109 protein-coding genes, 1 tRNA gene and 1 pseudogene (1 of these 111 running past the window's edge) are annotated in these 115343 nt (G+C 35.9%); 28 read left to right on the top strand and 83 right to left on the bottom strand.

Going from position 1 to position 115343, the window contains the following annotated elements:
- From BN38_RS08265 to srtB, 7 genes are all read right to left on the bottom strand, one after another.
- Window positions 1-1176: the 5' portion of a hypothetical protein gene (locus BN38_RS08265; RefSeq protein ID WP_044566789.1), read on the bottom strand. It extends 369 nt beyond the left edge of the window; 1176 of the gene's 1545 nt are visible here — the first part of the coding sequence; it begins with the start codon at window positions 1174-1176; the stop codon falls past the left edge of the window.
- 58 nt (window positions 1177-1234) lie between these two features.
- Window positions 1235-2383 carry a toxic anion resistance protein gene (locus tag BN38_RS08260; protein WP_044566788.1) on the bottom strand — a complete coding sequence of 383 codons (1149 nt, stop codon included), beginning with the start codon at window positions 2381-2383 and terminating at the stop codon, window positions 1235-1237.
- A gap of 362 nt (window positions 2384-2745) precedes the next feature.
- Window positions 2746-3804 (bottom strand): substrate-binding domain-containing protein, encoded by a 1059-nt coding sequence (locus BN38_RS08255; RefSeq protein WP_044566787.1) that lies wholly within the window; start codon window positions 3802-3804, stop codon window positions 2746-2748.
- Window positions 3801-4412, bottom strand: a complete 612-nt coding sequence (locus tag BN38_RS08250) for a 5-bromo-4-chloroindolyl phosphate hydrolysis family protein (RefSeq protein ID WP_044566785.1) — start codon at window positions 4410-4412, stop codon at window positions 3801-3803. The genes BN38_RS08255 and BN38_RS08250 overlap by 4 nt, the downstream gene beginning before the upstream one ends.
- Window positions 4412-6022, bottom strand: coding sequence for a substrate-binding and vWA domain-containing protein (locus tag BN38_RS08245; RefSeq protein WP_044566782.1), 1611 nt, complete (start codon window positions 6020-6022; stop codon window positions 4412-4414). Before BN38_RS08245 ends, BN38_RS08250 begins: the two co-directional genes overlap by 1 nt.
- 120 nt (window positions 6023-6142) lie before the next feature.
- Window positions 6143-7045 (bottom strand): DNA-3-methyladenine glycosylase family protein, encoded by a 903-nt coding sequence (locus tag BN38_RS08240; RefSeq protein ID WP_044566780.1) that lies wholly within the window; start codon window positions 7043-7045, stop codon window positions 6143-6145.
- Entirely contained in the window at window positions 7046-7834 is a 789-nt protein-coding gene (gene srtB, locus BN38_RS08235) for a class B sortase (protein WP_044566778.1), read from the bottom strand. It lies immediately after the preceding gene.
- Between the two features lie 77 nt (window positions 7835-7911).
- Here srtB and BN38_RS08230 point away from each other — a divergent pair, with 77 nt between their 5' ends.
- Window positions 7912-8142: a glutaredoxin family protein gene (locus BN38_RS08230; RefSeq protein ID WP_044566776.1), complete on the top strand. Its 231-nt coding sequence runs from the start codon at window positions 7912-7914 to the stop codon at window positions 8140-8142.
- Window positions 8143-8156: 14 nt separating this feature from the next.
- Window positions 8157-8978: a Cof-type HAD-IIB family hydrolase gene (locus BN38_RS08225; RefSeq protein WP_044566774.1), complete on the top strand. Its 822-nt coding sequence runs from the start codon at window positions 8157-8159 to the stop codon at window positions 8976-8978.
- A gap of 37 nt (window positions 8979-9015) precedes the next feature.
- Here the strand turns inward: BN38_RS08225 and BN38_RS08220 are convergent, their stop codons facing one another.
- The 10 genes from BN38_RS08220 to BN38_RS08175 form a co-directional block, all read right to left on the bottom strand.
- The gene (locus BN38_RS08220) at window positions 9016-9372 is read right to left on the bottom strand and encodes a DUF1667 domain-containing protein (RefSeq protein WP_044566772.1); all 357 of its coding nucleotides are present in this window, start codon (window positions 9370-9372) and stop codon (window positions 9016-9018) included.
- Window positions 9369-10628: an NAD(P)/FAD-dependent oxidoreductase gene (locus BN38_RS08215; protein WP_044566770.1), complete on the bottom strand. Its 1260-nt coding sequence runs from the start codon at window positions 10626-10628 to the stop codon at window positions 9369-9371. Before BN38_RS08215 ends, BN38_RS08220 begins: the two co-directional genes overlap by 4 nt.
- Before the next feature lie 10 nt (window positions 10629-10638).
- Window positions 10639-12066, bottom strand: coding sequence for an NAD(P)/FAD-dependent oxidoreductase (locus tag BN38_RS08210; RefSeq protein WP_044566768.1), 1428 nt, complete (start codon window positions 12064-12066; stop codon window positions 10639-10641).
- Between the two features lie 94 nt (window positions 12067-12160).
- Window positions 12161-13663: a glycerol kinase GlpK gene (gene glpK, locus BN38_RS08205; protein WP_044566766.1), complete on the bottom strand. Its 1503-nt coding sequence runs from the start codon at window positions 13661-13663 to the stop codon at window positions 12161-12163.
- Between the two features lie 13 nt (window positions 13664-13676).
- Window positions 13677-14246: a glycerol-3-phosphate responsive antiterminator gene (locus BN38_RS08200; protein ID WP_044566764.1), complete on the bottom strand. Its 570-nt coding sequence runs from the start codon at window positions 14244-14246 to the stop codon at window positions 13677-13679.
- A 126-nt stretch (window positions 14247-14372) separates the two neighbouring features.
- Window positions 14373-14969, bottom strand: coding sequence for a sugar transferase (locus BN38_RS08195; protein ID WP_044566762.1), 597 nt, complete (start codon window positions 14967-14969; stop codon window positions 14373-14375).
- 42 nt (window positions 14970-15011) lie between these two features.
- Window positions 15012-15710, bottom strand: coding sequence for a pseudouridine synthase (locus BN38_RS08190; protein WP_044566760.1), 699 nt, complete (start codon window positions 15708-15710; stop codon window positions 15012-15014).
- A complete protein-coding gene (locus BN38_RS08185; protein WP_195890896.1) occupies window positions 15707-16033 on the bottom strand; it encodes a PadR family transcriptional regulator in 327 nt (108 codons plus the stop codon). The genes BN38_RS08190 and BN38_RS08185 overlap by 4 nt, the downstream gene beginning before the upstream one ends.
- Before the next feature lie 34 nt (window positions 16034-16067).
- Window positions 16068-18626 carry an ATP-dependent DNA helicase gene (locus BN38_RS08180; RefSeq protein ID WP_044566758.1) on the bottom strand — a complete coding sequence of 853 codons (2559 nt, stop codon included), beginning with the start codon at window positions 18624-18626 and terminating at the stop codon, window positions 16068-16070.
- On the bottom strand, window positions 18623-19123 hold the full coding sequence (locus tag BN38_RS08175; protein WP_044566756.1) for a GNAT family N-acetyltransferase: 501 nt from the start codon (window positions 19121-19123) through the stop codon (window positions 18623-18625). Before BN38_RS08175 ends, BN38_RS08180 begins: the two co-directional genes overlap by 4 nt.
- 100 nt (window positions 19124-19223) lie before the next feature.
- Between BN38_RS08175 and BN38_RS08170 the strand changes: the two genes are divergently transcribed.
- Window positions 19224-20399 (top strand): NAD(P)/FAD-dependent oxidoreductase, encoded by a 1176-nt coding sequence (locus tag BN38_RS08170; RefSeq protein WP_044566754.1) that lies wholly within the window; start codon window positions 19224-19226, stop codon window positions 20397-20399.
- A 1041-nt stretch (window positions 20400-21440) separates the two neighbouring features.
- Here BN38_RS08170 and BN38_RS08165 read toward each other — a convergent pair.
- The 5 genes from BN38_RS08165 to ilvA are packed head-to-tail and all read right to left on the bottom strand — an operon-like array spanning window position 21441 to window position 27285.
- A complete protein-coding gene (locus BN38_RS08165) occupies window positions 21441-22178 on the bottom strand; it encodes an alpha/beta hydrolase (protein WP_044566752.1) in 738 nt (245 codons plus the stop codon).
- An 8-nt stretch (window positions 22179-22186) separates the two neighbouring features.
- Window positions 22187-23479, bottom strand: coding sequence for an NAD(P)H-dependent oxidoreductase (locus BN38_RS08160; RefSeq protein WP_044566750.1), 1293 nt, complete (start codon window positions 23477-23479; stop codon window positions 22187-22189).
- A complete protein-coding gene (locus BN38_RS08155) occupies window positions 23472-24680 on the bottom strand; it encodes an aminoacetone oxidase family FAD-binding enzyme (RefSeq protein ID WP_044566748.1) in 1209 nt (402 codons plus the stop codon). The genes BN38_RS08160 and BN38_RS08155 overlap by 8 nt, the downstream gene beginning before the upstream one ends.
- Entirely contained in the window at window positions 24677-26104 is a 1428-nt protein-coding gene (locus BN38_RS08150; RefSeq protein ID WP_044566746.1) for a UDP-N-acetylmuramoyl-L-alanyl-D-glutamate--2,6-diaminopimelate ligase, read from the bottom strand. Before BN38_RS08150 ends, BN38_RS08155 begins: the two co-directional genes overlap by 4 nt.
- On the bottom strand, window positions 26101-27285 hold the full coding sequence (gene ilvA, locus BN38_RS08145; protein ID WP_044566744.1) for a threonine ammonia-lyase: 1185 nt from the start codon (window positions 27283-27285) through the stop codon (window positions 26101-26103). Before ilvA ends, BN38_RS08150 begins: the two co-directional genes overlap by 4 nt.
- A gap of 88 nt (window positions 27286-27373) precedes the next feature.
- Here ilvA and BN38_RS08140 point away from each other — a divergent pair, with 88 nt between their 5' ends.
- Entirely contained in the window at window positions 27374-27991 is a 618-nt protein-coding gene (locus tag BN38_RS08140; protein WP_044566742.1) for a hypothetical protein, read from the top strand.
- Window positions 27978-28799 carry a hypothetical protein gene (locus BN38_RS08135; protein WP_044566740.1) on the top strand — a complete coding sequence of 274 codons (822 nt, stop codon included), beginning with the start codon at window positions 27978-27980 and terminating at the stop codon, window positions 28797-28799. The genes BN38_RS08140 and BN38_RS08135 overlap by 14 nt, the downstream gene beginning before the upstream one ends.
- Window positions 28800-29061: 262 nt before the next feature.
- Here BN38_RS08135 and BN38_RS08130 read toward each other — a convergent pair whose 3' ends face one another.
- Genes BN38_RS08130 through metG form a run of 5 tightly spaced genes read right to left on the bottom strand, consistent with a single transcriptional unit; the run spans window position 29062 to window position 33413 of the window.
- Window positions 29062-29289, bottom strand: a complete 228-nt coding sequence (locus BN38_RS08130) for a glutaredoxin family protein (RefSeq protein ID WP_044566738.1) — start codon at window positions 29287-29289, stop codon at window positions 29062-29064.
- A 29-nt stretch (window positions 29290-29318) separates the two neighbouring features.
- Window positions 29319-30170, bottom strand: coding sequence for a 16S rRNA (adenine(1518)-N(6)/adenine(1519)-N(6))-dimethyltransferase RsmA (rsmA, locus tag BN38_RS08125; RefSeq protein ID WP_044566736.1), 852 nt, complete (start codon window positions 30168-30170; stop codon window positions 29319-29321).
- Window positions 30167-30697, bottom strand: coding sequence for a ribonuclease M5 (rnmV, locus tag BN38_RS08120; protein ID WP_044566734.1), 531 nt, complete (start codon window positions 30695-30697; stop codon window positions 30167-30169). Before rnmV ends, rsmA begins: the two co-directional genes overlap by 4 nt.
- Window positions 30694-31455 (bottom strand): TatD family hydrolase, encoded by a 762-nt coding sequence (locus BN38_RS08115; RefSeq protein ID WP_044566732.1) that lies wholly within the window; start codon window positions 31453-31455, stop codon window positions 30694-30696. The genes rnmV and BN38_RS08115 overlap by 4 nt, the downstream gene beginning before the upstream one ends.
- Window positions 31455-33413, bottom strand: a complete 1959-nt coding sequence (gene metG, locus BN38_RS08110) for a methionine--tRNA ligase (RefSeq protein WP_044566730.1) — start codon at window positions 33411-33413, stop codon at window positions 31455-31457. The genes BN38_RS08115 and metG overlap by 1 nt, the downstream gene beginning before the upstream one ends.
- A gap of 229 nt (window positions 33414-33642) precedes the next feature.
- Here metG and BN38_RS08105 point away from each other — a divergent pair, with 229 nt between their 5' ends.
- The 4 genes from BN38_RS08105 (at window position 33643) to tyrS (ending at window position 39937) form a co-directional block, all read left to right on the top strand.
- Window positions 33643-34836 (top strand): ArsR/SmtB family transcription factor, encoded by a 1194-nt coding sequence (locus BN38_RS08105; RefSeq protein ID WP_044566728.1) that lies wholly within the window; start codon window positions 33643-33645, stop codon window positions 34834-34836.
- On the top strand, window positions 34823-36676 hold the full coding sequence (locus tag BN38_RS08100) for an ABC transporter ATP-binding protein (RefSeq protein WP_044566725.1): 1854 nt from the start codon (window positions 34823-34825) through the stop codon (window positions 36674-36676). Before BN38_RS08105 ends, BN38_RS08100 begins: the two co-directional genes overlap by 14 nt.
- Window positions 36666-38429, top strand: coding sequence for an ABC transporter ATP-binding protein (locus BN38_RS08095; RefSeq protein WP_230197756.1), 1764 nt, complete (start codon window positions 36666-36668; stop codon window positions 38427-38429). Before BN38_RS08100 ends, BN38_RS08095 begins: the two co-directional genes overlap by 11 nt.
- Window positions 38430-38686: 257 nt before the next feature.
- Window positions 38687-39937 (top strand): tyrosine--tRNA ligase, encoded by a 1251-nt coding sequence (tyrS, locus tag BN38_RS08090; RefSeq protein ID WP_044566721.1) that lies wholly within the window; start codon window positions 38687-38689, stop codon window positions 39935-39937.
- A gap of 98 nt (window positions 39938-40035) precedes the next feature.
- Here tyrS and BN38_RS08085 read toward each other — a convergent pair whose 3' ends face one another.
- The 8 genes from BN38_RS08085 to BN38_RS08050 all read right to left on the bottom strand — a co-directional run bounded on the left by BN38_RS08085 (window position 40036) and on the right by BN38_RS08050 (window position 48714).
- Window positions 40036-42525 (bottom strand): ABC transporter permease, encoded by a 2490-nt coding sequence (locus BN38_RS08085; protein ID WP_044566719.1) that lies wholly within the window; start codon window positions 42523-42525, stop codon window positions 40036-40038.
- Window positions 42512-43201 carry an ABC transporter ATP-binding protein gene (locus tag BN38_RS08080; protein ID WP_044566715.1) on the bottom strand — a complete coding sequence of 230 codons (690 nt, stop codon included), beginning with the start codon at window positions 43199-43201 and terminating at the stop codon, window positions 42512-42514. Before BN38_RS08080 ends, BN38_RS08085 begins: the two co-directional genes overlap by 14 nt.
- Window positions 43202-43302: 101 nt before the next feature.
- Complete coding sequence (locus BN38_RS08075) at window positions 43303-44280, bottom strand: sensor histidine kinase (RefSeq protein ID WP_044566873.1); 978 nt, start codon at window positions 44278-44280, stop codon at window positions 43303-43305.
- Window positions 44276-44941: a response regulator transcription factor gene (locus BN38_RS08070; protein WP_044566871.1), complete on the bottom strand. Its 666-nt coding sequence runs from the start codon at window positions 44939-44941 to the stop codon at window positions 44276-44278. Before BN38_RS08070 ends, BN38_RS08075 begins: the two co-directional genes overlap by 5 nt.
- Before the next feature lie 169 nt (window positions 44942-45110).
- The gene (gene epsC / locus BN38_RS08065; RefSeq protein ID WP_195890895.1) at window positions 45111-45632 is read right to left on the bottom strand and encodes a serine O-acetyltransferase EpsC; all 522 of its coding nucleotides are present in this window, start codon (window positions 45630-45632) and stop codon (window positions 45111-45113) included.
- Window positions 45625-46539 carry a cysteine synthase A gene (cysK, locus tag BN38_RS08060; RefSeq protein WP_044566712.1) on the bottom strand — a complete coding sequence of 305 codons (915 nt, stop codon included), beginning with the start codon at window positions 46537-46539 and terminating at the stop codon, window positions 45625-45627. Before cysK ends, epsC begins: the two co-directional genes overlap by 8 nt.
- A 307-nt stretch (window positions 46540-46846) precedes the next feature.
- On the bottom strand, window positions 46847-47887 hold the full coding sequence (locus BN38_RS08055; RefSeq protein ID WP_044566710.1) for a s-methyl-5-thioribose-1-phosphate isomerase: 1041 nt from the start codon (window positions 47885-47887) through the stop codon (window positions 46847-46849).
- The gene (locus BN38_RS08050; RefSeq protein WP_044566708.1) at window positions 47887-48714 is read right to left on the bottom strand and encodes a purine-nucleoside phosphorylase; all 828 of its coding nucleotides are present in this window, start codon (window positions 48712-48714) and stop codon (window positions 47887-47889) included. The genes BN38_RS08055 and BN38_RS08050 overlap by 1 nt, the downstream gene beginning before the upstream one ends.
- Window positions 48715-48834: 120 nt before the next feature.
- Between BN38_RS08050 and BN38_RS08045 the strand changes: the two genes are divergently transcribed.
- Complete coding sequence (locus tag BN38_RS08045; protein WP_044566706.1) at window positions 48835-49419, top strand: class II aldolase/adducin family protein; 585 nt, start codon at window positions 48835-48837, stop codon at window positions 49417-49419.
- Between the two features lie 158 nt (window positions 49420-49577).
- Here BN38_RS08045 and BN38_RS08040 read toward each other — a convergent pair whose 3' ends face one another.
- From BN38_RS08040 to BN38_RS08015, 7 genes are all read right to left on the bottom strand, one after another.
- On the bottom strand, window positions 49578-50129 hold the full coding sequence (locus BN38_RS08040; RefSeq protein WP_049944476.1) for a DUF3793 family protein: 552 nt from the start codon (window positions 50127-50129) through the stop codon (window positions 49578-49580).
- 2 nt (window positions 50130-50131) lie between these two features.
- Window positions 50132-50563: a flavodoxin gene (locus BN38_RS08035; RefSeq protein ID WP_044566703.1), complete on the bottom strand. Its 432-nt coding sequence runs from the start codon at window positions 50561-50563 to the stop codon at window positions 50132-50134.
- A 150-nt stretch (window positions 50564-50713) separates the two neighbouring features.
- Entirely contained in the window at window positions 50714-50866 is a 153-nt protein-coding gene (locus BN38_RS11130; RefSeq protein ID WP_154649925.1) for a FeoB-associated Cys-rich membrane protein, read from the bottom strand.
- A gap of 17 nt (window positions 50867-50883) precedes the next feature.
- Window positions 50884-53037: a ferrous iron transport protein B gene (gene feoB / locus BN38_RS08030; RefSeq protein WP_044566700.1), complete on the bottom strand. Its 2154-nt coding sequence runs from the start codon at window positions 53035-53037 to the stop codon at window positions 50884-50886.
- Entirely contained in the window at window positions 53034-53261 is a 228-nt protein-coding gene (locus BN38_RS08025; protein ID WP_044566698.1) for a FeoA family protein, read from the bottom strand. The genes feoB and BN38_RS08025 overlap by 4 nt, the downstream gene beginning before the upstream one ends.
- The gene (locus tag BN38_RS08020; protein ID WP_044566695.1) at window positions 53258-53482 is read right to left on the bottom strand and encodes a FeoA family protein; all 225 of its coding nucleotides are present in this window, start codon (window positions 53480-53482) and stop codon (window positions 53258-53260) included. The genes BN38_RS08025 and BN38_RS08020 overlap by 4 nt, the downstream gene beginning before the upstream one ends.
- A gap of 391 nt (window positions 53483-53873) precedes the next feature.
- A complete protein-coding gene (locus BN38_RS08015) occupies window positions 53874-54656 on the bottom strand; it encodes an alpha/beta hydrolase family protein (protein WP_044566692.1) in 783 nt (260 codons plus the stop codon).
- A gap of 57 nt (window positions 54657-54713) precedes the next feature.
- On the opposite strand from BN38_RS08015, the gene BN38_RS08010 reads away from it, so the two are divergent.
- The 3 genes from BN38_RS08010 to BN38_RS08000 are packed head-to-tail and all read left to right on the top strand — an operon-like array spanning window position 54714 to window position 57910.
- The gene (locus BN38_RS08010; RefSeq protein ID WP_044566690.1) at window positions 54714-55100 is read left to right on the top strand and encodes an MORN repeat-containing protein; all 387 of its coding nucleotides are present in this window, start codon (window positions 54714-54716) and stop codon (window positions 55098-55100) included.
- A complete protein-coding gene (locus BN38_RS08005) occupies window positions 55090-56895 on the top strand; it encodes an acyltransferase family protein (RefSeq protein WP_044566687.1) in 1806 nt (601 codons plus the stop codon). The genes BN38_RS08010 and BN38_RS08005 overlap by 11 nt, the downstream gene beginning before the upstream one ends.
- Before the next feature lies 1 nt (window position 56896).
- Window positions 56897-57910, top strand: a complete 1014-nt coding sequence (locus BN38_RS08000) for a threonine aldolase family protein (RefSeq protein WP_044566686.1) — start codon at window positions 56897-56899, stop codon at window positions 57908-57910.
- A gap of 32 nt (window positions 57911-57942) precedes the next feature.
- On the opposite strand, the gene BN38_RS07995 is transcribed toward BN38_RS08000, so the two are convergent.
- Genes BN38_RS07995 through BN38_RS07985 form a run of 3 tightly spaced genes read right to left on the bottom strand, consistent with a single transcriptional unit; the run spans window position 57943 to window position 59135 of the window.
- Window positions 57943-58398 carry a hypothetical protein gene (locus BN38_RS07995; protein ID WP_044566682.1) on the bottom strand — a complete coding sequence of 152 codons (456 nt, stop codon included), beginning with the start codon at window positions 58396-58398 and terminating at the stop codon, window positions 57943-57945.
- A gap of 40 nt (window positions 58399-58438) precedes the next feature.
- Window positions 58439-58660 carry a hypothetical protein gene (locus BN38_RS07990; RefSeq protein ID WP_044566679.1) on the bottom strand — a complete coding sequence of 74 codons (222 nt, stop codon included), beginning with the start codon at window positions 58658-58660 and terminating at the stop codon, window positions 58439-58441.
- Between the two features lie 13 nt (window positions 58661-58673).
- A complete protein-coding gene (locus BN38_RS07985; RefSeq protein WP_044566676.1) occupies window positions 58674-59135 on the bottom strand; it encodes a GyrI-like domain-containing protein in 462 nt (153 codons plus the stop codon).
- 124 nt (window positions 59136-59259) lie between these two features.
- On the opposite strand from BN38_RS07985, the gene BN38_RS07980 reads away from it, so the two are divergent.
- Complete coding sequence (locus BN38_RS07980) at window positions 59260-60456, top strand: hypothetical protein (RefSeq protein WP_044566675.1); 1197 nt, start codon at window positions 59260-59262, stop codon at window positions 60454-60456.
- Between the two features lie 47 nt (window positions 60457-60503).
- Here the strand turns inward: BN38_RS07980 and BN38_RS07975 are convergent, their stop codons facing one another.
- The 7 genes from BN38_RS07975 to BN38_RS07945 all read right to left on the bottom strand — a co-directional run bounded on the left by BN38_RS07975 (window position 60504) and on the right by BN38_RS07945 (window position 66293).
- Complete coding sequence (locus BN38_RS07975; protein ID WP_044566674.1) at window positions 60504-60830, bottom strand: hypothetical protein; 327 nt, start codon at window positions 60828-60830, stop codon at window positions 60504-60506.
- 27 nt (window positions 60831-60857) lie between these two features.
- Window positions 60858-61292 (bottom strand): SH3 domain-containing protein, encoded by a 435-nt coding sequence (locus tag BN38_RS07970; protein ID WP_044566673.1) that lies wholly within the window; start codon window positions 61290-61292, stop codon window positions 60858-60860.
- On the bottom strand, window positions 61285-61950 hold the full coding sequence (locus BN38_RS07965) for a CpsD/CapB family tyrosine-protein kinase (protein WP_044566672.1): 666 nt from the start codon (window positions 61948-61950) through the stop codon (window positions 61285-61287). Before BN38_RS07965 ends, BN38_RS07970 begins: the two co-directional genes overlap by 8 nt.
- Window positions 61943-62728, bottom strand: coding sequence for a YveK family protein (locus tag BN38_RS07960; protein ID WP_044566671.1), 786 nt, complete (start codon window positions 62726-62728; stop codon window positions 61943-61945). Before BN38_RS07960 ends, BN38_RS07965 begins: the two co-directional genes overlap by 8 nt.
- On the bottom strand, window positions 62718-63509 hold the full coding sequence (locus BN38_RS07955; protein WP_044566670.1) for a glycosyltransferase family A protein: 792 nt from the start codon (window positions 63507-63509) through the stop codon (window positions 62718-62720). The genes BN38_RS07960 and BN38_RS07955 overlap by 11 nt, the downstream gene beginning before the upstream one ends.
- Window position 63510: 1 nt before the next feature.
- Complete coding sequence (locus tag BN38_RS07950) at window positions 63511-64659, bottom strand: glycosyltransferase (RefSeq protein WP_044566669.1); 1149 nt, start codon at window positions 64657-64659, stop codon at window positions 63511-63513.
- 185 nt (window positions 64660-64844) lie between these two features.
- Window positions 64845-66293 (bottom strand): amino acid permease, encoded by a 1449-nt coding sequence (locus BN38_RS07945; protein WP_044566668.1) that lies wholly within the window; start codon window positions 66291-66293, stop codon window positions 64845-64847.
- A 153-nt stretch (window positions 66294-66446) separates the two neighbouring features.
- Here BN38_RS07945 and gltS point away from each other — a divergent pair, with 153 nt between their 5' ends.
- The 3 genes from gltS to BN38_RS07930 all read left to right on the top strand — a co-directional run bounded on the left by gltS (window position 66447) and on the right by BN38_RS07930 (window position 69140).
- Window positions 66447-67625: a sodium/glutamate symporter gene (gene gltS / locus BN38_RS07940; RefSeq protein ID WP_044566667.1), complete on the top strand. Its 1179-nt coding sequence runs from the start codon at window positions 66447-66449 to the stop codon at window positions 67623-67625.
- A gap of 117 nt (window positions 67626-67742) precedes the next feature.
- Entirely contained in the window at window positions 67743-68156 is a 414-nt protein-coding gene (locus BN38_RS07935) for a hypothetical protein (protein ID WP_154649923.1), read from the top strand.
- A 39-nt stretch (window positions 68157-68195) separates the two neighbouring features.
- Window positions 68196-69140, top strand: coding sequence for a hypothetical protein (locus BN38_RS07930; protein ID WP_044566665.1), 945 nt, complete (start codon window positions 68196-68198; stop codon window positions 69138-69140).
- A gap of 439 nt (window positions 69141-69579) precedes the next feature.
- Here the strand turns inward: BN38_RS07930 and BN38_RS07925 are convergent, their stop codons facing one another.
- From BN38_RS07925 to BN38_RS07890, 8 genes are all read right to left on the bottom strand, one after another.
- On the bottom strand, window positions 69580-70461 hold the full coding sequence (locus tag BN38_RS07925) for an undecaprenyl-diphosphate phosphatase (RefSeq protein ID WP_195890894.1): 882 nt from the start codon (window positions 70459-70461) through the stop codon (window positions 69580-69582).
- Window positions 70454-71266 (bottom strand): tRNA 2-thiocytidine biosynthesis TtcA family protein, encoded by an 813-nt coding sequence (locus BN38_RS07920; protein ID WP_044566661.1) that lies wholly within the window; start codon window positions 71264-71266, stop codon window positions 70454-70456. The genes BN38_RS07925 and BN38_RS07920 overlap by 8 nt, the downstream gene beginning before the upstream one ends.
- Window positions 71267-71275: 9 nt before the next feature.
- The gene (locus BN38_RS07915) at window positions 71276-72067 is read right to left on the bottom strand and encodes an MBL fold metallo-hydrolase (RefSeq protein WP_044566659.1); all 792 of its coding nucleotides are present in this window, start codon (window positions 72065-72067) and stop codon (window positions 71276-71278) included.
- The gene (locus BN38_RS07910; RefSeq protein ID WP_044566657.1) at window positions 72068-72889 is read right to left on the bottom strand and encodes a Cof-type HAD-IIB family hydrolase; all 822 of its coding nucleotides are present in this window, start codon (window positions 72887-72889) and stop codon (window positions 72068-72070) included.
- 984 nt (window positions 72890-73873) lie between these two features.
- A complete protein-coding gene (locus tag BN38_RS07905) occupies window positions 73874-75025 on the bottom strand; it encodes an NAD(P)-dependent malic enzyme (RefSeq protein ID WP_044566655.1) in 1152 nt (383 codons plus the stop codon).
- Window positions 75026-75246: 221 nt separating this feature from the next.
- Window positions 75247-75663 carry a MaoC family dehydratase gene (locus BN38_RS07900; RefSeq protein ID WP_044566865.1) on the bottom strand — a complete coding sequence of 139 codons (417 nt, stop codon included), beginning with the start codon at window positions 75661-75663 and terminating at the stop codon, window positions 75247-75249.
- A 22-nt stretch (window positions 75664-75685) separates the two neighbouring features.
- Window positions 75686-76756 (bottom strand): class III poly(R)-hydroxyalkanoic acid synthase subunit PhaC, encoded by a 1071-nt coding sequence (phaC, locus tag BN38_RS07895; RefSeq protein WP_044566653.1) that lies wholly within the window; start codon window positions 76754-76756, stop codon window positions 75686-75688.
- 29 nt (window positions 76757-76785) lie between these two features.
- Entirely contained in the window at window positions 76786-77982 is a 1197-nt protein-coding gene (locus BN38_RS07890) for a poly(R)-hydroxyalkanoic acid synthase subunit PhaE (RefSeq protein ID WP_044566652.1), read from the bottom strand.
- 307 nt (window positions 77983-78289) lie between these two features.
- On the opposite strand from BN38_RS07890, the gene BN38_RS07885 reads away from it, so the two are divergent.
- A tRNA-Pro gene (locus tag BN38_RS07885) sits at window positions 78290-78366 on the top strand.
- A gap of 385 nt (window positions 78367-78751) precedes the next feature.
- On the opposite strand, the gene BN38_RS07880 is transcribed toward BN38_RS07885, so the two are convergent.
- The 3 genes from BN38_RS07880 to BN38_RS07865 all read right to left on the bottom strand — a co-directional run bounded on the left by BN38_RS07880 (window position 78752) and on the right by BN38_RS07865 (window position 82422).
- Window positions 78752-79842 (bottom strand): IS3 family transposase gene (locus BN38_RS07880; protein WP_230197761.1). Its coding sequence is split into 2 segments (ribosomal slippage): window positions 78752-79605 and window positions 79605-79842, totalling 1092 coding nucleotides; the frame shifts between segments, so codons are not numbered across the junction.
- A 666-nt stretch (window positions 79843-80508) separates the two neighbouring features.
- The gene (gene groL, locus BN38_RS07870) at window positions 80509-82125 is read right to left on the bottom strand and encodes a chaperonin GroEL (protein ID WP_044566647.1); all 1617 of its coding nucleotides are present in this window, start codon (window positions 82123-82125) and stop codon (window positions 80509-80511) included.
- A gap of 15 nt (window positions 82126-82140) precedes the next feature.
- A complete protein-coding gene (locus BN38_RS07865; RefSeq protein ID WP_044566645.1) occupies window positions 82141-82422 on the bottom strand; it encodes a co-chaperone GroES in 282 nt (93 codons plus the stop codon).
- A 709-nt stretch (window positions 82423-83131) separates the two neighbouring features.
- On the opposite strand from BN38_RS07865, the gene msrB reads away from it, so the two are divergent.
- The gene (gene msrB / locus BN38_RS07860; protein ID WP_044566643.1) at window positions 83132-83575 is read left to right on the top strand and encodes a peptide-methionine (R)-S-oxide reductase MsrB; all 444 of its coding nucleotides are present in this window, start codon (window positions 83132-83134) and stop codon (window positions 83573-83575) included.
- A gap of 53 nt (window positions 83576-83628) precedes the next feature.
- Here msrB and BN38_RS07855 read toward each other — a convergent pair whose 3' ends face one another.
- The 8 genes from BN38_RS07855 to BN38_RS07825 all read right to left on the bottom strand — a co-directional run bounded on the left by BN38_RS07855 (window position 83629) and on the right by BN38_RS07825 (window position 95309).
- On the bottom strand, window positions 83629-84117 hold the full coding sequence (locus BN38_RS07855) for a hypothetical protein (RefSeq protein ID WP_044566641.1): 489 nt from the start codon (window positions 84115-84117) through the stop codon (window positions 83629-83631).
- Window positions 84110-87613: a coiled-coil domain-containing protein gene (locus BN38_RS07850; RefSeq protein WP_044566637.1), complete on the bottom strand. Its 3504-nt coding sequence runs from the start codon at window positions 87611-87613 to the stop codon at window positions 84110-84112. Before BN38_RS07850 ends, BN38_RS07855 begins: the two co-directional genes overlap by 8 nt.
- A 1408-nt stretch (window positions 87614-89021) precedes the next feature.
- Window positions 89022-90389, bottom strand: coding sequence for a hypothetical protein (locus BN38_RS11125; protein ID WP_044566635.1), 1368 nt, complete (start codon window positions 90387-90389; stop codon window positions 89022-89024).
- A 430-nt stretch (window positions 90390-90819) separates the two neighbouring features.
- A complete protein-coding gene (locus BN38_RS07840) occupies window positions 90820-91332 on the bottom strand; it encodes a hypothetical protein (RefSeq protein WP_044566633.1) in 513 nt (170 codons plus the stop codon).
- 1137 nt (window positions 91333-92469) lie between these two features.
- Window positions 92470-93243, bottom strand: a complete 774-nt coding sequence (locus BN38_RS07835; RefSeq protein ID WP_044566632.1) for a hypothetical protein — start codon at window positions 93241-93243, stop codon at window positions 92470-92472.
- A gap of 63 nt (window positions 93244-93306) precedes the next feature.
- Window positions 93307-93987, bottom strand: coding sequence for a peptidoglycan amidohydrolase family protein (locus BN38_RS07830; protein ID WP_044566631.1), 681 nt, complete (start codon window positions 93985-93987; stop codon window positions 93307-93309).
- A 9-nt stretch (window positions 93988-93996) separates the two neighbouring features.
- Entirely contained in the window at window positions 93997-94125 is a 129-nt protein-coding gene (locus tag BN38_RS10950; protein WP_084593774.1) for a YvrJ family protein, read from the bottom strand.
- A gap of 281 nt (window positions 94126-94406) precedes the next feature.
- Window positions 94407-95309, bottom strand: a complete 903-nt coding sequence (locus tag BN38_RS07825; protein WP_044566628.1) for a helix-turn-helix domain-containing protein — start codon at window positions 95307-95309, stop codon at window positions 94407-94409.
- Between the two features lie 169 nt (window positions 95310-95478).
- On the opposite strand from BN38_RS07825, the gene BN38_RS07820 reads away from it, so the two are divergent.
- Both BN38_RS07820 and BN38_RS07815 read left to right on the top strand, forming a co-directional pair.
- Window positions 95479-96534 carry a hypothetical protein gene (locus BN38_RS07820; RefSeq protein WP_044566626.1) on the top strand — a complete coding sequence of 352 codons (1056 nt, stop codon included), beginning with the start codon at window positions 95479-95481 and terminating at the stop codon, window positions 96532-96534.
- A gap of 24 nt (window positions 96535-96558) precedes the next feature.
- Window positions 96559-97332: a pepsin/retropepsin-like aspartic protease family protein gene (locus tag BN38_RS07815; protein WP_044566623.1), complete on the top strand. Its 774-nt coding sequence runs from the start codon at window positions 96559-96561 to the stop codon at window positions 97330-97332.
- A gap of 953 nt (window positions 97333-98285) precedes the next feature.
- Here the strand turns inward: BN38_RS07815 and BN38_RS07810 are convergent.
- The 7 genes from BN38_RS07810 to uvrB all read right to left on the bottom strand — a co-directional run bounded on the left by BN38_RS07810 (window position 98286) and on the right by uvrB (window position 106147).
- Window positions 98286-99461 (bottom strand): ABC transporter permease, encoded by a 1176-nt coding sequence (locus tag BN38_RS07810; RefSeq protein WP_195890892.1) that lies wholly within the window; start codon window positions 99459-99461, stop codon window positions 98286-98288.
- Window positions 99454-100344 (bottom strand): ABC transporter ATP-binding protein, encoded by an 891-nt coding sequence (locus BN38_RS07805; RefSeq protein ID WP_044566617.1) that lies wholly within the window; start codon window positions 100342-100344, stop codon window positions 99454-99456. The genes BN38_RS07810 and BN38_RS07805 overlap by 8 nt, the downstream gene beginning before the upstream one ends.
- A gap of 89 nt (window positions 100345-100433) precedes the next feature.
- The gene (locus BN38_RS07800; RefSeq protein WP_044566615.1) at window positions 100434-100640 is read right to left on the bottom strand and encodes a helix-turn-helix transcriptional regulator; all 207 of its coding nucleotides are present in this window, start codon (window positions 100638-100640) and stop codon (window positions 100434-100436) included.
- A 14-nt stretch (window positions 100641-100654) separates the two neighbouring features.
- On the bottom strand, window positions 100655-100972 hold the full coding sequence (locus BN38_RS07795) for a DUF6442 family protein (protein ID WP_044566612.1): 318 nt from the start codon (window positions 100970-100972) through the stop codon (window positions 100655-100657).
- A gap of 110 nt (window positions 100973-101082) precedes the next feature.
- Complete coding sequence (locus BN38_RS07790; protein WP_044566609.1) at window positions 101083-101349, bottom strand: hypothetical protein; 267 nt, start codon at window positions 101347-101349, stop codon at window positions 101083-101085.
- 9 nt (window positions 101350-101358) lie between these two features.
- Entirely contained in the window at window positions 101359-104178 is a 2820-nt protein-coding gene (gene uvrA, locus BN38_RS07785; protein ID WP_044566607.1) for an excinuclease ABC subunit UvrA, read from the bottom strand.
- A 1-nt stretch (window position 104179) separates the two neighbouring features.
- Window positions 104180-106147 carry an excinuclease ABC subunit UvrB gene (gene uvrB / locus BN38_RS07780; protein WP_044566603.1) on the bottom strand — a complete coding sequence of 656 codons (1968 nt, stop codon included), beginning with the start codon at window positions 106145-106147 and terminating at the stop codon, window positions 104180-104182.
- A 178-nt stretch (window positions 106148-106325) separates the two neighbouring features.
- On the opposite strand from uvrB, the gene dhaK reads away from it, so the two are divergent.
- The 4 genes from dhaK to BN38_RS07760 all read left to right on the top strand — a co-directional run bounded on the left by dhaK (window position 106326) and on the right by BN38_RS07760 (window position 109034).
- Complete coding sequence (gene dhaK / locus BN38_RS07775; RefSeq protein WP_044566601.1) at window positions 106326-107303, top strand: dihydroxyacetone kinase subunit DhaK; 978 nt, start codon at window positions 106326-106328, stop codon at window positions 107301-107303.
- A gap of 4 nt (window positions 107304-107307) precedes the next feature.
- Entirely contained in the window at window positions 107308-107907 is a 600-nt protein-coding gene (gene dhaL, locus BN38_RS07770; protein ID WP_044566597.1) for a dihydroxyacetone kinase subunit DhaL, read from the top strand.
- Window positions 107900-108286, top strand: coding sequence for a dihydroxyacetone kinase phosphoryl donor subunit DhaM (dhaM, locus tag BN38_RS07765; protein WP_044566595.1), 387 nt, complete (start codon window positions 107900-107902; stop codon window positions 108284-108286). Before dhaL ends, dhaM begins: the two co-directional genes overlap by 8 nt.
- 124 nt (window positions 108287-108410) lie before the next feature.
- Complete coding sequence (locus BN38_RS07760; RefSeq protein WP_044566591.1) at window positions 108411-109034, top strand: PepSY domain-containing protein; 624 nt, start codon at window positions 108411-108413, stop codon at window positions 109032-109034.
- 27 nt (window positions 109035-109061) lie between these two features.
- On the opposite strand, the gene BN38_RS11120 is transcribed toward BN38_RS07760, so the two are convergent.
- From BN38_RS11120 to BN38_RS11110, 3 genes are all read right to left on the bottom strand, one after another.
- Window positions 109062-109223 (bottom strand): hypothetical protein, encoded by a 162-nt coding sequence (locus BN38_RS11120; RefSeq protein WP_154649922.1) that lies wholly within the window; start codon window positions 109221-109223, stop codon window positions 109062-109064.
- A 59-nt stretch (window positions 109224-109282) separates the two neighbouring features.
- Window positions 109283-109456, bottom strand: a complete 174-nt coding sequence (locus BN38_RS11115) for a hypothetical protein (protein WP_154649921.1) — start codon at window positions 109454-109456, stop codon at window positions 109283-109285.
- A 96-nt stretch (window positions 109457-109552) separates the two neighbouring features.
- On the bottom strand, window positions 109553-109729 hold the full coding sequence (locus BN38_RS11110) for a hypothetical protein (RefSeq protein ID WP_154649920.1): 177 nt from the start codon (window positions 109727-109729) through the stop codon (window positions 109553-109555).
- Between the two features lie 1048 nt (window positions 109730-110777).
- On the opposite strand from BN38_RS11110, the gene BN38_RS07755 reads away from it, so the two are divergent.
- The 3 genes from BN38_RS07755 to BN38_RS07745 are packed head-to-tail and all read left to right on the top strand — an operon-like array spanning window position 110778 to window position 113155.
- Window positions 110778-111071, top strand: coding sequence for an ArsR/SmtB family transcription factor (locus tag BN38_RS07755; RefSeq protein WP_044566588.1), 294 nt, complete (start codon window positions 110778-110780; stop codon window positions 111069-111071).
- Between the two features lie 4 nt (window positions 111072-111075).
- A complete protein-coding gene (locus BN38_RS07750; protein ID WP_044566586.1) occupies window positions 111076-111303 on the top strand; it encodes a cation transporter in 228 nt (75 codons plus the stop codon).
- Window positions 111304-111316: 13 nt separating this feature from the next.
- Window positions 111317-113155, top strand: a complete 1839-nt coding sequence (locus BN38_RS07745; RefSeq protein WP_230197754.1) for a heavy metal translocating P-type ATPase — start codon at window positions 111317-111319, stop codon at window positions 113153-113155.
- Window positions 113156-113996: 841 nt separating this feature from the next.
- Here BN38_RS07745 and BN38_RS07740 read toward each other — a convergent pair.
- A complete protein-coding gene (locus BN38_RS07740) occupies window positions 113997-114677 on the bottom strand; it encodes a hypothetical protein (protein ID WP_044566581.1) in 681 nt (226 codons plus the stop codon).
- 463 nt (window positions 114678-115140) lie between these two features.
- A pseudogene (locus BN38_RS07735) lies at window positions 115141-115343 on the bottom strand (group II intron reverse transcriptase/maturase); the annotation flags it as partial.

Here is a 115343-nt window from a genome sequence, read left to right as displayed (position 1 = left end):
TGCCTCATTCATTATAGTATCTGGCAATTGAGCTTCATTTTCCTGTAAGATTTGGCTAATTTGTCCGCTTATTGAGTTGATTTTTTGTGTCAATTCTTGAGCCTGTACTTCTTTTGTTTTAGCCTTGTTATCATCAACGGTTATTGTTTTGACTTGGTTAAGCTTATCTTCTAGTTTTTCATCTGTTTTCTTAGTTAGACCGGCATCTTGGTTTTTCTCGTTTTCTACAAGTGTTGTTTGGATTTCTTTACTTGTATCCTTTAGATTTTCTGTAAGCTCTTTTGCCTGATTCTCTTTTGTCTTGTCAGTTTCTGATAATTCATCTGGACTAGTAGTCTTATTGTTTGTAACAATTGCATCATTTATTTGGTAAGCTTCATTGCTTGGCAAAGCTTTTGTAGTAAATGATATTTTTACTAGGCTGTGAGGAGCTATTTCTAGGTCTTTGATGGAGCCTAGGTCATAGGAATTTGATTCTTCTAGCTTGTAACCCTCACTAGTAAGATGGTAAAAATCCAGGCTTAATTTTTGATTTTCAACACTTTGATTAGCGCTAACGTTTAGTATATAGTCAGTTTTTATTGGTTCATTAGTATTATTTACTAGGCTATCAGCCCAAGATATGGTTTCTGAGTCGGTAAATAGACCTGATAGACCTAAGTTATTTGCCTCAGCCTTTACTTCTTCAACTTCTAATTTGTCTGCATTTTTTACTAGTTTTGCATCTACATGTGTGTGATCGGTGTAGTCAGAGTCATCTACAAGGACTAGATCAAAGGATAGGTTGTCTGTTTTTCCTTCTTTGATGTCAGCTGTTAGTCTTAGTTTGCTTTGATCTTTTAAATCTACTTTTATAGCCTTGCCAAGGTCTGTGTCAATGCTTTGACCTTCTAGGCTTAGATTTTCAATATTGCTTTGGCCTAGTTGATAGATATAAGCGATAAGATTTCCTTTTGCTTGGTCTTTTTTGATATCAATATCATAAATGATTTTTGTGCCATCTTCTGATAAGGTCGTTGTTATAGATTTTTGGTAAGGATTAGTTTCTAGCTTTGTTTCTGTAAGAATAATATCAGCTTGCTCTTGTTCGCTTGCAAAGGCAGCCACTGGGCTAACTATTGCCAAAGCCAAGGCTAGGGCTGTGTATTTTCTTAATCTTTTTCCTGTATTTTTCATGAGTCCTCCATATTGACTATATAGTACCACAAAGCTAGGCTAAATTGCAATCATTTTCTTATTCTCCCCTGGTTTGAGGAGCTAGGGTTTTGGCAAGTTCTTCTCGCAATTCTTCTTGGACCATGATAAGTTCTTTTTCCGCTTCTTTTCTTTGGTTTTTGGCATCTTCTTGAATTTGCATAGATTCTTCTATGGTTGCAATAAGATTTTGATTGACTTCCTTTATGGTTTCAACATCTATGGTAGATCTTTGGGCTTCTTTTTGGATTTCCACGGTTGAATTCCTCAAGTTTTCTGAGTTCCTACGCAAAAGCTCGTTGGTTGTATCTGAGACTTCCCTTTGCATTTTTACTATTTCTTGTTGGCGGTTGAGGCCTAGGGCTATGACAACTTGGCTTTTCCAAAGTGGGATTGTGTTGTTGATAGAATCAGTGATTTTGTCAGCTAATAACTGGTCGTTGTTTTGGATGAGCTTGATTTGTGGGGCTGTTTGTAGGGCTACAGCCTTGGATGTCTTTAGGTCAAAGATACGTTTTTCAAAACGGTTGACATTTTCTTCAAAGTCACGCACGACTTGCATGGCCATTGGTTCGTCAGAATTTTCAGCTTCTTTGTAAAGCTTTGGCAAGGCCTCACTTCTCATCTCATCTATAGCTTCTTCGCCTGCTATGATATATCTTTCAAGGTCTTTGAAATATGCTATATTTTCTTCGTAAAGCTTGTCAAATACGCCAATGTCTTTAAGTAGGCTCATACGAGCTGTCTCAAGCTGGGCAGATATCTTGTCAATTTGTGTTTCCATATTTTGATATTTGGCCAAGTATTTTTCAACTTGTTTTTTTGGTCCACCAAAAAATTTGTCTAAGAAAGATTTCTCGCCAAAATTTTGAATGTCAGCATCATTTACCTTTACCAGCAAGTCACGCATCAAGTCTCCTACTTCGCCAGTGTCTTTGGACCTTACTTCAGATAGGATTTCATCAGAAAATTTTGCTATACCCTTTTGGGCATTGGTTCCATAGATTGATGATAGGCTAGAATTTCTAAGGTCTATTTGATCTTTGATTTGGTCGATTTTTTGCCTATCTTCTGGACTTATGTTTTGGACTCTTTTTTCTGTAGCTTCTGCAAGCTCGTTTTTGTCTAGGATAATATCAGTAGTCTTGCCACTATCTTGCATCAAGTTGTCTAGAGAATAATCTGCCATAAAGCACTCCTTATAAATTTTTAATATTTTTATAGCTATTTCTAATCAATATAAATTTTTAAATAATTTACGTTATCCGCTTAATCCGGGGAGCAGGGCGGTATGGGTTGATTAGCCCGTCCGGCTTATGGAGGACAGGCCCCTTTTGCCATTTTTACTGAACAACCAAACCCTTTTCTACGAAAACTCGCTTCTCACGAAGCTCTTACGTGCTCCCGCACTACGTTTTCGGGATAAATGACCGAAATCAACGGTCATTTATCTCCCTCTGCCACTGCGTGGGGCAATAATCAGTAGAAGTTCGCTTCGCGAATTCTTTTTTTATAATTTAATAAAATTGATATTAAATGCTAAATTATTTATCATTTTATAATCTCCATTAGTTCTTGCATTACTTCTATGTTTGGCATTTGCATGATTTTTGTTACTTGATTTGCCATGCCTTTTACTTGAAAATCTTCTGGATTTTCTGTGCCTGCTACTATTGTTCTAAATCCGTGTTCTTTCCATGCTAGGGCTTGGATGTCCTTATCCATGAGGGCGTTTAGGCCAACTTTACCATTTTCTGTAAGGGCAATGTATACGTGGGATGACCAAACAGTTGGTTCTGGATATAGGATTATTACATCGTCCTTTATCTTGTCATACATTTCTGGCTCTTGCTTGGAAAATTCCAAGAGCTGGGATTCGTAGCCAGCTATAATTGGGAAAGATCCCAAGCCTTGGCGTAGGAATTGGTTGAACATATCTATAGATGATGTCTGCATATAGCCAATTTGATTGTAGATACGTTCTATATCAGAATCTACTTTGTCAATTGAAGCCATGGTCACGGGTTTGTTGCCATTGAGGGCGTTGGCCAAAAGGCCTAGGAACATATTTCCTGAGTTGGACTGGTTGGGATCTGTTGTATCGACAAGTATCGGTCCATAAAGTTCTGATAATCCTATATCATCCCAAGTCTTTTCCTCTACCATGAGATTGGCAAGTTTCACCATATCTATGTAGTGGACCCCCTCATCTTCTCTTACAATCCCTTCTTTGATAAGGGCATCGACAACAAGCTTTCTGGAGTATAAAACTATGGGAGTGTTGAAAACTATCTCGTTTTGCAAGTCCTTACCACCATGTTTTCTAAAAAGTTCTAGGGCAAGCTGGCTAGATGGCCACAAGTAATCCTTGCCTTCAGTGTCTGCTTCTGCCATGGCAAGGGAGCCTTCCTTGCGATAGTCCATGGATAAGCCGTAGGATTTCTTGACCTTGTCCTTAAAATTTTGGTTTTCTACAAGGGGAATCTTCTCACCGCCAATAAAACCAGATATTTCTACCTTTTCTGGAGTCTGCTTAGTCCAGTACATATAGCCGCCTGCTAGGGCTATGACTAAAAGTAGGACCAAAAATCCCCATTTTTTCTCTTTCATTTTATCTCTCCTCCAAGCTTAATAGTTTGCTCAAGTAGGTCTGTCTCCACCTCAAGTTGGTTGATCTTATCTTTATGGTAGGAGTCACGTTGTTTGGCAAAAATTTCATTTAATAAATCTAGTGACTGATTGGACTTATCTTTGATCTCGTTAAACTTATCCAAACTCACATTGGATTTTTCCAAATCGCTGTAGTTTTTGACTATTTCACTTGCGGTTTTTACATAATAGTCCAAGAAATACCTGGATCTAGATATTTCTCTAGGATTTTTCTCTAGGTAAAATCTTATGTCTAGGCAAGTTTTGATAAGTTTTCCAATCTTACCACTGATTTCTTTATCTTTGATATCCGCACTTAAGGCCTTTAATTTTCCTATGTCATCTTCAAAACCTTTATAGATTTGATTGATCTCTTGGCCATTTTCTAGGGCTTCTATGTCTGTGTTGCCTATCATTATCTTTGGTTTGCTGATTAGGTAAACGCCAACATAGACACCTACAGCAAGGATGGCTGCCACTATAAAGTGCCATTTAAAACCCAAAAGCAGGGCGAAGAAAGTTAGCAAAGAGACCAAAAGTGCCTTAAAGTTTCTAAGAGATTCCTTCATTAATTGTATCCTTTTACATTTTGGAAGGCCTTAATCATATCACTTCTACCATCAAATACACGAGCCTTTGACATTGTTGCTATCTCTTCTAGGTCCTCTTTCCTGGCATCACCAAAGAGGATACTAAATATAGGCACGTCGTATCCCAGACTTTGGTAAGATTCTTTCAGCTGATCAAAATCCATTGGACCATTTGGCATACCATCGCTTAGGACAACTATGGCTGGACTATAGTCCTTTAGCTTATCCTCGTTGTTTTTTAGTATGGATATAGCCTCGTCAATAGCTTCGTACATAAAAGTTGCTGTCTCTGGACTATAATTTTCTGATAATTCTTGGTATAGGCTATCAAGTTCTTCCCCATTTCCACTAGCCATCAATTCTCCTAGAACCAAATCTGAGAAAGGAAGTATATATGTCATGTCTTTGTTGGTGCCTAAAAGTAGGTTGGCCTTGGCATTTTCTGGTACTAGAACTTGTTCCAACGCCTCATTCATTTGTTCATAGCCACCATTTCCTCCCATAGATCCAGAATAATCTAAGACATAGATGGTAAAGGCTGGTTTTTTGAACTCACTTTGGTACATATTGAGAGCTTCCATGATGACTTCTGCCTTAGGAAATCTAATCGGACTTATGGTTTTATCCAAGTCTATGCCCCAGTCTTTTTTATAGATATCCCTGTTTTCTTCACGAACTGTACCATAAGCAGATCTCTTGCCAGTTTTTTCAATCTGACTTTGAGCCTCATCGGATAGGAGATATTCTTGGAACTTCTTGAAGGCTTCTTCTTTTTTGCTATCATTTTTGTCCAAATAGGCAAGTGGCGAATCTGATATAGATAGGCCATCTACTGGATAAACCAGGTATAGAGGCTCTTTGCCCTCTTCTTCCAAGGCCTTGTTGGTTGCAATTACTAGCTGCTCGTAGTTTACCATGGCATCGTAATCGCCTGATAAAAACAGTTCTGTTAGCCAGTTTGACGAACCAGAGGACCTTTCTACTCCTGCAAGTAGGGAGGTAATTTCATTTTGCAAGTCTTCATTTGCTAAGTCCTCGCTTGTAAGACCGTTTTTGTCGGCCGCAAGGGCATTTAGAAATCCTAGGTAAGCAGATGCCCCAGAGTTTGACTGGGTTGCTGATGTCATGGTGAATTTTAGCTTGCCAGAATTTATGGCATCTATTATTTCTTTGACAGTCACATCCTTTCCTACAAAGCCGAGGTCCTCGGCCAAGGACTTCTTGATACCAAAAACAACTGGACTTTGGGATGTGGTCTCTTGGTATTTTAGGATGTGGTTGGTATCTCCCATATTTAGCCAAATAGATGAAGCTGGCCAAACAGCATCGTAAGCAATGTCAGGGTCGCTTAATAATCTCATGATGTCCAAGGACCCCAAATAATCTATTTCTATATTTTGCTTATTTGCCTTGGCATATTCCTCAATTATTGGCTCAAGTTCCTTGTTTTCAGAACCTGCCACAATCTTTAGAGTCTCCCCAGAGCTTTGGGAAGTTTGAAAATGAGAACTAGAATTCTTTTCTTCTGGACTAGAAGAACAAGATACAAGTAAAATTAGTGATAAGAGAACTGATAATATTTTTTTCATGGCCTTCTCCTTGAGTATTTCTATTATAATTATACCATCTTAGGCCTTTATTTAATCGACTTTACATAGATTTAACATTTGGATTTGGGCAAAGAAAAAGACTGGATGATTCCAGTCAAATTATTTTCCGATTTTTTCTTCTCTACCGTAATAGAATAGGTATTGTTGGGCATAGCCAGCATTTTCGCCAAAAATATCTCTTGCATAGCTATCAACCAATTTTTTTGGTACTTCATGGCCAATAAATAAGGTCTCCATAACTCTCTTAATCCATACATCAACCGGGAAAGTTTCCCTTCGATGGAAGGTAAAGAGCAAGATGCAATCGGCAACTTTTGGGCCAATGCCAGGCATTTCCATTAATTTTTCTTTTAAATCTAAGCTATCAAGATTCATATCGCGTGCGAAGTCTAGGTAGCCATCTCTTATCATCTGACTTGCCTTTACAATTCTCACATCTCTAAAGCCTACCCTAGCGTATTCTCGCAAATCTGCTGGATCAACTTCTGCTAGGACCTCTGGCCTTGGAAAAGAGTAATATGCTCGGCCCATGTATTCTCCTATGTAGGTCCCATAACGTTCGCTTATAATCCTTACAGCTTTTTTTATCCTTGCTATGCCATTATTGGCAGAAATGATAAAGGATATTACTGTTTCAAACATCTCCTGGTTTAGGATTCTTATCCCATAGCCATAGTCACTTGCAAGTTTTAGGGTCTCATCGTCAGAAAGTATTTCCTTGATTTTCCCATAGTCAGTTCCTAAGTCAAAATAATCATAAAAGTATTCATAGAAATCTTCTAGTGATACATTTCTGATTAGGACATAATCTTCTTTTTCCCGAAGATTTATAATCATATCCAAAAAAACTGCTGTGTAAGATCCATCTTCTTCCTTGTGGAAGTTGAAGGCTTGGCCGCATTCGAATATATGGGTGGGGTTGAAGGAATCTTCTCTAAGTATTAGGCCCTCAGGAGATTCTACTATATCAAGTTTTCTCTTATCTTTTGTTTTATAATACATCTATCTAACCCTAACTGCGTGGATTGCAAGTCTTTGGTCTTCGTAGTCGTATTGGCAGGTTGATAGGGTGATGATTTGGTCGTCTTCCTTGAAGGTTGGACTATCAAGTAAGACTTCTGAATTGCTTCTTAGTTGGTTAAAGAAAGGCACTACATCGTCCCTATTGGTAAAGTATAAGGTCCTATATTGGTAGTCAGCTGGTATGCCATAGGCTGAGAAGATCTTATATTCTCTAAGTTCATTTAGGGTTGCCAAGTAGACTGTCTGGTGATTTTCTGCAAATTCTTGTTTTCTGTATTGGTCAAGTGGAGTAAACATTGATTTGATTTCCAAGTGGTGACCGTAGATTACTGTATTGTCATCATTGAAGTCTGGTGTATTGTTCATATCAATGAAAATTGAACCAGCAATATCATATTCTTTGTTAAGTCCACGCCTTAGGTAAAAGTCGTTATCTGGGCCCTGGACTAGTGGATAAGAAACATCTGCTCCTGGTATGTCTATAAAGCCTATGATATCATCATTGTTATATTGTTTTTTCAAGGCATTTATAATCTTTGCATAGTGTTCTTGCTTTTTGGTGTATTCGTCCTTGTTGTCGAGATTAACTTCAGTATCACTTTCTTCGACACCAGTTTCCTCTTCAACAGATTTTACTATGTCAGTTATTTCTTTGTTGTTGTGTGCATTAGTTCTATAGTCTAGTAGTCTTTTGCCTAGGATAGCAATGCAGGCTAATATTATCAGGATTAGGATAAATCTAATCACGCTCATTATTTTAGATTTCATTTTGCCACCTTTAAAATTTTCTTACTATTAGTATAATATACCATAATGAGTTAATTATGAAAATATAGGAGAAAAAAATGAAAGATTACAAATTATTTGTAGGAACTATTTGTCCTTATTGCAAAAAAGTTGAAAACTTTATGAAAGAAAATAATATCGAAATTGAAATAGTAAATATTGAAGAAGATAGAGAAGCTATGAATGAACTCATAGAAAAAGCTGGCAAAAGACAAGTGCCATGCCTATACCATGATGGAGAATACTTATACGAATCTGATGATATAATCAAATTCTTGGGACAAAATTAACTTATAGGGAAAATATGATTAAATTAATAGCATCCGACATAGATGAAACCCTAGTAGACAAAAATAAAAATGTGTCACAAAGAAATAGAGAAGCCATAGCCAAGGCCCAGGAAATGGGCATTATAGTTATGCTTGCAACTGGTCGTGGCCCATATGAACTACATGATATACTAGATCAAGCTGGTGTCATAGACGAAGATAGGTTCATAATTTGCTGTAACGGTGCAATAATCATAAAGGCATTAGATAGGGAAATTGTATCATCACTTCCACTTGAGTTTAAATATGCAAAGGCTGTATTTGATTATTGCAAAGACAACAATTTGCAAGCCTACATCTATACTCTAGATAAGAAATACGCTATAAACCTTGACCCTATTGAAAGAAATCATATATACACCAACGATAGCAAGGTTATAGAAATCAATGACGGAAATATTGATTTCTTGGAGGATGAACTCATACTTAAGGCCTTGATTAAAGATCCAAATATAGACTTCTTGCACTCACTAGAAGTAGATATAGCAGCAATTACCAACTACGATGTCGAGATAGCCTACTCTTCTGATATGTTTATGGAAATAAATGCCAAGGGTGTGGACAAGGGTATAGCCCTTAAGAAAGTCTGCAACCACTACGGTTTTGACATAAGCGAGGCTCTAACTATTGGTGATAACTACAATGATGTAGCTATGTTACAGGCAGCAGGTACATCAGTTGCTGTTAATAATGCCCATCTTCAAGTTAAAGATGTAGCAACCTATGTGACAGATGCGACCAATGAAGAGGGAGCTGTTGGGGAAGCTATAGAAAAATATGTTTTAAATAATAATTAAAAGATCCACTCACATTCGAATGGATCTTTTATATTGCTTACAATCTTTCGTCAGTTGCTATTACATTCACTCCTGTGTCTAGGAGATTTTCTATAACTACATCACCTATATGAACTGGTGCTTTGATTTCTGCTTGGTTGATTTTTTCCATGCATTCAAAGATAAGTCCTTTTGGAATAGCTGTTTCTGTTTTTACTGGAACGCTATAGGCGTCATTCCCGCTTACTTTAACTGTAGAGCAAACCATTCTTTTTGGATCTTTGATCTCATCTCTTACATAGATTTCTCCACGTTTACAGTTGTTTCCTTCTATATTTGTAATCTCTTCGCCATCCATGGTTACTACAACTTGGCAACCCAAAGGACAGTTTATACATGTAAATTGTTTTTTCATACTTCCTCCAATTGTATTGTGATTTTCTTTGTATCTGGATCTATATCATCTTTTTTAAGTCTTAATAGTTCCATTTCACCTGGAGCTAATACTCTTTTTTTGCGTTCTGTAATGCACTTATCATCAGTATAAACAGCTATTTTTCTAGATGGATATACATTATTTACTCTGAATTTTACTATGATAGAATCGTCCATATTTTCATAGTCTAGGTATTGTGGAAGTGTGTAGGATACTCCATCTCCAGCTACCATTTCTATGGTTTTATCGCTAGTGTGAGTATATTCACCCTTGATATAGTTTGCTGCATTAACTGCTGCTTGTTCACTTTCTTCTGATACAAAGTCTACTAAATCGTGGACGTGAAGTACGTTACCTGCTGCAAATACACCATCTACGCTGGTCATTAGTTTGTCTGATACATAGGCACCCTTTGTCTTTGGGTCAAGCTTGATATTTGCTTCTTTGGTAAGTTCATTTTCTGGTAGTAGTCCTACTGATAATAGTACAGTATCACATTCTATGAATTTTTCTGTTCCTTCTATAACTCTTAGGTTTTCGTCAACCTTTGATAGGTAAACACCCTCTACCCTATCAGTTCCCTTGATGCCAGAGATTGTTGTTGAGTAGTAAAGTGGGATGTCATAGTCGTGCAAACATTGAACTATGTTTCTCTTTAGACCACCTGAAAATGGCATAAGTTCTGCTACGCATTCTACCTTAGCACCCTCAAGGGTCATACGACGAGCCATTATAAGGCCTATATCACCAGATCCTAGGATTACAACTTTCTTGCCTGGCATATAGCCTTCTAGGTTAACTAGTTTTTGAGCTGTACCTGCACTATAAACACCTGCTGGTCTGCTTCCTGGAGTGTTTAGGGCTCCTCTTGGACGTTCCCTACAACCCATAGCTAGGATGATTGCCTTTGGCTTTATTTCAAACATACCACGTTCTTCATTCATTAGAAGTAATGTTTTGTCTTCATGCATATCCATTACTATGGTATTAAGCATTATATCTATGTCACGTTCTCTCGCTTCTTTGATGAATCTATGAGCGTATTCTGGGCCTGTGAGCTCTTCTTTAAATCTTTGTAGGCCAAATCCATTGTGGATACATTGGTTTAAGATACCACCTAATTTGTTGTCACGCTCTACAACTAGGATGTTTTTAATTCCCTCATCATAGGCTTTTACAGCGGCAGAAAGTCCTGCAGGACCTCCACCAATTATTACTAAATCATAATCGCGCATTTATTTCTCCTTACTTAACTCTCTTTTCAATGTATGTGGATTTGTTGCCCTTTTTGGTTATTTCTTCTTGATCCACTCCAAGTTCACGGGATAGAATTTCAATAATAGATGGAAGGCAGAATCCACCTTGGCACCTACCTGCTGTTGCACGGCAACGTCTCTTGATACCGTCAACTGTAGTAGCCCCGACTGGTGCATGGATTGCATCAAGGATTTCGCCTTCTGTGACTTTCTCACATCTACAGATAATCTTTCCGTATTTTGGATTTTTCTTTATAAGTTCATTGTGTTCTTCGGCAGTCATTTCACTTGTTTTTGGTATAGGATTTCTGCCTGCTTTAAAGTCAGGATTTTCTGCTAATTCTAGAGAGTCTTTTACCAAATTTGCCATGAATTTACCTATGGCTGGTGCTGATGTAAGGCCTGGAGATTCGATACCTACGCAGTCAAAGAATCCCTTTTTAGTTTCTTGTAAGATAAAGTCTCCGCTACTTTCATGGGCTCTGTTACCAGAAAATGATGTGATTACTTGACGAACTGGAACGTTATCTACTGTATCATTTACCTTATCTATTACTTCTTCTATAGCTTTTCTTGTTGTAACTAGGTCAGCCTTATCATCTACAAAGTCAGATGTTGGACCTATGAGGGTGTTTTCATCTATGGTAGGTGATACTAAGATTCCCTTACCTTTTTCTGTTGGCAAGTTGAATAATACGTGGTTTACGTATCCTGCTGTAGCCTTGTCTAATAGTAAGTATTCTCCACGACGAGCTCTGATTTCAAATTTGTTGTCATCCATTACCATATCATGGATAGCATCTGAGTATAGACCAGCTGCATTTACAACAGCCTTTGTTTCTATTTCTTCTCCGTCTTTAGTTTTTAGTATGTAATGGTCATCAGCTTCTTTTATTTCTACTATTTCTGCATTTAATTTGTATTCTACACCATTTAGATTGGAGCCTTCTGCGTAAGCTACATTCATCAAAAATGGATCTACTATACCAGCTTCTTTACTGTATAAAGCTGCATATACGTCTTTTTCTACATGAGGTTCCATCTTTAGAATTTCCTCATTGTAGATTATTTCCATACCTGAAACGCCATTTTCTATACCTTGGTCATATAGCTTTTGTAGTTTTGGGAAGTCTTCTTCTCTGTGGCATAGAACTAGAGTACCTATTTGCTTATATGGGAAAGATAATTCATCTGCTATCTCTCTCATCATGTGGTTGCCTTCTACATTCATTTTTGCCTTCATACTGCCTGGTTCCGCATCGTAACCACCGTGGCAGATGGCAGAGTTTGCTTTACTTGTTTCTTCGCAAACATCAGCGTGTTTTTCTACTACTAGAAAGTCACCCTTAAATTTGGATAAATTGTAGGCTACAGATGTTCCTGTTACACCTGCACCAATTATTACTACATCTCTCATATTTTCTCCTTATATGTAATAAAAAAGGACCATGGCTGGCCCTTTTTAGTCAAAGAGCACCCGTAAAATTTAGTAGCTCTTTCTCAATTTATATTTACTTTAAATCTTTTGCCCAGTCAACTGATCTTGAAATTGCCTTTTGCCAGTTGTAGTCTTTTTTGTCTCTTTCTTCTTTTGAAATTTGAGGTGTGAATTCACGGTCAACTAGACGGTTTTTGATGATTTCATCTTGGTTTTGGAAGTAACCTACTGCAAGGCCTGCAAGGTATGCTGCGCCAAGTGCTGTTGTCTCTAGTGTTTTTGGTCTTTCTACTTTTGTTTGGATCATATCAGCTTGGAATTGCATCAAGAAGTTGTTTGCACTTGCTCCACCATCAACTTTAAGTTCGTGAAGCTCAGTACCAGAGTCAATTGACATAGCTGCAAGAACGTCATTTGTTAGATATGCTAGTGATTCTAGGGTTGCTCTTACAATATGATATTTGCTTGTACCACGGGTAATTCCTACTATTGTTCCACGTGCATATGGATCCCAGTATGGAGCTCCTAGACCTGTAAATGCTGGCACTACGTAGCAACCGTCTGTATCGTCAACTTTTGTTGCCATATATTCTGTATCATCAGAAGCATCTACGATTCTTAGTTCATCTCTTAACCATTGGATAGCAGAACCTGCAACAAAGATTGAACCTTCTAGAGCGTAGTTTACTTTTCCTTCTTCAAGACCCCAAGCTATAGTTGTAAGTAGACCGTTTTGAGATTCTACTGCTTCTTCGCCTGTGTTCATTAGTAAGAAAGCACCTGTTCCGTAAGTGTTTTTTGCATCTCCAGGGTTGAAGCAAGTTTGTCCAAACAATGCACATTGTTGGTCTCCTGCCATACCTGCTATTTTTATTGGTGCGCCAAATAATTTTTCGTTAGTTTCGCCATAAACACAAGATGATGGTTTTACTTCTGGTAGCATGCATTTTGGAATATTGAGCATCTCGCAAAGTTCATCATCCCATTTTAGTTCCTTGATGTTATAAAGCATTGTTCTTGAAGCGTTTGTATAGTCTGTAACGTGAACTTTACCACGAGTTAAGTTATATACTAACCATGTATCAACTGTACCAAACAATAGCTCGCCATTTTCTGCTCTTTGTTGACCGTTTTCAATGTGGTCTAGAATCCATCTAATCTTTGTAGCTGAGAAGTATGGGTCAACTACAAGACCAGTTTTTTCTTTGATCATCTTGCCATAACCATCTTTTACAAGTTGGTCAGCCATATCTGCTGTACGACGACATTGCCAAACGATTGCATTGTAAACAGGTTCGCCTGTTTCTTTATCCCAAACTATTGTAGTTTCACGTTGGTTGGTAATACCGATTGCAGCTATTTCAGATGGATCGATATTTTTCTTTGCTATAGCTTCAGTACAAACTCCAAGTTGAGTTGACCAAATTTCTGTAGCATCGTGTTCTACCCAGCCTGGCTTTGGAAAGTGTTGGGTAAATTCTTTTTGTGCAACAGATATGATTTCACCTTGTTTGTTAAAAATAATCGCTCTATTGCTTGTTGTTCCTGCGTCTAAGGCCATAATGTACTTACTCATAATAAATTCCTCCTTACATTTGCCAAACACTATAATTTGATGATGAGATTGCAATAGCATCTGAGTTTAAGGCTGCCATAACTTCTTCTTTGGTAGTTATAAGACCCCCTGCAACTACTGGTATATTGGTTCTTTTTTTGATGTCTTTTATAAGGTTAGGCATTATGCCAGGTAGCATTTCGATTACATCGCAGTTTGCATCCTTTATGGTTTGTTTCATATTTTCATATCCCATGGAATCAAATACAAAAAATCTTAGCACTGTGAAAAGTCCCATCTTTCTTGCATAAGATGCATTTGATGGCTTGGTAGTGATTATGCCATCAGCCTTGGTATATTTCTTTATAAAACTTGCCGCATAATAAGAACTTGACAATCCTTCAATGAGGTCTTCATGAACGATAACAGTCTTATTTTTGCACTTTAGCTTATCTACTATTATGGGAATAGTATCGATATTGCCATAAAGGACAAAAACAACAGTGTTTTCGTTTTCCAAACACTTCTCCAAGTCTCTGTTGTTTTTCACTGCCATGATGACAGGATTGCTATAAAGTTGTTCAAAAACGTCAGAAGTGTTCATAATACCCCCCAATAAAAGACAAAACGAGCCTGTAATTTCATTATCAGCTCGTTCTCATCACTTATATTATTATACTTAAACTTTATCACAAATTATAAAGTTTTGCAAATCTTTTCCTCGATTTTTTTAAAAATCTTGTTTACCCTCTCTAACCCCCTCAGCCTTAAAAACTTTTGGTATGGTTTTAAGGATAATCTTAAGGTCATTTATAAAAGTAATATCATTGGCATATATGGCATCAGTATGAGCCTTGGTGGCAGGATCTAGGTTATCTCTGCCTGATATTTGCGATAGTCCAGTAATGCCTGGCTTGGCCATGGCCGAACCATTTGCTTCCCTTAGGTCTAAGAGTTCCCTTTCCTTTAGGATAACGGGTCTTGGACCTATGAAACTCATTTCGCCTTTTACAATATTTATAAGTTGTGGAAGTTCATCTAGGGAGGTTTTCCTCAAAAATTTGCCCAGAGGAGTAATAAAGGAATCCGGGTTCTCTAGCTCCCAGGTCGATGCGTTTTTTGGAGCATCCATGCTCATAGACCTAAATTTGTAGCACAAAAACGGCTTATTATCTACTCCCGCCCTTTCTTGCTTAAAGAAAACTGTGCCCTTAGGCTCTTCAATTTTAGATACTATTGCTATTATTAAAAATACTGGACTTAGGATTATGAGCAAAAGAAAGCTTAGCACAAAGTCCAGTAATTTTTTTATATAATTTTTGTACAAGCTATCCTCCTAAGACTCTATATTTTATTATTATAAAATAATTTAGTCAACAAATAAATCTAATTCTTCCTCAGTTAATTCTCTGTATGAGCCTTCTTCCAAATGTGGATCTAGGCTAAGTTCTCCAATTGCAGTTCTCTTTAGAGAGATGACTTCATTGCCAAGGTTTGAAAATAATCTTTTGACAAGGTGGAATTTACCTTCTGTCACTTTGACTATAGCCTTTTTATCAGCAATTATCTCAAGTTTGGCAGGCCTTGCGATATATGCTTCTTCCTTGATTTCTACACCCTCTTGAAATTTCTCTATAAAAGACTCATCTATATCATCCCTCGTTTCAACAAGGTAAGTTTTTTCTATATTTGAGTTTGGACTGGTTACCTTGTGGACGAATTTGCCATCTGTAGAGATTAGCAAAAGTCCTCTTGTGTCCTTATCCAGGCGCCCTGCTATTGATAGGTCAAGATTTTGGTAAAATGGATCAAGTAAATCTATGACAGTTGGATCTTCATCAATTGTTGCAGACAAATAGCCAGAAGGCTTATTCATCATTATATAAATATTTTCGAAATAATCTACATATTCACCCATGTAAAAAACTTCATCGACATTTGGATCAACTTGGGTAGATGTGTCTTTTACAACTTCACCATTTATTACTAAGGCACCTTTTTTTGCATTTCTCTTGATGTTTCTCCTGGTGTCAAGATTAGCATTTCCTATCATTTTATCTACTCTCATTTATTTCCCCTATCTATGACATTCTCTACAGCTTGATTTAGCTCGCTGAATGATTGGTAAAAATTTTCCAAGTACCTTTCACCATTTTTGCTGATGTAATAATACTTGCGTCTAGGTCCAATCTCTGATTTTTTGTATGATGCTAGAATATACCCCTTTTTGGTCATTCTTTGTAGGATTGGATAGACTGTTCCCTCAGTCATGGTATAAAAACCACTTCTCTTGAGTTCTTCTACTATTTCGTAGCCGTATGTTTCATTATTTTTTATGATGTGGAGGATTACACCCTCGATTACACCCTTTAACATTTGAGATTCAATCATATTATCACCTAACTATATTGTATTGCACAGTAGATCAATTTCTATGGCAGTAATATTTCATAGGGCAATACTTACATTCTACCCTCTTATCAGTTTTTTTATAAATATTTTCTTCGAAAATTTTTTTTGCTATTTGGTCAATTTTTTCTATAGAAAAGTCTTCTTGGCTAACTTCTATGACCTGGTCTTTTTCTATGAAATATAGGTATAGCTTATTTGGGAAATGGTCATTAAATTCGCAAAGATACTTATATGTTATCAATTGTTTCTTGTATTTTTCTAAAGTCTCTTGATCATATGAGCCAGTTTTAAGATCCATTATAGACCCATCATCTAAGATAAGGTCAATATTTCCCTGAAGTATATAAAAATCTCTATCAACCTTGTAATTGATCTCGCTTAAGCTTAGGTCAAAGTTTCGCTTGCGGAAATTATCAATAGCTTTGCTATAAGCATTGTTTGTAGCTATAATCTCATTAAGTTTATGTTCATCAATATATTTATGAAGACCTATATATTCAGCTAAGGCGTGAATATTCGTTCCTAGGATTAGACTCTTAGATTTTGGAAGTTTGTAATTTAATTTCCTTATAAACTTATACTTTAGTGGACAAGATTCATAAACTTCTATGTCTGTAGTAAATGATAAAATTGGTTTTGGGATTTCTACATTGATTTTTTGAAGATCTATAGTCGATAGCTTGGAAGTATTGTCTAGGCTATTTGCAAAGTCTACTAATCTTTGATCCCTAGAATTATCCAAGATTACCAAGAGATTTTTTGCCCTAGTAAAGGCAGTGTAGTACTTCCTATAAAAGTCTTTGTCAGCAGAATCCTTATCAGCCCTTGAGTAATCGTATTTTTCTAATAATTTCTTCTTATTTGCCCTAGGATAATCATTTAAGCCTGAGACAAATACTGTATCAAATTCCAAGCCCTTGGCATTGTGGATGGTCATAAAGTTAATTGCATCGTAGTCTGGTGTACTATCGTCAAATTCTTTTATAGAATTTTTTTTGAAAAAGTAATATAGGTAGCCATGGATGAATTCTAGGCCAGAAGAATTTTTGAATATATCTTCATAATCGGCAACTATTTTAGTAAATTTACCTATATTTCTCATAGCCCTATCGCTATTGATTTCTCCTAGTTTTCTATCCAAAATATCTGCAAAAATCGGCAAGGAAAAAGCCTTATATACTATCTCGCTTATAGATTTTGGATTATTATCTCTAAAATACCTTATAAATTCGTCCATTTCTACTGACTTAAAAGATTGATCATCAAATAGGTCTGCCAAATATGACCTAAAAAAATACCTTTGTTTTTCCTCATAGGTCAGGTAATCATTATAGGTTAAATTGGACGGATATGATGAATATATGCTAGCAAGTATATAAACTAGGATTTTGATTTCTCTTCTATAGAAAAATTTGCTAGAAGACCAGTTTATAACCTTAATCCCCGCATTCTTAAAAAATGCTTCTAATTCCTTTGGATAAGCAGAATTTAGACTTGGGAACAAGAAAGCAATTTGCCCAAAATTTATCTTCTCATTTAAAATTTTTATTATCTTAAGCAAATTTTCTTTGTTATTGGCCCTTGCCCTTACAAGTGAGTTGGGATTTTTCTCTTGGTCTATAGCTTTTAGTTGCTTTGACCTATTTGCCCCAAAGTAATTATTTAGCCACTTTTGGCTAGTGTCTATGATGGCTTGGTTTGACCTGTAGTTTATATCTAGTTTGTAGATACTTGCAGATTTACCAAGCTTATCCTTGCAAACCTGGTCAAATTCTAATAGATTTTTGGGATCTGCTCCCCTAAAGCTATAAAGTGACTGGTCATCGTCACCAAAAACCATAAGGTTCTTATCCTTTAATAGCTTAAAGGCGATTTCTTGTTGGATAAGATTAGTGTCTTGGTATTCATCAATGATTACAAAATCTATTGAATTTCTAATAGCATCTCCTATGACATCATCTGATAATAAGTCGTAAAACTTTTTTAAAATCATCTGGAAATTCATTAATTTCATTGACTTTAGTAAGTTAAGATGGGTCATATATACTTCAAAAGAAAGCCTATCTATCGGATCCTTTGAAGCCCTTAACATATCTAGGTCAATTAGATTGTTGGTAATGGACTCGAAAATCTCCCGGATTTTAGAAACTTCTCCATATCTGATGTACTTGTCAAAATCTTCAATTTCCTTAAAGATACCAAGGTTTTTTTCTAGTATATAGCCTTCCATATCCTGGTCTATAACCATTGACGGGAAAAAATCATAATCAAGTTTTTTATATTTTTCTATAAAAATATTGGCTAAGGAATGGAAGTTGCCTATCTTTAAGTCATCTAGGTCAGTTTTTATGCCCTCTTTTTTGAACTCACTAAGAATCCTAACGTTAAGCTCAGCTGCAGCCTTTTTTGTAAAAGTTGTAATCAATATTCTATTTGGTGCAAGACCATGGTTTTTGACAAGGTCTGTGACCTTTTTTACTATGGTAAAGGTCTTGCCTGTACCAGGTCCAGCTATGACTGCTGCAGGATAATTGCTAGCAGATATAACTTTTTTTTGCCTATCATTTATCATAACATCAACTCATAGGCGACTCTAGGCATAGGAATTCCATTATCATTGACATATATTATGCCCATGTAAGAAAATCCCATCTTTTCTATGAGTCCTCTCATCCTAAAATTATCCTGGTGGGTATCAATTTCTATTGCATCCCTATTTTCATCTCTTGCGAAATCAATTATCTGACCAAAAAATTTGGTCGCAATCCCCTGTTTACCAAAATCGATATCTATGCAAAAGGTATGAACTGTTATAGAATTTTCCCCCTTCATCATATTTCTTACGCTAGCGTAAGTAGGTTCATAGTCTTCTGATAGATATGCATAAGCTATTACTTGGCCATCTTTTTCGTAGACATAGGCCCTATTTCGTGAGATTTGACGAGCCAAAAGCCCCCTATCAGGGCTACCTTTTTGCCATTGGTCAACGCCGTCATTTTTTAGTGACTCTTTTGCTTTTTCTACTATTTTGTATATTTTATCTAAATCATTAAATGTTGCTATCCTCATAAAAATATTATACCATTTTGATATTACAACTTTTCTTCAAAAACGGGTAAGATTCATGTATAATGGTAATAAGTAAAGAATTATTATAAAAGAGGTAAAAATGTACGATTATTTGATTATTGGAAACGGTATTTCAGGCTTATCTGCAACAGAAGAAATTAGAAAAAAGGATTCTGACTCTAGTATTCTAATAGTATCAGCAGAAAAACCAAGCACATACTGGAGAACTAGACTATCTGATTTGATTTCAAAAGAATTCAACGAAGATGACATCTATGTGAAAAAACAACCTTGGTACAGTGAAAGACACATTGAAGAAAAACTTGAAACAGCAGTAGAAAAGTTAGATCTTGACAATAACATTGCTCACCTATCAACAGGTGAAGAGATTGAGTATGGAAAAGTACTCCTTGCAACAGGAGCAAGACCATTTATCCCACCAATCAAAAACGTTGAAAGCGAAGGAGTCTTTGCCATAAGAACTATAGATGACCTTATGAACTTTAAGGCCTATGTAGAAGGCAAAGAAGAAGTCGTTGTAATCGGTGGTGGAATCTTGGGACTTGAAGCAGCTTACTCTGCCCTACTACTTGGCAAAGAAGTAACAGTTATAGAAAGCTTTGACTACCTACTATCTCGTCAGCTAGATAAAGAGTTGTCAGAAAAATTAGAAAAAGACCTAAATGAAATGGGAATCAAAACCTATACAGGTAAATTCACAGAAGAAATTCTAGTAGAAGATGGCAAAGTTAAAGGAATCAAACTTTCTGATGGCGAGGAAATCCCAGCAGATGCTATAATGATCCAAGCCGGCGTAAGATCAAACATAGATTTAGCCAAAGCATCAGGTCTTGAAGTAGACCGCGGCATAGTAGTTGATGACAACCTACAAAGCAAAAAAGAAAATGTATTTGCAGCAGGTGACTGTGCACAAATCGGCGATTTCACAATAGGCCTATGGACAAGCAGCCAAGAAATGGGAAGAATAGCTGGTCACAATATGACAGGATCTGATGAACACTACCAAAAACCAAAGCCATTCTCAACACTAATGATAGGAGATACAAAAATCTTCTCAGCAGGAATGAGCTCTGGTGAAGGAATCGAAGAAATCAAAGCAGAAAAAGACGGAAACATCTACAAACTATTCAAAAAAGAAAACCAATACGTAGGAGGAATCCTATGGGGAGACATCAAATATCAAAATGATGTTAAAGATGTGGTATTCTTTGGTAAAGAACTAGAAGAAACTAAATTAGCTGAAATTTTTAAATAAAAAATATTTTTTCCAGGCAGAAAGCCTGGTTTTTTCTTGATTATTTTTAGAAAATAATCGAAAATCTTTTTTTATTTTAAGGAATTAATATCTTGTTTTTTAATTGTTATTTAAGGCTGTACCGTTGCACTAAGGGGGGGGGAAAACCCAGGGGAGTTCCGATTCTCCCCAACTGGTTTTCCTCCTTAAACCCCCTTTTCCGCTACCCCCTCGAAACGGCCACTGCGTGGTGCTAAAACTTGTAAGAATTTGCTTTGCAAATTCTTACGATATGACAGGGTGAAACCATATTATATACTATAAAAATTGGTGTTTTCTAAATCTTGAATTTCTAAAATCGCAAACTCGCTACGCTCAAACAGTGCGATTTCTTAACGAAATTCTACGATTTGAAAACAAAGCAATTTTCCCACCTCTAAGCCTATGGATTTAGTATTTGTAGGCTTAGTGGTGCAGTGAATATTGTATTAACAATCTAAACAAAAGAATTTGCGGAGCAAACTTCTACTAATCATTGCCCCACGCAGTGGCGGAGGGGGTGTAGAAGGTATAGGGGGGATCGGGGGAAAGGAAAAAGGGGTCTCCGCTACCCCTAATTCCTATCCCCCGAGGTGCAACGGTACAGCCTAAAATAAGAGAGAGAATATAAGACATTCAAAACATTTGAAGTAGAAAGAAATATTTTTCTTTCCAATTTCTTTATAAAGATACTTCGGTTGCCCCTGATAGGGCCTCCCTCGGTCGGCTCTGTTAGCCAAATCGCCCTGTATGTGGCGGGTGGCCTGCTTTTGGACTTCGCTACATTTGACATTCCATCAATTTCGCAAAGAGTTCTTCGGATTCGCTTTCAGCTCATCTCGGAGATGGCAAATGTAATTTGCCACCCAAGATGAAGGGACTGGGGATAGGTCAAGAAGGATGACAGTTACGTTAATATAATTAATAAAAAAAGATTCATATAAAAATCTATTTATTCAAAAAAGCACCCTTATAGGGTGCTAGTTTTTAAATATAAAATTTTTACAAAAAATTTATTGAAACTTAATTTAGCAAATAAGTTAAAGCCTCCGGCATTCTTTCTGCCCAGTCCCTTTCGTGGTGGGTTGCTCCTTTGGCGTAGACAAATTTGCTTTCGACTTTATCTTTCAAGTAACCATAGGCCATCTTGTTTAAGTCCACGTATGATCTAGATAGGAGTGGGTCTTCTGGGTATTCATTATCTCCTACGTCTATATAGACTTTTTGCTTGTTTTTGCCATCGTAGGAATTTAACATTTGCCCTGATTCTACTAGGTTGATGTTAAAGTGTGAGCTCATAGCTAGGACTCTTTGAAATATCTTAGGGTACTTAGCCCCCATATATAGGCTCATGAGTCCTCCTAGGGAGGCTCCACCTATTAGCCTTACTATTTCTTTCTTATCTTTTTCTATGTGTGGGATGAGTTCTTTTACAATGAATTCTCCAGTTTCTATGCCTTGCGGCCTATAAGTAAAGTCATCGTCAAAGTAGTCAGCTTCTGGGTCACCCTCAGTGTATGGAGTGTACTCATTTGTCCTATTTGAATCATATGGAGCATATATACCAACGACATTTGCCCTTATCTTAGCTTTGTCTAGGGCTTCTTTGAATTCAAATGTAGCATCCATATAGCATTCTTCTAGGTCAAATAGGTTTTGACCGTCAAAGAAGTAAATGTATATGTTGGATTCTGGATTTTCTAGAAAATTGTAAGTCACGTTTCTTTTTAAAAATTTGGAATATATTTCAAATTTGTCCATGACTTCTCCTAGAGTTTCATTGAGTTTTGTCTACGACGTAATCTTGTTATTGTAGCTCTTTCGTCAATTTCTACCATTGTCATATCTATTAAAGTGTCTTTTGGAATGTCAACTTTTGCTACTGTCTTTGGAGTGATTAGTCCAATTGGCAATAGGTCTTCTTTCATTGATCTTGTGTGGCTAGTAAGTTTACCAAATACCTTTTCGCTTCCTATACCATCTAGTGTTTCGCCCTTTTTGATATCTCTTTTAGCGATAGTGACTGTATCTGCCACTTGACCTTGGATTGGTGCTATTGTAGGTTCATTTTCTACTACAGCATTGTATATGGTAATTGGCGCTTCTAGACTTGTTAAGTGATAAGGTCTATACATTAGATAGTTTGGACCATCTCCAAAGCCTAAGAATTTCATCAAATCTCTGACATCTTCCTTATCACTTGTGACTATGATAAATACTCCTGGTGCCATTCCTTTTGAAAATTCTACAACCTTGTAGTTATCAAGGACTCCACCGTCAGATTTTAATTTAAAGTCTTCGACAGCATTTTCTGGACTTGTCTCTATGCCGTGGCAGCCAAAGGTATCTGGCAAAAATCCAAGGGCATTGCATACGCTATTAAGCTCAATCATTGTATTTGTACCATCTACAAATGATGTGAGCATCTTTGGATTCAAACCTTTTTCTATAGCTTCTGCCCTAACCTGGTCAGGTGTTACATACTCGTCAAGTCTATTGTTTTTACCCTTTGCGGCAACTAATACATCAAGACCCATACCAAAGGCTTGGTCGCAAAGATCTATGATAGCTCCTGGCTCATCGCCAAGGATTCCAGTATAAACCACGCCAGCTTTTTTGGCCATATCGTGCAATACTGGTCCAACTGTTGCTTCACATTCCACGTTAAAGGAAATCATATGCTTGTGATATTGGATAGTTTTTCTTGCTATAACAGCTCCAAATGATGGATTGCCTGTACAGTCAACTACAGCATTTATTTGCATAAGCTTGTAGGAAAGTCTGTAGTTAGTAGACACACAAACATAACCCTTTTCTAGGATTTCATAACCTTCGTTGTAATCATCAGTATAAATAATTTTATCTTCAGCAACTCCACTTCTAACAAGAGCATCTATGGCCTTTTGTGGGGTTCTGTCGATTACTAGTTTTACTTCCATGGCATCTATATTGGCTAGTTGGGAAATCAAAGATGTTCCCATCTTGCCTGCTCCCATTACGGCAAGCCTTATAGATTCGCCATTGTATTTCATTTCATTTAAATTTCTACTTATTTTAAACATTCAAACTCCTTAAAAACTTTGATGATACAAAAGCAGATGCAGCAGCCCACCATATGTTGTAGCCACCGCAATCTCCAGCCACATCCAGGCACTCACCTATGAAAAATACATCCTTGTATTTATTATGAGCCATAGTTTGTGGGTCGATGTATCTTGTATCTACCCCACCTATGGTCACCTGAGCATTTACCTTATCGTGGATTTTTGTCACATTAAATCTCAAGTATTTCAAAGATCTACAAAGCATTTCAAAATCCTTGTCATTTAAGTTATTTGCTTTTTTATCAGGGCTAATTTTGCCCACTTTTAGGATATCATCAATTAGTTTCTCATTTATTATACCGATTATAATCTCTTTTATGGTTCTAGCAGGGAATTTTTTTGCAAGATTTCTCACATAGCCAGTAAATTCTTCTTTAGCCAAGTCTGGGAAGAAGTCGATTTCTATTTGGCTTTTGGACTTATTTTTTAGGCTAATGGATAATTCATTGGAAATATCTAGAATTGCTGTCCCTGTGAGGCCATAATTTTGGAAAATAATGTCGTCAATAGATGATTTGCTATACTTTCCATCGACTAACAAACTTGCTTTTCCACTAATCTTTGTGCCCTTGGCTTTTTTGGAAAATTTCTCCTTGGTCTCAAAATTTGTAATACCATAGGTCATAGGAGTGACCTTGACCTTATCCTTTATAAGGTCAAAAATCTTGCCATCAGACCCTGAGTTTTGCAAAGTTTTGCCACCTGTTGCTATTACTAGCTTGTCGTAAGGATATGACTTTTCCTTGGTTTTTACAATTTTTTTATCAAAATCAATATCCGTCACTTCTTGGTTAAAGACAAAGTCTGCATTTTCCTTTGCCTTAAGAAATAGGCTATCCCTCACAGTCTTGCTTGACATAGTGAGAGGATAGCACCTTCCTGATGGCAGGTGGGTAGTAGCTATGCCTATTTCATTAAAGTAGTCTATAAGCTTATTAGAATCAAAGGAATCTATAGCAAAATCTACAAAGTTTGGATTATCAGATTTAAAAAATTCCTTGCCTTGGTTAAGATTTGTAAAGTTACAACGACCATTGCCAGTTGCCAGAAGTTTTCTACCGGCAAATTCATTTTTTTCAATAAGTGTAACTTGACCCTCATCCATAAATGATGCAAAAAACAAGGCAGAAACACCAGCTCCTATTACGAGAATTTTCATTGCTCTTTTATAGCCTCAAGGACAGTTTCATATTCGTTATAATAAGTTTTTTCATTGCCGTGGTGTTTTAAGAATCTCTCCTCGCCCTTGCCAAGCATGACAATATAATCGCCCTCATTAGCTTGACTTATAGCCCATTTGATGGCTTCTTTACGATTTTCGATTCTCTCATATTCTCCACCAAATTCCTCGATGCCTTTGATCAAATCATTGGTGATATTTTCAAAAGTATCAAATTTATTATCATCTGTAGTCGCCACTACAAATACATCATTTTTGGCACAGATATTGCCTGTAAGCCTTCTAAATTCTTCATTCCTATCGCCATTTACTCCAAAAACTGCATAGGTCCTCACATCTTGTGGTATTGATTTAAATAGTGAATCAAAGGCAACAGGTGTATGGGCAAAGTCTATGACAATATTTTTGCCCAAGTCATTTTCTATATATTGGAATCTTGAAGGAATCCCCTTAAATTTAACTAAGTTATCAGCAATTGTTCCTAGGTCATTTCCCATTTGACTTAGAACAGTAATGGCAGCTAGGGAATTGTAAAGTTCATAATCTGCTATGGTGTTTATGGTAAATTCTTGGTCTTTTACAAAAAATGTGGTTTTACCATCATTTTTCTTTATGTCATAGGCCATGTAGTCAACATCATCGCTTGTACCATAAGAAATCACATCAGCAAATCTTTCCTTTGCCTTTCTGCCATAGGGATCGTCAAAGTTTGCAATTTTTACCTTAGCAACTTCAAAAAGTTTCATCTTTGCATCAAAGTATCCATCCATAGTCTTGTGATAGTCCAGATGTTCTGTAGAAAGATTGGTGAATACTCCATAGTCAAAGTCTATACCGTTTAAGCGGTTTTGTGATAGGCCGTGGGAACTTGATTCTATGACTACCTTATCTATGCCTTGGTCTAAACTCTCGTTTAATACTTTGTTTATGAAAAATATATCTGGAGTTGTATTTGGTGTCTCGGTTCTTGCTCCATTTACAAAGGCACCGTCCGTTCCAATATTTGTAGCCTTGCCATATATTTCTTTGATTAGAAAATATATCAAGGAAGAAGTGGTTGTTTTACCATTTGTTCCTGTCACTCCTACCACTGTCATTTTCTTTGATGGGTAGTCTTCTAGGATATTTGATATATCCGAAGTAGCTTTTCTACTATCAGCAACTTTTATATAATTAATCCCATCTACATAGTCTATATCTTCGCTATGAACTATGGTTTTTGCGCCCTTTGCTATGGCATCTTCTATATACTTATGGCCGTCTAAGACATTGCCCTTTATTGCTGCAAAGCTATCAATACCATCCATATATTGGGAGTTGTTGGTAATGTCACTTATATCACTATCATTTTGTTTTTTGTAAGATATATATTCAATTCTTTTGATTAAATCATCAAATTTCAATGTATAATGTATCCTTTCTTATTTAAAAGATCGTGAATTTTCTTAACGTGTTCTACACCATTGGTCTCAAGTGTGATTTCAACATTTATATTCTTGTATCTGCTTGCTTCTCTTAGGCTGTCTTGGTCAATTGTAACAACATTTGCCTTTGTATAGGCAATATCTGAAAGAAGCTCTTGAAGTTTGCCTGGTATGTTTGGTAGTTCAACGTTAATTCTAGTAATTCTACCAGTTTCAAATAGACCACGATTGATAAGTTGAGAGATGAAGCTCATATCAATATTTCCACCGCTTATGATTGAAACAACGTTTTTGTTGTAGAAATTAACTTTCTGTAAGGCTGCAAGTGATAGGGCTCCAGATGGTTCTGCTACTAGTTTGTGGCGTTCCATTAGATTAATAAAGGCCATCAAAACTTCCTCATCTGTTACAGTTATCCAGTCGTCAACATAGTCCTTACAAATCTCATAAGTATATTTACCAACTTCTGCAACTGCTGTACCATCAGCTATAGTGTCTACTCCCTTTACTTTTACAACTTTGCCTTCTTTGACTGCTTCTTTCATAGAAGCGGCTGATACTGGTTCAACACCAATAACCTTGATAAGTGGGCTAATTTGCTTGATGCATTTAGCAACTCCTGCTATTAGTCCGCCACCACCTACAGGGACAATCACATAGTCCACATATTCTAGGTCTTCTAAGATTTCAAGGCTTATGGTTCCTTGACCTTCTATGACATCTAGGTCATCAAAAGGCGGGATAAAAGTAAGTCCTTCTTTTTCTGCACGTTCTAGGGCGTGGTCCTTGCAGGCATCAAAGTTTTCACCAAATAGGTCTACCTTTGCTCCATATTTCAAAGTTCCATCGACCTTGATCATTGGGGTTTGTTCTGGCATACAGATTGTTGCATCTATGCCAAGGTCATTCGCAGAAAAAGCTACACCTTGGGCGTGGTTGCCAGCTGATGCTGTGATAATACCCTTAGCTTTTTCTTCTTCGCTTAGCTTACATATCTTATTATAGGCTCCTCTTATCTTAAAGGAACCAGTTTTTTGTAAATTTTCTGGTTTTATGTATACGTTATTATTAGATATTCCTGAAAAATAATCTGAATAGAACAAATGGGTTCTATTTGTAACCTTGTCTACTCTTTCTTTTGCGCTATTAAAATCAAACATAATATCCTCCTATATCTATTATTATAACATTTAATTTATTTAAATCTTGTAAAATATCTGATACAATTAACCAATGAGGTATAAATTTATGAAAATATTTTTAAGTTTACTTATTTGCCTTAGCCTATCATCTTGTGATAAGGCAAGTGATTTCATGTACAACAATTTTTCATTACAAAAAAATATAGATATGGTCGAAGAAAATCATAGGAAAAATATTGCAGGTGATTTCAAAATAGATGGCTATTCATACACATTCCCAAGCCTAGTAGATAGCTTTGTACAAAATGGCTTCACATACCAGGTAAAAAAAGAGGGACAGGATTTTAAAGATGATATACAAAATCTTGATGTGGGTGAAGTTTGTGATATTTACTTTAGCAAAAATCAAGCAAGCTTTTGGGGACAAGTTAAAAATAATACTGGAGCAAGTGCTGATATAGGAGAATTATCCTTATCATATATCAAACTTACAAATGATGGACTTGGAAGTATGGATTTTGCCCTAGATGATATAAAGATGAATGATGACATAAGCCAAATCGAGAATAAGCTTTCTGATAAGGAGATTATATCTTTAAACAACGACCAGTATTATATGTATCTAAATGGACAATATGTGGTGATTTTTACTATGAAAGATGATAAACTAATACAAATTGAAATTATACCTAATGAAAGGTTAGCAGATTATGAGAAAAACTAAATTAGAAAAAGTATATAGGGCCTTACCCCTAGTATCACTGATTATCCTAATTATTTGCTTTATATTTAGATATTCATACATCAATTTTTTAGGATATGATAGGCCACTTAAATTAGCTGTCTTATTTTGCACTAGCCTTGGACTAATAGGGACTCTGCTTGCTATTGTCGATGGAGTAAATAAAGATTTTAAGGGAAAAGTAGTTTTGTTTTTGCTTATAAACCTTATTTTTATCTTTACCTTTCCCCTCCTTCACGCTGCCGAAGTATTTTTAAAACCAGTGGAAAATCCTTATACCAAGCTAACACCAGAAACAGCTTACACAACCAAAAGAAGAGATGACGCTGCCTTTATCCTAGAAGGCGAGCTTTACCAGTGGCCACTTACTATAGATGACTTCATAGAAAATGGCTACGAGTATAGAGACCTTGGTGATAATAAAGTTTCTCTAAGTAAGCTAGGAAAATCAAATGAGCTTAAACCAACTTGGTTTACAGATGGGGACCGCGATGATATAGCAAGAACAGAAGCCTACGCTATAGAACTTGGCCTAGATGAAAACAAAAAGGACGTAAATTCCTTCCAAATCCAAGCTATGGATAATAACTGGGATTTGGAAATAATGGGCCACACCCTCCTAGATAGCATTTATAATGTTAAAGGGGAATTTAAAGATAAACTTATAGAAGATCCTAATAATAAGGGTAAAACTATGAAAAACTTTTATCTACAAAGCTCAGATGGCTATAAAATCACCTTTGGTGGTCTAAATGGCAAAATACAAAATGTTGAAATAAGTAAGCCATAGGAGTGAGATTGTAATATAAAATATTTGGTGATATTCAAAACTTGTCATCCTTGAGAGACCGAAGTGATCGAAGGATCTCTTAAAGAATCGTTCATCCAGGAGATTCTTCGCATACGCTCAGAATGACAGTCTAGTGGGAATCATTTGCGATGCTCCTCCCCTTGTCATCCTCGAGGGAGCAAAAGCGACCGAAGGATCTCCTATAGGTGTATTACTGTTTTTAGATTTTTCCACAAAAAAGAGGGCCTTAACCCTCTTCTTTTTAAGCTAATTTTGCTTCTATAGCTGCTTTGTCAAATCCTACTATATCTTCTCCGTCGATATTGATTACTGGAACACCTCTGTAACCTTTTGATACAAGGTATTCTACTGCGTCTGGATTTTCGTCTATGTTCATTTCTGTAAATTCTATATTATTCTCATTGAAATATTGTTTTGCTGCTTTACAGAAAACACATGTATTTGATGTATAAACTTTTATATCTGCCATTATTATCTCCTTATTTTATTCTTACTAACTTATTTATACCCAACATTTTCTAATTCATTAGCCAAATTTATATAATCATCTAGTGATAAGTTTTCTGCCCTAAGATTTTCCTTTAGATCTAGCTTTTCAAAAACTAATCTTAAATCATCTTTGCTGGCTACATCAGAAAGTGAATTTAGTATGGTTTTTCTTCTCTTGTTAAAACCAGCTCTTACTAGTTTAAATAACAATTTCTGATTAACTTTATCATCATAAAGTCTAAGTCTTAGATTAAGTATAGTCGAATCTATCTTTGGTTGGGGCATAAATACTGATTTGGGTAGGTTCACCAAGAATTTTGCCTCTGAATAATATTTTACAAAGACCGATAAAGAACTATACTCTTTGTCATTTTGATCTGCAAGCATCCTTTGGCCAACTTCTTTTTGGACCATGATTGTCATATCGGTACATGGTAGATTTGATGTGATGAGCATCTCTATAATTGGAGTTGTGATATAGTAAGGAAGATTTGATACTACTTTGAAGCTTTCCCCAGCAAATTCTTTTTCAACTAAATTTTTAAGGTCAACTTTTAGGATATCTTCGTTTATTACAAGGGTGTTAGAAAATTCTTCTAGGTTTTGATCTAGGATTGGTATGAGATTTTGGTCAATCTCAACTGCGACAACTTTTTTGGCCACTTTTGCCATCTCATAAGTTATAGTTCCTATACCAGGACCAATTTCTAGGACATTTTGATTTTCTATATCAGCTGCATCAACGATTTTATCTACGAAATTTTTATCTATTAGAAAGTTTTGGCCTAGAGATTTCTTGAAATTAAAATCATATAGGTCGATTATTTCCTTTACAACCTTCGGAGAATAAAGTTTCTTCATAGTTGGTCCACCGCCCTTTCGAATTCCTCACGGCTTATGGCAAAGGAATTTAGTTTGCTCAATAATTGCTTGGAGTTATAATATCCTATGCCTAGTATATCTCCTAATTTTTCGCGTTTTGCTGCTGCACCCGGACCAATTGATAGGCCATTATTTACCAAGTCAGACATTACAAATTCACTTCTCTTTTCTACCATCTCTGCCTTGGCGTTTTTGAGGGCCTCGATTATTATCTCAGGGTCTGCATTTTCAACGCCCAGGTCATTTTTTTTGATGGCATGTTTCCTATCAATATAGGCATGCTTGGCATTTGGTATGTGACGGGCAATTTTATCTCTGATTTTCTTGCCGGCATGGTCTGGATCTGTCAGTATTATGATGCCTGTTCGCTCATCTATTCTTTTTAGTCTTTCTATCAGATCTTTGCCAAAGGCAAGGCCATTGGTTGCGATTATCTCACATTCTACAGCTCTTTTTACATTGGCTATATCGTCTTTTCCTTCAACTACAATAGTTTCTTTTATCATAAATTAAAAAACTCCACAGTATTTTTGTAGCATCTTTTGGCAAGCTTATCTATCTTCATATCACGAAGGTCCGCAATAGTTCTTGCTACTTCAACTACGCGTCTTGGATCGTTTCTAAGCCCCCTATATGGTTCAGGTGTAAGGTATGGACTGTCAGTCTCTAACATCAGTCTTTCTATAGGAACATTTCTTGCAGCTACTTTTTCATTTGTCCCATTGGAAAAGGTCACAACTCCGCCTATGGAAATATAAAAACCCATGTCCATGTAAGTATTTAGGGTCTTAAGGTCATCTGAAAAGCAATGAATTTGGATTTTGAGGTCTTTATAGTCTGTTAAAATTTCTATTATATCATCCTTAGAATCTCTGACATGGATTACAGCTGGTAAGTTTAGCTTTCTTGCAAGCCCCAATTGGTGGATGAATATTTCTTTTTGCCTATCCTTATTGTCATCTTTCCAGTAATAATCAAGGCCAATCTCACCAATAGCAAGGACCTTGTCATTTTTTGCCAAAATTTCTAATTCTTCTAGGTCCTTATCATTTATATGGTCCACTTCTTCTGGATGGATGCCTACCATAGGGTAGAAATTGTCAAATTTCTCCGATAGGTCTATGGCTTTTTTAGAATCTTCGATATTGGTTGCAGGGTTTATTATTCCCCTAATAGCAAAATTAGACAGGTCATTTATTATAAATAACCTGTCATCATCAAAAGCCTCATCTGTCAAGTGACAGTGACAATCAATTAATCTCATTAAGAAACCTTGCTTCCTGGCTTCATATCTTTAAGGGTTGTTAAAACTGATAAGTCTTCGTCAAATTCTCCTGATAAAATCATTCCTTGACTTTCTATACCACGCATTTTTCTTGGGGCTAGGTTTTTAACCACGATTACATTTTTGCCTTCCAATTCTTCTGGCTTGTACCATTTTTTGATTCCAGAAATGATGGTTCTTGGATTTTCTTCCCCAATGTCTACTGTGAAGACTAGTAGTTTGTCAGCATCTGGATGGTCTTTGCATTCTAGGACTTTTCCTACAACAAGTTCTACTTTTGCAAAGTCTTCGTAAGCAATTTCTGCCAAATCTTCTTCTTCTTTATCGTCAGAATCTGTGCTTTTGCCTAGTCTTTCTTCGATCAACTCATTGTTGCGATTGTGAAGTTTTACTAGTTCTTCATCTATATCAAGCCTATCAAATAGGTTTTTGCCCTTTGTTACCTTGGCACCTTCTTCAAGTAGGCCAAATTCACTCGCCGATTCAAAGCCTTTGTTATCTGTGCCAAGTTTTTCCAAGATTTCTTTTGTAGTATTTTTCATCACAGGTTCTACCAGTTGGGCAACTATTCTAAGTGATTCAGCTAGGTTATATAGGACTGTATTGAGTCTTTCTTTGTTGGCTTCATCACGACCTAGTATCCATGGTTCTGTTTCGTCCACATACTTGTTAGCACGACGGATAAAGGTCCACACACTTTGTAGGGCCTCATTAAAGTCAAAGGCATCCATTTGTTTAGTGTAAGCATCATAGGTCTTACTTGCCAAATCTTTTAATTCATCATCAAAGTGGTCTGACACACTTCCCTTTGCCACAAGTCCACCGTTATATTTATCAATCATTGATGTGGTTCTTGATAGTAGGTTGCCTAGGTCATTTACAAGGTCAGAGTTGTATCTTTCCATAAATTTCCTGCTTGAGAAGTTACCATCAGATCCAAAGTTAAACTCACGTAGGACGAAGTATTTAAGAGCATCCACACCATAAAGTTCAACTAGTGGTTCTGGATACATGATATTTCCCTTGGACTTACTCATCTTGTCATTGTCAAAAAGAATCCATCCATGGGCAAAAACTTTCTCTGGTAGTGGCAAGTCTAGAGCCATCAAAAGTGCCGGCCAAATTATAGTATGGAAACGAACTATATCTTTACCAATCAAGTGAACACTTGCTGGCCAATATTTTTCAAATTTTTGAGGATCATCACCATAACCAATTGCAGATAAATAGCAAGATAGAGCATCTATCCAAACATAAACTACGTGCTCATTATCAAAAGGAACATCTACTCCCCAGTCAAAAGAATTACGGGTCACAGATAGGTCAGATAGGCCCTTGTCTATGAAGTTATTGAGCATTTCCTTTTGTCTAAAGGCAGGCTCTAAGAATTCCGGATGTTCTTTAAATAATTCTTTTAATCTATCTTCGTATTTGGATAGTCTGAAGAAATAAGATTCTTCTTCTTGGTATTCCACATCGCGACCACAGTCTGGGCACTTGCCATCTTCTAGCTGAGCTTCAGTCCAAAATGTTTCACAAGGTGTACAGTAGTATCCCTTGTACTCGCCCTTGTAGATGTCACCTTTCTCATAAAGTGTGGTGAAAATTTTTCTAACATTTTCTTCATGCACTGGATCAGTTGATCTAATAAAGCTATCATAGTTAATCTCAAGCCTCTTAAATAATTTTTTAACTTCATCAGCCATAATATCGACAAACTTCTGAGGAGAAGTTCCTGCTGCAATAGCAGTTCTCATAATCTTTTGCCCGTGTTCATCAGTTCCTGTTGTAAGAAATACATCATATCCATTTAATTCTTTATATCTTTTTAAAGCATCAGCAATTATAGCTTCATAAACGTTACCTATATGTAGATAACTATTTGCATAAAAAATAGCCGAAGTTATATAGTAAGTTTTTTTTCTGTCATTTCCTATCCTTTCTTAAACTAAACGAAATTATATAGATATATCATACTTCAAAAGTTAGTATCTACCCAGCTATTGTGGCCTTTTAATTATGATATTTTTACAAGCCTTTTATCTTAGATTAATATCAAACTTTAGTCTATTGAAATTAGACGGATTTCAATCTATAATAGAGCTAACAAATATATATCTAAGTTAACTATCTATTATTAGATTGTAATCTAAGAAAGGACTTGTAATGACTAAAGCAATTTTTAAAATAAAAAAGAATATAGACTTTGAAAATGAAGCAGGACTTTTGATTTTCAATTATACAGACTACCTAGCTCACTCCAATCCAGATAAGGTTGACCGGAAGGATTCCTACTTTCGTAAATATAATTCTTCAAGAGAAGTTTGCAGGATGGAGGATGTCTTATCAGCTTACCCATCTTATATGAACTTTATAAGAGAAGTTAGGGGCGAAGCCTTCTTCCCTATAGAAGAATTCTTTGATGATAAAAATGAGGATATATTAGAACTTTTTTATATCTATGAAGAAGATGATGAGAATTATTACCCTTTTATGCTATCAATTTTCCAGAATCTAGATAGGAGAAATAACAGTGGCTTAAACTATGATTTTTTCAAGGAATTATATGATACATTTTTTTACCAGGCTATAGGATTTGATTATTTAAGCCTAGGTGAAATTGGAATTACTACATATACTGAACTTAAGGAATATATCGATGGTCCAATTCTTATGGATCATCTTGCAAATTCAGCTCTTTCAGATGAGGATACAATGGCTTTATTAAGGGCCTATAAGAACACCAAGCACTTATATAATAGACTCATAGTTTTGGTAGAGCAATTAGTTAAAATTATCAAAGACAAGGTTCATATCATAGATGACTTATTTAAAGAGAGTTTAGCAAATATAGAAAAGAACAATTATAAAATCCCTTATGAATTTGCCAATCAAATAGGTTTAGATAATTTAATAGAAGGTCAAAGTGTAGAAATTACCGTAAGTCTTCTTCTTTTTGCTCCTTACACACAAATGTTCAGATTTGTAGACTTTAATGATTATACTAAGGCCGTTAAATTGGGAATCTTGGTTGATTCCTATGAAAGTAGTGAAGATAGCCACAAGCTTATGAATGTTAGCCAGTACCTTACAGTTATTTCTGACACTACTAGGATACAAATCCTAGACTATCTAAAGGAGTCAGACTACTATGCAAAAGAACTTTCAGATAAACTATACATTACTCCTGCTACCCTATCCTACCATATGAATAAACTTTCAATTTGTGGTTTTGTAGGAATCAGAAAAGAAGGTCGCAAGTACTATTATTATCTGAGAAAAAATGGCTTTGAATATTTGATAGATAACCTTACAAAATTTAGTGAAGATATCAAGGAGAACGACCATGGAGAAAAATAAAAACTTAGCTGAATATTTAAAAGACGAAGAGACTATCAAAAATTACCTCCACAAGGATAGACCCTCTATAATTGACCTATTAAAGTTCGCCTATGAGCCCTTTAATGATAATTGGAAAATAAAACTTTCACTAATTATTTATCCCCTAGTAAATGGCGTGATTCCTGTAATGCAGGCCTTTATCATGTACTATTTGGTGGATTTGATAGAAAAACAAAGTGATCTTAAAACCATGATTTTGACAATTGCTATTTATGGAATTTTGTTTTTACTTTGTTCGGTTATCTCCCACCAAATAGATCATAAGACCTATGCAATATACATGAAATCCAGAATGAAGAAATTTATGGATGCTGCTGGCAAATCTATGAATATGGACTTTGGCCTTCTAGAAAATCCTCACTTAACTGCAGAAGCTTCCAAGGCCTATGTCCCATTTACAAACAATACTGAGGGCCTAGAGGGCATTTACCACGATATGTATCCTTTGCTATCAGCATTTGTATCCTTTGTCATAATTTCTATAATTATTTATAGACTAAGCCCACTGATTTTTTCCTTTGCGATTCTTTCTATAATATTGCAGCTTCTGATTAGAAACTATACAGATTCCTATAGGCATAAGCACAATATCGAACTGCAAAAAGTGTCTATGAAAGCCTCCAGGTATTACAAAGAAGCAAGTGATTTTACCTACGCCAAAGATATCCGCATATTTTCTTTCAAGGAAAATTTCATAAAGGGTTTTGGGCCTATGGTTGACGATGTGTATAAGCTTTCAAGAAAATTTGTAAGACCAGAAATGTACCTATCCCCAGTCCTAGCCATACTCTTAGTTGGCATAGAAGCAGTTAGCTACTATTACCTAAGCGGGCAAGTGATAAAAAATGCCATTAACTTAAAAAGTCTGACACTGATTATCACATCTATAAGTGTATATGTAAGTGTCATCTCAAACTTTGTTATTAAACTTTCACAAACCAGGTCAAATTTCAGATATTTTGCCGATGGCTATGACTTTATTAAGGCTCGCCTAGAACCAACTTGTGGAGATGAGAAAATATCTGGACCAATATCCATAGAGTTTAAAGATGTGTCCTTTGCCTATCCCTTAAGTGATAAATTAGTTCTTGAAAACTTGTCTTTTAAGATCAATGCAAATGAAAAAATAGCTATAGTTGGAGTAAATGGAGCTGGCAAATCTACCATAGTCTCCCTTATCCTTGGTTTATATAAACCTACAAGTGGAAAGATTTACATAAATGGTATAGACAGCCAAGAAATAGATCTTAAAAACCGCTTTGGAGCCTTTGCCACAGTCTTACAAAATGTAGAGCCTTTGGCAGTAAGTATAGCAGAAAATGTAGCAGCACGTTCTGATGATATAGATAGGCAGAAAGTCATCAAATGTCTGGACCAAGCAGGGCTCTCCTACAAAATAGACCAACTTCCAAAGGGCATAGATACACAAATGACAAAAAATATAGAAGAAGACGGGACCAATTTTTCTGGAGGAGAAAATCAAAAACTAGCCATAGCTCGTGCTCTCTATAAGGAAAATACTTACTCTCTGATAATGGATGAGCCTACAGCAAGTCTTGATGCCTTAGCAGAAGAAGCTATTTATAAAGAAATCGATGAAATATCAGATGGGAAAACCTTGCTTTTCATCTCCCACAGGCTAGCTTCTACTAGATTTTGTGATAAGATCATGCTACTTGATGGAGGAAATATCAAAGAATACGGGTCTCATGAAGAGCTTTTGAAAGAAAATGGTCTCTACAAAGAAATGTATGAAAGTCAAAAGAAATACTACCAGGAGGAAAATGATGAAATATAAAGCCTTGTGGATGCTGGTAAAAATGATGGCAAAAAATGACCCCTTGTATATAATAGTACTCTTATTAAAGTCAATTATTCCTGGACTTGGAACCTTGATAAATGTCTACGTGCCAAGCATCTTCATCAACCAATTAATCGATCCAAAGCCAGTCGATCAATTTATAAGGCAAGTTATAATACTTCTTCTAGCAAAATTTGCCATAGAATGCCTATCTAGGTGGTTTAATAGATTAGAATTTATTAGAAGGCAGGGAATCAACGAATACATATCATTTGAGATAGGCAAAAAGGCTATGGATTTGACCTATTACAATATAGAAGATACTAAGGTCTTGGATATGAAAGAAAAGGCAAGCTCTGCCATAACTTTTGGCCAAGTCCACCAGCTCCTATTTTGCCTTAAAGATATCATAGAGGGCATCACAGTAATAATCGGTACCGGCCTTATAATAATAGGATTTTCCCCATATTTGGTCATATTCTCACTTGTCATATCCATACTAATAATCCTAATCGACAAAAACATAGCTAGTTACAGCCAAGAAATCGACCAGGAAATGATAAGCATCAATAGACGATTCTCCTATTACTTTTCCCTAATGGCTGCTAATAAATTTCAAAAGGAAATCAGAGCCTACAACATGGGACAGATGATAGAGTGTAAAACTTCTAGTTTTGTAGATGATATAGCCATGAAATTTAACGACTCTCTTACTTACGAGGCAAATTTTGGATCGCTAAAGATTCTCCTAGACTCAATACTTAGGATAGTTTCTTACTCCTATGTAGCCATGAGAACCTTATCTGATTCCTACGGTCCACAAATATCCTTTGGAGATTTCTCTTCAATCATAAGGGCCAACGAAAACTTTATGACGTCTTTTCAAAAGATGTTCTCAGAATCAATCGGTTTTTCTATAACCCTAAGAAACTTAGAACCCTTATACGAATTTATGAACCTAGAAGTAGAAAGTGATGAAGACCTTGAGAAAGCGTCAGACTTTGAAAGCCTAGAATTTAAAAATGTATCCTTTGCCTATCCAAATAGCGACAGACTAATCTTAGATGACATCTCTTTTAAGATCAATAAAGGAGATAAGATATCAATAGTTGGAGTCAACAATGCCGGAAAGACAACTATAGTTAAACTCATTTTAAAGTTTTTTGAAGTTGATAAAGGAGAAATTCTATATAATGGCAGAAATATTAATGAATATCAAAAAGAATCCTTGTACAAAAAAATCTCAGCTGTCCTCCAAGATTTTGCCATCATGCCCTTTAGCATAAAAGAAAATATCATTGGAACAAAAGACTATGATGAAGGAAAAATCGATCAAATCTTAAATGAGCTAGAATTAAAGGAAAGGATTGATGGCCTAGATAATGGCCTTGATACCTATCTAAACAAAGATATATTTGAAGATGCAACAGACTTCTCCCTTGGCCAAAAGCAAAAACTTGCCATTGGAAGATGTCTATACCAAAATCCAGACTTGATAATCCTAGATGAGCCGACAGCAAGCCTAGACCCATTGGCAGAAGCTAAAATCTACGAAAACTTCAACCAAATGACTGCCGGCAAAACTGCAATCTTCATCTCCCACAGGATGAGCTCATCAAGATTTACCGACAAAATCCTTCTCCTAGACGAAGGCAAAATCAAGGCTTACGACAGCCATAATAATCTCATGAAATACGACAACATCTACTCAAGATTATATAAGTCACAGGCTAAGTATTACACAAACTAAAAACTAACTCCTATTTCGACATTTACTTGTCCAATAGGAGTTTTTTTAAAAATTTATTGCCAATACTTTTTATCTGAAGTATACTAATGCTAAATAAAACTTACAAGAAAGACCAGTAGTAACTTTTGTTATGAATTACAACTTTCTTTTGTTTAAGGCCTGCCTTGGGTCTGTCAAGGCTTAGAGTATAAAAAGAGGTGGTACCGCGTTTTCGCCCTCTTATGCTCTTTTTTTGTGCAAATTTTTAGGAGGAATATATGAAATTTACTTACAATAAAGAATATGACAATGTTTTTGATGAGTTAGTTGACCGTGGTTACTACGAGCAAGCCACTGATGAAGCTGAACTTAAGGAAAAACTTAAAAACGAATCTATGACCTTCTACTGTGGTTTTGATGCAACCGCTGATTCTCTAACAGTAGGCCACTTTATCCAAATTATGGTTATGATTCGTATGCAAAACTATGGTCACAAGCCAATTGCCCTACTTGGTGATGGTACAACCCTAATCGGTGATCCAACTGGTCGTTCTGATATGAGAAAGGTTATGACAGAAGAAACAATCGACAACAACGCTGATAGATTTTACCAACAATTCCAAAGATTTTTGGAATTTGGAGATGGGGCTGCTCAAGTTGAAAACAATAAAAAATGGCTTACAGAACTAAAATTCTTGGAGTTCTTACGCGATGTGGGAAATGAATTCTTGGTTAATGAAATGATCAAAAAAGATGCCTACAAGAACCGTATGGCAGCAGGTGGTCTAACATTCTTCGAATTTTCTTACATGCTTTTACAATCCTATGACTTCTTAGAATTATACCGCCGCCACAATTGTACCCTTGAAATTGGTGGATCTGACCAATGGTCAAACATCATCGGTGGTGTAGATTTGGTTCGCAAAAAGGAAGAAGACAAGGCTTATGGTATGACATTCTCACTTCTTACAACAGCTGATGGAGTAAAGATGGGAAAAAGCCAAAAGGGTGCTGTATGGTTAGATGGAGAGAAGACAAGCCCATATGAGCTTTTCCAATACATGAGAAATGTAGATGACAGAGATGTTACAAAGTTCTTATTACAACTAACCTTCCTTCCTACAGAAGAATGTAAGAAACTAGGCTCTGCCACAGAAGCAGCTGATATCAACCATGCCAAAGAAGTTCTAGCCTTTGAAGTTACCAAGCTAATCCACGGCGAAGAAGCTGCAAAAGAAGCCCTAGATGCTGCAAAAGCACTATTTGCCGGAAAAGGAAACGAAGATGCTATGCCTACAACAGAAATTTCTAAAGAAGATTTACCAATCGGCTTATTACAACTTATGACAAATGTTGGACTAACAGGATCAAATGGTGAAGCAAGAAGACTTGTAAAACAAGGCGGAGTATCAGTAAATGATGAAAAAGTCACAGATGTTGGGATGGAAATAAGCGAAGACTTATTCGAAGATAACAAAATTATAATCAAAAAAGGAAAGAAAAACTTCCACAGAATACTTTTAGGATAAAAATATATATTTATTAAAAAACTAGCTAATAATAGTTTAGATAAGAAAAGGGCTATCTAAAAGCCCCTTCTTATCTAAATAATTTATAATATTATGCTTTAATAGGATTTGTTTGAATTGTCATTTACCGTTTTAAAACCGCTCTTAATTGCATAAAGTATACCCAATACCATGAACAAGAATATAATTAAAATAGGAAGATAATTAATATTTAATAGCAATTCTTTTATTGCAAAGCCTAATTGGTAATTACTCCTATATGCTCTTAATACAATCCCTATAAAGAACATAAAGATGTATACCAATAAAATATTCTTTAATAAGATTTTCCCTTCTACAAAAACCATCTTTTTCATTTGTTTTTCTGTCATACCAGCAGTTGATAAAAGATTAAAGTCATTGGATCTCGCTCTAAGGTTGCCTTTGAAACTATTATAGGCATTGGAAAGAGCAATTGTTATTAGAATGATTTGGATAGCTAGGTTTAGTAGCCTCTCATTTCTCATAAGTTCTTTATTTGCTGCTTCCTTTAGAATATCTGTAGAAGTTTCATGATCTGATTTTGGTACATATGTTGATATGATTTTTTCGGCATTCTCATAAACTTTTTCTGGATTTTCTTTTGTTTTTATTTTTATATCGTAGTAATAAATAGGGTTTTCCTCATTAATACCATATTTATCTATAAAAGTTTTAAGACTATTTTCGCTTGTATAAATGGCTATTTCATTCGAATCATATCCCTCTAATTCATAAGGAATTTCATTTAAATATCCATCTATTTTTATTTTCATTGGTTTTGCTTCTACGTTATATCGCAAAGTAATTTCTCCAATACCACTATCTGAAACTTTGATGTAATCTCTAAATGCATAGGGAGAGTTATTATCTTTGGATATTTTATTTACCAATACATATGATGCATCTGATATATTGTTCTCTTCTAACAAGTTTTTAAAATCTTGTTCTGTTAAAGCATAAATATTTGCATATAGTTCATCACTGGATTTTTCACCAGCATCTAGAGATTTTTTTAAATCTTTAGAAACAAAATCCATATTTTCGCCAACATAAAACTTACTTTCATTTTTTTGATATATGTGCATCTCTTTTATTCCATCAAGGTCTTGTAGATCATTTTCAAGATTTTTGTCCAAATAATTATCCGTATAGATAATGGAGTTAAAATTGTAAGAGCTTTTATAATTGTTATATTTTTCATTCAATGCCCTGTATGATCCGCCAACTAAAATTGTAGTCAAAACAATGGCTGAAAGCGCCATGGAAATCACTATAATCCTATATGTCTTTCTGTATGATCTATAATAATCTCTTGCAAGAGTCTTTTCTATCTCTCCATTTATTTTTGATTTACCCAATTTAATATTTTTTTCCGTAATGCCATTTAATCCTTCTATAACTTTTATCTTTGAACTTCTCTTAGCAGGAATTCTGGCAGATAAATATACTGTTAAAATAGACAGCAAAATAATTATTAAAATAGAAATTGGACTCGGATATATCAAATGAAAATCAGGTGATTTGAAATTTTCTCCTATAATCTCAGACATATTTTTATACGAAACAGCGTTGTTAAGCCACATTAAATATAATAATAGATTAGCAAAAATCCAAGATAATACTGTTCCCAAGACTATTGGTAAAGTTGAAAGCTTAAATGCTTTCTTTCTAATCATTTTTTTAACTTGTTTTTCTGTCATTCCTGTACTTTTTAAAAGGGCAATCTCTTTTAAATCTCTATTGTTCCATACATTAAAAGCACCATAGATTATGAAAGCAAATAGAAGAACAAGCAAAAAATATGCACTATATTCCTCCACCAGGTCTTTTAATACTGATTTTGGTGGAAGTATACCTTTTGGATAAATCATCTTATATTCTAAAATATCTGTATTATAAGATATCTTTCCTGTATCAATTGAGGATTTCTCGTCTATGTTCATGTCAGACATTATTTCTCTAGTTTTTGTGTAAGCATCTCTCGGATTTTTGTACCAGATTAAAGCTTCAACATCTGCACCATTATTAAATATTTCATTCCTGGTTTCACTACCAGATATGCCAATTAGCATAGCCTTTTCAAAGGAATAACCATAGTCATCGTAAATACCAACTATAGTATAAATTTTACCATGTTCAGTGATTTTAGAACCTAATTTATAATTTTTATTTTTTGTCAAGAATCTTTCAGGAGCTAAAATTTCGTTTGTATTCTTAGGTTCTCTTCCTTTTTTTATTTCATATCCTGTTAGAAGGTTACTATATTTTCCATTTTCATAAATGTTAGCATTTAAATCAGTCGATATTATTCTATTAAAAGAAATCTTCTCTATATCTCTATCGTCTTTTAATCTATCATAGGACTTCTCATCAATTTTTGTGATTGCCACTTGGTAGTCTCCAACAATTTTACTTACGTAATCATATTGGTCACGTTTGAGAGATCCTATAATAAATACAACTGTACCAAGAAGTATAACTGCCAAGAATATAGAAATTTTAATAGCAAAACTATCTTTTTTATTATTTTTTACAGCTGCATCAGCTAGGTCATTAATAATTTTCATAAGACTCATCTCCTAATAAGCTTAACTTACCGTCGACCATCTTATAAACTTTATCACATGAATTTGCCACCTTTTCATCATGGGTGATAATCATGATTGTAGAATTTAACCTCTTGTTAACCAGCCTAAAAAGTCCTGTAATCTCCTCTGAATTTCTTCTATCAAGATTACCTGTAGGTTCATCTGCTAAAATAATCGCAGGTCTAGTAATAAGACTTCTGGCTATGGCTACTCTTTGCTGTTGTCCACCAGATAATTGATTAGGATATCTGTCAAGCTTTTCTTCAATTCCCAAAATTGATATAATTTCTTTTAGATAGTCTTCATCTACTTTTTTATTATCAAGAAGTAGAGGCAGCAAGATATTTTTTCTGACATTTATATTTGGTATCAGATTAAAAAATTGATAAACAACTCCTATGTTTCTCCTACGAAAGATAGTCATCTCATCTTTATTAAACTTAGTAATATTTTTATCTTGAATAAAAATATCTCCGCTAGTTGGTGTGTCAACTCCTGCTAATAGATGAAGTAAAGTTGACTTACCTGAACCACTATCTCCAATAATTGCTACTAAATCCCCCTTTTCCAGTTCAAAATTCACATTTGATAGGGCATTTACCTTAACTCCTGCATCGTATGTTTTAGTTAAATCTACCGTTTTTAATATATTCATATTGTATACTCCTTTGCTTTTTTATATAATAATCGACTTAAGTGACTGGAAAGTGACAAGAAAAAAAGACCATGTCTTATTTTTAGACACAGTCTTAGAATTTAATTATAAAATCTCAGTTCAAAGGCATTTGATTTTTTCCCTTTGTGATATAAAAGTTCTCCATTTTGTCTTTCCATTACTGATTTTGCCATAGGAAGTCCAATGCCATATCCTTTAGATTTAGGATTTGCCTTATAGAAACGTTTAAGAACTTTTTCTAGCATTTTTTTATCCATTCCAGGAGAAGAATCTTCTACAAAGATGCTTTTATATAAATTTGTCTCTTTAAAGTAAATTTTAACATTCTTATTTTTTGATGCTTCTATAGCATTTTTGACAATATTAAACACTGCTTCATAGGTCCACTTTTTATCACATACTAGAAAGAAATCTTCACCATTTATTGGTATATCTATATTTTCTTTAATAAAATAATCTTTGATATTAACTATTACTTCATAAACTAAGTCTCTTGCACAAATCCTGTCTTTTGACATTTCAATCGTTGCTGAATCAAGGGCTGCAAGCTTTAATAAAACATCTGATAAATTACGAAGTCTAAGCAAATTTTCCTTAAGTCTAGTTATATATTCTTTTGAAATTTCATCGCAATCTTCTTCCAATAAATCAATTAACAATAAAGATCCAGTCAAGGGAGTTTTTATCTGATGGGCTATATCTTCAGTATATTCTCTTAAAATATCTTTGTTTTTTTCTGCATTATCAGCTATCCTATTATTTTCAATAATAATCTTTATTATCTCATCTCTTAATTTAGCAAATTCATCATCTATAAGTTCATAATTGCTAGAATCTATATCCTTTGAATGTAACAAAGTAAACAAATCATCTATTTTTTCTTCTATCAATTTTCTCTTTTGCCTACTATCATTTATATAAAGTGCAAATAAAATAATATTTATCAACAAAAATCCTAAAAGTGTAAGGATATCAAATCTAGGACTAAGATATACGACTAATAAGGATAATAATAAATTTATACTTATGATACTTATAATATTTTTATGTTTATCAATTGGATTCATTATCCCACCTATAACCTATTCCCCTTACCGTTTTAATATGATTTCCATATTTCCCAAGTTTATTTCTCAACCTTTTTATAGTTACAGATAGTGTATTATCATTTACTTCATAAAAATCATATCCCCATACATAGTCAAGAATCCTTTGTCTTAACAAATTGATATCTTGATTTTCCAAAAGTAATTCCAAAACAACAAATTCTTTCAAATTTAGTTCTAAATCAATTCCTTTAATTAATGCTTGTTTTGATGTAAGATTCAAATTCAAATCTTCAAACACGATTTTGTCAACTTTTTTTATTTTTCTATTAAATACATTATCTATTCTTGCTTTTAGAACCTCTAGAGAAAAAGGCTTTGTTATATAATCATCTGCACCTTCTGAAAGACCCTTTACTACATATTTATCTTCATCTTTTACAGTAAGCATAATAACTGGTATGTCAGAAAATTCTCTAAGCCATTTCAAAAAATCAAAACCCGATCCATCTGGGAGATTAGCATCGAGTAAGATTAAGTCAAAATCATCAAATTTAATGTTTTCCGAACTAGCCAAATCATTATAGGCTTTGGTGTCAATATCATATTTTTTTAAGTAAGTTCTTACAGCAAATGCTATTGTGCCGTCGTCTTCAATCATCGCTATTTTCACTTCTAAACCCAAACTTCCTATATCTAGCACTTGCAATAATCTCATATTAGAAAATAATGTAAGTACATATTATAATTAAATATCCAAATTTTTACTATCAATTAAATTATTACACATAACGAAAAAACTTCCAAGCCAATTTAGCCTGGAAGTATAATTAATTCGTACTCTATCTTTTTATAATTCTTGCTGGAGCCCCTACTGCTGTTGAATTTTCTGGTATATCTTCTAAAACTACAGCGTTGGCGCCTATTTTGACATTATCTCCTACTTTGATATCACCTAGGATTACTGCACCTGCTCCTAACATTACATTGTTTCCTACACTAGGGTGTCTCTTGCCCTTTTTGTTTGCAACAGCACCAAGGGTTACACCATGATACATAAGGCAATCGTCGCCTACTTCTGCTGTTTCTCCTATGACTACGCCCACTCCATGGTCTATATAGCATCTTCTGCCAATACTTGCTCCAGGATGAATCTCGATTCCTGTTTCCATCCTAGATTTGAAGGCTAACTCATTGGCTTCATAAAATTTCCCCTTTTCCCAAAGTTCGTGGGCCCTGTAGTGGGACAATAGAGCCTTTACTCCAGGGGAATAGAGTACGGCTTCTTCTTTACTTCTCAAAGCAGGATCTTTTTCTAGGGCCGAAATTAAAAGTTCCTCTTTGTAATCTTCGTAACTAATCATTTATTGGATACAATTCTGTAGATAGGTATCTTTCGCCAGTATCTGGAAGTACTGTTACTACAGCTTTTCCTTCGCCAAGTTTGTCGGCAATTTCTATTGCTCCACATACATTGGCTCCTGATGATATACCTACTGCTAGAGCTTCATCTTTTGCAAGTTGCCTACTCATTTTGATAGCATCGTCACTTGCTACACTTACTATGTCATCAACTACATCAAAGTCTAGGTTTTTAGGGATGAAGTTACCACCTATACCTTGGATTTTGTGGCCTGCTGCTTTTCCTCCTGATAAGAGTGGACTTTCCGCTGGTTGGATAGCGTAAACTTTGATATTAGAATCTTTTTCTTTTAATCTTTTTCCAACACCTGTTACTGTTCCACCTGTACCAACTCCTGCAATAAATGCATCTGGGGTGATTTCTGCTAGGATTTCTGGGCCAGTTGTTTCATAGTGAGCCTTTACATTGGCTGGATTTGAAAATTGGTCTGGGAAGAAGTATCCTTCTTTTTCTGCTAATTCTTTGGCCTTATCTACTGAACCTTGGAGAGCATTTTCTGTGGTTCTGATTACTTCTGCACCATAGGCTTTAGCCAATTGTTCACGTTCCTTACTCATTGATGCTGGCATAGTTAGTATAAGCTTGTAGCCTTTTGCTGCAGCTAGAGCTGCTAGGGCTACACCAGTGTTACCACTTGTTGGTTCTACTATTGTGTCACCTGGCTTGATCTTGCCTGCTTTTTCTGCTTCTTCGATCATATATAGGGCAATCCTATCTTTGATAGATCCTGCAAGGTTATTTTTTTCTACCTTAACATAAATGTCTGCCCTTCCCTCTTTCTCAAGAGAGCTTAGTTTTAGTAACGGTGTATTTCCTATTAATTCTTTGGAATTATTTTTAATTGTCATACATTCTCCTTTTATATAAATATGTTTATTAAAATAAACATAAATTCTTTGTGCCTTACTTTACATATTATTATAACCATGGATTATGATAATTCAAGTTATCATTAGTTAATAGGATACTAGCTCCCATAAAAGGCAAAAAAATAGAAGGGATTGTTGCAAAATAGATAAATCGTTTCCGAATCATTCTAGCACGTTCTAAGAAAGTTTTTGTAAGCCAACAAGCTTAATTCCTCCACGAGCTGGTGATTACTTTCTTAGAGCATGCCTTAACCATATAACGATATATATTGCAACAAACTCTTCATTAATAAAACCTATTTACTTCCCCATCAAAATAAGTGTAAAGTTCCTCTGGTTTATAGATAGATTTATCTGTTACAATCCCAGTAATAAGATGAGGTGGCGTTATATCAAATGACGGATAAAATCCATTTACCGCTTTAGCTGTTCTTCCTTCTAGCATTAGCTTTGGATCACGCATTTCTATCTCTATATCTTCTTTTGATTTCTTCTCATAATCTGGCACATCTGTGATATAAGTTGGAATGCCGAAATAATCACACACTATAGCTATCTGATAAGTTCCAATCTTATTTGCCACGTGACCATCACAGCATACACTATCAGCTGCACATGTAAATAAATCTATGCCTACATTTTCCATTAGATAGGCAACTTGGTTATCTGTTATAACTGTAGTTTTAAAACCCATTTCTGAAATACAAGTTGCTGTAAGTCTTGCTCCTTGGTAATAAGGGCGAGTTTCGCAGCAGTAAAACTCCACATTTTTGCCTTCTTCTAGCAAAATTCTAGTCATCATTCCGACTATAGTTTCCCCAAAACATTGGGTTAGAACCTTTGAATTATCTGGAATTAGTTTGCAAAGATTGTAGCCAATTTTTTCTACTGTGCCATACCTACGATTTAGGGAAGCTACGGTATTATTTTTTACTGCTTTAGCTGGATCTTCACCATTTTCTATGGCATTTTTTGCAACTTCTAGGCTATCAGAAGTAACTTTTGCCATTCGATTTGCTGTAGTTGGTCTAGCATTTGCAATCTCTTTTGCTGCCTTTTCTAAAAATATAAGCTTATCCTTTACTTCCAAATCCCTTGCTTCGTGGCAAGCTAGGGCCATAGCCATGCCTGCAGCTGTATAAGGACCTGCTGATTGGGTCACCATATCCTTAATTGCCTGTACAACTTCCTTGTAGGACCTACATTCTACAAATTCTACTTCTTTTGGATATATACGTCTGTCTAATATTCTTACCAAACCATCTTCATACCAAGCTACATTTTCATATCTAAGCATGAATGGCAAGTCATGATCCATTCTTTTCATTAATCTAACTTCCTTAATATATTTAAAATAAGTTTTCTAAATCTATGACTAGATTTATTTGCTACATCTTCTACTTCGCTTCCATCCATATTTTTTGCCCTATCCGTAGAGTAATTTGTCGCTAGAGATAGGCAAAGTACCTTGATGCCACAATGCCCTGCAGTAATCGATTCTGATATGGTGGACATTCCAACCATGTCAGCTCCAAGAGATCTCATTGCGCGAATTTCTGCAGGAGTCTCAAAAAACGGGCCGACAGCATAAAAATATACTCCTTCTTTTAAACTAAAACCTTCTTCTATGGCAGATGCCTTTGCAAGGTCTCTAAGTTTTTTGTCATAGAGATTATCAAGAGGGAAAAATCTCTGGCCAAATTCTTCTAGATTGTTGCCTCTAGTTGGTGAAAGGCCTGCAAAATTTATATGGTCAGTGATTACAACTATGTCTCCTGGCTCTATGTTCCAATTGATAGCTCCAGCTGCATTGGTAAGGATTAAAGTTTTCACTCCCAATAGTTTCATAACATATACAGGCATAGCTAATTCATCGTGATCATAGCCCTCATAGTAGTGAAAGCGTCCAGCCATGCAAAGTACATGCTTATCAGCAATCCTACCATAAATAAATTTGCCAGGATGAGATTTGTTAGTTGTAAGCAAAAATCCTGGTATATCTTCGTAAGGTATTTCGATTTTTTCTTTCATATCATCCAGTAGTTTACCAAGGCCTGTCCCTAGAATAATTCCAATATCAACATCTCCGCCTATTTTTGTTTTAATATAATCTGATGCAATTTTATAAGTATCAAATTCTTTCTTTTTTAACAAACTATTCCCTCCAATTTCTTTTATCTAAACTCACTTCGATTATAGCAAAGTCAAAAATCAAGTCAATAAAAATTTGTAAAAATTTAGAATTAGAGGATTATATCATATAAAGGAGTTTGTATGGATTATAGAAAAAAGCTAGTAGATTATGGACTTAAAATGTACAAATCAGGTCTTGTAGCAGGAACTAGTGGTAATATCAGCATAAAAGAAAATGACGATAGCTACTACATCACACCATCATCAATGGCCTATGACAAAATAAGTGAAAAGGATATAGTGAGAATCCACAAAGATGGTAAAGCTTATGACCCAAACCAAAGACCTTCAAGCGAATGGCAAATGCACATAGCAATATATGAAGCCTATGACAAATACAAGGCCATAGTTCATACCCATTCAACAATAGCAACAGCTTTTGCGGTAGCAAGAGTCGATATCCCTCTAATTTTAATTGAAATGAAGCCATTTCTAGGTGGAGAGATAAAGGTTGCACCATTTGCACCAGCAGGAAGCAAAAACTTAGGTCAAGCTATAATCCCATATCTAGATGAGGCCAACTCTTGCCTACTTGCAAATCACGGTGAAGTTTCTTGTGGTAAAAGCTTAGAAGAAGCCTATATAGCAGCCGAATACGTAGAAGATGCAGCAAAAATATACTATCACGCCTTACAAATAGGCAAGCCCTTTGTTTTAGAAAGATAATAAGGACTTTAATAAATTAAAAATAGCAAGTTAGAATGAATGCATTACCATTCTACTTGCTATTTTTATATTGTAATAACTTTTATAAATATAGGTATATTCCTACCAAGCTTATTTTCTTTAGGAGACTTTGCATGAATTTGATAGGAATTTAATTTTTATTTAGTATTTTTTTCAACTAGTTCTAGTATCTTTGTACTCTCTCTTATTGCACAAAGATATTCCATCCTTGCTTTGTTATACAAAGTAAAAGTCTTACATTTTTCATCTTTATCTTTATAAACTTTCCAGTAACCACTGCAAAGATAATTTTTGCCCTGGTTTTCTATAAATCCCATCACATCTTCATAGGGATAACCAAGTAATAATCCAATTTCATGAGGAAAATCCTTTTGGCATAACCTATCTTTAAGGCAATCTGTACAAATATCAATGCTATTAGTATCATATCCACAAGATTTTAAGAAACATTTAGTCTCATTAGTGTTAATATATTTTTTTAGTAGATCTTCTCTAAAGCAAAATATGGACGACGTTCTTGCTCTAGTGGATAAAATCTTAAAATATATGCCATATTTGTTGAAATCCTTATTCCATATCCTTATCAAACTATCAACGTCATATTTATAATTTGATAAGGAAAATAAATTAGATGGTTTGATTCTTTCAAAAACCGGGCTACAGTATAGGGCTAATAATTCATCACCCATATCTATAGCATAGCGATTAAACTGTCAGCCAAATCATAGCAAGCGTTAATATCCTCTTCACCAGGCTCTCCGTAAGCGGTTAGGCCATTAGCTGCTAAGTTTATATCATGTTCTTCACATCTTTCTTGCCAATCTATCATCCACTGACCATCATTCCATTCATATGAACCAAAGATAACAGTAGCTTTGTTAGCTAAACTATCTTCTACTGATTCAAACATCGGTTCAAATTCGCCTTCTTCTAGCTCTTCATTGCCCATAGCTGGACAGCCAAAGGCAAAGGCATTGTACTTATCTATATCAGCACTTGTGAAAGCACCTGCTTGAATCAAATCTGCATCAACTTCTTTTTCTTTTAATCTGGTAAATATAGCTTCTGCCATCTTTTCTGTATTACCTGTACCAGACCAATATATTATTGCTACTTTTGACATATTACTTCTCCTTTTATAAGTATTTTTTTTATAATGTATCGTATAACGATAATCATTATCAACGGTTGTGTAAAATTTTTTGAAAGCCTCCAGTTTATCCAAAGACTTTCAAAAAATTATTACAGTTCAAATATTAGTATAAACTATTTCTTAGAATTTATTTTTATTGAATCCTTTTTTTGGATTGTGACCTGGACAATCCTTGCAGCCTTCATTTGCGTCATTTTTTATAAATCTAGTATATACAATATATGCACACACTATAAAAATTATAATTAAAAGAATCCATGATTGTAGGTTCATATTTACCTCCTATTTATTTAGTGGGCCATACTTGCTTTATAAGTATTGTTATCTGCAATAGCCTTATGAGGTCTAAACAATAAGTATAGTAAAGCAACTAGTACTATAAATGCTATTATTGTTGATAGAGTAAATGTTCCATAAGCTATCAACCTTGAAAGTTGATAGAAAATAAAACTAATTGCATATGCAAATCCCATTTGGTAACCTACTGTTAACCAAGTCCATTTATTATCACCCATTTCTGTTTTTATAGCTCCAACTGCTGCAAAGCAAGGCATGCATAGCATATTAAATAGCAAGAATGAGTAACCAGCTATTGGTGTACCTATAGCTGCATTAAAGGCTGCTAGTAGTTCCGGACTTTCTTCTGTAATATCAGCGCCTAGACCCAAAACTATACCCATGGTATTTACTACATTTTCTTTGGCAACAAAGCCAGAAATTGTTGCGACCATTGATTGCCATGTGCCAAATCCCAATGGCTTAAATATAAAGCCTATAGCTGAGCCTATAACTCCCATAATCGAATTTGCCCCATCTTCTTCAATTAGATTTAATCTAAAGTCAAAGTTTGTCAAAAACCAAATTACTATGGATGAAAGTAAGATTATTGTGCCAGCACGTCTTGCATAAGCTTTTGACTTATTCCATACATCTTGCAAAACAGATTTTAGCCTTGGTGCATGGTATGGAGGCAACTCCATAATAAAAGGAGCAGGATCAGAAGCAAATTTCTTAAATTTCTTTAATATAACACCTGACATTACAATAGCCGCTATTCCTATAAAATAAAAACTAAAGGTAATAAGAGCCTTATTGCTTGGGAAAAATGCCCCTGCTATTAGGGCTATTACAGGAAGTTTTGCAGAGCACGGCATAAATGATGTAGTCATTATTGTAATCCTTCTATCTCTGTCATTTTCTATAGTTCTAGAAGCTTGGATACCAGGAACTCCACAACCTGTCGAAATCATAGCTGGAATAAATGATTTTCCTGATAGGCCAAAACGTCTAAATAATCTATCCATGATAAAGGCAACTCTCGACATATATCCTATATCTTCAAGGATAGAAAGAAGAGCAAACATAACCATCATTTGTGGTAAAAATCCAAGTACTGCTCCTACACCAGCTAAGATACCATCTGTTACAAGTCCAACAAGTACTTCATTTATACTTGCACTTTCTAAAGCTGCTTGAGCTCCTGGAATCAATGTATCATCAAAAAATCCATTTACAGCTTCCGTTGCCATAGTTCCAGGTGAATGTTCGTAAACTGCAAGGGAATAAACCAAGAACATGACAAGGGCAAATATTGGTATACCCAAGATTCTTGATGTAACAATATTATCTATCTTATCAGTTGTAGATAGCTTCGGAGCAGCTTTTTTTAATATTCTACCACCAAGCACTTCCAATCTTTCATATCTTTCACCAGTTATAATAGATTCAGCGTCATCGTCATAAAATTCTTCGCAAGCAGATCTAATATCGTCTATTTTCTTAAGATCATCATTACTAATTCCTATTTTCTCTACCATTTGCTCGTCATTTTCAAAGGCTTTAATGGTATAAAATCTTCTTAAATCTTCATCAACATATGAGTCTATAATATTTCTAATATCTGCTAGCTTATTCTCCAAATCATAAGAATATTCTAAAGCTTTTGGATAAGTTTGATTGCTGTTAGCTTTTTCAATTTCACTAATTAGCTTATCAATTCCCTTTTCTTTATTTGCCACGATTTCTATTACTGGGCAGCCCAATAGTTCAGATAAAGCAGCCTTATCAATCTTATCCCCTCTTTGCTTTACAATATCCATCATATTTAAGGCAAGTATTGTTGGGATACCAAGTTCTATAAATTGGCTTGTTAAGTATAAATTCCTGATAAGATTTGACCCGTCAACTAGGTTAACAATTAAATCTGGCCTTTCATCGACCAAATATTCACGTGCTACTTTTTCCTCTAATGTATATGGAGATAGAGAATAAATTCCTGGCAAATCTTGGATAACTATATCTTTGTGACTTTTTAGATTCCCTTCTTTTTTGTCAACTGTAACACCAGGCCAGTTTCCAACTCTTTGATTTGATCCAGTAAGAGCGTTAAACAAAGTAGTCTTACCAGAATTTGGATTGCCCGCTAGGGCTACTGTATAACTCATAATTCCTCCACTATTATATTTTCGGCATCATGTTTTCTAATAGTAAGTTCATACCCCCTTAGACTTATTTGTACGGGATCTCCTAATGGAGCAACCTTTCTTACAAAAAGATCAGTATTTTTAGTAATGCCCATATCCATTATTCTTCTTTTTGTAGGACCATCTCCCTTTATTTTAGCAACTTTAAGATTTTCTCCTACATTGGCATCTCTTAAAGATTTCATCCAACAACCTCCTCAACAATTATTCTTTTAGCAATATCCTTTGCTAGAGCAATTTTGTTTCCCTCTATTAAGAAAATATAATTAACACCATCAAATCTTTGTAGGGTCATTTCCTTGCCCTTTACTATTCCTAAATTTGATAAATGCTTTCTAATTTGATCATTGCCCTTAATCATGGTTACTCTCACTGAGTCACCTTCACTAAACAATGTAACAGGCATAAGTACTCCTTTTCTATATAAAACAATAATTTTTATAATTTATTAAAATATAATTAAAATTCCGAGGTCTTTTTAACTGCATTTAAAGTATACCATATAAAGTAATGATAATCAATATCATAATTTAAAATTTTATTCCCTTGTTGGTCCTAGATCTATCGGACGACTTTTGGTCCATCACAATTACAGTTGTTTGTAAATATTATGCTGTTTATGGCTAATAACCTTTTAACTTTCATATCCCTGCAATCCTCAAGAGAACAGATATCTATCCCTGTCATCCACAAGGCCAAGGTCTACGGATCTCTCAAAGTACTTTTAGCTAAATATTTCTTTTTAAAAAATATTTCCACTATATATTCACAGAAAAAAAGGACTGATTTCAGTCCTCTTAGCTTCTATATTTTTCAAAAAAATCAAACATCAATTGAAAAGATTCTAATCTTTGATCAAAATCTGAAAATGTATGGTCTGTGCCTTTAATTTCTTTGTACATGCAGTTTTCAAATGATTTGCAAAGCTTTTCGTTTGATTCTTTTGATATTATCTTATCTTCATCTCCCCTGATTATTTGAGTTGGGCCTTGGTATTTTTGAGCCAAAGCGTAGAGGTTATAGCTTGTTACATCTTTTATAAATTCATCGCTGATTTTTAGCCCTCCTACATCGTCCCCTTCTTTTTTGACATAGTATGACCTAAAGGCTTCTTTTAGTGATTTCATTAAAGAGTTCTCTTCTCCACTAAAATCAGCTGCTGGTGAGAATAAGGAAAGTGCTTTTGGTTTCTTCTCGTGGGCTATTGCTACTGCAACCGATCCACCCATAGAGTGGCCCTTCCAAAAAAGATTTTCCTTATCTACATAAGGCTCATTTATAACAAAGTCATGGATAAGCCTTGCTTCTTCTACTTCACGGGATAGGTTGATATCAAAAAAGCTTCCATCAGATTCCCCACAGCCAGAAAAATCAAAGCGAAATACTATATAGCCATTGGCAGTCAAAAATTTGGAGTTTTGTATATTCATAAATTGCAAGCCATTTCTATCATCTGCAAAGCCGTGGAAGTATATAACCGTTGGATAAGTTTTGGACTGATCAAAGTCATCTCCAGTGTTTAAAACACCTCTTAATCTAATATTATTTTCTTTTTTTATGTCTTTATAAAAATATTTCATAAAATCCCTCATTTCTTTGATATAATATACCCATAATATAGTATGAGGAGATATAATATGGAAAACAAAAAATTTCTTTCATATATGGCTATATCCTTAGCTTTGATAATGCTAATATCAGTTATATATATTTTTGCAAGGCCAAAAGCTAAGAAAGTAGAAGCTTACAAAATTGACAAAGGCACTTATTACACTGGGCCTATGGTCGATGATAAGTTTAATGGCGAAGGCGTACTCAAATCCGAAAAGGGGACTTACCAAGGTTCTTTTAAAGATGGAAGATTTGATGGATCTGGAAGCTTTGCTGGAGATGATTTTACCTACAAGGCTGATTTCTCCAAAGATAAGGGGAATTCCAAGATTGAAATCAACCTTAATTCTGGCGAAACATTTATCAAAGATGGCGATACTTTTAAGAATAAGGATATGAAAAATGAAAATTAAGGGTCTAGATTATATTAGGTTTTTGGGGATATTTTTAGTTTTATCCTATCACTTTTTCCCAAATGCTCTGCCAGGAGGCTTTCTTGGAGTAAATATGCTCTTTGTTCTTTCTGGTTTTTTGATAAGTTTTCATTTGATTGATTCCCTCTACAAAGATGGGTCTATTGATTTTAAAAACTTTTATTTCAAAAGATTTGTAAGGATTTTCCCAGCGGTTCTTTTGATGCTAAGTCTTACTACAATATTTGCTTTTGCTATTGATAAGGACTATACAGTAAGATTTTTCGACCAGTTTTTGGCTGCCTTTTCTTACAACTACAATTTTTTTGAAATAATGCGTGGTGGCTCTTATGAGAATCAATTTATCAAACAGCTATTTATGCATACTTGGTCTCTAGCTATCGAGGTTCATTTTTATATAATTTGGCCATGGATTCTGGCAAGTATCTATAAAAAAGTCAAAGAAAAAAGGAATTTAAAACGTAGTTTTTCCAAAAAGTTTATGGAAATTTGCATCATTTTATATGTATATGCCTATATTTTGACATTTTTATTAGTTGCACTTAGGAAGGAAAATATATCCTTTGTCTACTTCTTTGACCTAGCAAGGATGGGGTCTTTTGTATTTGGATCTATGCTTGGAATTTTTGTAAAGAGATTTTCCTTTAATAGACTTCCTTACAATAAGCTCACAATGATATTTTCCGGACTAATACTACTTATGTCCTTACTCTTGTCCTATGACAATAGGGCTACTTATTTTATAGGATTTTTGCTAACAGATATTATAACAGGAATATTAATTCTCGTAGGATATTCCAACAAAAATCTTGATGAAGGCAAAGTAATCCCACTCCTAAGTGAGTATTCCTATGGTATGTATGTATTTCACTGGCCAGCCTTTGTGATGATTTCAAGCAAAATATCCGGCACATGGGGTTTAGTATTATCAATACTTGTGACAATACTTTTAGTTTTGTTTAATTATCACATCTTTGAACCGATTTTTGCAAGCAAAGATATCAAGTCTATAAGTGATAAAATCAGCATGCCAAAGATTGACTATAATAAATACCAGGGCTTAATCCACTTTACTCTTGTATTTATGGTCCTACTAAGCTTTAGCCTTGCTTATACCATATCCGATGCTTCAGATGATATGGTAAGCCTTGAAAAGTCAATTCTCCAAGAATCTATCAAACAAGACATAGATAAAATCTACATGGATAGGAAGAAAGTTCAAGACATCATAGATAAGGATAACGACAGGATAGACAGCCTTGCAGCAGAGCAAACAATAACACTTATTGGCGATAGCGTGCTTTTGGGCAATAGGGAAATGCTCCAAGAAAATATTACTGGCCTTTATGTCAATGCAGAAGGAAGTAGGCTACTAGAGAGTACTCCTGATTTGATAAGACAAATGGAAAATGACGGCAACCTAGGGTCTATACTAGTCCTTGCTACGGGAACCAATGCCGTAGAAGACCCAGAAAAGAGCCTAGAAGAGATTGTTAAGAGTCTGCCAGATGGCAAGAGATTAATATTTGTAACTTGCTATGATAATAGGTACGAACAACCTCACAGGGTATCAGTTGCTATGGAGAAAGTCGCGCCAAAATATAAGTTCGTAACCATTATGCCATGGGAAAAAGAAGCTATGAACCATCCAGAATACTATGCTGGAACAGATGGTGTACACTTCTATGGAGTCATGGATGCCTATGATGCCTATCTTAATATGTTAAAAGAAGCTATAAATGAATCTTTGAAAAAACCAGCAAAGGGAGAATAAAATGTATTTTTTTGTAAATGATTATAATGATATAGGAAGAGATGACATACTAGATGCTCTAGTAAAGGCAAAAGATGAGTACAACACAGGCTATGGTTTTGACAAGCACTGTGAAAACGCTAGGGCTTTGATGAGAAAAGCCTTGGCAAATGAGGACCTTGATATCCACTTCATACCTGGAGGTACAGGGGCAAATGTAGTAGGCCTTGCATGTGGTCTAAGGCAAGAAGAATCAATCCTTGCTGTAAGAACTGGCCATATAGAGGGTCACGAAGCAGGATCTATAGAGGCAACGGGTTTAAAAATAGAGACTATAAAGTCAGAAGATGGTAAATTATCTAGAAAACTCCTAGAAGAAAAATATTCTCATTATGACAATGAATATATGACAGTGCCAAGAAAGGTCTATATATCAAATACAACAGAGCTTGGAGAAGTTTATACAAAGAAGGAACTTAGCGAAATCTATGATTTTTGCAAAGAAAATGACCTATATCTTTTCATGGATGGAGCAAGGCTTGCCCACGCTCTTGTAAGCGAAAAATGTGATTATAGCCTAAAAGACTTGGCAAACCTTTGCGATATATTTTATCTTGGTGGAACCAAAAATGGCTTCTTATATGCAGAAGCCATTGTAATTGTAAACGATGATTTGAAAAAGCATTTTATAAACCTACAAAAGCAAAAAGCTCAGCTTATGGCTAAAAGCTTTATCCCTGGGATAATGTTTGAAACAGTATTTGCTAAAGAAGATGGATACCTGGAAGGAGCTAGGATTTCCTACCAGATGGCAAAGGACCTTGCCAGTGGAATAAGAAAAAAAGGCTACGACCTAGCCTATCCATTCGAATCAAACCAAGTATTTGTAAAGCTTAGCCCAGATGAACTTAGAAATTGGCAAAAGATAGCCCAATTTGAAACTATGGGCGAAATTGATGGTAAAACCATAGCAAGACTTGTCACAACTTATAGGACAAGTAAATCTGATATAGAAGGATTTTTATCCCAAATATAAAAATATCCCGGAAAATCTCCGGGATAATTTTTTTATTTGTTGTAGAAAGATTTTTTAACGTCAATAGATTCTACAGCTTTTCTGCTTTCTTTTTTTGTATCATCTACTGCATCTTCTACTTCATGAGCTATTTCTTCGCCTTTTTCCTTTACATCGGAAACAACTTTTTTGCCCTTAGTTTTTATATCTATAGCGATTTCTGGAGCAATTTCCTTTTTATTTTCAAAGGCATTTGATATTGCATCTCTATTTTTATATAGGAGATAAGCTGTACCTGCAGCAGCTCCTGCTAAAAGTAAAGTTTTTCTTCTTTCTGCCCTTTCCATCTCTTCGTCTACAAAAAAGTCAAAGTCTGGCATGTGATCCATTGGATCAAAAGTCTTTACCTTGTAAGCAGTACTTGCAAGGCCTATCATATCTCCTACATCTAGGAGACCTAGTTTGTTGTTAAGTTTTATTAGATCTGCAGCTAGTTTTAATTTTCCCATATAATTCTCCTTATCTTCTTTCTCTTATTTATACCCAGTTTTAGTAATTATCTTCAATTTGACACTCAAGGCATTCATCAGACTCGTGTTCATCTTCGTAACTATAGATAAAACTTGAATTTATTTTCTTTGCCTTTGGTATCTCCCTTGTTTCAATCAAACTATCCCCATAAAATATTTGCTCATCACTTCTTCTTGTTGGATACATAGTGCAAGATGATAAGCATATAGTAATAAGGGCAAGTGTTAGTATTTTTTTCATATAAAACTCACTCTCACGCGTGGATATTTTCCATTAGGCTAATATATAAACTTACATTGCCAATTTCTCTTTTCTTTCCATCATATTGAAAAAACTCCAAATCTGGGCTTAGGGAATGAAAATACTTTTTGTTTGGGAAAAATTCCTCATAAGTATATCTATAGCCTTCATCTAGCCCATCTTCACCATCAATTGGAACTTCTAAATATAACGACTCTTCAATCTCATATACTTCTAGTGACCATTCCTTGATAAAATCTGGGTCAGATATTTCAAACCCCAGGAAGTAATCAAAAGTTCCATCAAGGGCATTATATTGTCTTAGGCCACAAAAAGAACCCAAGTCTTTTAAATCTAGGTCTTTAAACTCTTCTAGAAACTTTCTTCTTACTTCTTTTGCATCACTTGCATTTTCTAATTTATAAGCTCTTCCAGCCAACCTAAGTCCTGGCTGATTGTCTACATTAATTTGCATAATACTCCTAATTTCCTTTTTAATCTTATACCCCTAAAAAGTGAAAAGTTTTCTTAAAATTTGAAATTTAAATAATCTTGTACTATAGTAAATTAGCATCGTAACAATATTAATGGAGGAGTTAATGAAAAACAAATATTCAATAGCAACAATAATGCTAGCAACAGCTTTAATATTTGCTGGATGTGCAAACAATAATGAGGAAAAACCAGCAAACGAAGTTAAAGAAGAACAAACTACTGACGAGTCGGCTGAAGAAACAACAGAAGCAGAAGCTCCAGCAGTAGAAGAAGAAGCAACAGAAGAGGAAGCTACAGAAGAAGAAAAAGCTGACGAAAATTCTGAAGAAGCTAGTGAAGAAGATGCGGAAGAAACTAGCGAAGAAACACCTGCCGAAATGGGTAACCTAGTACTTCACAGAGCATATCCTAAAGAAGTAGACGGAGCTTTCACAAACGTTGTAGTAGCAACAAGCGGAGACAAAATTGTTGATGCAATCATAGATGAGTACCAATACTATGAAGCTGACTCTGACTACAAGGCAGTACCAAACTCAGACGGAGCATTTGGAGAAGGTACAGCAGAAGGCAAAATCCTTGGATCAAAAATGGACAATAACGAAGCTTACTCAGCTGATATGAAAGAAGCTGGTAGCGAAGTTACATTGCTTGAAACCTACAATGGTATTACAGACTTTGTAAAGGGAAAAACAATTGCTGAACTAGAAGATTTCTTAAATGAAAATGACGATGAACAAATTCTAGATGCAATTACAGGTGCAACATTCAAATCAACACCAAATCTTGTAAGAATGATTGTTGAAGCTGCAAAAGATAACACATTTGTAACATCTGGCGATGCTGAAAATCCAGATGATGTAGAAGTAAGATACGCACTAGGCGCTCCACACGGTGACAAGAGCTTTGGTAATGCTGTTGTAGCTGTTGAGGGAGATAAAATCATTGCTGCAAGCATTGACGAATACCAATACCTTGACGGTGGCACAGGCGTTCCTGGATCAGAAGGTGGATTTGGCGAAGGATACAAGGATAGCAATGTTGTTCTAGGCTCAAAACTAGAAAACAACGATATGTACTCAGACCTAATGGCAGAAAAAGCTAAATCAACAGTAGCATTGAAAGATAACTATGCTGCAATCGAAAACTTTGTTGCTGGTAAAACAGTTGAAGAAGTAAAATCAGTAATCGAATCTGCTACACCAGGTGAAGCAATTGATGAAGTAACAGGTGCTACTCTTGTTGATACAGCTGGATACCTTCAATTAATAATCGACGCTGTAGAAAACAATCTTAGAAAATAATTAGTATTAAAATAAGCTCTTGGCTAGGCCAAAGAGCTTATTTTTTATTATTCAATTAAGGTAAACCTTAAAAGCAAGATTAACATTACAATCATAAGGACAATACCTATTATGGTAAATGCATCTATACTTTTTCTTAGAGCGAGAATCACAAGGGATATGGATAGAAAGAACATAAATAAATAAAGCTGCAAATATAGGTAGGCGTTGTTGGTATAAATCATATAGACCATGATGCCTAGACCTAGTAGACTTGCAAAGATAGCAATAATTTTGCTAAGTTTTTTTCTATCTATGATGTAATTCAACAAACTAATGACCCCTATTGTTAAAATAGCAGGCCATATAGTGTTTTTTATTAGTAGTATCTCCATCTATCCATCACCTTTTTCTAAAGTGGACTATTTTTCTTTGATCAAATCGCTTCTGATATATCCTGTTTGACCGGAAATGCTTACCCTTGTCCAATTGTCAGAATCTCCAAGTTTTATAATATCTTGACCTGGTTCAGCTTGGGTTATGATTGCTGAATTTTCACTTGGTGCAAGTCTTACATTTACAACATCTTCAACAGTATAGATCACACCATCAGAGCTTTCTTCAGAATTTTCGTCAGTGTTTTCATCTGTATTTTCGCTAGCCTCTTCTGTATTATTTTCATCTGTGTTCTCGTCTGCACTTTCGCTGTCAGTATTATTTTCTTCAAGATCACTATCAGACACTTCACTTACATTACTGTCTTCTGGGTGGCGGACAGAAACATATTTGTCCTCTGCGCAAGCTGTTGTCATTAGTATCAAGAGAAAAACAGCAAGACTTTTTAACCTTTTATTCATCATATCCTCCAAACAAATCATCAAGTTCATCTACACTATAATCATAGTCTGTTATTGCAAGGCCAAGTATGTTGGCATTTGCTTTTTCTAGTTGGTCTAAAGAATTTTGAGTTTCCTCACTAGATTTTAGCTCATCTTTAGTAAATACTAGGCAAGCATCAGTACTTGCAGCAAACATATTTGCCTCAGCAACATCTGTATTTTCTGTTAAGTCAACTAGGACGTAATCATACTCATTGCTGATGTCACTAAAGAAGTTTCTAACAACCTTTGGTTCCAAAAACTTATCAGCATAGTCTGATACTGCACCTGTTTTTAGATAAGATAAAGATTTGTAGGCCCTATCTTTTATCTTAACTTGGTCTACATCATAGCCACCGAGGATTACATCAATAAATCCACGTTCAGCATCTTCTTCTACAAAGTCATCCAAATTAGAATATCTAAGGTCAGCATCAATCATTAAAACACTAATGCCATCTTCAGCAAGGTGTCTGGCTATATTTAAGATATTTTCAGTCTTTTTTGTGCCAATACTTGTAGCTGTGAAAGCTATAGAAACATTTTTACGACCCATCTTTTGGATTATTTTATCTTCTAGATTATAAAATGATTGAAGAAGAATCTCCCTATTTTCATCAGTTTGCTTCTTAAACATCTAATTCTCCTTTTTCATAGCTAGGTAATTTGCCAAGGATTTCGTATTTATTAGTATTACTTACCTTGCTATTTATCTCTTTGCTATCTATAACCCTAGTTGTACCAGATTCTTGATCTTCTCCTAAATCTGAAACTACTGTGGTCTTTTCTTTTGGTTCTTCAACTTTTTTGACTTCTCTTACTTCCTTTATTTCGTCATTATTAGAATTTTTTAAGTATGCTTTAGCGATTTTCTTGTTGTGGGAGTTGATTGAAATCATTGTAATTAAGGCCCAAAGTATAGCCCCAGATCCTGCTGCAAAGCCAGCATATTTTATAGTATTGTCTGTCACGGAAGCCAAGCCATATGAATATTCCATAACCTCTGCACCAGAATCATAAATATTGTTTATTACCCTTACAGCATAGTCAGCATATTGGTCAGCCAAATCTTCTGCACGAAGCTTGTTTGTATCAGACACCGTGATATCTATGATAGATGAATTTGCAGTTGGTTTTATGTCAAGTTTGCTATCTAACTTGCCTACATTCCAGTCAATTGCAAGGGTTTCTAAGGTTTTTTGTTTGATTTTTGAGCTATTGATTGTTGCTGCATAAGTTTGCGCAGTATTCTTAGCATCATCTACATCCTCAACATTTGATGTAACAATCTTAGCTTGGGCTGTGTATTCCTTGTAACCCATATAGTTTAGGCCAAAATATGTTAGCATTCCTATGATAATTACTGCTATGATTGCAGGTGGGATTGCTGAAAAAAGTGATCTTTTATTCTCCATCTTCTCCTCCAAATTCTCTTGCTCCGCTAAGCATAAGCTTGCGAGCCTTTTTAATATCGATAACTTCTGTCATTTCCTTATGTCTTCGCAAAAATTGTTCTATATATAGTCTATAAGTTCTTGGAAACAAGGCCTTGGCAAGCTTTCCTTTGTCAATAAAAAACTTTTCATCATAACCTGTAAACCAAGTAGAATCGTCATTATAGACCTTGGCTATGAGCTTTGTACTTGTTCTAATCTTAAGGCCTGCCTTAAAGGCATCTCTTAAAAACAAGCTGTCTTCACCAGAACCATTGTCAGTTCCTGCTCCAAAGTAAGTTGAAACTGATAAGTTATTTTTAATTATAGAATCTTTCTTAAAAACAAAATGTACAGATCCATATCTTAAAGAATTGTAAAGCTTAAGGTCTTTTTCTTCCTTAACCTTTACAACCTCTTCGCCATTTAAATATATTATAGTTTTAAATATGAAAAAATCTACATCTGGGTGCTTGTCAAACTCTTCTCTTATGGCATTGCTGTAACCTGTTTCAAAAACCTGGTCATCATCTGCAAAAACTAGTATATCTGCCCTAGAATGTAATATGGCAAGATTTCTGCTAAGTCCAAGTCCTCTAGTATCAGTTGAAATCATCCTAACTTTAAAGTTGCCTGTATCTATCTCTTCATAAGCGTTTTTATCAGCTTGGTTTATGATTAGGGCGTCTGTCTCTAGATTGAATCTCTTAAAGCATGCTATGGACTCTTCATTCATAGTTGAAATTAATACTTCTATGCTCATGCTATGACCTCGTTGTCTCTGCTTTTTCCCATGTTGCCTTGCTCTTTCCAGTAGCCTCGTTATAGCCACCCTTAAGCTGAGCTGCCATCATCATAGTGTAATAATATGGGAAGTAGAAAACTTTGCTCTTACTTTCAGTTAATTTTCCAATTCCTGCAAGGGTAAAGAATGCAACTTGGATTAGGAAAAATACCCTATAAAAGTCTCCCTCGTTTAACAAGGCTAAGTTTGCAATAAATAAAACTATGTGGTTAAAGGCCTGCAAAAACCTCAAAGTCTTGTGGTTAAAGTGGAAGAAAGAAAACCAACCATATTCGAAAATATTTAAACGTCTAAGATTGGTAAAAATATTGGTCAAAATCCTTCTTTGCATCCTAACCTTTCTTTTGAATTCATCCTTGCTAGTCTGGCCCGCCTTCTCCAAGGCTATGGCCTTTGGATTATAAAGAGCTCTCTTGTGGTTTATGCCAGCATAAAGAGGCATCTCATAGTCGTGAGAGCTTACCAGGTTATAACGGCGGTAATCACTCTTCCTACAAGCATAAATTGCACCATTGCCAGCAGCAATAGTTGCAATCTCTGATTCGATTTTTCTCATCTTAAGTTCCATATCCCAATAGGAATTTTCCGCCACAGCCGAAGCTATGTCATCATCCTTGGCATAGATAAGCGATCCGCATACATAGATAATATAATCATCTGTAAAATAACTTACAAGCTCATCTATGGCATCAGCCTTAAACATGGAGTTTGCATCAGAAAATACTATTATCTCTCCCTTGGCCACATCTACAGCCTCATCTTGGGCGTTAGTTTTCCCCAAGTGGTTTTTGACTGTGTTGACCTTAATGTCATAGGAAGGGTGATTGTTGATGAAATTTTGGCAAATCTCAACTGTCCTATCGCTTGATGCATCATTGGCAACTATAACCTCATAGTGAGGATAGGTTGATTCTGTTATATTTTTTAGTTTTCTCTCTATTACCTTTTCTTCGTTGTAGGCTGATATTATTATAGAAACATAGGGCTTGTAGGATAAATCCTTGTCATTTTTTCTTTTCATAATCTTATCTAAGATCATTAATGTGATAGGATAGCCAATCATTGCATAAAATATGGCAAATCCTACTATATAAAATACAATTTTCATAATTTCCTCAATTCATAGTTAATTATATAATATATTGCATCTGATTTTCAATTATTATTACATAATATACATTAAGAAATTATAAAATAAAAAAAATCGTCCCAAAATCATTTACACTCTTAGGATATGGGCAAGAGATAGCTTTGCCAAAATTATCCTAAGAGTGTGCAAATGATGGAACGAGATTATTCTACAAAAGTATTTGCTCTACCATCTTCTTTGGCTCTTATAGTTGGGAATATCAAACCTAGAGCAACCAAGAATACTGGTGTTAAGATATTTAAAATCATGGTAACTTTATCATCTGAATACATACCTAGTAGGCATGATAATAATGTAATTATAAAGCACCATAGGCCCCAGAATTTACCAGCTCCTTGAGATTTGGTAAACTTGTATTCTCCATTGTCCATGGCATTTTTCTTTAGCAAGTAATAAGCTATGAATACCCATAGATATCTTAGTGGCATACATACAGAGTTTAGTTTTGTAAGCGCTCTTAGAACAGATGCAGCTCCTGGAAGCAAGATTTGTGATAAGATTATTGTTCCAGATAGGATTACTACCATTTTGATACCGTTTATATATGCTCCGTATTTGTTCTTTCTTAGAAGTTTTTGTGGAACATGGATACTAATCTTTGGATCTCCTAAAAGTATTCTAAGTGGTGCATCTATAGAAAGTACCAAAATTGACAATTGGCCAATTAGGTTTGATAGGGCATATATGATTAAGAAGAAGTTTCCTAGTCCATAGTATTGTCCAAGTTTTTGGAAGGCCCAATATGCTCCATTTGCTACATAGGAGTCAAAACTTTCTTGAGTCGCATTGATGACAGCTGGATCAAACATCCTAGCCATGGCAACTGTTCCAAACAAAGCTGATATTACAACCATTATAGCTGCAGCAAGCATTGCTTTTGGGAATCCTTTTGAAGGATCACCCTTCATCTTGTTGATATATGGAGATATTTTTTCTACACCACCAACTGCAAATACCAAAATTGATAGTGAAGTAAAATATCCAACGTTGAATGTTGGTACTATTGCCTTTAGTGAAAAGTCAATATTTTGATAGTCGCCACTTGGAGCAACAACCGGTGCAAAAAGTCCTAGGATAATATATAAAATTCCCATAACAAACATAGAACTTCCTGCTATTTGTGTTAAATTTTTTAGTGGATTAAGTCCACGGCTTGCAATAAAGGCAAAAATCAAAAGTATTGCCAAAGTTACTATTTGAACATGAGAAGTTTTAAATGTATCAAATGTTTCTGCATTGTGAAAAACAAGCCAAGAAAAAGCCTTCAAAGCTCCTGAGCCCTTGGAAGCTATATAAGGAATGTGAACACACCAATAGGTCCATCCAGCATAGTAAGCAAGCTTTGTTGTAGAAGTTTGTTCAATCCATGAAGAAACTCCTCCTCCTAGATTTTTAAATGTTGATCCCAATTCTCCTACCATTAGTGCATAAGGTATAAAATAAAGGGCAAACATCAAAATCCATGAGAAAATAACTTGAATTCCGTTAAAGTACATGAATCCATTGGCAACATTACCAAAACCCCACAAAGTTGCAAAAGCCATAAAGGTCAGGCTTAGCCAACTTATATGTCCATTATCATTTTTTTTCATAAAATCCTCCGAATTTATTATATATTCAAATTAACATAGTTTGATACCTATGTCAACGATTTCACATAAATAATTAAGGATCTTTTACTCTCCATATTTAATTTTAACAATATAGATATATAATATAAGCAAGCTAAATGAAAAGAGGAAGATATGCACATAACATTAGATATGATACAAACCCTTGGAATTGCAATTCTTGCATTTATTTTTGGTAACAAAATCAAAGAAAAATCAGAATTTCTAAAAAAGTTTTTTATACCAGCTCCAGTTATAGGAGGGCTAATAATAAGCTTTCTAGTATTTTTAATAAAAACTACTGGAAGCTTTGACATAGAATTTGACCAAGTCCTACAAGATTTCTTTATGAATATATTCTTTGCATCCATAGGCCTTGCTTGTTCCTTTAAGGCTCTAAAAAAAAGTGGCAGCCTTGGTATAAAACTAGCACTTGCTATTATAATACTTTTGCCCTTACAAAATATCCTAGCTATTGGATTTACCAAACTTTTTGATATAAATCCACTCTATGGAGTTGCCATAGGATCTACATCTATGACAGGAGGCATAGGATCTGCTGTAAGTTTTGGCAAGATTATGGAAAGATATGGAGCAGATAACGCCACAGAAATAGGAGTTGCATCAGCAACCTTTGGACTCTTGGTAGGTTCCCTAGTTGGTGGTCCAGTTGCCCAAAGACTTATCAAAAACCATAGCTTAAAAAGTGAAACAGTTGAAAGACAGAATGTCCTTGATGGCAAGATAGAAAATTTAGACCAAAAATCCTTGATGAAAGCTATAGTAATTGTTGGTCTTGCAAGCTTTTTGGGAACTTTCATCAATAAAGTCTTACTTCTAACAGGCCTAAACTTCCCCTACTATGTAGGCTGCCAATTTGGAGGCCTTATTGTAAGAAATATTTACGATTACCTAAAAAAAGATATCAACACAAAAAGCATAGATACAGTAGGCAATATATCGCTAAGCCTCTTCCTATCTCTTGCCCTCATAGGATTAAATATCAGCGCAATAGTAGCCCTTGCCCTACCAATGCTTGTTGTTATGGTGGCTCAAGCAATATTTATAGCCTTTTACACCAGCCTTGTCACCTTTAAACTTGCTGGATCAAGCTACGATGCAGCAGTCATAGCAGCAGGTCATTGCGGAGTAGGATTAGGTCAGACGCCAAATGCCATAGCAAATATGGAAGCCATTATAGAGAAAGAAGGCCCAGCAGATGTAGCAATGTTTGTCTTTCCTATAGTCCTAGCCATAGCAGTAAACTTGTGCAATCCAATAGTAATCACATTTTTTATTAATTTTGTAAAATAGTTATCTTATAAGAAAAAAATTAGATTGGAGCAGATTTTGAAGGAAAAGTTGTTATTTCGAAGACAATTTGTCATAACAAAAAGGGCTAATAAATTAGAGTCCTGGAAAGAGACCAAATTGTTTGATGATTACAAACTTTACACCCACCCTGATTTAAATATTGTAGACATAAGTATGGCTGATAAAAGAGCCATACTTTTAGGATTTTTTGTAGACCCTAATCATATTGACTACGATGATTATGACATCCTAAAGGATATGCTAGGAAAATCGGATAATTTTGCCGATTTACAACAAAAATCCATATCCTTAACTGGTAGATGGATCTTAATTTACATATCAGATAAGGAAAAGAAAATCTTTAACGATCCAGCAACTTCAAGACATATATACTACTCAAGTGGACCTGAGATGATTCTAGGATCAAACTCAAATATTATAAATTATTATATAGACCATGCAGAAAATAAGGATCCTGAATTCATAGAATATATTTCTTCCAAATTTTATAATATCAACGAAGAAGAATAGTATTCAGATGCTACAGGATTTGAAAATATATATAAACTTTTGCCAAACCACTACTATGACATGGATCAAAAAACTAGTCAAAGATATTGGCTAGAAATTCCATATATAGATTATCAGCACGCCATATATAGGTCAACAGAGCTTTTGGTAAATTCTTTTAAGGCCATAGATAAAAGAGACTATTACAAGATACTAGGCCTTACATCAGGCTTTGACTCAAGAGTCATATATGCAGCTGCTTCCTACGCTGGCATAGATACCAAGTATTTCCTATCGACTATGAATATCCTAAAGGCAGACCATCCAGACCTAGTAATAGCAAAAGAAATTCTAAATGATTATGGCAAAGATCTAATAATCTTAGGTAATCTTGCACCTTTGAAAGATGAATTTGCCTACTATTACAAGGAGAATATAGAAGATACACAAATTTTACCAAAGACTCTCACAGCCCAACACTTACTATATAGCCCAGACTTCCCAGAAAATACTCTTTACATTACCGGTAATAATTCCGCTGTATTTAAAGATTTTTATGGCAAAAGAGAAGCATCAAGTGGCAAGGAGATATCCAAACTTACAGGAATTCCCAAAAAATATACAATTTTTGACCATAGTTTCGATAGATGGATTACTAAAAATAAGGGCCTTGCAGAAAAGGCTAATATCAATATGATGGATTTGTTTTACTGGGAACATAGATTGGCCAATTTCGGAGTAAAATATGTTGCTAACCAAGATATAGCAGTAGACGAATTCTCTGCCTTTAATAATAGAGAAATGTTTTTGTTGTTAATGAAGGCAAAGTACGAAAATAAAATCGACCATAGGGTTATTTTTAAAGATATAATAAACAAACTAGACCCAAAACTAATGACCTACCCCATCAACCCTAGTTCAGGAAAAGAAAAAATATCAAATATAGTAAAGAGAAATGTCTCAAAAAGGACCTGGGAGAATATAAAATTGGTACTAAAAAATTGACATTCCTATAGTATAAAACTTGCGTGTGAGAAATTTACTTAAAAATAAAATCTAATAGTAAAAAGAAGAATTCGCGGAGCGAACTTCTACTGCTCATTGCTCTCCGCAGGAGCGGAGGGGGTGTAGAAGGTTTAGGGGGATCGGGGGAAAGGAAAAAGGGGTCTCCGTAACCCCTAATTCCTATCCCCGAGGTACAACGAAAAAACCTTAAACTATACCTAAATAGAAGACATTCATATCATTAAAAAATATAAACAAATCCTGAACGAAATTATTCTAATAAAAATCCTTTTGTTATCCCTAAAATCCGTTCCCTCGAGGATGACAGTGTGAGAATCGAATGCTTTTCTATAGATTAAAGAGTTTTACATCCTTCCATCTGTCATTCTGGCGAATGCGAAGAATCTTTATCCAAACCATTCCTTTTTCAACAAACTATCTATTTTACAATCCCAAAATACATAAATACTACAGCAGCTAGAATTATCCTATATATACCAAAAGGTATGAAGTCATTTTTGCTGATGTATTCCATAAATTTCTTTATAACAATATATGCAACTACAAAGCTTAAAACCATGCCAATTACTATTAGTAGCCATTGACTTCCCGCAAAGCCATGGACGTTTTTTACTACTTTTAGCAAGGTTGCTCCAAGCATGGTTGGAATTGCTAGGAAAAATGAAAATTCTGCTGCAGCTTCACGGCTTAATCCTAGAATCATTGCTCCCATTATAGTTGCAGCTGATCTAGATGTTCCTGGTATCATGGCCAAGGCTTGAAAAAATCCTATGGCTAGGACTGTTTTGTATGGGACATTTGTTATATTGTCATGAACAAAACCTGTTTTGTTGTCATTTCTTTTTTCTACAAAAATTATTATTAAACCCCAAAGTAGAAGCATGGTTGCCACAACCATTGGGTTAAATAAGTGTTCGTCTATAAAGTCGTCAAACAAAAATCCAAGGACTCCTGCTGGCAAGATTCCTACTATAACCCTTTTCCAAAGTTCCATGGTCCTTGAATCCGGATGGGTAAGTCTAAAGTAAAATCTCGACTGTCCATTCAAGTTTTCATAATTTTTTGGAAAATATTTGTGGGTCTTGCTGTAATCCCAAGGATTTAGCATTTGAAAGTATATTACGACAACAGAAAATATTGCTCCAAGCTGGATAATTACGTTAAAAGCATTGGAAAATTCTGGCGGATTTAGCTTTACAAATTCGTTTACTAGAATAAGGTGTCCGGTTGAAGATACCGGCAAGAATTCTGTGACCCCTTCCACTATAGAAAGTATTAGTACTTTTAAAAATTCAATCATTAAATTCCTCCATAAAAGAATGTTTTTCACCATGTAATTGATAGCCTATAACCATGTCACAGTTGACATTTTCTGCCGAACGAAGTATTGACATTTCAACATCAGGATTTGACTCTTTCATACTAGCTATCATATTTTTGATCATTTTCCTGGTGTAAGCTTCCTGGGATTTTGTTACTGAGCATGCACAGTTTAGAGCAAAAAGTTCTATATAGTCACGCCATTTTATGATGTCTTCTTCTTTTACATAATAAAAAGGACGGATAAGCTCCATATTTTCAAAGTTTTGGGCCTTGAGTCTTGGCTTCATAGTTTTGAAATTGCCCGCATATAGGACATTTAACATTATAGTTTCTATGACATCATTCATATGATGACCTAGGGCAATCTTGTTGCAACCGAGCTCTTGAGCCTTGGAATATAAACTTCCCCTGCGCATTCTGGCACACATATAGCATGGATATTGGCCCTTTGATACGCTTTCTGCTATTTGAAATACATCTGTATCAAATATTTGTCCATCGATATTTAGGTATTTGAAGTTTTCTTCTAGGCGCTCTCTATTTTCTGGACTGTAGCCTGGGTCCATTGCAATGTATGCTACGTCAAATTTCACCTTGGAGTGCTTGTGAAGTTCTTCTATGACCTTGGCTAGCAATAGGGAGTCCTTGCCCCCAGATATTGCTACTGCAACCTTATCCCCATCATTTATAAGCTCAAATTCCTTGATTGCTTTTATGAAGGGTGACCAAATTTCTTTTCTATATTTTTTTATAATTGATCTTTCAATTTCAACTAATTCCATTATTTTCCTCTATAATTTGACAATCCCAGATGGATTGTGTCTATCTGCAACATCTAAAACAATATCTTTTTTGGTATCTAGGCCTAGGCTTGTTAGGTAATTGTCCACTGTAAGCCTTGATAATTCTGGAGTGTTATTGGTTTCTGATAGGTGGCCTAGGTAAACATGTTCTCTTTTTCCCTCTAAGGCATCTGCCAGGACTTCTGCCGACTGGTCATTTGACAAATGGCCCATATTGCTCATAACCCTAAGCTTTAGCGGGTATGGATATGGTCCACGCTTTAGGGCTTCAAGGTCGTGGTTGGCTTCCATGTAGTATATATCAGAACCCTTTATCTCATAAGCCATTTTTTCATCAACTATGCCAGTATCTGTAAGTATGGTAATCTTTTTGTTGCCAATATATATGACATAGCCAACAGGCTCTTTGGCATCGTGGTGGATTTTGATTGGAAGTATATCCATAGAGCCAAAGCTTAAAAATTTGCCTGTATCAAAAACTTTTATATTTTCTTCTTTGATTTTACCACAATTTTTAACTAGAGATTGCCAAGTACCATTATTGGCATATATTGGCAAATTGTGCTTGCGACTCATAGTTCCTAGACCTTTGGAGTGATCTGCGTGCTCATGGGTTACAAAGATTGCGTCAAGTTCTTTGGGAGATTTGCCAATTTCTCCTAATAAGTATTCAATTCTTTTTGCCGAAAATCCAGCATCAATCAAGATGTTAGTCCCCTTGTACTCTACAAAAAGACAATTGCCCGATGATCCTGAAGATAAAATAGCAAATGTGTCCATCTATACCTCTAAATCAAAATATTCTTTCAAAAACTCACAAAGACCTGCCTCATCGTTGGTTTTCGCCACAAAATCTGCTACTCTTTTTGTCTCGTCAGATGCATTGCCCATGGCAACACCTATTCCAGCAAGGTCTATAGCAGCCTTATCATTGGCTCCATCTCCAAAATACATAACTTCATCTGTACTAATACCAAGATAATCACAAAGTGCCTTTAAAGCTTTTTCTTTGCCAGATGTTTTCTTCAAAACTTCCAAGGCATAGTCCTCATTTCTCATAGTCATATAATCTTTTTCGATTTCTGATTTTTTATCTTTGTAGAAGCTATCTAAAACATCTTTGTCCCCTAAAAAAGCAGCCCTACCTATATCACAAGGTATTTCTTCAAAAGTCTTGTACTTTTGGCGTGGCATGAGCAAAATGCTTTGATCTTTTAGAAAACCATCATTTAAAACTTCTGCATTGTTATAGAGAACATCCTTAGAAAACAAAGCAAATTGTAGGTCATAATCATCTAGATAAGACGATATCTTATAAAAATCCTCAACAGTTAAAGAATTGTCGACAATCTTCTTGCCATCAGCATTGCATCTGACAAAGGCACCAGTATTGCAAATAGAATAATCATCAAAAGATTCAAGCCCAAGCTCCTGCCTTATCCACCAAAAGGCATTAAAAGGCCTGCCAGTAGCAATGCCAATCTTTATCCCCTTGTCATGGAGAGCTTTAAGAACAATTTTATTTTCCAAAATCACCTTACTAGAAGAATCCACCAAGGTCCCATCAAGGTCAGTGACTATTAATTTTATATTGTTTTTCATCAACATCCCTTTCTATTTAATAAAGATACCTATTAGCATATGTATCAGTCCGCTAGATTCAATAATCATTTTAATATATTTTATTATATTTACTAATTTTATTATTCCAATATGTTTATAATCCCATATATGAGACACAACGCGTCTGAATGAAGCATCTTTGTGAATAATACTTTAGGGTTGATATCTTGTATTTTTTTAATTTAAGGCTGTAGCTTCGACTCCGGGGGATAGGGATTAGGGGTTACGGAGACCCCTATACCCTTTCCCCCGGTCCCCCAAAACCCTTTTCACCCCCTCCGACACTGCGTGGGGCATGATTAGTGGAAGTTTGCTTCGCAAATTCTTTTGTTTGGACTGTTAATACAATATTCACTGCACCACTAAGCCTACAAGTGCAACATACATAGGATTTGAGGTGGGAAAATTGCTTTGTTTTCAAATCGTATAATTTCGTTAAGAAATCGCACTGTTTGAGCGTAGCGAGTTTGCGATTTTAGAAATTCAAGATTTAGAAAACACCAATTTTTGTAGTCTATAATATGATTTCACCATATCATATGGCAAGAATTTGCACGGCAAATTCTTACAAGTTCCAGCACCACGCAGTGGCCGTTTCGAGGGGGTAGCGGAAATGGGGGTTTAAGGGGGGAAAACCGGTTGGGGAGAATCGGAACTCCCCTGGGTTTTCCCCTTAGTGCAACGGTACAACCTTAAACTACAAATAAATAAAAGATGTTCATAACATCAAAAATATAATCTTTTCTCATCTTCCATTTAAAACCTTATTGCATAATTACTAGAAAAAATCCCGTAAGTCAAAGTTATATACTAAAAAATCTCTAAATCAATTACAATAATCAAAATAAATCATATATCTAAAAAGATTTTCTTTTTGTTTTTTAAAAACAAAAGAGACTGTTACTTAGTAACATGTCTCTTTACTTTCTTTTATAATTTTACTTTCAAAACTTATATTATCAATTATTTTAGAGTCTTTACAGCCTTACTTACTGCTTCTGCTATGCCCTCTTCAAAGGCTGATGGGATTACGTATTCTGGATTTAGTTCGTCATCTTCTACAAAGGCTGCCAGAGCTTTTGCTGCCGTCATTTTCATCTCATCTGTAATTTGTGGTGCGCGAGATTCTAGGGCTCCTTTGAAGATTCCTGGGAAGGCTAGGACGTTATTTATTTGGTTTGGATAGTCAGATCTGCCTGTTGCTACTACTTTTGCACCAGCTTCTATGGCTTCGTTGTAGTCTATTTCTGGCACTGGATTTGCCATGGCAAATACTATGGCATCATCGTTCATATTTTTGATGTCATCACCGTCAATGATATTTGGTGCTGATACTCCTACAAATACGTCTGCTCCAACCAAGGCTTCTTTTAGGCTTCCTTCAAAGTTTTCTGGGTTAAACATTTCTGCAATTTGCGCTTTTACTGGGTTGCCTGAGTTTAGCATAAGTTCGCTGATTGCTCCACGTGAGTCGCATACTATGATGTTTTTTACTCCCAAATCTCTTATTAGTTTTGCACAAGAAAATCCTGCTGCACCAGCTCCGGATATTACTAGTTTGATGTCTTCCGGTTTTTTGTCTACTAGTTTTAGAGCATTGATAAGAGCTGCTACTGTTACAATTGCTGTACCGTGTTGGTCATCGTGGAATACTGGTATATCTAGTTCTTCCTTTAGTGTATCTTCTATATATACACATCTTGGTGAAGATATATCTTCAAGGTTGATTCCACCAAAGCCTGGCGCTATGTTTTTCACAATATTTATGATTTCATCAGGATCTTGGGTGTCTACAACTATTGGAACAGCATTTACTCCACCAAATTCTTTGAAAAGTACTGCCTTTCCTTCCATAACAGGCAAAGCTGCTTTTGGACCGATATTACCAAGTCCTAGAACAGCAGAACCATCACTTACTACTGCAATAGTATTTGCTTTCATTGTGTATTCGTATGCTAAAGCTTCATCTTTTGCAATCTCTCTACAAGGTTCAGCAACTCCTGGTGTGTAAGCATAGGTCAAATCTTCGGCATTATTAACCTTAGCCTTTACATCTGTGCCAACCTTACCTTGCCATTCTTTATGCTTTTCTAATGCTTTTTCATAAACGTCCATGATTCACTCCTTTTATTTTTTCTAGAATAACAATTCTTATGTAAGCGATAAAATACTCTCGCTTAAGCATGATGAGATTTAATAGTTTATTTTCTGCCATTAATCTCATTATATAAGTCTATATTCTATATTATAACATCATAAGAATTAAATGTTAATTATTTGTTGATAACGATATCAAAAAAAGAAAGCCTCCAAAGAAGCTTCCTTCAAACTTTATTTTATTTTGGTGACATTACCTTTGCTGTGCCCTCTACAACAACGTCACCATCTTGGTTTGTACAAACTGTTTTTAGTATTGCTCTATTTTTTTCCTTTATCAATTCTTCAACAGTTATGGTTGCAGTAATGGTATCTCCAAAATGCACTGGTTTGGTAAATCTTAAGTCTTGGTTAAGATAAATTGTTCCAGGTCCTGGAAGTTTTGTTCCAAGAACTGCAGATATGAATCCTGCTGAAAGCATGCCATGAGCTATACGTGTCTTAAAGGCAGTGTTTTTTGCATATTCTTCGTTCATATGAGCTGGGTTAAAATCTCCAGAAACTCCTGCATAGTTATATACATCTGCTTCTGTTACTGTCTTTGTAAATGAAACTTTTTGTCCAACTTCCAATTGATCTATTGTTAATCCTTTAATCTCTTCCATCATCGCTCCTTTATTAAGAACGTTGTTGTAGCCATTCAACAACAGTTGGCGCTACTTCTTTTTGGCTTCTGCCACTTACAAACATTCCAATATGACCAGTTGGGAAGCATTTTTCTGTGAAGTCTTTAGATCCTGTTAGGTCTTTTAGTGGTATAGATGCAGCGTTTGGAACTTGGTTATCTTTTTGAGCATATAGGTTTAATACAGGTTGAGTAATCTTTTTTAGGTCAACTTTCTTGCCTGCTATATCCATCTCACCCTTAGCTAGTTTGTTTTCTCTATACATAGAATTTAGGAATTCCTTGTAAGCATTACCAGCTTGGCCTGGTGAGTCAAATATCCATTTTTCCATGGTCATGAAGTTTGCAGCATAGTCTGGGTCTTCTAGGTCATTTATAACATCCACGTATTTGTTTACCATAAGAGAAATTGGCCTTAGGGTCAAAAATCCTGTGTTCATAAAATCACCTGGTACCACACCAAAAGCATCTACCATTGTATCTGGGCTTAGGTATTTGCCCCATTTGAATAGCAATCCATCATCAGTAGAGAAGTCCACTGGTGTTACCATTGTTACTACATTTTTGATTTTCTCAGGATGCAAAGCTGTATACATTAATGAGAAAGTACCACCTTGGCATACGCCTAGGATGTTGATCTTAGAAACTTTATTTTCTTTCCTAATATGGTCAACACAATCATCTATATAGATATTAATATAATCGTCAAGGGTTAAATACTTATCTTCTTGAGTTGGGTATCCCCATTCGATAAGGTATAGGTCAAGACCACTTTCTACTAATTTTTTGATAAAAGATTTATCTTGGCTGATATCCATCATAGATGGAGTATTTACCAAGGCATATACAATAAGAGTTGGTGTCTTGCTTACCTTTGTAGCTTGTTTGTTGTAGTGATAAAGTTTTAGTTTATCCTCTTTGAATACTAGCTCTCTAGGAGTTTGATTAGCAAGGTTGCCCTCGACATTCATCATAGATTCAAAGCTTTTTAAAAATTTTTCTTGGGTTTTGATATTATCTTCCACAGTGGTTTTCATATCAAAGAAATTGAAATCTCCGTACATTATAAACCTCCACAATCTAATTATTCATCTTATTTTTGTTCAGTTTTTGTATTAAGGCTAGCCTTTAAATCCTCTAGTTCTTTTTTCACTTCTCTTAATTCGCGTCTTAAGTTGTATACTTTTTCATATACGCCATCAACTTGTGAGATAGTAACTATTGGTAGGTTAGATAGAGATTTTTCTATAACTTTATCATATTCAACTTTAAATATCATTGAAGTTTCCGCTGTTTTTGCTAAAACTTCTGCAAATTCATCTGTGTAGAAATATGTTTCGATAGCATCCTCAACATACTTAGACCACATATCATAGAATTCTTTAAATGTCTTTGGTTGCTCTCCTTCTTGAATTGATGTTGCATAGTTTTCAAAGTATTCTTTTGAGTACTTATATCCTATTGAAGCTGTTCTTGTCATATATTCAGAAACTGCAACAAGCATTTCAATCATAGCATTGACAGCCTTGTTGTTTTGTTCCAATAGCTCACGTGATGATCCAACCACTGGTGATTTAACCAAAATACCAAATGTTTGGTCATAAGCAGCCTTCCATTGTTTTAGTGTATCAGAGAACTTCATTGGATCATCAAACATACTTTGCATTGTAATATCAGCAATATTTTGATAAGCATAGGCCCATGGACCCAAGAAGTTTTCCATTGATTTAAAATATGTGTTGAAATAGCTTTGAGTATTTAGTGCAAGACCTTGCAATTCCTTTGGTAATAGTGGGATAAAGTTAGATGTGAACACTTGATTAAACTGTTCAGCCATTTCATGGATATTCTTATTTAGATTATCACTACCTGGTTTTATAATTTGGTCATTAAATTGTTTCCATTGTTCATAAAGTAATAGATACAACTTTTGTGAATTTTGCATTTTTTCAAAAACGTCACGGTTAAAAGGATTCATGCTTTGGCCTATTTGGAATGGATTATAAGAATCCATCATATCAACCCAAACTTGGTAAGGACCGTTAAACATTAAATTTGCTGTATTCATCCCTTTGTACATATTGTTCATTCCTTGGTACATATTTTTCCAATCTTTGTACCAATTTTGTTGCATATTAACAAAATCTTGATAGTTGTAAGGATTGAAGCTTGCACTTGTTTCAGTACTATCCTTAGCTTGGCCAGGATTAGTAAAAGCTCCCATCCAGTCATTCATCATTTTTTGAGAATTCTCAAACATTTCTTTCCATGCGTTGTAATATTCAGTCATAATTACCCTCCAGTATTTATAAGTTATTAGAAAGGCATCTGCAGTGTTTTATTTTAAAATATGTTTTTAGTTTTATTGTAAAAATATAATCGTTTTCATTGACAAGAATCTCTTGTTTTTATAAATTTGAGAAAATATACAATTGAATAATAAGTAAAGAAAATGATATATTATAATTTGTCAAAGATTAATACAAAACATTTTGCTAGGAATAAAATCAAAATCTACTTAACTTAATCACTAAATAGCTTTGTTAATACCTAACATATATGTGCAAAAAAGAAATACAAAAGTACCATATACTTATCGGGGTGTGGCGCAGCTTGGTAGCGCACGTGTTTCGGGAACACGGGGTCGAAGGTTCAAATCCTTTCACCCCGACCATATTATAAGTGATCAGACTTTAGTCTGATTTTTTTGTTTATAGTTTTATATAAGTACCACTGTCATATTGAGCGAATGCGAAATATCTCCTAGAGAATGTTACTTAAGGGGATCCTTCGTTCCCTGCGGTCACGCTAGGATGACAGTGGTGTTAATTTTCTATAGCTGATCTAACTACAACATCTGTCATATTGAGCGAATGCGAAATATCCCCTAGTTTATCGTACTTTGGAAGGTCCTTCGGTCGCTTTTGCTCCCTCGAGGATGACGAGAAGGTGAGGCCCGAAGCTTCTAAGCCTTTCACCCCAACCAATTCAGTAATTGATTTTGGATTGTCAACACCTATTTGTACAATCTAAAATCGAACGCACCATTATAATTTTAACTAGTTACTAGCTAAGATTTGGTTTCTATATTTAACTGGTGACAAGTAACCTAAGGATCCATGGATTCTTAGGTTGTTGTACCAATAAACATATTCTGATAGTTCTAATTTTAGTTGTTTTAAGTTTTTAAATTCTTTCTGATAAACAAATTCTGTTTTCATCACCTTATTAAATGCTTCAGCTACTGCATTATCATATGGACTTCCCTTTCCACTTAAGGATCTTTCTATGCCAAATATGTCTAGAATTTCATCTATGCTTTTGTTGTCAAATTCTCGTCCTCTATCTGTGTGAAATATTTTTATTTTATTTAATGGGTACTTGATTGAATATATTGCTTCTTTTACTAAATCTGCGCTCTTATTTTTTCCTGCTGCATATCCTATTATTTCTCGATTGTGTAAATCGATTATTGCACAGATGTAGTTCCAACTATTTCCTACTCTTACGTAAGTCAAGTCACTTACACATGCTTGTAAAGATGGCCTATTGTCAAATTGTCTATCTATCTTGTTATTAATCTTTTTGTTGTTACATGTGGTTTTTTCTACCTTGTATTGTTTTACTGTATAGCTTGATACTAGTGCATGTTTTTTCATTATTCTGCATATTTTTCTTCTTGATACTGTGATATTTTGTTTTTCTAACTCTACTTTGATTTTTCTTGATCCGTATGAATTTTTACTTTTCCTGAATATTTCTTTGATTTTTTCTTCTAAAAGCTCTTCGGTTTTTAGGGTGTCTTTTGATTCTTTTTTGTTTAGATGATAGTATATTAAACTTCTTGGTATACCTAAAAGCTTACACATTGCACTAGTACTGTATTTATCCCTGTTTGAGATTATGAGCTTTACTTTTTGCCTAGTAGTAGTGCAGCTTGCTTTAAAATATCATTTTCCATTTCAAGCTGTTTTACTTTTTTTCTTAGTTTGATTAATTCCTTTTCTTCTTCTGTTCTATTGTCATCAATGTTGAAGGAATTTGAGCTGTTGTATCTATTAACCCAATCTCTTATTGTTGATGGTGCTATGTCGTATTCTTCTCCCAATTTTTTATATGTGTAGTTACCTTGGTTAAAGATTTCTACCATCTGTTTCTTGAAGTCTTCTTCGTAGTGTTTAGCCAATTTAAAATCCCCCTATGATTTCTTATTATTTATTGTATCAGATATTCGATTTTAAATTGTACTATTTACTGTATCCTTACCATTTTCTCTATTTTTTCTATATTTATAAAAGAACACCTGTAATATTGAGCGAATGCGAAATATCTCCTAGAGAATGTTACTTAAGGGGATCCTTCGTTCCCTGAGGTCGCTCTATGATGACGATAAGGTGAGGAGCATGGATCTATGCCTTTCACCTCGGCCCATTTTTATAATCCATTGTCTAAAAGAAATAAACCAGCAGGATTGTTAAATCCTACTGGTTTTACTTTCTTTTTATATCGCTTATACTCCAGCTTCTTGCTTCGCAAGACCATTTCATGGAGACTCCTCTCAGGACGCCGGAGGGGCGTGATTCTCGTCGCTTCGCTTCTGCGACCACTCCATGGTGGGTCCTCCATCAGCCGGACGGGCTTGCTTTTGTGCCTTCGGCAGTTTTATCGCTCAAACGCCGCTTGGCTTAGTCCTCGTTGCTTCGCTCCTGCGGTTTCTTCTCGTATTTTGGGCGAGACTCCTCTCAGGACGCCGGGCAGGCTTCTTGCTTCGCAAGACCACTCCGTGGAGGGTCCTCCTTCAGCCGGACGGGCTAGTTTAATACATTCCAGGCATGCCTGCTGGCATTTCTGGTTCTTCTTTTGGTATGTCTGCTACTGCTGCTTCTGTTGTTAGTATCATTCCTGATACGCTTACTGCGTTTTGTAGGGCGCTTCTTGTTACTTTTGTTGGTTCTACTATTCCTTCTTCGAACATATTTACGTATTTGTTGTTATATGCATCGTAGCCTTCGTCTTTTGCGGATTCTTTTACGTTTTGTACTATTACAGATCCGTCCATTCCTGCGTTTTCTACTATTTGTCTTAGTGGTGATTCTAGGGCTTTTTCTATGATTGCTGCTCCTGTTTTTTCGTCACCTTCTAAGCTTTCTTTAAGTTCTGCTACTTTTTCTATAGCTCCGATTAGGACTACTCCACCACCAGCTACTATTCCTTCTTCTACTGCTGCTCTTGTTGCTGATAGGGCGTCTTCTATTCTGTATTTCTTTTCTTGCATTTCAGTTTCTGTTGCTGCACCTACGTTTATAACTGCAACTCCACCTGCAAGTTTTGCTACTCTTTCTTGTAGTTTTTCTGTTTCATATGTGGATTCTTCAGCTTCGATTTGTTGACGGATGTGGCTTACTCTTTCTTCTAGAGCATCTTTGTCACCTTTGCCTTCTACTATTGTAGTGTTATCTTTGTCAACTTTTACTTTCTTAGCTGATCCTAGCATTTCCATTTCTGTTTCTTTAAGATCCATGTTTAGGTCTTCAGAAATAACTTTTGCACCTGTTAGAATTGCAATATCCTCAAGCATTGCTTTTCTTCTATCACCGTAGCCTGGCGCTTTTACTGCTACTACGTTAAATGTTCCTCTTAGTTTGTTTAGGATAAGTGTTGTTAGGGCTTCTCCGTCTACATCATCAGCTATGATAAGTAGTGGACGACCAGCTTGGACTATTTGTTCAAGTAATGGTAGTAGGTCTTGGATGTTTGAGATCTTCTTATCTGTTAGTAGGATGTATGGATCTTCAAGTTCTGCAACCATTTTTTCATTGTCTGTTGCCATATATGGTGATAGGTATCCCTTATCAAATTGCATACCTTCTACAACATCTAGGTAAGTATCAGTTGTTTTAGATTCTTCAACTGTGATTACCCCATCGTTGCCAACTTTTTCCATAGCATCAGCTATAAATTTACCAATTTCTGGGTCAGCTGATGAGATTGTTCCAACGTTTTCTATAGATTGCTTATCTACTATATCATGAGAATTTTCTTTGATATATTCAACTGTAACATCTGTTGCTTTCTTAAGTCCCTTGTTTAAAACAATTGGGTTTGCTCCAGCTGCAAGGTTTTTAAGTCCTTCTTTGATAATAGCTTGAGCAAGAACTGTAGCTGTTGTTGTACCATCACCTGCTACATCATTTGTCTTTGTAGCAACTTCTTTTACAAGTTGAGCACCCATATTTTCAAATCTATCTTCAAGTTCAATCTCTTGGGCAATTGTTACACCATCGTTTGTGATTGTTGGTGCACCATATGATTTGTCAAGGACAACATTACGTCCCTTTGGTCCAAGAGTAACTTTAACTGCATTTGCTAGTTTGTCGACACCACGTTCTAAACCATCACGGGCATCTTTACCATAATAAATATCTTTAGCCATTATTTATATCCTTTCTTATTTTACAACTGCCAAAATATCAATGTATTTTACAACAATGTAATCAGTATCTTCTAGTTTAACTTCAGTACCTGCGTATTGAGAATATATTACCTTGTCCCCAACAGCAAGAGAATCTTTTCTCTTTTCATCTTTCAAAATATCATCACTGATAGCTACAACCTCTGCATATACAGGTTTTTCTTGAGCAGATTCTGGAAGAACAATTCCAGATTGAGTTGTCTTTTCTGCCTCAGCTTTTTTAATAACGACTCTATCTCCTATAGGTTTTAATTCCATAAATTATCTCCTTAATTATTTTTAGCACTCGCTAGTGTTAATTGCTAATTACATTATTAGTGTACTATCAATAAATAAAAAATCAAATCCTATAAATTGGTATTTGATTAAAAAAATATTTTCCATTAAGGGTGAATATTACAGTTTTTTCATTAAAAGGAGTTTTATATTGTTCCAATAAATCTAATCCTAATGTATATGTATGATTTATTTATCATATAGAATTGGATTAACTTTTATTATGCCTACTAACGGAATCTCATCAACACACTTGTCATCCTCGAGGGAGGTTCTTTTAAGAGCCGACCGAAGGATCTTTTAAAGAGATTAGTAAAGAAAGATTTTTCTTTTTATTTCAAATGTTTTGAATGTCTTAGAATCTCTCTCTTGTTTTAGGATGTACCGTTGCACTAAGGGGGAAGAGACGTAGGGGTCTCCGCTACCCCTCGACCCTACCCCCTTAGGTCGAAGGTACAGCCTAAAAGTATAGAGAGAATACTAGACATTCATCACTTTAAAAGTAAAAAGAAAAGTTTTTCTTTTTACTTTTTTTATAAAAATCCTTTGTTGATATCGCCTATATCGATAAAAATATTTTAATTTTTTCATATATTAATACAAAAACCTTTTGATTTATCAATAATGATAGTATAGTCAAAGAAACACATAAGTAAAAATGTTTTTGTGCATGCTTTAAGGAGGATTTTTTATGTATAATAAGCCAAGTGATGAAGAATTAAAGAAAAATCTTTCTCTAATATCCTATGAAGTGACCCAACATTCGGCTACGGAAAGGCCTTTTTCTTCTGAGTATGATGATTTTTATGAAGATGGAATTTATGTTGATATAGTTTCTGGTGAAGCTCTTTTTTCATCAAAGGATAAGTTCAATGCAAGTTGTGGATGGCCTTCTTTTTCTAAGGCACTTGATGATTCTGATATAGTGGAGCATGAAGACTTCTCTCACGGCATGGTTCGTACTGAGGTAAGAAGTAAGGATGCTGACAGCCACCTAGGACATGTTTTTCCTGATGGACCAGCAGAACTTGGTGGACTACGCTATTGTATCAACGGGGCTAGTCTCAGATTTATCCCAAAGGAAGATTTAGAAAAAGAAGGATACGGAAAGTATTTAGATATTTTTGAAGATTAATTTTGTATTATAAGAGGAACTCCATTTTTTGGAGTTCCCCTTTTTTTATCTTTTTAGTTTCCAAGTTGATCTAGAGTTGCTTGTGCTTCGTCAATTAGTTGGTTTGAATCTTCAAGCATTTGTTCTAGTTCTGGTTTGATATCAGCTACTTGTTCTGGTGTCATTTCTAGTAAGATTTCTATAGCACGAGCTTGTGTTCTGTTATCAAAGATTGCTTGTTCTAGTGTTTCTCTGATATCTTGGTCAGAAGCATTTGCCATGTCATCTTCTGTTTCTTCTGCGTTTTCATCAGCATTTTCTTCTGTACCTTCTGCTGGATCTTCTTCTGAGTTTTCGTCAGCATTTTCGTCAGTATTTTCGCTTGCTTGGTCTTCTGCTTTTTGATCAGTAGCTTCTTCAGCATTTTCTGCTGGAGCATTTTCAGTGTTTTCTTCAACTACTGGAGCTTCGCCTTCTTTGTCATTTTTTACTACGTTGTCGCAACCTACTAGTGCTAAAGAAAGCGCTAGAGTTGCTAGAATTGTCTTACTTGTATTATTCATTTTTATCTCCTTGGAAAGTTTTCTTTTCATTTTTATCAGTTGTATTATCTTTTTTACCCTTTTTTGAAACAAATACATAGCCCAATATTGCTATTGCTAGGACTGCCACATAACCTATGACAGAATCTATACCTGTTCTTACAATTGATCCTGGTGTTACTGTTGTTGGAACACTCTTGGTTGTTGTAACAGGTACTGTTTTTGTACTTGTTGTAGTTACAGGAGTTTGTACGCCTCCTCTTGTAGTTGTTACACTTACCTTAGCCCCTTCTTTTGGTAGGGCATTGGTTAGTTCCTTTTCTACAGCTATGAGGTCGTCCATAGCCTTGCCATCTTCGTTAAGGGCGTTGATTTTGTCAGCAATAGCAGCTTTTATCTTAGAATCGGTTATTTTATCAGAATTATCTTTGTATTTTTTAGCCAGAGCTTCAAATCTTTCTTCGAACTTATCGCCATCTAATTCTTTGCGAGCATCAAATAGCTTATCATAAGCATCTTTGATTTCTTCACTGCTTGCATCAGATTTTTCTATCAATTTCTTTGCATCATCAAGGGCTTTGATATAGGCTTCTTTTAGGCTCTTTTGTGCCTTAATATATTTGATCTCACGTCTAAATGATGCATCTCCCTTAATAAATTCATTTATCTTGGTCTTATAATCATTGACCATAGAATCTTTGATGTCTTTTAGGATATCTTTAAATCTTTCCTTAGCCAACACTTCATTTAGCTTATTAAAGGCTTGGTCAATTTTACTAGCATCTTCAGTGGTAACAGCAGCTTTTGCCTTGCTAATAGCATCTGCTAGTTCTTCTTTTAATTCATCTTTGATAGATTCATAGTTTTTGTGAGATTGAACTTTTTCGCCAATAGCTATTAATTGTTGTAATTGTTCAGTCTTCTTTTCAAGACCTGTGTCAGTTTTGCCAGATCTTTTAGCTAGAACTTCTTGGGTGATTTTCTTTATATCTTGTGCATTAAGCATACTAATTAACCTAGTTCTTGCAGCTTCGATGTCTTCTTTGTTATTAGATTCTATAGCTGCTTCCAAGGCCACTAGAGCTTCATTTAGAGATTTCTTATTGGTTTGAGTCACGCCATTAAAGTCTGGGTGATTTTGAACTTCCTTAGCAACATCAACTAATTCTTTTACAACAAGATCTTCTAATTTAGTTTCTTTATTTTTTTTGATTTCTTCAACTATTGCCTTAATATCGCTAGCATTAAGACCTGCTTCAAGATCGCTGATCAATGAATCTAGCTTATCCTGAGAAACTTCTTTTGTAAAGTCAGTATCTTCAACAGCTTTGACAGCATTTTCCAATCTAGTCTTATTATTTTGTGCTACTTTTAAATATTTTGGATGATTGTAAACTTTTCTTATAGGTTCCATATAATCATTGATCTTAGCAATAGCTATATTTTGTGGATCTAAATTTTCTATGACTGTACGAGCATTTTTCAAGTCTTCGACAAGTTTTGACATATCAGCATCTGATCTGTTTTCATTAGCTATGATGCTGTTAGCTTTTTCTATAAGCTCCTTGTAGTCATCAGCAATTTTTTTCTTATCCTCATCTGCGCTTGATTCTGCTGTTTTGAAACTTTCTTTACTTATCAAGCGATTTGCTTTTCTAAGCTCTCCTCTTAGGTCAAGCTCAACTTGGCTAATCTCATCAAGAATAGCTTTCTTAAGATTGTTAATAACCGTTGCATAATCATCTAGTGTTGCTTGGTCATTTTTGCCACTATTTAGATATTTTTTTGCCTCTTCTATACGCTCGTTATAGGTATTTATAAGCCTTTTTTCATAATCGTTGCCTGATAAAGCTTTGTCGGTGAATTTCTTTTCTTTCCTAAATTCACTTGCCTCTTCAACTAAAGCTTGTAGGTCATTTGGATAAGTTGTTTTTGCATCATAGCCAATGTCTTTGAGGGCTTTTTCTACCTTATCTACTGCAGTTTTAAGCTCTTCAAGGGTGATCGCCTTTTCATTAGCTTTCTTTGTTTGTAATGCAAGGGCTTCTTTAATAGCCTCATCATAAGCAGTTTTTAGGTCTTCTTTAGCTTGCCTATATGAATTGCTTGATTTTACATTTTCCTTATCGCTTGTATAAGTATTCAATTTATCAAGTAGGGCCTTTGCTTCTGCCTTTAGCTCTTCATTATCATCAGAAGTTTTGCCAAAGCCTACTTTTGCAGACTCTATTAGTCCAATAGCACTATTGACTTTTTCCAAGCTTTCCTTGTCTTTTTCGTTAAGTTTTTTCGCTTCCTCAATGGCTATATCGTAGGCATCTTTTGAATCTTTATCTGCATTTTTGTAATCGTTAGAATTTTTGATTGTGTCAGCTTCTTCTATTAATCTATTTAGCTTTTCAATTGCTCTTTGAATTTCAGTTTTTCCGTCATCTATAGTCTTGGTTTCAACTGGTTTTAGAGCAAGTTTTGCCATACTTATGCTTTTGATAGCTCTTTGGTAGTCAGCAGGATTAGCATCTTTCTTTTCCAAAACTGTTTTACCATAGGCAAGGGCATTCTCATAAGTTCTTTGGGCAATCTTATTCGCCTTGTCTTTTCCAGCAAAGTTTTCATTAACTAGGCTTTCTAGATTTGATTTTAACCTGCTAAGCTCTGTATTATTCTCATCTTTTGCAAGTTGAGCATCGCTTAAAGCCTTATTTAGGCCATCGTAAGCCTTTTGTAAAGCATCAGTTTCAGCATTCACGTTATTATAAACATCAACGCCAGCATTAATAGCATCAGCAAGCTTATTATCAAAACCGGCACTCTTATTAGCATCGTGGAACTTCTTTGCATTATTAATCAATTCAAGAAGATTAGTTCTAGCCTTACCATAAGCTGCGAGCTCTGCAGACTCTAGATTAGAAAGTTCGTCTCCACTTAGGACATACTTGCTAGCATCAAGTTTTTTCTCGCTCACAATTTTATCAATTAGACTAGCAAGATCAGAATTTGCCTTATCAATCTCATCGGTAGATTTTTCAACATCTGCCAATGTACCCTTAGCCTTATCTATAGCTTCATTAAGGCTATTCTTATTAGTTTCATCAAGAGCTTCATCAGCTGCTAATTTACTTGCCATAGCAATAGTAGAAGATAAACCATCACGGGCATCACTAGTAACATAGACATTGCCAGAAAGTTTATCCATTGCATCTTTTATAGCCTGATAAAGCTTTTCGATATTGGCCGGATTCTCTTTGTCAAGCTCACTAGAAGCATTTGCAATAGCATCATCATAAGCTTTCTTTTCACTTTGAGTTGCATTGTTATATTTCTTAGATTTTTTAACATTCGCACTTTCATCGACCAAAGACTTCAAAGAATTTGCATCGACAGCGGAATTTTCACTAGTAGGCGCACTCACTTCACTTGCATAGACCGTATTAGTATGTAGTGGTCCTTGAAGATTGGCAACAGAAAAAGAAAGCGCCAAAACAAGTGCTCCAACTTTAATATTTTTCTTATACATATTAGTCTCCTAATTAGTGTTAAAGTAAGTAAAATACTTACACTTAGTCACAATGATTATACAATTTTTCTGGACTTTAGTCAAAAGAAATGGAGGGTTCTATAGTTTTCAAAAACTATAGGAAAATTTTAATTTTTATACATTAAAACTCATTCCTCCAGCACACTGTCATCCTTGAGAGAGGCCTTTGTAAGGCCGAACGAAGTATCTATATAAAAGAAGTCATAAAAGAAAATAATTTTCTTCCTAATAATATAGGAATAGGTGCCTTTTATTTAATTATTATTTAAGGTTTATTCTTCGACACCGGGGCGCATGGCTATATGGGCGCAGAGGCCCCTTTTGCCCTTCCCCGGACCCCCGACCCATTTCACCCCTCTGCCACTGCGTGGAGCGAATGTGTAAGAATTTGCTTTGCAAATTCTAGCAATTTGATTGGGTGAAATCACATTATATACTACAAAAATTGGTGTTTTCTAAATCTTGAATTTCTAAAATCGCAAACTCGCTACGCTCAAACAGTGCGATTTCTTAACGAAATTCTGCAATTTGAAAACAACACAATTTCCCCACCTCTATACTATCAGTTTTGTGCCCTCCCACTTGTCATTCTGAAGAAGCTATAGCGACTGAAGAATCCCATAGGATAATAATTCTATTAGAGATCCTTCGGTCGGTCCATAGTCCCTCCCTCGAGGATGACAGGTTTGTTGATATCATTTTTGTAGTATGTGGCATCAACAGTCCAAACAAAAGAATTTGCGAAGCAAACTTCTACTGCTCATTGCTCTCCGCAGGAGCGGAGGTGGTGTAGAAGGTATAGGGGGATCGGGGGGGGGAGTTAAACAGCCGTTGATTTCGGCTGTTTAACCCGGAAACTCAGTGCGATAGCACGAAGGAGCTTTGAATAAAGCGAGTTTCCGTAGGAAAAAGGGGTCTGTCCTCTGTCAGCCGGACGGGCTAATTACCCCTAATTCCTATCCCCCGAGGTGCAACGGTATAGCCTTAAATAATGATCAAATATAAGACATCTATCACTTTAAAAGTGGAAAAATATATTTTTTGGGAATTTTTTATAAAGATCCTTCGGTCGGCCTTTAAGGCCTCCCTCTAGGATGACAGGTGTGGTGAAGAATGTAAGCCCTGAAAAAAATTTGTATTTAATATAATATTTTCTTCTTGCATTTTTAAAAAGACCTTCCATTTAGGATTACAGGGCGTGTATGAAAATATAAGTGGTGGCGATTATTAATGTATTTAAAAGGCGTTTTTCTGATTTTTTGGCAAAAAAATCATCCACATTGCTGTGGATGGTTTTTTCAAGTGAGTACCGCGCGTTACTTTTCTTTATTTATTTGTAAGCCTTATTGAGTGCACTCTGTTGTGGGCTCTTTTTTATAACTATTAATTAGTTATTTTTTTTGCTTGCTGCGTATGCAACTGAAGCTGCTGCTAGAACGCCTGCTACGCCAGCTACGCCAGCGATACCTGTTTTAGCGTTATTACCAGCTTTTTTAACTACTTTTGTTGTTGTAGTTGTTTTTTCTTCTTTTTTATCTTCTTTTTTATCTTCAGCTGGTTTTTCTTCATCTTTTTTGTCGTCAGCTGGTTTTTTTTCGTCTTTTTTATCGTCTTCTGGTTTTACTTCTTCTTCAGCTGGTTGATTTTTTTCGTTTTCTTTAAGAGTATCTTCGATCTCTTTTGTTTTTTCGTTTAATTTTTCTGTTAATTCTTTAGCTTTTTCTTCAGCTGATTTTTCTTCTTCAGCAGCGTATGCTGTAGATACTAGGTTAAGAGCTGCTTTTTTGCCTAGAAGTTCTTCAGATACTTTGATTGTTGCTTCAGCATCTTTAACTAGTTTGTCAAGTTTGTCAACAACTTTAGCGATTGTTTTTGGTGTTGTTTTCTTTAATGTTTCAACAGCTTTGATTTGAATCTTAGCGTCAAGGATAGCTTTTTCTAGAGCTGCTCTTGTTTCTGGTTTGATTTCATCTTTGTCAGCTGGTTTTGCTGGTTTAACATTTTCAAAGATAAGTGTGATGTCGCCAGCTTTTTCAGCTCTGTTGATTACGTCTACAGAAACACCTTCTTTAACAAGTTTTTCTTTAGCTGCGTCGTATTTAGCTTGAGCTGCTGCTAGAGCTTTTTGAGCTTCTTGTCTCTTATTTACAGCTTCGTTGTAATCACCAAGTCTTCTAGAAACTTCAGATTGAAGTTCAGCTCTCTTATCTTCAACACCTTTGATTTCTTCTTCATATTTTGCTACTTTTTCATTTAGAGCAATGATGTCTTTAAGAGCTTCAGCTTGAGCTTCTTGTGCTGGAAGATCTACATCTTTATTGATATATTTTGATAGATTGTCAATGTATTTAGCTGTTAGAACATCATAATTTGGTTTGTTGCTAAAGCTACCAGCATTTGCTTCATATTTTGCTACTGCTGCTGCTTTTTCATTCATAGCACGATCAAGATCTTCTTGGTATGGTGTATCAGCATATTTTCCTGGTGTTTTGCCATATCTAGCTTCTAATACTGCTAATTTTGCAAGAGCATCTTCGTAAGCTTTTTTAGCTACTTCTTCGTTAGCTTTAGCTGTTTCAACAGCTTTTTCAGCTGCTCTTAAAGCATTCCATTTTTCGATAAAGTCGTTTTTAGCTAATTTGTAGTCATATGTGAATTCTGCAGATACTTTTGTATCAGCTGCGAATGAAGGTGCAACTGCACCAAGTCCTAGAGCTAATGCTAATGCACCAGCTGCGATTTTATTTCTTTTCATTAGAAATATTCTCCTTTTTGTTTTCTCGTTTTAATTTACTAATTATTTTAATTAGTACTCACTTTACACTTTCTATATTACCCTAGATTCTACATTTTTGCAACACATTTGTTTAAAAAAATAAATATTTCTAAAAAATATCTATCAAAGAATAGACATATTGTCTTCATAATGGTTACAAATGGGTATTTTATCATATTGGCAATATGAAAGATTTATAAGACCTTGGCCAATAATTTTATAGATATATTTATTTTCTATATATTTGCCTATGGTCTTTGGTAAACTATCAGTATTTGCTTGCACTCATGATTAAGATTTCAGCCCATGCTTTCTTAATCTATTTTCAATCATTTGTCTATACATTACAATAGAAATGGCAAATGATTATAGATAGTTCACTTATATTTTAGCATTGTAAATGAAAGTGTCAAGGCTTTTTTGTTTCAATTTTGTAACTTTTGTCATTTATTATGTTGGCATTGATGTATCTGATGGTTGTAAAGTTGTCATAATTGATCTCAGAGATTTCTCTATATAGCATTAATAGGGCATTGTTTCTGTTTTGGACGAGGCTTGGTGCTTTGTTTAAGGTCGATATTGCTTCGCCTGATCTTAGGATGATCTGAGAACCTTCGATATGGTCAACCCAAGTGACATTGACAAAGCCACGCCCCTCCTTGTCGTAAATGGCCTTGCGGTATTTGAAGCCAAAAAACACATGGTTTTGGTCGATGGTGTAGGGAATATTCCTTGACATTTGGGTAATGGACTTAAATTTCTGGTCCATAATTTTCTTTGACCTGCCCTTTTCTTTGTATAGAGTATTTAAAAAATGTGTCGGTGTTTTCTCATCTATGTAGGTTCTTGTCTCGGTATAGATACGAGCACACAAGCCAAATCCTTTCACTTCTTCTGGAAGCACAGCTATGATATGGTACATAAGGAGTCTCCTTTCTGTAATAATTTTACAATAAATGACCTTTGATGTCTATATCAGACTTTAAGTGTGCCATAAAGTGTGAGCTTTGAACAGAGGGTTTACGACCCTCTATTTATGATTTTCTTTCGTTTTTGATATAGTGTTTTATTGTGTTTTTTAATTATTAATGTTTGTTATCCACTACACCTGTCATCCTTCTTGACCTAACCCAATTCTCATATGAGAATTGATGGTAGGTCAAATGTCGCGAAGTCCAAATCTACGATTTGGCTAACGGAGCCGACCGAAGGAGTGAACACAACCGAAGGATCTTTATTAAAGAGATTTGAAAATTAATATCTCTTTGTTAATTATAAAGGGATAGATATCTTTTATTTGTTTATAATTTAAGGTTTTAGCTTCGTCCTAAGGGGGAAAACCCAGGGGAGTTCCGATTCTCCCCAACCGGTTTTCCCCCTTATACCCCCTTTTTCTGCTACCCCCTCGAAACGGCCACTGCGTGGTGCTAAAATCTGTAAGAATTTGCTTTGCAAATTCTGGCGATTTGATAGGGTGAAACCATAGTATATACTATAAAAATTGGTGTTTTCTAAATCTTGAATTTCTAAAATCGCAAACTCGCTACGCTCAAACAGTGCGATTTCTTAACGAAATTCTGCAATTTGAAAACAGCACAATTTTCCCACCACTATAACCTATGGGTTCTTTATTTGTAGGCTTAGTGGTGCAGTGAATAGTGTATTACCAGTACAAACAAAAGAATTCGCGGAGCGAACTTCTACTGCTCTGCGCACCACGCAGTGGCGGTGGGGGGGGGTAAAAAGGGTTTGGGGGTGTAAGGGGGAAGGGACGTAGGGGTCTCCGCTACCCCTCGACCCTACCCCCTTAGGTCGAAGGTACAGCCCTAACCTATAAAAGAATAAAAGATATTCATTCTCTTTTGATAGTATAGTAAAGAAAAATATTTTCTTTTATGATTTCTTTAAAAAGATCCTTCGGTCACATCCGTTCCCTCGAGGATGACAGGTGTGGGAGAATATATATGTTCAATACTAACATATCATAAAAAAGATTTTTTCTAAAAGTTTTTATTAAAAAAACGCACCATTTTTTTCTTAGTGCGTTTTGTTTCTTTTGCTAAAAGATAAATCCTTCATCTTCATCATCTGTGATTGCTGTGATTATTTTGAAGGCTCCTATGGTTGCGGCTAGGCCTAGGGCTATTGGTTTCCATGGGATTTGTTTTTTCTTGCTGGTTTTTATATTTTTGTAGTGGCGTTTGATTGGTATTGGGTTTATGGTTGGGTGTTGGTTTAGTGGGTTTTTGAGGCTTAGGGGGTTGGTTGTTTGATGTTTGTTGGTGAAGTATACGCCTTGGAGTTCATAGTCTGGGCTTTGTTTGTTGGCATATCTTTGTACGTTTTTGTTTACTTTATTATAGCTTTCGCTGTAAGTCTTTGTTATTGGTCTTTGATAAGACTTTCCCTCTTCTGTTTCTAGGAGATACTTTGTTTGTACTTCTCTCCCATCCATAGTGGATTGGTGACTTCTGATGTTTCCTTGGTGAGGCTCTATGACTACCTTTGTTTCTTTTGGTATTTCTCTTTTTTCGCTGGTGATTTTTGAGGAGATTTTTCTTTCTGTGCTTTCTTTTGTCCTTATTTCGATCTCTTTTACTTCCTCTTCTTTTCTATCATCTATTATTGTTAAGTTTGGTTTTTCTAAGATTTTTTCTTCTTTTTCAATAGAGCTTGCTTGGTCTGGGCTTTGGACTTCTACGTCTGTGTCTATGTTGCTAAAGCCAAAGCCTGTGTATAGTTCTTCGCCTTGGTCTAGGTCTTTTCTTAAAGCTTCTGCATTTTTATTTTGTTCTACTTTTTCGTTTTGATTTTGTGTATTTTTATCAGCCAAAATAGCCTCCTTTATCTGGGTAAGTGTGATTATTTGCTTTATTTATACCCATAATGCCAGCTTTTAGAGGCTAATCCAGGAATTTTTGTTGTCTTTGTAGGCTACATATCTTCTTTTGCCAGAGCTTTGGCCGATGTATGATAGCCACCAATAGCCGTTTGCCACAAGGATTCTATCATAGTAGATGGTGGAATTGGCTGGATAGGTGGCTACGATTGGGGCCTTGGTTGAGGGGTAGGCTCTGACATTGGTTGGGTAGTGGACTATGGCCTTGCCAGTTTTGTTGATATATTTTTGCTCGCTTTTGCCTACAGGCCTAAAGTAGCGCTCGGCATATGAACGCTTGCAGTCCAAGAAATATCTGATGAAGGATGATTCGTTGTTGATGGTTACGGTGTTATTTAGGGCGTTGCAGTGGATGATTTCCCCTTTTCTGGTGAAAATCCCCGTGTGTCCTCCCGCTCCGGCAGATCTACCCTCTATGCCCCTGATAAATATATCTCCGGGCAAGATTTCTTGGTAGGAGTAGATTTCTTCTAAGGCCTTGCCTTTTTCTTTGTATAGGGTTTCTGTGTTGCCTATGGTGGTGTTGGCTGGCAAGAATCCCCCTGCTATGAGGCTATAGTAGACAAAGGATGAGCAGTCCATGGAGCCTGGACCCAGACGAGCTGGGTAGGCCATGGAATATTTCACCTTGTGGTGTTTGGATCTGGCAAAGGCTAGCATTTTGTCAATTGATGGCATATGCCCTCCTTATTGGTCATTTTTGATTTCTCTGATTTCTTTTAGGATTTGGTCAAGCTTTCCATCTATCTGATAGATTAGTATCAGAGTGATCACTATTGGAAAGCCTAGGTCTCCGATTAGTTTTGTTATATCCATATATACCTCCTTACTTGTGATTTGCAGGATGGTCATGGATTTCTAGAAGTATATACTAGTAGAAAAACTATTTCGCGCTAAAGAATTTTTCCATAGGGCGAAAAAACTTGTCGCATTCCTATTTGTTGTCGTCCTCTTTGTCTTCTTTATCTTCGTCTTCTTCTTTGTAGATACAGATTACTTCCATGGTTTTCACCTCCCTTCTATACTTATATAGAAAAAAAGGATGAAAATTCCCGACAAAAAACAGGTGCCAATTGACACCTGTTAGCTTGTATTATTTAATCAAAGATAATTGAAACTGCTATTTGGATAACGCCAGCTATGACAAATATAAGCCAGCTTCTGCCCCAATTGCCACTTGTGTAGCTATAGATTAGGAAAATTGCTATGGTTGATATCCAAAGTATGGCTGAAAACTTGTTCATCCAGGATTCTTTCTTTTGTTTCTTTGGGTCCCTGTATGCCAAAATATCGCGTAGGGATGAATATTTGATAAGGGTGTAGGATATAAGGGAAGTTGCTAGGGCTATTAGGACTAGAAATACTATGTTATATCCATCTTTTGCTGGGTTTTCTACTACATATCCTATTGGGGATAGGATGTATAAAAGTACTGCTATTATGACATTTCTTTTTAATGTCGGCATATAGGCATCAAGGTTTTTCTTGATGACTCCCTCTACTCCATAGGCAAAGGTGTAGGATTCTTTTTCTACATAATCTATAGCATCTGAAACAAATCCTGCGTGTATACATGTAGCAACAGATATGGCTACAAGTATCAAGGTGAGAACTATTGCCAAGCCTTCATTAGTTCCTCCTAATATTAGGACTGGTAATGAAGATAGGATAAAAAGTGGAATGGCAAGGGCAATTGATCTTGCTATTTTTTCGTAGCTATCATAATATTCGTTAAGAGCTGCGAAGTCAACCAATCTTTCTTTGCTTTCCTCATTATCATTTACTATAATATTCTCCATGCCTAGGTCATCATTTAGTAGAAAGTCTGTGGATACTCCAAATATATTAGAAAGTTTGACTATTTTGTCTAAGTCTGGCATGGCCATAGAGCTTTCCCATTTGGAAACTGATTGACGGCTGACACCAATTTCGTGGGCCAGGTCTTCTTGGGTCATAGATTCTTTTTTTCTAAGATTTATAATTTTATCTGCTAATATCATAAAATCCTCCTTTGTTTTTCTGCTATCATTTTATTAAATCTTAAAGGTGCATACCAGCAATTCGTTTTGGAAATTTGTAAACTCCTGGTTGCATTGTTCAAATTTAGCCTTTTTTTATGAAAGAAAATGTATTATAATTATAATAACTTTTAAAATTGTAGGAAATGATATGAAGAAAATTTTGTTAGTCTTATTTATAATTATTTTAACATCATGCGGGCAAAATCCCAAGGAAAATAATAAAACTTCTCTGGCTCCCCTAGATAGCCCTAAGAAAGTGGAAAATAGTTTTAGTCTAGCTGGCAAAAATTATAAGCTTCCTTTAAAGTATAGTGACTTTAAAAAAAGTGGTATAGAGCTAGTAGAAAATAATTATTACAAGGAAACTTTGAATAAGGACGAACAGTTAATGGTAAACTTCTCCTCCTCTAGTACCGACTTTGGTGCATCCTTAAAAAACAACAGCGAAAAGGAAATTCCTACCAAAGATGCACTTATTACAGAAGTTTATATCAACTCTGTTCTAAATGATGACTTTGAGATCAATGGACTTAAGTTTGGAGATGATTATGCAAAGGCTATGAAGGTCTTGGATGAATATTATATAGAAGAAGCTAGTACTGATAAGGAAAAAAATATCAATTATCAAACAAAAAGCGACTATGTTTCCCTATATTTTTCTAATGACAAACTAGTGTCTGCTGCTATATTTTCCAAAAGCTTTATGAGGGATAAGTCCTATGTGGAGGGAGAATTCGTAGTATTTGGCCAAGGTGTCAAATTCCCCGAAACCATAGCCGAGATAGAAGATCTTTTGGGAGCGAAGTTTGATACAGATGTGAGCGATAAGATGCTTGGTCCAAACGAGGAGTATAGGATAAAGCTACATTCGCCGTTTTTGAAAGATGAAAATGCTAATGATATAGAATTTGTAATTAAGAATACAAACGACTTTGATGTGGCAATCAAAGATGGGCAAATTGCAAAAATCACAAGTGACCAGAGCCTTGACCTAAGCATTGGCAATATATTCCTAGGCCAGAGCATAGATGAAGTTAAGAAAATTGATAAGCAAAATCAAAATCCTCAGAGAATGTCTATTGGCAAAAAAGACAAAAATGGCCAAGTTAGCCTTGTCTTTGATGCAGGCAACGATACCCAATATGTTTTTTATACTGATGGCGAGGCCATTATAAAAATAGATGTAATCAACAAGAAATTATAAGATATGAGAAAATAAGGAGAAAAAATGAAATTTACAAAAGTACCAGTTTCAGATGCGAAATACCTAAACTATGTCTTTATAGAGGCAAAGGCAGGAGGTATACCAGTAACAGCAATGTTTGACACCAAGGGCAATACCTTGATCAAAGAATCCCTAGCAGAGCAAATAGACATAGACTATATAGACGAAAAGCCAATAGATGACAAAAAGGGATGGAGACGAGCAAGAATCAGACTAAATCTAGGTGAACTCGAAATAGGATCCGCACCAGTAGTAGTGACAAAGGATGAAAATTTCAACCTAATAAAAGACCCACAAGGTAACGCCTTTCCTGCAGATATGATATTGGGCTGGAATATCATATCCCAGCTATGCTTTAGGGGCAATCTCAAGATAGGCGACTTCCAAGTCCAAGTAGATGATTTCAAAGATCCAAAAGCAAAAGATAAACCAAATTCCCCAGTCCTATATGTTGACTTCATGGGAGAGCGAGTACTAGCTGCCCTAGACACATCAAAACCAGTAACATCAATAAGCCAAAATATATTCGATAAAATAACAGGCAAAGATGGCAGAAGAGAAACAATGGAAATGCTAGGCCTAGACAAGGAAAAGCTCACCTACCAAACCGCTCTAAGTATCAAAATAGACGAAGACGTCATAACATTACCCCAAGCCCAAGTAAACCCATCATTAAATGATGGAAAGATTGAAATTGTAATGGGAGCAGACTTGCTATGGAATACCACCTGGGCAATATATTCTCCTATGAGATATATTAGGGCGAGGCAAAGTTAGGAACTTTGAGAACTTTTCTTAAAGTAATAGGAACTTTTCTTTTTATAATATAAATTATATTCTCCAGGAACAGCCTGTCATACTAGATGGAGGTCTTCTCAAGACCGATCGAAGGAGCTTTATAAAGAAAACGGAAAGAAATATGTTTCTTTTATTATCATTTAAAGAATAAGTGTCTTATATTATATCTATAAACTTAGGCTGTCCCTTCGTCCTAAGGGGGAAAACCCAGGGGAGTTCCGATTCTCCCCAACCGGTTTTCCCCCTTATACCCCCTTTCTGCTACCCCCTCGAAACGGCCACTGCGTGGTGCTGAAACTTGTAAGAATTTGCTATACAAATTCTAGCGATTTTATAGGGTGAAATCATATTATAGACTACAAAAATTGGTGTTTTCTAAATCTTGAATTTCTAAAATCGCAAACTCGCTACGCTCAAACAGTGCGATTTCTTAACGAAATTCTACGATTTGAAAACAATACAATTTTCCCTCCTCTATACTCACGGTTTTGTACCCTCCTACTTGTCATTCTGAAGAAGCGATAGCGACTGAAGAATCCCATAGGCTAACCAATCTTATGGAGATCCTTCGGTCGGCTCTTGAAAGAACCTCCCTCAAGGATGACAGGTTTGTTAATACCATTTTTGTAGTATGTAGCATTAACAGTCAAAACAAAAGAATTTGCGAAGCAAACTTCTACTGCTCTGCGCACCACGCAGTGGCGGTGGGGGTAAAAAGGGTTTGGGGGGGGTGTAAGGGGGAAGGGACGTAGGGGTCTCCGCTACCCCTCGACCCTACCCCCTTAGGTCGAAGCTATAACCAAAAATAATAATCAAATAAAAGACATTAATTGCTTGATACAAAAAATGTTTTTTTATAAAACTTTTATTTCATCAAAAAAAAAGGAGCAAGATATGCTCCATTTTTTCTTAAAGTTTTTTATAAAAACTTTTTATTTCTTTTTTCTTTTGAAAAAACCATCTGTTGAATAGTTTAGTATATTCTTCTTATAAACTTTTTCTCCAAATTTGTACATCAATAGTATTGATATTATAAGTATTACTACTGATATAGCTCCCTGTGCTATTGTGGCGTAGCCGTTTAGTAGTCTTAGGGGCATGAAGAATGTTGATGCGAATGGTACGTAGGATAGGATTTTGCCTACCATTACGTCTCCTCTATTCATTAGGTTAAAGGCTAGGAAAAATAGGATTACTATTAAAAATATTAGTGGTGAACCCATTTTGCCGGCGTCTTCTACTTTTGTTGCAAATGATCCTAGCATGCCTGCTGCTATTAGGAAGATGAATATTCCTAGGAGGAATAGTAGTATCATTTCTATCAAAATCGGGGTAAAGTTTGGACCCATGGCTAGGTTTATTGGCAAGCCATCTAGGATGCCCTTAGCCTTTGCTATGTTAAATCCTATGACTCCAAATATTACATAGGTCATCATTTGTATGAGAACTGCTATGAAGTTGCCTGTCATTTTGCCTGCAAAGTAATCGCCAGGTCTTACTGATGAGAAGATGAATTCTATCATCTTTGTTCCTTTTTCTGTAGCTGTTTCTGATAGGACTACATTTATGAAGCTGATTGAGATCATATACATCAAAAATAGGAAGATGTAGTAGATTATCATACCCATTGACCTATTTTCTTCTTTTTCATCGCTGATTTCATTGATTACTGGAGTCTTTCCAAGGGCCTTTATCTGTTCTTGGTTCAGGTCTGCCTTTTGGGCGTTTATATCATTTTGTATTTGGCCTAGGATACTTTGTAGGGTTAGTTTTTGGCCCATTGATGATGAGCCTGACATATAATCAGCGGTGATTTGGCCATTGTCGTTTTTGACTTTTGCATAGGATGAGATTTCCTTATCGTCCAAGAGCTTATCAAGTTCATCTTCACTTATAAGCCTAAAATCATAGTCTGGGTTATTTTCAAAGTATGGTGCTATGCTCTCATCTGCTATGACTGCCATGTCATTGCCAGAGCTATTTGCAAAATAGCCAATGGCCATAGATATGCCCATCATTATGATTGGGAATAAAATCATAAACCAGAAAGAACCTGATTTGATTTGTTTCATCAAAGTATCTTGGGCTACAATTTTCATTCTATTCATGACTTTCCACCACCTTTGCAAAGATCTCATTTAGTGTAGGAGCAGCTTGGCTAAATTGGCTAACAAAACCTATATTATTTTTGATTGTTTCATAGATTTCTCTACTATCGTTTTGGTCGTTTAGGTAAAGTTTCCAGATATTGCCATTTTTGGTGTAGGATTTGACCTTGCCATCTATAAGTGGTAGCAAGTCCCTATCTGTTTCTACCAAGATTTCTTCTCTTGGATAAGTGTTTCTAATCTCCGCTGGAGTGCCATTTAGGACAACTTTGCCGTTTTTTAGCATGACAAGTTTGTTGCAGAGGGCTTCCACGTTTTCCATGTTGTGGGATGAGAATAGTATGGTCATGCCCATGGAGTTTAGTTCTTTGATGATTTCTTCCAAGAGCCTGATATTGTATGGGTCAAGGCCTGAAAGTGGTTCATCTAGGATTACAAATTCTGGTTGGTAGATGACTGCTGCCAAGAGTTGGACTTTTTGTTGGTTACCCTTTGATAGGGATTTGATCTTGTCTGTAAGATTGCCCTTGATTTCAAATCTATCAAACCACTTTTGTATGGTTTCCTTTGGGATATTATCCATTTGGTTTAGTCTTGCAAAGTAGCGGATTTCCTCTTCTATGGTCTTTTTTGGTGAAAGAGACCTTTCTTCTGGCAAAAATCCTATTTTTTCTAGGGGAACTTTTGCCATTGGTTTTCCATCATATAGAATCTCGCCACTGTAATCGTCAAAGAAATTCATCATTGAACGAAACAGGGTTGATTTGCCAGCTCCGTTTTGGCCAATCAGACCAAAGACATCTCCCTTTTCTACTTCAAAGGAAACATCATCCAGAGCCTGGACTTTGCCAAAAGATTTAGATACATTTTTTATCTCAATCATAGCTTTACTCCTTTATCTTTCATAGTTAATAATTTACAATAAATAATTAATACTTCTCTTACAATTTTACCCAAAATAAATCAATATTTCTAAAAATAAAATAAATCTTCAAATTTTTCATCTAAGGCTATGCACAATATCAAAGCAAGCTTAGCAGTCGGGTTAAATTGACCTGTTTCTATTGAGCTTATGGTATTTCTAGAAACACCAACTTCATCGGCAAGCTTTTGTTGGGAATATCCTTTTTCCTTTCTTACTTCTTTTAGTCTATTTTTTAGGATCAATTCTTCATTCATAGGTGCACCTTTTATTAGTTAAAACTCTTAAAATGCGCGACGAGACTAAGTACTGAGCCTATGGCAAAGATTATTCCTAAAACTAGGTCTTTCTTTTCTTTGATATATTTATATCTAACTATGTCCATAGTTCCCATAATAGCAAAGTATATGGCTTGGGCTCCATAATTGTAAGTATTGAAGACAAATTGATCTCCAGCCACTATAATGGCTGTAACTAGTAGGCCAACTTGACTTGAAATCTTACCTGCTTTTGTGAGAGCATCGACTAAATATTCATCATTTTTCTCATAATCCTTTCTGCTTTTTGCCAGTATTTCTTCTCTGTTCATATTTTTCTCCTTTTGACAAGTATACTTGGTATTTTAATTATACATATGCCAAGTGTACTTGTCAATAATTATTTTTTAAGCACTAAAAAAGACTGCCGAAGCAGCCTTAATTATTTATCTTCATTTAAAATCTTTGAAACATCATCTATACCAACGCTTTTTAGCAAATCTTTGATTTCATTTGTTGTTTTGTTTAGCTTATTGCTTAGGTCTTTTGCCGATACTTCTGCACTGTCATCAGTAGCCATGTCCTCTTGACCTGGTATAGATTCTGGTAGGTCTATATAGAAATCTTGACCATCTCCTGTTGAGAAGCTTATTGGTCTACCGTTCTTTCTTGTGTCTACTTTGTTGTCTTTTTTATCTTCAAATCCCATTATCTTCTCCTATTTTTTAAGAATTTTCTTTAGGTACTTGCCTGTGTATGATTTTTTGTTTTTGGCTATCTCTTCTGGAGTGCCAGCTCCTACTAGAGTACCACCACCATCTCCACCTTCTGGTCCTAGGTCTACGATGTAGTCTGATACTTTGATCACATCTAGGTTGTGCTCTATGACAACTACCGTGTTGTTTTGGTCAACTAGTCGGTTTAGGACTTCTATTAGCTTGTGTACATCGGCCATGTGTAGGCCTGTAGTTGGCTCATCGAGTATATATAGGGTCTGGCCTGTGCCAACTTTTGCTAGTTCTGTGGCAAGTTTAACCCTTTGGGCCTCTCCACCAGATAGCTCTGTGGATGGTTGGCCGATTTTGATATAGCCAAGTCCTACATCGTATAGGGTTTGGAGTTTTCTGACAATTGGTGCATGGTTTTCAAAAAATTCTATGCCTTCTTCAACTGTCATATCCAAAACTTGGGATATATCTTTGCCCTTGTATTTGACTTCTAGAGTCTCGCGGTTGTAGCGCTTGCCGTGGCAAACTTCGCATGGCACATAGACATCTGGCAAGAACATCATGTCTACTTTGATTGTACCATCACCCTTGCAGGCTTCACAACGTCCACCCTTTACATTGAAGGAAAATCTGCCCTTGGCATAGCCCCTCATCTTGGCCTCGTTGGTCATGGCAAATACATCTCGGATGTTGTCAAAGACCTTGGTGTATGTTGCAGGGTTGGACCTTGGTGTCCTACCTATTGGTGATTGGTCGATGGCTATGACCTTGTCTATTTGGTCAAGACCTAGGATATCGTCGTGTTTGCCCGGGCGAATCTTGGTTTTGTTGAGCCTTCTTGTGACTGACTTGTATAAAATCTCATTTATCAGTGAAGATTTACCTGATCCCGATACTCCTGTCACAGATGTAAGGACTCCTACAGGGATTTTGACATCTATGTCCTTGAGGTTATTCTCCCTGGCGCCCTTAATCTCTATAAATTTGTCAGATTTTCTCCTTGTTTGAGGGACTGGGATTTCTTTTCTACCGGATAGGTAGTCGCCTGTTATAGAATTTTTGGCATTTACAATGTCATCAAGACTTCCCTTAGCCACAACTTCTCCCCCGTGAACACCAGCCTTTGGACCGATATCTACTATATAGTCGGCTTCGCGAATGGTATCTTCGTCGTGTTCTACTATAATTAGGGTATTACCTATATCTGTGAGATTTCTTAGGGAAGTGATTAGCTTGTCGTTGTCCCTTTGGTGGAGGCCGATTGATGGCTCGTCTAGGACATAGCATACTCCTACAAGTCCTGAGCCAATCTGGGTGGCAAGTCTTATCCTCTGACTTTCTCCTCCAGAAAGGGTTGAAGCAGCTCGGCTTAGGGTAAGGTAGCCAAGGCCTACGTCATTTAAAAACTTTAGCCTAGCCTTTATTTCCTTGATGATAAGCTCAGCTATTTTTGCTTTCATCTCTGATAATTCTAGTTTATCAAAAAATTCTATAGATTTTTCTACAGAAAGTTTGGTCAAGTCTGATATGTTTGTCTCGTTTATTTTGATGGCCAAGACTTCTGGTTTTAACCTGTCTCCATGGCAGGTGTGGCACTCTTCTTCGCCCATGAATTCTCCTATCCTCTTTCTGAGGGAGTCAGAGTTTGACCTTTCGTACCTGTCAGATAGGTTTCTTATGGCCCCTTCAAATTTGCCCTTGTATCTCTTTCTGCCAGAAAATCTGGAGTCAAAGACAAAGTTTAGATCGTAGTCGGTACCATAAAGGATATCATCTATCATCTCTTTTGGTGCATCTTTGATTGGTTTGTCAGTTGGGAAAGAGTAATGGTCAGCTATGGCCTTGATGGTCTCGTAGTAGTATGAACCCTTGGCAGAACCAGCGTAGGCATCAATGGCCCCCTCGTCTATAGAAAGATTTTTCTGCGGGATTACTAATTCTGGATCAATTTGTAAGTGAAAACCTAGGCCGTTACAATCTGGGCACATGCCTATTGGTGCGTTGAAAGAGAACATATTTGGTGTAATCTCTGGCAGGCTCACGTGGCCATCTGGGCAGGCAAGCTTGGAACTCATCATAAAAGGCTCGCCGTCAATAACATCTATAATTACCATGCCATCAGCAAGGCCTAGGGCAGTTTCCAAGGAATCTGTCAGTCTAGCATTGATTCCTTCTTTGATTACAATCCTATCTACTACAATTGAGATATCGTGTTTTTTGGTTTTGGATAGTTCAATCTCTTCAGCTAAGTCGTATTTCTCGCCATCTATGACAACTCTCACAAAGCCTTGTTTTTGGATATTTTCTAGGGCTTTTTTGTGCTGACCTTTTTTGCCCTTTATCATTGGGGCAAGGATTTGTATACGGGTTTTCTCTGGCAATTCCAAGATGTGGTCTACCATTTGGTCTATGGATTGGGCCTCGATTTTCTTGCCACAAACTGGGCAGTAGGCATCTCCAATCCTGGCATATAGCAGTCTATAGTAGTCGTATATTTCTGTAACTGTTGCTACGGTTGATCTTGGGTTCCTGTTGGTTGTTTTTTGGTCTATGGATATGGATGGGGAAAGTCCTTCTATGCTATCCACATCCGGCTTGTCAACATTGCCCAAAAACTGCCTAGCGTAGGATGATAGACTTTCTACATAGCGCCTCTGACCTTCGGCATAAATTGTGTCAAAGGCCAAAGTGGACTTCCCAGATCCGGAAAGCCCAGTAAAAACTATCATATTATCGCGTGGCAGAGTAATGTTGACATTTTTTAAGTTGTTGGTGCGAGCACCCTTTATAACTATGTCGTGTTCTGTCAATTTATGCTCCTTGGAAATTTTCTTTCATAGACTTGATTTGATCACGAATGTTAGCAGCACGCTCAAAGTCAAGCTCTTCAGCTGCCTTGTACATTTGACTTTCAAGGTTGATTAAAATTGTATCTATATCGTCACGGCTAAATTCTTCTATTTCTTCTTCCTTGGTTTCTTTGGTAATTTGAATCATTTCGCCGATATTTTTCCTGATTGTTGTAGGTATTATGCCATGCTCTTCGTTAAAGGCCATCTGTATTTCACGGCGACGGCTGGTCTCATCCATGGCAATTTTCATAGACTTGGTTATAGAATCTCCATATAAAATTACATGGCCTTCGCTATTTCTAGCAGCACGACCGATTGTTTGTATCAAAGACCTCTCTGACCTTAGGAAGCCTTCCTTGTCAGCATCAAGTATGGCTATAAGGCTAACTTCTGGTATATCTAGACCCTCACGAAGGAGGTTGATACCAACTAAGACGTCAAATTCTCCCAGTCTAAGCTCTCTTATAATCTCAGATCTTTCTATGGTTTTGATGTCTGAATGAAGGTATTTTACCTTTACCCCATTTTGGGTTAGATAGGTTGTCAAATCTTCTGCCATTTTCTTGGTCAAAGTTGTAACCAAGGTCCTGTCGCCCTTTTCTGTGGTCTTGTTGATTTCTTCCATGAGGTCGTCGATTTGATTTTCTGTAGGACGTACTTCTACAAGTGGGTCAAGCAGACCTGTTGGACGGATGATTTGGTCAACCATTTCCCCACCAGTCTTATCCATTTCATAAGGACCTGGGGTCGCTGAAACATAGATTGCTTGGTCGATTAAGCCTTCAAATTCATGGAATTTCAAAGGTCTATTGTCAAGAGCTGATGGAAGTCTAAAACCATAGTCAACTAAGTTTTGCTTTCTGGACCTATCACCCTCATACATGCCCCCTACTTGTGGGATGGATACGTGGGATTCGTCAACCATGAGGACAAAGTCCTTTGGAAAGTAGTCAATCAAGGTATATGGCCTAGAACCTGGTGCTCTTTGGCTTAGGTGTCTAGAGTAGTTTTCTATACCTGAACAAAAACCAATTTCCTTTAGCATTTCTATATCATAGCGAGTTCTTTGTTCTAGCCTTTGAGCTTCTAGAAGTTTGTTTTGACTATTAAGTTCTGCAAGTCTTTCATCAAGCTCTTCTTCTATGGTAACTATAGCACGTTCTGTCTTTTCGCTAGTTGTTGCATAGTGACTGGCTGGGTAAATGTAGGCGTGGCTAAGCTTTGCTGTTACCTTGCCAGTAAGGGAATCAAACTCAGATATTTCTTCTATCTCATCCCCAAAAAACTCAATTCTAATGGCCTTCTGGTCAAAACCTGCTGGGAAAATGTCTAGTATATCCCCGCGACGTCTGAAAGTCCCGCGGTCAAAGTCAATGTCATTTCTCACATATTGGACATCTATAAGTTTTCTCATTACCTCCTCTGGGGCAATCTCTTGGTTTGGTCTTAGGGAAACCACAAGTTCCTTGTAGTCAATAGGGTCACCCAGACCATAGATACAAGAAACAGATGCCACAATGATGACATCTCTTCTCTCAAAAAGAGCCATAGTCGCAGAGTGGCGCATCTTGTCGATCTCATCGTTGATTGATGAGTCCTTGGCAATATAGGTATCAGTTGCAGCTACATAGGCTTCTGGTTGGTAGTAGTCATAGTAGGACACGAAGTATTCCACAGCATTGTCTGGGAAAAACTCCTTAAACTCTGTAAACAGCTGGTAGGCCAAGGTCTTGTTGTGGGCAAGAATCAGAGTTGGTCTTTGGACCTCTTCTATTATATTTGCCATGGTAAAAGTCTTACCTGAACCTGTAACTCCACGGAGGATTTGGTGCTTTTTGCCCTCCTTGAGTCCCTTGGCAAGACTAGCAATAGCCTCGGGCTGGTCACCTTTTGGTTTGTATTCGGAATTTATCTTAAATTTGTTCAAAGATTAATCCTTTCTTTATAATATATCAATGAAAAAGCCAAAGTTTTTGACTTACTTTGACCTTTGTTTTACTATTATCATATCCATAAATATACTGCGAAAACCATAATATTTCAATCATTAATATCTGCCATGATGGGTATATATCATAGAAAGAATATTATAATCGGAGGTAAGTATGAAAAAGATTATAAACAAGCCAGAAGACATAATTGATCAAATGCTAGATGGAATGGTAAAGGCAAATCCAGAAAAGATTGTAAGAATCGAAGGCACTAGTGTTATAGCTAGAAAAGATGCACCAGTAGCTGGCAAAGTTGGTCTTATATCTGGTGGTGGTTCTGGTCACGAACCTGCTCACGCTGGTTATGTTGGCAAGGGTATGCTCGATTGTGCCATAGCTGGTGATGTTTTCACATCTCCTACCCCAGACCAAGTCCTAGAAGCTATCAAAAGAGCTGACTCTGGCAAGGGAGTTTTCATGGTAGTAAAAAATTACCAAGGCGATGTTATGAACTTTGAGATGGCCAAGGAAATGGCTGAAATGGAAGATATAGAAGTCGATTATGTGATTACCAACGATGATATAGTAGTAGAAAACAAGGAAGACAGACGTGGAGTTGCTGGAACAATATTTGTTCACAAGACTCTTGGTGCTATGGCAGAAAACGGAGCTAGCCTAAGCGAGATCAAGGAAATGGCTGATAAGATTGTAGAAGATATCAAATCTATCGGTATGGCAAGCAAACCATGTACCAACCCATCAGATAGCAAGGAATCCTTTAGCCTAGAAGAAAATGAAATCGAAATGGGTATAGGAATCCACGGTGAAGAAGGTATCCAAAAAGAAGAAATGAAATCAGCTGATGAAATAGTAAAAGAAATGATCGATAGACTCCTAGTCGAAGTGACAGATACAAATAGCCAATATGCCCTCATGGTAAATGGTATGGGAGCTACACCAGAGATGGAATTATTTGTCATCAACAACAGCATTGCTGACTACCTAGCTGAGAAAAATATAAAAGTTGCTCGCACCTATGTAGGCAATTTTATGACAAGTATGGATATGGCTGGATTCTCCATCACCCTATACAAGGTTGATGACCAAAGACTAGCCCTCCTAGACCAAGAAATAGACATAGTAAGGAAATAAATATATGCAAGTTAATGATGTAAAGACACTAATATTACAAGCAGCAGATGAAATCATAGCCAACAAGGACTATCTAACAGACCTAGATAGGTCTATAGGAGATGCCGACCACGGAGTAAATATGGCCAAAGGCTTTGGCTTTACTAAGGAAGCCCTAGAAGCTGACTTTGATGATTACAAGACACTTTTCAACAAAGTAGCTACTACTTTGCTATCCAAGGTAGGTGGGGCATCTGGCCCTCTTTACGGTTCATTCTTCATGAAATTTGCCGCAAGTCTCAAGGATGTAGATGAGTTGACAAGAGAAAAGTTAAACCAAGCATTTACTGCTGGAGTAGATGGAGTTAAGCAAAGAGGCAAGGCCGAAGTTGGCGATAAAACTATGGTAGATGTCCTAGAACCAGTTGCAGAAGCCCTAAATGCTGGCAAATCTTTTGATGAGGTTATTAAAATAGCAGAAGAATCCATGGAAAAAACCAAGGATATCAAGGCCAAAAAAGGCCGTGCATCATACGTTGGAGAAAGATCTATTGGACACATTGACCCAGGTGCAGCAAGTTCTTATATCCTAGTCAAAGAAACTCTTGGAGCTATCAATGATTAATATACTAATAGCCAGCCACAGTCATAAATTAGCAGAAGGGCTAAAAGAATTAGTAGGTCAAATGGCAAGTGATGTCAATATCGAATACTCTGGCGGGACCGAAGATGGAGAACTTGGTTCAAACTTTGAAGAAATCAACGAAAAAATGACTAGACTTGCTGAAGATGGAGTGGTAGTATTCTTTGACCTCGGATCATCTATGATGAACTGTGAGATGGCCTATGATATGCTAGACGATGAGCTAAAGGAAAATGTGCTCTTAGCTGGTTCTCCCCTAGTTGAATCAAGCGTTGAAATTGCAGTAACCATAGACGAAAATACAACTCTTGACCAAATCAAAGAACAAGTAGCTTCCTACAGCCTAAATAAACTAGCCTAGGAGGTTTATAAGCATAATTTATATTTTATGAATAAATCTGCCCTAGCTTTTCTATTTTATTAATTTGTTGATTAATATAATAAAGAGGGTATATTAACAATATGAAAATTAAGGAGAAAGAATAATGAAAATTAAAAACCTAAAATATGGAGTATCCGCTCTAGCTTTGGCAACAGTATTAGCTGCCTGCGGCAACGAAAATGCTAATCAAGCCAAAGAAGATGTCAAAGATGCAGCTAAGAATACTGAAGCTGCAGTTACAGAAGAAGTTGACAAAGCAAAGGATAGTGTAGAAGAGAAAGTTGACGACCTCAAATCTGGTATAGAAGAAAAAGAATTCGCTGTAAGCCTTGATGATGCTGTAGCAAAATTCAAAGAAACTTTCCCAGCTGAAGGTCTTGAGATCAACAGCGTAGAACTTGACGAAGATGACGGAGTATACGCTTACTCTATCGAAGGATTTGACGGCGAAAAAGAATATCAAGCAAAAATTGACGCTGAAAGCGGTGAAATCCTAGGCCAAGAAGAAGAAGTTGATGATGATAAAGAAAATGATCAAGCTATCGACTTTACTAAAATCTTAGCTCCAAAAGATGCTATGGCAAAAGCTCTTGAAAACAACAAGGGCTATGTAAAATCATACGAAATAGAAAGTAATGACGAAGGCAAAATAGTTTATAGCATCGACGTTGAAGATGGCGACGATGTAGAACTTGATGCTGAAAGTGGAGACATACTTCACAAATAATCACAAAAGGGCCCATATGGGTCCTTTTTACATTGATCTATAGTCTGTTCCTCGTCTACTAAATATATAAAGGCCAAGGCCGAGCAAAAACACAAGAAATCCCATGCCTCCCCTTTTAGTAAAAAACATAAAAACGGATATGATTATAAAAACTATGGCAAGCATACTTTCAATTTTTCTCTCATTCATAATATTTCTCCAAGCTAAATATGTACAAAAAAGCCTCCCACTTGGGAAGGCATAAATTCTTATCTAGGAACGTAATTTTGATTGTCTTTTTCTTCCTTCTTACCTAGGCCATATACTATAGCCCCTATTAAAAGTACAATAAATCCGACTCCCCCACGTTTATCAAAAAACATATAAACTGAGAAAAGCATTGCAACAATTCCTATAATTTGTTGAATCTTAGTTTTGTTCATTATCTATCCTTTCTTCTTTACAATTACATATAAATTTACTATTATACTAAGATTATACCCAAAAAACTCCCAAGCGGGAGTTTTCTGTCATACTTCTTATTTATAATCCTTTTCTTTACTCACATCTTCCTTGTTTGTCAAAGCTCTATACAAGAAGAATACGCCCATAACTACCGAAAAGGCCCCGATAGGTCTTTGATCGTATCTAAAAGAAAAGAATGCAGCAACAAGGAAAACCACTGCTAGTAGGATATTTGTTGTTTTATTATTCATATTGATTTCCTTTCTATTTGTCAAAATGTGATAAAACTTATCACTTGAGAAAAAATATAAAAAATGTATGTCTAAGACAATTATTTTCAAACTTATAGCTTGCACCATAAAACTTAATCATTTTTTATTATTTTCACTATTTATACCCAAAAATGTGGTTGTTAATAGAAAAGAAATTAGGGAAAAAAGATATCTATTTTTTATAATAAAAGTTATAGATGTCTTGTATTCTCTATATTATTTTAGGCTGTAGCTTCGACACCGGGGAGCAGGGCGGTAGGGGCGACAGAGGCCCCTTTTGCCCTTCCCCGGGCCCCCGACCCATTTCACCCCTCTGCCACTGCGTGGTGCGAATTTGTAAGAATTTGCTGTGCAAATTCTTGCTATATGATACGGTGAAACCATATTATATACTATAAAAATTGGTGTTTTCTAAATCTTGAATTTCTAAAATCGCAAACTCGCTATGCTCAAACAGTGCGATTTCTTAACGATATTCTGCAATTTGAAAACAATGCAATTTTCCCATCTCATTTATGCAGGTAACTCACATACCTGTCATTCTGATTGAGCACTAGAGAAAGAAGAATCTCCTGGCGTAATAGTTCTATATGAGATCCTTCGGTCACATTCGTTCCCTCAAGGATGACAGGTTTGTTTATACCATTTTTGTAGTATGTAGTATTAACAGTCCAAACAAAAGAATTTGCGAAGCAAACTTCTACTGCTGTGCGCACCACGCAGTGGCGGTGGGGGTGTAAAAAGTTTAGGGGGATCGGGGGAAAGGAAAAAGGGGTCTCCGCTACCCCTAATTCCTATCCCCCGAGGTGCAACGGTACAACTTAAAACCATAAAAGAATAAAAGATATTCATTTACTTTCGATAGTATAGTAAAGAAACATTTTTCTTTCTCAATTTCTTTTATAAAGATCCTTCGGTCACTTTCATTCCCTCGAGGATGACAGGGCATGAGTACAACTTCTATTGACAAAAATTTCATATGAGTTATAATAAATATGAACATATACTCATATGAACAGAGGTGATAATGATAACTATCAAAGATGAGGAAATTCTATTTGACTTAGCCGATCTTTTTAAGGTTTTTGGCGATTCTACTAGGCTTAGGATAATGAATGTGCTTTTTAGTGGACCTACTTCTGTAGGCGAAATTGCAGAAGCCTTGGATATGAGCCAGTCGGCTATCAGCCACCAGCTAAAGAGTTTGAAGGATAACAATTTGATCAGATCCAAGAGAAGCGGCAAATCAATGTACTACGAACTTGCAGACGACCACGTCAAAATAATTTTTCAAACAGGAATCGAACATATAAAGGAGTAAGAATATGAAATTAAAATACAAAGTAGAAAGCAAATCCCTTTGTGCAAATTGCGCAGCAAAAATTGAAGAAGCTATCAAAAATATTGATGGAGTAGAGGATGCTAACCTATCATTTTTGACAGAAAAATTAAAGCTTGAAGTAAAAGATGATGCAAATCCTGACCAAATCCTAGATGAAGCTAATAAAATTGCCGACAAGTTAGAACCAGGAACAGTATTTTTGGCCAAATAATATGTTTAAATCAATGACAGATGAACACAAAAGTGAGCTTAGGCGATTGATTGTAATCGCCATCCTCACTCTTGTCCTAAGTCTTTATCATCATAAATACGTATCCGGCCCATATATAATCATAGTCTTTGCCATAATATATATAATGGTGGCTTCTGATGTTCTAAAAGAAGCTTTCCAAATGCTGAGGCGTGGACAAGCCCTTGATGAGAACTTTTTGATGTCCATAGCCACAATTACAGCCTTTGCAATCGGCCAATATACCGAAGCTGTCGCTGTAATGCTTTTTTATAATTTTGGCGAGCTTTTTGAAGAGGTTGCCACTCATAAGTCTAGAGAAAATATCAAAGGACTTTTAAATCTAGTCCCAGATGTTGCAAACAGGGTAAACCCTGATGGCACCACTACAGAAATCGACCTAGATGAAGTTGAAGTTGGCGATATAATCCTCGTTCGTGATGGCGAAAAAATCGGTATCGATGGAATAGTCACCAAAGGCCACGGCCTTGTAGATACTTCTTCTGTGACAGGCGAATCAATGCCAGTTGAAGTAGAAGTTGGATCTGAAATCATATCCTCATCCATCATGACTGAAGGTATTATACAAGTGGAGGCAAAGAAAGAATTTGAGGACTCTGTAGCAGCCAAGATTATGGAATTGATCGAAGATTCTGCAGGAAGTAAGTCAGAAAGCGAAAAAACCGTGACTCGCTTTGCAAAAGTATACACACCGATTGTAGTTGGTCTTGCATTATTACTTGCCATCATACCTCCCCTATTTTTTGGTGGAGCCTGGGATGATTACTTGCTTCGTGCAGCAACATTCTTAGTCCTATCTTGCCCATGTGCCCTAGTCCTATCAGTGCCACTTACCTTTATGTCAGGACTGGGACTAGCTAGTGAAAATGGCATACTTATCAAAGGTAGCCAATATTTTGAAAGCCTAAACCAAGCCCAGGCCCTACTTACAGATAAGACAGGAACTTTAACTACTGGTAAATTTAAGGTAGAAGATATCAAATACTTTGGAGATTATGACAAGGAAGATATCCTAGACTATATTTACAATATCGAGCTACTTAGCACTCACCCAATAGCAAAAGGTGTTGTAGAAAGCCTCGGTAGAGATGAAAACCCTGACCTATTTAAAAATGTCACAAACGAAAAAGGCTTAGGTGTTAAAGCCATAGGCCAAGATGACCAAGAAATCAAAATTGGTTCAGTAAGATATGTTGGATACGATGAGAAAGGAAAAGATAGGTCGATATACCTTTCCATAGATGGAAATCTAGCAGCAAAAGTTATAATAGAAGATGATATCAAGAAAAATACAAAAGAAACTATAGATAATCTCAAAAAACACTTCAAAGAAGTCCTAGTAGTATCTGGCGACAGCGAAGACGTAGTAAAAGAAACTGCAAATAAACTCGGACTAACCGACTATTATGCAGAAGTAATGCCAGATGAAAAACTAAAGGTCCTAAAAGAATTTGAAGAAAAAGGAGAAAAAACAGTCTTTGTAGGAGACGGGATAAACGACGCCCCAGTCCTTGCAAATGCCAGCGTAGGAATCTCCATGGGAGAAACAGCAAGTGATCTCGCCATAGAATCATCAGATATCCTGGTAGTAAATGGCGAATTTTCAAAACTAAACGAACTATTAAAAATATCAAACATCACCAACACAACTGTCAGACAAAACATAACATTCATCTTGCTAGTAAAACTAGTAATACTAATCCTAGGCTTTTTAGGAAAAGCCAATATGTGGTTGGCAGTATTCGGAGATGTAGGAGTATCAATCATTGCAATATTGTGGGCAATGAGGATTTTGAAAAAAGGGGAAGTATAACTTACCCCTTTTTAATTTCCCCTGTAATAAAGAAGAAAAACTATATCTTTTATTTTACTATATTTTACAGCAGTACCGTTGCACCTCGGGGGATAGGAATTAGGGGTAACGGAGACCCCTTTTTCCTTTCCTCCGATCCCCTAAACCTTTTACACCCCCTCCGCTCCTGCGGAGAGCAATGAGTAGTAGAAGTTTGCTTCGCAAATTCTTTTGTTCTGATTATTAATATGAATTATCAACACTTGTCATCCTCGAGGGAGGCCTTTTATGGCCGACCGAAGGATCTCATAGAGAAACCTAAGCTAGGAGATTCTTCAGTCGGTCCTAGATCGAGCGGACGGCTTGTATTCTCCTTCAGAATGACAGGTTGTGAAAGCTACAAGCCTAAGCTTAGAGATGGGAAAATTGTGGTGTTTTCAAATTGCGGAATTTCGTTAAGAAATCGCACTGTTTGAGCGTAGCGAGTTTGCGATTTTAGAAATTCAAGATTTAGAAAACACCAATTTTTATAGTCTATAATTTAAAATCACCCTATCAAATCGCCAGAATTTGCACAGCAAATTCTTACAGATTTCAGCACCACGCAGTGGCCGTTTCGAGGGGGTAGCAGAAAAGGGGGGGTATAAGGGGAAAACCAGTTGGGGAGAATCGGAACTCCCCTGGGTTTTCCCCCTTATTACAACGTTATATCCTTAATTAACAAACAAAATAAAAGATATGCATTAATCCTAATATAAAAAAGATTTTCTCATATTTTTTTAAAATATATTCTCCACTCTGTCATCCTCGAGGGAGGCCCCTTCAGGGCCGACCGAAGGATCTCCATGGCTAACAATCACTTTTAAAGACTTAGCTGATTAAATACTTCATCATCGTATTTTTCCCAGATTATAAATCCTTGGCTCTTGTCTTCTGTGGCGTCTGCTTTTTTGTAATTATTGTCCAGTCTTGAGTCTTCTCCTGGCATTAGATTGCCTGGAGTGCCTGGGATGTAGAGGTAGTAGTCTGCGTCTTCTTTCATGCCTAGGGCAAAGTCTACGTTAAAGTATATGTCGTCGTGGAGGCCGTATTCTGAGGTTATTTCAAAATCTTCAAGTTTCATCATATATACATAGTCATTGATCTGTTTGACTATGGTAAATCTCCCCTCAAAGTCTGACGAATGGATTTCTTCTCCCAGGTAATAGGCTGCTGCCTTCCAGTTTCTGCCACCATCAAAGCCATCAACTGAAGTTTTACCCATGTAGGATCCTGTGAAGGTCCCGTCTGGTCCAAATTCCAAGTTAGTCCAGCCAGTATCTTCCCCATAATTTCTGACTAATTTTTGCCCGTCAAGTTTCTCATACAAAAAGGCTGATAGGTCATCAAGTGTCAGCTCTTCTTTCTTTTCATTTTCTTCCAATTTCACTACTTCAGGCTCTTTTGCCTTTTCTCCTTGGTTTTGACCACAACTTGTAAGTATAGAAACCGAAAGTAGGCCTAATAATATTTTATTTTTTTGTCTATATATATTTTTAATCATGCTATCATTATATTATTTAAAAATACACAATCAACGCATAAATTTTGTAAGTCTTTGTAGATTTTTGTGATATAATTAAATTGTCTCCGAAAGGAGGTGATTTAAATGGAGATAGTATTCTATCTTTTGGAAAATTTTATTTTTCCCTTGTTAGTAGCTATTATAGCTAGTCTCATAGTCTATAAATGCGAAGGCAAGTAAAAACAAAAAGACAGTAGTTCGCACCTACTGTCTTTTTTTGATTCTCATGGAGAATCGTATTCTACCTTCATCCTTGATAAATCAAGGGCTTTTTTGGGCTCAAGAGGTGGCTTCTCTTACTACTATTATATTGCTTAAAGGTCTATTTTCAACTAAGCTAACTATTACTTCTTGAGGCTATTCTTTATCAAAACTAGATCGAGTAGGAGCTAACATGTAGCCCCTCTCACACCACTGTACGTGCCGTTCGGCATACAGCGGTTTAATTCAAATAATAATCCAAACAACTTTGAAGTCCTCGCTTTGCGAGGATTTCTTTGTTTATATGATGTAGTCCTGTGGTTTTGGCAACCGCTTGATAGTGGTCTCCAAATCCTACTGACTGTTTTGCCATCCACATCGGAACTCCTAACTTTCGAAGTCCCCATAGGCGTTTTTCACTAGTCTTCCACTGCTTCCATATGA

The organism is Anaerococcus provencensis (genome assembly GCF_000312365.2).
Lineage (GTDB): Bacteria > Bacillota > Clostridia > Tissierellales > Peptoniphilaceae > Anaerococcus > Anaerococcus provencensis.
Note: the sequence above shows the minus strand (reverse complement) of the source record. Positions and strands in the feature narration are given on the sequence as shown.

Bases quoted from the DNA above. Each gene is read 5' to 3' on its own strand.
- BN38_RS08260 (WP_044566788.1), bottom strand. From the start codon at position 2,383: ATGGCAGATTATTCTCTAGACAACTTGATGCAAGATAGTGGCAAGACT.
- BN38_RS08255 (WP_044566787.1), bottom strand. From the start codon at position 3,804: ATGAAAGAGAAAAAATGGGGATTTTTGGTCCTACTTTTAGTCATAGCC.
- BN38_RS08250 (WP_044566785.1), bottom strand. From the start codon at position 4,412: ATGAAGGAATCTCTTAGAAACTTTAAGGCACTTTTGGTCTCTTTGCTA.
- BN38_RS08245 (WP_044566782.1), bottom strand. From the start codon at position 6,022: ATGAAAAAAATATTATCAGTTCTCTTATCACTAATTTTACTTGTATCT.
- BN38_RS08240 (WP_044566780.1), bottom strand. From the start codon at position 7,045: ATGTATTATAAAACAAAAGATAAGAGAAAACTTGATATAGTAGAATCT.
- srtB (WP_044566778.1), bottom strand. From the start codon at position 7,834: ATGAAATCTAAAATAATGAGCGTGATTAGATTTATCCTAATCCTGATA.
- BN38_RS08230 (WP_044566776.1), top strand. From the start codon at position 7,912: ATGAAAGATTACAAATTATTTGTAGGAACTATTTGTCCTTATTGCAAA.
- BN38_RS08225 (WP_044566774.1), top strand. From the start codon at position 8,157: ATGATTAAATTAATAGCATCCGACATAGATGAAACCCTAGTAGACAAA.
- BN38_RS08220 (WP_044566772.1), bottom strand. From the start codon at position 9,372: ATGAAAAAACAATTTACATGTATAAACTGTCCTTTGGGTTGCCAAGTT.
- BN38_RS08215 (WP_044566770.1), bottom strand. From the start codon at position 10,628: ATGCGCGATTATGATTTAGTAATAATTGGTGGAGGTCCTGCAGGACTT.
- BN38_RS08210 (WP_044566768.1), bottom strand. From the start codon at position 12,066: ATGAGAGATGTAGTAATAATTGGTGCAGGTGTAACAGGAACATCTGTA.
- glpK (WP_044566766.1), bottom strand. From the start codon at position 13,663: ATGAGTAAGTACATTATGGCCTTAGACGCAGGAACAACAAGCAATAGA.
- BN38_RS08200 (WP_044566764.1), bottom strand. From the start codon at position 14,246: ATGAACACTTCTGACGTTTTTGAACAACTTTATAGCAATCCTGTCATC.
- BN38_RS08190 (WP_044566760.1), bottom strand. From the start codon at position 15,710: ATGAGAGTAGATAAAATGATAGGAAATGCTAATCTTGACACCAGGAGA.
- BN38_RS08185 (WP_195890896.1), bottom strand. From the start codon at position 16,033: ATGATTGAATCTCAAATGTTAAAGGGTGTAATCGAGGGTGTAATCCTC.
- BN38_RS08180 (WP_044566758.1), bottom strand. From the start codon at position 18,626: ATGATAAATGATAGGCAAAAAAAAGTTATATCTGCTAGCAATTATCCT.
- BN38_RS08175 (WP_044566756.1), bottom strand. From the start codon at position 19,123: ATGAGGATAGCAACATTTAATGATTTAGATAAAATATACAAAATAGTA.
- BN38_RS08170 (WP_044566754.1), top strand. From the start codon at position 19,224: ATGTACGATTATTTGATTATTGGAAACGGTATTTCAGGCTTATCTGCA.
- BN38_RS08165 (WP_044566752.1), bottom strand. From the start codon at position 22,178: ATGGACAAATTTGAAATATATTCCAAATTTTTAAAAAGAAACGTGACT.
- BN38_RS08160 (WP_044566750.1), bottom strand. From the start codon at position 23,479: ATGTTTAAAATAAGTAGAAATTTAAATGAAATGAAATACAATGGCGAA.
- BN38_RS08155 (WP_044566748.1), bottom strand. From the start codon at position 24,680: ATGAAAATTCTCGTAATAGGAGCTGGTGTTTCTGCCTTGTTTTTTGCA.
- ilvA (WP_044566744.1), bottom strand. From the start codon at position 27,285: ATGTTTGATTTTAATAGCGCAAAAGAAAGAGTAGACAAGGTTACAAAT.
- BN38_RS08140 (WP_044566742.1), top strand. From the start codon at position 27,374: ATGAAAATATTTTTAAGTTTACTTATTTGCCTTAGCCTATCATCTTGT.
- BN38_RS08135 (WP_044566740.1), top strand. From the start codon at position 27,978: ATGAGAAAAACTAAATTAGAAAAAGTATATAGGGCCTTACCCCTAGTA.
- BN38_RS08130 (WP_044566738.1), bottom strand. From the start codon at position 29,289: ATGGCAGATATAAAAGTTTATACATCAAATACATGTGTTTTCTGTAAA.
- rsmA (WP_044566736.1), bottom strand. From the start codon at position 30,170: ATGAAGAAACTTTATTCTCCGAAGGTTGTAAAGGAAATAATCGACCTA.
- rnmV (WP_044566734.1), bottom strand. From the start codon at position 30,697: ATGATAAAAGAAACTATTGTAGTTGAAGGAAAAGACGATATAGCCAAT.
- BN38_RS08115 (WP_044566732.1), bottom strand. From the start codon at position 31,455: ATGAGATTAATTGATTGTCACTGTCACTTGACAGATGAGGCTTTTGAT.
- BN38_RS08105 (WP_044566728.1), top strand. From the start codon at position 33,643: ATGACTAAAGCAATTTTTAAAATAAAAAAGAATATAGACTTTGAAAAT.
- BN38_RS08100 (WP_044566725.1), top strand. From the start codon at position 34,823: ATGGAGAAAAATAAAAACTTAGCTGAATATTTAAAAGACGAAGAGACT.
- BN38_RS08095 (WP_230197756.1), top strand. From the start codon at position 36,666: ATGAAATATAAAGCCTTGTGGATGCTGGTAAAAATGATGGCAAAAAAT.
- tyrS (WP_044566721.1), top strand. From the start codon at position 38,687: ATGAAATTTACTTACAATAAAGAATATGACAATGTTTTTGATGAGTTA.
- BN38_RS08085 (WP_044566719.1), bottom strand. From the start codon at position 42,525: ATGAAAATTATTAATGACCTAGCTGATGCAGCTGTAAAAAATAATAAA.
- BN38_RS08080 (WP_044566715.1), bottom strand. From the start codon at position 43,201: ATGAATATATTAAAAACGGTAGATTTAACTAAAACATACGATGCAGGA.
- epsC (WP_195890895.1), bottom strand. From the start codon at position 45,632: ATGATTAGTTACGAAGATTACAAAGAGGAACTTTTAATTTCGGCCCTA.
- cysK (WP_044566712.1), bottom strand. From the start codon at position 46,539: ATGACAATTAAAAATAATTCCAAAGAATTAATAGGAAATACACCGTTA.
- BN38_RS08055 (WP_044566710.1), bottom strand. From the start codon at position 47,887: ATGAAAAGAATGGATCATGACTTGCCATTCATGCTTAGATATGAAAAT.
- BN38_RS08045 (WP_044566706.1), top strand. From the start codon at position 48,835: ATGGATTATAGAAAAAAGCTAGTAGATTATGGACTTAAAATGTACAAA.
- BN38_RS08040 (WP_049944476.1), bottom strand. From the start codon at position 50,129: ATGGGTGATGAATTATTAGCCCTATACTGTAGCCCGGTTTTTGAAAGA.
- BN38_RS08035 (WP_044566703.1), bottom strand. From the start codon at position 50,563: ATGTCAAAAGTAGCAATAATATATTGGTCTGGTACAGGTAATACAGAA.
- BN38_RS11130 (WP_154649925.1), bottom strand. From the start codon at position 50,866: ATGAACCTACAATCATGGATTCTTTTAATTATAATTTTTATAGTGTGT.
- feoB (WP_044566700.1), bottom strand. From the start codon at position 53,037: ATGAGTTATACAGTAGCCCTAGCGGGCAATCCAAATTCTGGTAAGACT.
- BN38_RS08025 (WP_044566698.1), bottom strand. From the start codon at position 53,261: ATGAAATCTTTAAGAGATGCCAATGTAGGAGAAAATCTTAAAGTTGCT.
- BN38_RS08020 (WP_044566695.1), bottom strand. From the start codon at position 53,482: ATGCCTGTTACATTGTTTAGTGAAGGTGACTCAGTGAGAGTAACCATG.
- BN38_RS08015 (WP_044566692.1), bottom strand. From the start codon at position 54,656: ATGAAATATTTTTATAAAGACATAAAAAAAGAAAATAATATTAGATTA.
- BN38_RS08010 (WP_044566690.1), top strand. From the start codon at position 54,714: ATGGAAAACAAAAAATTTCTTTCATATATGGCTATATCCTTAGCTTTG.
- BN38_RS08005 (WP_044566687.1), top strand. From the start codon at position 55,090: ATGAAAATTAAGGGTCTAGATTATATTAGGTTTTTGGGGATATTTTTA.
- BN38_RS08000 (WP_044566686.1), top strand. From the start codon at position 56,897: ATGTATTTTTTTGTAAATGATTATAATGATATAGGAAGAGATGACATA.
- BN38_RS07995 (WP_044566682.1), bottom strand. From the start codon at position 58,398: ATGGGAAAATTAAAACTAGCTGCAGATCTAATAAAACTTAACAACAAA.
- BN38_RS07990 (WP_044566679.1), bottom strand. From the start codon at position 58,660: ATGAAAAAAATACTAACACTTGCCCTTATTACTATATGCTTATCATCT.
- BN38_RS07985 (WP_044566676.1), bottom strand. From the start codon at position 59,135: ATGCAAATTAATGTAGACAATCAGCCAGGACTTAGGTTGGCTGGAAGA.
- BN38_RS07980 (WP_044566675.1), top strand. From the start codon at position 59,260: ATGAAAAACAAATATTCAATAGCAACAATAATGCTAGCAACAGCTTTA.
- BN38_RS07975 (WP_044566674.1), bottom strand. From the start codon at position 60,830: ATGGAGATACTACTAATAAAAAACACTATATGGCCTGCTATTTTAACA.
- BN38_RS07970 (WP_044566673.1), bottom strand. From the start codon at position 61,292: ATGAATAAAAGGTTAAAAAGTCTTGCTGTTTTTCTCTTGATACTAATG.
- BN38_RS07965 (WP_044566672.1), bottom strand. From the start codon at position 61,950: ATGTTTAAGAAGCAAACTGATGAAAATAGGGAGATTCTTCTTCAATCA.
- BN38_RS07960 (WP_044566671.1), bottom strand. From the start codon at position 62,728: ATGGAGAATAAAAGATCACTTTTTTCAGCAATCCCACCTGCAATCATA.
- BN38_RS07955 (WP_044566670.1), bottom strand. From the start codon at position 63,509: ATGAGCATAGAAGTATTAATTTCAACTATGAATGAAGAGTCCATAGCA.
- BN38_RS07950 (WP_044566669.1), bottom strand. From the start codon at position 64,659: ATGAAAATTGTATTTTATATAGTAGGATTTGCCATATTTTATGCAATG.
- BN38_RS07945 (WP_044566668.1), bottom strand. From the start codon at position 66,293: ATGAAAAAAAATGATAATGGACATATAAGTTGGCTAAGCCTGACCTTT.
- gltS (WP_044566667.1), top strand. From the start codon at position 66,447: ATGCACATAACATTAGATATGATACAAACCCTTGGAATTGCAATTCTT.
- BN38_RS07925 (WP_195890894.1), bottom strand. From the start codon at position 70,461: ATGATTGAATTTTTAAAAGTACTAATACTTTCTATAGTGGAAGGGGTC.
- BN38_RS07920 (WP_044566661.1), bottom strand. From the start codon at position 71,266: ATGGAATTAGTTGAAATTGAAAGATCAATTATAAAAAAATATAGAAAA.
- BN38_RS07915 (WP_044566659.1), bottom strand. From the start codon at position 72,067: ATGGACACATTTGCTATTTTATCTTCAGGATCATCGGGCAATTGTCTT.
- BN38_RS07910 (WP_044566657.1), bottom strand. From the start codon at position 72,889: ATGAAAAACAATATAAAATTAATAGTCACTGACCTTGATGGGACCTTG.
- BN38_RS07905 (WP_044566655.1), bottom strand. From the start codon at position 75,025: ATGGACGTTTATGAAAAAGCATTAGAAAAGCATAAAGAATGGCAAGGT.
- phaC (WP_044566653.1), bottom strand. From the start codon at position 76,756: ATGTACGGAGATTTCAATTTCTTTGATATGAAAACCACTGTGGAAGAT.
- BN38_RS07890 (WP_044566652.1), bottom strand. From the start codon at position 77,982: ATGACTGAATATTACAACGCATGGAAAGAAATGTTTGAGAATTCTCAA.
- groL (WP_044566647.1), bottom strand. From the start codon at position 82,125: ATGGCTAAAGATATTTATTATGGTAAAGATGCCCGTGATGGTTTAGAA.
- BN38_RS07865 (WP_044566645.1), bottom strand. From the start codon at position 82,422: ATGGAATTAAAACCTATAGGAGATAGAGTCGTTATTAAAAAAGCTGAG.
- msrB (WP_044566643.1), top strand. From the start codon at position 83,132: ATGTATAATAAGCCAAGTGATGAAGAATTAAAGAAAAATCTTTCTCTA.
- BN38_RS07855 (WP_044566641.1), bottom strand. From the start codon at position 84,117: ATGAATAATACAAGTAAGACAATTCTAGCAACTCTAGCGCTTTCTTTA.
- BN38_RS07850 (WP_044566637.1), bottom strand. From the start codon at position 87,613: ATGTATAAGAAAAATATTAAAGTTGGAGCACTTGTTTTGGCGCTTTCT.
- BN38_RS11125 (WP_044566635.1), bottom strand. From the start codon at position 90,389: ATGAAAAGAAATAAAATCGCAGCTGGTGCATTAGCATTAGCTCTAGGA.
- BN38_RS07840 (WP_044566633.1), bottom strand. From the start codon at position 91,332: ATGTACCATATCATAGCTGTGCTTCCAGAAGAAGTGAAAGGATTTGGC.
- BN38_RS07830 (WP_044566631.1), bottom strand. From the start codon at position 93,987: ATGCCATCAATTGACAAAATGCTAGCCTTTGCCAGATCCAAACACCAC.
- BN38_RS10950 (WP_084593774.1), bottom strand. From the start codon at position 94,125: ATGGATATAACAAAACTAATCGGAGACCTAGGCTTTCCAATAGTGATC.
- BN38_RS07825 (WP_044566628.1), bottom strand. From the start codon at position 95,309: ATGATATTAGCAGATAAAATTATAAATCTTAGAAAAAAAGAATCTATG.
- BN38_RS07820 (WP_044566626.1), top strand. From the start codon at position 95,479: ATGAAGAAAATTTTGTTAGTCTTATTTATAATTATTTTAACATCATGC.
- BN38_RS07815 (WP_044566623.1), top strand. From the start codon at position 96,559: ATGAAATTTACAAAAGTACCAGTTTCAGATGCGAAATACCTAAACTAT.
- BN38_RS07810 (WP_195890892.1), bottom strand. From the start codon at position 99,461: ATGAATAGAATGAAAATTGTAGCCCAAGATACTTTGATGAAACAAATC.
- BN38_RS07805 (WP_044566617.1), bottom strand. From the start codon at position 100,344: ATGATTGAGATAAAAAATGTATCTAAATCTTTTGGCAAAGTCCAGGCT.
- BN38_RS07800 (WP_044566615.1), bottom strand. From the start codon at position 100,640: ATGAATGAAGAATTGATCCTAAAAAATAGACTAAAAGAAGTAAGAAAG.
- BN38_RS07795 (WP_044566612.1), bottom strand. From the start codon at position 100,972: ATGAACAGAGAAGAAATACTGGCAAAAAGCAGAAAGGATTATGAGAAA.
- BN38_RS07790 (WP_044566609.1), bottom strand. From the start codon at position 101,349: ATGGGATTTGAAGATAAAAAAGACAACAAAGTAGACACAAGAAAGAAC.
- dhaK (WP_044566601.1), top strand. From the start codon at position 106,326: ATGAAAAAGATTATAAACAAGCCAGAAGACATAATTGATCAAATGCTA.
- dhaL (WP_044566597.1), top strand. From the start codon at position 107,308: ATGCAAGTTAATGATGTAAAGACACTAATATTACAAGCAGCAGATGAA.
- dhaM (WP_044566595.1), top strand. From the start codon at position 107,900: ATGATTAATATACTAATAGCCAGCCACAGTCATAAATTAGCAGAAGGG.
- BN38_RS07760 (WP_044566591.1), top strand. From the start codon at position 108,411: ATGAAAATTAAAAACCTAAAATATGGAGTATCCGCTCTAGCTTTGGCA.
- BN38_RS11120 (WP_154649922.1), bottom strand. From the start codon at position 109,223: ATGAATGAGAGAAAAATTGAAAGTATGCTTGCCATAGTTTTTATAATC.
- BN38_RS11115 (WP_154649921.1), bottom strand. From the start codon at position 109,456: ATGAACAAAACTAAGATTCAACAAATTATAGGAATTGTTGCAATGCTT.
- BN38_RS11110 (WP_154649920.1), bottom strand. From the start codon at position 109,729: ATGAATAATAAAACAACAAATATCCTACTAGCAGTGGTTTTCCTTGTT.
- BN38_RS07755 (WP_044566588.1), top strand. From the start codon at position 110,778: ATGATAACTATCAAAGATGAGGAAATTCTATTTGACTTAGCCGATCTT.
- BN38_RS07750 (WP_044566586.1), top strand. From the start codon at position 111,076: ATGAAATTAAAATACAAAGTAGAAAGCAAATCCCTTTGTGCAAATTGC.
- BN38_RS07745 (WP_230197754.1), top strand. From the start codon at position 111,317: ATGACAGATGAACACAAAAGTGAGCTTAGGCGATTGATTGTAATCGCC.
- BN38_RS07740 (WP_044566581.1), bottom strand. From the start codon at position 114,677: ATGATTAAAAATATATATAGACAAAAAAATAAAATATTATTAGGCCTA.